The organism is Bradyrhizobium sp. JYMT SZCCT0428 (assembly GCF_018131075.1).
Lineage (GTDB): Bacteria > Pseudomonadota > Alphaproteobacteria > Rhizobiales > Xanthobacteraceae > Bradyrhizobium.
On sequence record NZ_JAFCLS010000004.1, the window covers coordinates 1 to 112,937 of the forward strand.

The following is a 112,937-nucleotide window of genomic DNA, read 5'->3' on the forward strand; positions in this document are numbered from 1 at the left end:
CCCTGCGCAATGGCTTTACGGCTTATGCCGTGATCTCCCCGGAGACGAGTTCTTGGTTGACTCCGTCGCTGCCGTTCGGCTCTCGCCTACCCGACAGCTTGACACCTGCAACGGGTGCCAGGACCACACGGTTTTGCCGTACGCTTAGTCCACGCCGTCGTCTCAGCGCAAACCAGCGTCCACCGCAACCCGCCCAACGTCCGTGACGACGGCCGACGCCCTTCTGAGTAGGACGGGATGGGCAAACATATGCACCTGATTTTCATTCTGGTAAACAGAATTATTTTTGATTTCAGGGCTTGACACGATTTCTGGAAATACGAACTGATTTGCCCGTCGGGTCGTTTTGTCGCGCCCAGGCGTCATTGCACGCAGGCCCGAACGGCCATCGCGGCGGCTAGCCTGCTTCAAGCCGATCGCATCGGATCAGGCGACAGACAGCTTCGCCGTCGCACCGAACCCCGGCATGACGCCGCCAAGCATCGTCCCCAACGCCGCCAAACACGGCTTCATCATGCGTCGCTCACACCAATTGCCCGGCATATTGACGAAGGCAAAGCCTGCCTTGCGCGCCAGCGCCTGCATCTCATTGTTGGTCCGCAGCGTGTCGCCGAAGATATGGCGGGCGCCGAATGCCGCCGCGAGGCGCTCGAGATTCAAAAGCAATGCGGAGCCGATGTTGCAGCCCCGGTGGTCATCGTGGACGGAAACACCGAACTCCAGGCCGCCGGTTGCCCGGTCGAACGCATAGCAGGCCTCGGCGACGATCGTTTCGACGCCATTCACCGTCATGACGGCGACCACCGCGAAGCGACTGTCCGCGCTGGACCGGAACAACAAATCGAGATCCCGATCCGAGGGGCCATGGCTTGCGCCGGTGAACCGGTTACGCCGCGCGGCCGGCGACAGCGCCTCGAAGTAGGCCTGCAGCGCTTCGCGGTCATCCGGTTCAAGCAAGCGGATCACGACCGACTTACCGGTTCGCAACCGCACAACCTCGAAAACCGCCGCGGCTGCCGTGGCTACGAAGGTCGCGGCGACGTCGAGCACTTCGCCCTGGAGCATTGGCGCGAGCGCCGGAGAGTTGCAATTCGCATTCGTCGAGCTGTGCAGCCATTCGATCGAATTCATGATCGGCTCCTCCGTGAATATACGTGAATGGTCGAGGAGGTCGTCACTCCCCGGGAGCGCACTACGCCGCAACGCGGTCGTTGCCCTGATACCTGACCACGTCGACCAACGCCTTGCGGGCGTAGAACAAGCGCGTCTTGATCGTCGCCTGCGGGAGGCCGATGATCTCGCTTGCCTCCTCGACGGATTTGAGCGCGAAGTCGACGAGTTCGATCACCTCGCGATGCGCCGGCAGCAATCTCCTGAGAAAGTGGTCGAGTTCCACCCTCGTCCTGGCGCATCCAAGCCGCAGCGTCATCTGAGACAGATCGATGCCCGCCTCGTTCAGCCAGGAGATTCCGTTCTCTCGGGCCGATGCGCTGGTCTCGGCAAAAGTCGTTGGCATGATCGTCTCCTTAAATTGCGATTCCATTCACGCGATGGAACGGACGCATAAGGAGGCCGCGTTTCTGCACGACTTCGTGAATTGCAGAGAATAGTTCTGTGGGACGGAAAATGGTTTCAGTTTCGCTTTCGCGGTGAAACCCACGAAAAGGATAAATTTGATTCAAATGCAAGATTTGCCGGCACCAAAGCGACGCTTGAACTCAGCTTGCAGCCAGCTCGGCGAACGTCCGGCCGGCAGCGGCGCGGGGCGGCATGCCCTTTGAGAGGATCGCGAGCAGTGCAGCGTGCTGATCGCTTTCCGCGCTTTCAAGCGTTGATTTCGCCCACAGATAGGATGCTTCGAAAACGCGCTTGTGGTTGTCGAACTCCATCACCTTGGCGCCGGGAATGGTCGGCGGCCGCATCACAAAATCGGCGGGGCCCACCGGAATCGAATCCACGCGCTGATGCACCAGCAGGCTGCGCCAGAGCACGCTGACCGCCGATGGCGCCCGTGGCAGGCGCTTTCTGCCAAACGGCAGCAGCAGACTGGAAATCAGCTTGAGGCGTCCCGGAAGCGCATCGTAATCCACCTCGAAGCGTTCGATTTCCTGCTTGCCGAAATGGACCACCAGATTGGGTCCGCGTTTCAGATTGTGCATCGGCGCAAGCGGGATGTTGTCGATCAGGCAGCCGTCAACCAGCATCGAGCCATCCTTGGTATAGAACGGCGGCAGGATGCCTGGAATCGAGGCTGACGCCCGCACGGCCTGCCACAGCGAACCGGTACGAATGACTTCACCTGCCTGAGTGGAGAGATTGGTTGCCACGGCGGCAAACGGCTTCCAGCAATCCTCGATGTTGCAATCCGCCCCGAGCGCCTCCGCAAGCGCGCGGTCGAGGGCCTTGTGGTCAAGCAGGGAATATCGCGGCCAGGTGGGGCGCTTGAAACTCCGGCTCTTGACGAAGATATCGTCCGTGCCTCGATCCAGATCTTCAGCTTCGAGATTCTTGGCGAAGCCGGCGACCATGGCAGCCCCGACGCTCGTTCCGACGAAGATGTCGAAGTCGACGCCGCGCTCGCGAAACGCCTTGTAGATCCCAAGATGCGCCGGCCCCAATCCCCCTCCGCCAGCCGCCACGAACCCAATCGCCCGCCCGAGCAGGAAGCGCGCCAGGCTCTGCACATCGACGTCGTCCTGAAGCGATATGTGGTGATGCATGAAGACGGGCATGCGCCTCAACCAGGCGCCCGTGCCGCGCACTTCAGCGCTTCGCTCATCATGAACGAGCACGAGCCGCCGCTCGTTGGTTCGGTGATAGGTCGACGCCGCAGCCTCTACTTCGGTCAGGGAATCGTCCGGCGCCCTGCCCCTGCATACGAACAGGACCTGATCGGATTGCCGGATGCATTTCTGGGTCCAGCGCGTCAGCTCCCGGTCGCCAAAATAGGCAACGAGATCGGATGCCTGCTCCAGTCGATGCAGCCAACTGGTTATTTCTTCATCGTCCGGGTCCCGTCCGGGGAACAGTTGATTGATACGCTGGGAGGTTACGATTTCAACCACCGCGTTGCCGAGCGCCTGCGTCAGCAACGCGTAAAACCGCGGCGGCACCGGCTCCCTTCCCCCTTCCAGAACCACGATCGTTCGCGTGCGCGCAAGTTGTCGATTGGGAACGACGCGCGACGTCGTCTCGGCCACCCGAAGCGCCATCGCCTCGAGCAGGAAACCAACGATGCTGGGCGCTTCAGTTGCAATTTTGTTGTAGGCGGCACGCGACAACGAGAGAACACAGGAATCCCTGATCGCGGTTACCGTGGCCGTCCGCGGGATCTTGCCAAAAAAGCCGATTTCACCGATGAGATCGCCCGGCCCCAGTTCGGCAATCAGCCCTTCGTCACCCGCGCGCTGCACCGTGAATGCGCCGCGCACGACTTCAAAGAAAGCGTCCGACGCATCGCCCTCGGCGACAAGCTCCTCGCCGCGCAGAATGACCAGCTCGCGCATGAAACCCCGGATCTCCTGACGCTGTTCGGCGGTCAGCATCCTGAAGATCGAGACGTCGGAGGGAACGAAGGCCTCGGGAGGCGTTGCAGCATCGGCGAGAGGGGGAGCGTCGGGGACGAAGGGTGGCTCAGATGCGGTGGCACCATCTACCATTATGTTTTCCTCGATCAAGAATGCGCGGCGCAAGTGATCTGTTCAGGCGTCGACACATAGCAGCTAAAGCGTTCAAGTGGCTTGGCGCGCAACCGGATTCGTTCAGCCATGGTAGATGGGCGGTAATGTCAATTACTCGACATTTGATCGATCGCGTTAAGCCGCCTGCAATCTTCGGCATCCCGTTGCAATTATCCGGACGAATCTGAAAAAATCCTGATATCGCTTCGCTCACCCGGGCCAAGCTCGCTAACGTACGGGTCCAGGAAGGAGCACCGATGAGCAACGGCGATGACGTACAGATCGAAGTTGCGCAGGCTGCGACCGATGAGGTGCGCCTGCTGATCGGCGAGCTCGAGGCCGTGCTCGCCGTGGAGTATCCGCCGGAGCAGCGGCATGGCTTTTCCATCGATGCGATCTTTCAACCGCATGTCCGCTTCTTCCTCGCGCGACGTCACGGCGCGGCGGTGGGCTGCGGCGGCGTCGCCCTCTTCCCTGAATATGCCGAGGTCAAGCGCATGTATGTGCGCGGCGCCGCGCGGGGCCAGGGCGTTGCCGACGCCATTCTCGCGCGCATCGAAGACGAGGTGCGTGGCGCCGGACTTCCCGTGTTGCGCCTGGAGACAGGAACGCGCCAGATCGCGGCGATGCGGCTCTATATACGCACGGGATTCCGGGAATGTTCCGCGTTTGGCGATTACGCGCTGAAAGCGCCGCATTCCATTGCGGCGAGTGTATTCTTCGAGAAGCGGATGTGAAGCATAACGCGGCGGGACGGCAGCCGCGGCTCAACCTGCCCACAGGGCGGAACCGGCGCCGCTTTGAGTTAAGAAACTCTCAGGACTTCGCTGTTAGGCTGGACTGCATTAAAGGCAATGTGCCCTCAGCCGGGCGCACAGTGGCGCCGGAACTTAGCTTGTCGCATCCGGTTGGCATTGTCTCCATTGTCCAGAAGTTCATTTCATTGCTGGACCGATCGATGCTTAGATTGAAGAAAATATCTGAACTACTGAAGGACTCGGCGGATAGCCTGGAAGGGCGCAGCAGGACGGCCACTGGAAAAGCCGCGGACGAAGCGGCCAAAATGATTAGAGACCTGCGCGATGCGGCCCGGGAAATCCTGACGAGTCAGGAATATCAAAATTCAAAGATCAAGTTCTAGAATCAAGACGCGACCATCAGGCGTTTCGTCCGATGATGAATTTTTTCTGTTCAACCGGAGAATCCGGTTATGGTCGAAACTCGCATTGCGCCTCGCTTCCGTGTCGCCAAGCCCGCGAAGATTGATCACGGTGGCGACAAGATCAAATGCATAATCCGCGATATCTCCGCTACGGGAGCAGCGCTTGAGATATTCGATATCGTTCGGGTGCCTCAAAGCTTCATATTGATTGTGCCGGAAGATGGCCTGAAGCTGTCGTGCCACATTGTTTGGCGCAAGGAATACCGGATCGGTGTCGCCTTCGATTAGTTGTGTAGCCGGGATGAGTTGCGTAGCCCGGATGAGCCAACGGGTCGCGCAAACGCGCGCCCGATGACAGGCTCCGCGACATCCGGGACTCCAGCATTTCCCTCGATACCCGCATGTCGCTGGCGCTCATGCGGGCTAGCGGTCTCACTCCACCTTCCCCGCCTCGTTCAACCCGCTCTGCCAGGTCGACGGCTGCGTGCCGAAGCCGCGCTTCGCCCGCGTGCCCAGCCAATAGCCGAATTGCGGCGGCACGTTGCGGAACGGGCCTTCGACGCCGAGCTTGAGGGCGGCGTCCATCGGCCAGTTCGGGTTGTTGAGGATTTCGCGGCCGACCGCGATCAGGTCGGCCTGCTTGTCCTGCAGGATCTGCTCGGCCTGGTCGCCATGGATGATGAGGCCGACCGCCATGGTCATGATATCGGCGTGGCGTTTGACATAATCCGACAGCGGCACCTGGTAGCTGTATTTGATTTCCTTGCCCAGAATCGGCGCCATCTCGGTGATGCCGCCGGACGAACAGTCGATGACGTCGACGCCCTTCGCCTTGAGGATCTTCGCCAGCCGCGCGCTCTGCTCCGGTCCCCATCCGGCGTTGTCTTCCACCGACAGGCGGACGAACAGCGGCTTGTGGTCGGGCCAGTGCGTGCGCACCGCTTCGGTGATCTCGATGATGAAGCGCATCCGGTTGGCCTCGGAGCCGCCATATTCGTCGGTGCGCTGGTTGGATCGCTCGGACAAGAATTGATGCACGAGATAGCCGTGCGCACCGTGCAGCTCCAGCACGTCGAAGCCGGCCTCATGGGCACGCCGCGCGGCCTCGCCCCAGGCCTGCACCAGGTCTTTCACTTCATGGCGTTCCAGCGCCTTCGGCACCGGCCATTTTTCGCTATGGGCAATCGCGCTCGGTGCCACCGGCGACCAGGCGTCCCAATCCTCGATTTCGGGCGCCCATTGCAGCGGCCGGTCGCCTTCCCACGGCCGGGTCGCGCGCGCCTTGCGGCCGGAATGGCCGAGCTGGATGCCCGCGACCGCATTCTGCTGATGGATGAACGTGACGAGGCGGCCAAGCGGCTCGACAAAGGCATCGTCCCAGATGCCGAGATCGCCGACCGTGCCGCAGCCGCGGCGCTCGACCTTGGTCGACTCGACGACGACAAGCCCGGCGCCGCCGGCGGCGAATTTGCCTGAGTTCATCAGGTGCCAGTCGGTCGGAAACCCCCTCACGGCGGAATATTGGTGCATCGGCGGCACCACGATGCGGTTCTTCAGCTCGACGCCGCGAATCGTCACCGGCGAAAACAGCAGCGTGTTCGACATTGTTGTTCCCTGCTCGCGTCCTCGCCGGTTTCCTGGAATCCTGGGCATCGCTGTCCCGGCAAGCGGCCGGCGGATGCCTGTTATTGTTTTGCGGTCGTCTCGGCCTTGCTATCCGTTTTGGCCGCCTTCGGCTTCGCGGGCGGCTTGGCGGCGGCTTTCGGAGCGGCACTGTCGCTGCGCACGGTTCCCCAGGGATCGGTGCTCTTTTGCTCCGGAATATTGCCCAGCGACCGCTTGTAAGCCCGCTCGGCCTCCTTCTCCGCCGCGATATCCGATCGCGTCTTTTCCTTGTCCTCTTCCCCGTATCTTTGAACGGGTGCCTGCTGGGCCAACGCCGGCCCCACCAGCAAGGCCATCACTGCCACGATGCCAATCATTTTCATGCGATCACTCCCCGAACTTTCCGGCCAAACGAATAGCACAGCTCCCGCGCCGGCCTAATGCTGGATTGGGCGGAAATTGCTCTCAAAAACACGCATTTCGCCGGCTGCAGCCAGTCGTTGCCCAGAGCGGTCCAGTTTTGTAAACGTCTGGCATGAACGCCCCGCTTCTCCCCAACTCCGCCGACGCGCTGCTGTTCGATCTCGGACGCGTCGTCCTCGATATCGACTTCGGCAAGGTGGTGGCCAATTGGGCCGGCCATGCCGGCTGCGAGCCCGCACGACTGGTCGAGCGGTTCTTGCCCAACGACGCCTGGCATCGTCACGAGCGGGGCGAGATCAGCGACGCCGAATTCTTTGCAGGCCTGCGAGTCTCGCTCGGTATCGGCATATCCGACGCCCAGTTCCTGGAAGGCTGGAACGCGATCTTCGCCGGCGAAATGCCCGACATCGCCGCATCGCTGGCGCGGGCCGGACAACGCCTGCCGCTTTATGCCTTCTCCAACACCAATAACGCGCATGTCGTGCATTTCAGCCAGGCCTATGCCGGCGTGCTCGGCCATTTCCGCGAAATCTATTTGTCATCGACGATCGGGCTTCGAAAGCCTGATGCGGCGGCCTATGATCATGTCGTCAAGGCGATCGGTGTTCCCGCCTCCCGCATCGTGTTCTTCGACGATTCCGCCGCCAACATCGACGGCGCGCGGGCGCGCGGCCTGACCGCGGTGCATGTGACGGGGCCCGATGACATCGCAAAGGCGCTTGCCGCGCTGGGAATTTGAGAGGGGATTGCCGTGGCCCTGATGCCGGTCGTTGATGCACTGGCCGCGATCCTTGCGGGCGCCGATCCCTTGGCGGAAGAAATGGCCGCACTCGACGCCGCTTGGCATCGCGTGCTCGCGCGCGACCTTGCGGCAAAGCGCACCCAGCCGCCGCAAGCGATGTCGGCGATGGACGGCTATGCGGTGCGATCGACCGATGCCGCCGACCTCTCCGCGCGGCTGAAGGTGATCGGCGAAGTCGCAGCAGGCCGCCCGTTCGAACGCAAGGTGGGCCCGGGCGAAGCGGTCAGGATTTTCACAGGTGGGGTGATCCCCGATGGCGCCGACGCCGTCATCATCCAGGAAGACACCGCCGCCAGCGGCGACCACATCACGATCACGGAAGTTGCCAAACCGGGACGGCATATCCGCGCCGCCGGCGCCGATTTCCGCGAGGGCGATGTGCTGCTCACCAAAGGCAGCCGCCTCACCGACCGCGATCTGTCGCTAGCCGCCGGCATGAACTATCCGGAACTCACCGTGATCAGCCGCCCCAAGGTGGCGGTGCTCGCCACTGGCGACGAGCTGGTGATGCCGGGCTCGATCCCGGGCCCCGGCCAGATCGTCTACTCCAACGGCTATGCGCTGCGCGCGCTGGCGCGGGCCGAGGGCGCCGAAACCATCGATTTCGGCATCGCCGCCGACACGGTCGAGGCGACCACTGACGGCATCCGGCGCGCCCGCGCATCGGGCGCCGACATCCTGATCACGATGGGCGGCGCCTCGGTCGGCGACCACGACCTCGTCAAGCGCTCGCTGGAGGCCGAGGGCGTCGCCATGGCGTTCTGGCGCATCGCGATGCGGCCGGGCAAGCCGATGATGCACGGGCGCCTCGGCGCGATGCGGGTGATCGGCCTGCCCGGCAATCCGGTCTCGTCCTATGTCTGCGGCTTCCTGTTTCTGGTGCCGCTGATTCGCGCGCTGTCGGGCCGAAAAACCATCCATCACGTGCGTGAGACCGCCCTGCTCGGCCGCGATCTTCCCGCCAACGACCAGCGCGAAGACTATCTTCGCGCACGACTTGAAGAGCGCGAGGACGGCGCGTTGATCGCGGTGCCGGTGAGCCACCAGGACTCGTCGCTGCTTGGAAATCTCGCTGCGGCACGGGCGCTTTTGATACGTCCGCCGTTTGGGCCGGCGGTGCCGAAAGGCACGCCCTGCGAGTTCCTGCGCCTGCCGGAATGACACATCGCGACCGCCTGTTCGGACGAAGTCGGCGCGCGTTCACCTGAAATTAAGTGGTTGCGGAACATGTATCGAACATATAGTGTCCGTTCATGATTTGTTTCGAGAGCTGGTGTCTACAAATGGGAGTTTTGGACTTCCGAGTTTGAGACCGCACTCGCAACTGAGAACCGCGAAACTGAAGAACCGCGAAACTGAACGACCACGAATTACGACGCGCCAACCGGGGGATTGCTCGAGATGCTTACGCGCAAACAGTATGAACTTCTGCGTTTCATCAACGAACGGCTCAAGGAAGCCGGCGTACCGCCCTCCTTTGACGAAATGAAGGATGCGCTCGACCTCCGCTCCAAATCCGGCATCCACCGCCTCATCACCGCCCTGGAAGAGCGCGGCTTCATCCGCCGCCTGCCCAACCGCGCCCGCGCCATCGAAGTCATCAAGCTGCCCGAACTTGCGGGCGCCGGTAACGGCAACGGCCGCCGCGGCTTCACCCCCAGCGTCATCGAAGGCACGCTCGGCAAGGTCCGCGCCGCCAGCGCGCCCGCTGCTGACGACGGCGAACGCCCGGTCGCAGTGCCGGTGATGGGCCGGATCGCCGCCGGTACGCCGATCGAGGCGCTGCAGACCCGCAGCCACACCATCAGCGTACCGCCCGACATGCTCGGCTCCGGCGAACATTACGCGCTCGAAGTCCGCGGCGATTCCATGGTGGACGCCGGCATTCTCGACGGCGACATGGCGCTGATCCAGCGCAACGAGACCGCCGACACCGGCGATATCGTGGTGGCGCTGATCGACGAGGAGGAAGCCACCCTGAAACGCTTCCGCCGCCGCGGCGCCTCGATCGCGCTGGAGCCTGCGAACACTTCCTATGAAGTCCGCATCCTGCCGCCGAACCGGGTCCGGATTCAGGGCAAGCTGATCGGGCTTTATCGGAAGTACTGAGGGCGGCCAGGGCTGCTAAGCCTTTAGTAGCCGTCATCCCTATCCCAAGTCGTCATGCCCGCCTTGTGCCGGGCATCCACGTCTTTGGTCGATGTAACGCAGGGAAGACGTGGATGGCCGGGTCATAGGCGAGCGGAAGCGACGCCGTCCTACAGACGGCTATGCCCGGCCATGACGGAGTGCGTGTCTAGCGTCGCACAATTGCCCAGAATGCGGCAAAAACTGTGCGTGCGAGGATGGTGGTTTGACGCGTTTTCTTCGACTCGAAGACGCAAAAACCCGGGGGGACGAGACGTGGTCAGCAATATGATCACCAAGATCACCTGGCAGAGGGCGGGCCTCGTGACCGAGCCGGGCCGCTACATGCTCCGGTTCGGCTGGCTGACGGTGACGGCGGAAGATCTCGCGATCTGGCAGCAATTTCCGGAGGCCGCGTTCACGCTGGTCGCGCTGCCCGGGATTGCCGACGACGGAAGGGAGCAATTCCATCTCGGCTCCTTCGAACTGCCGCTGCCGCCGATGCCCGAAAATCCACAGCCGCCGTAGCGCGTTTGTGATCGGATGCGCCGGCCTTTCCGTCGCACTATTGCCCAGAACAGGAATAGACTTTGCTCAAGTCCACTCTGATAGAGGCCAGCGCCTCGAGGGAGGCACGGGTCTCTATCTCTTACGAGGGAGCGATCCGATGTGTGACTATAGTTTGCACGCGATGGCAACGCGTCCTGCTGAGGTCGGCGAGACATTGATATCGACCACCTTCCGCGGCACCTCGACCCGCGGCTTTGCCAGCGAACGCGATCCCGCAGTCGCGGTCTGCATGCTGCCCGGGACCGAACTGGCCTTCGCGCAAGACGTCAAATACGACAATCGCTGGATCTGGACGCGGACGATCGGTTTCCGCGTCGGCAAGTTCAACACCATTGATCCGCACATCAGGGAACGTCACCACGACGCCATCGAATTTCCCGACGGGAGCCATGTGCTGGTGACGCAGCTTTGCGAGGGTCAGCGCGTCACCGTGCTGCAATTGCCGGTGGTGCATCCGATTCCCGAGCGCGCGGCAACGAAGGCGGACACGGCGACGACGACACCGCTTTCCACCGGTTGAATTCCGCGCCGCCGGTCGCGCCCCGCCGGGGAACGTGAATCCTTATTCCTCGGCCTGCAGGTCCGCTTCCGACGGGGTCGCATCGACCGCACGCGGCGCCGCACGGCGCGGCGCGATGATGGTTGTCTCCGCGTCACCCTCGCCCGCGATCGCCGGCGACCATGGACGATCGACGCCCCGGGGCTTGACGGCATCGATGGTAAATCCGCTGCCGCTTCGCCGCAGCGCCATGGCGCCCTGCCGCCGCAAACGCTCCGCATCGATTACAGAAGCGCCGCACGCCGCAGGCGACTGCCTTGCAGTCACCACCAGCGCCGCGCGCTCACAATCATCCGCCAGCGCTTCGGGCCGCAGCGCCAATGCCACGAACCCGCCACCCGCGCCCTGCGTCACGCAGCCGCTCTCATCGCATGAGACGCCCTCGGTGAGCGAGGCATCGGCAGGCTTGCGCGCGTCGGCATCCGCCGCCAGCCATTCCCTGACGAGGAAGCCATCCCTTGAGGCGCCCGTCGAAGTCCCCGTCAAAGTCCCCGTCAAAGTCCCCTTGGCCGCGCGCATCAAATGCAGTTTGCCGTCCTGGCCGCGGACACCGACATTGCGCCCGTCGGCGGAGATCAGGATGTCCGGCTGCGGCACCCTCGCCGCCCAAACCGCCGCCACCAGCACCACCGCCGCGCCGGTATAGCGCAGCGGCGTCCGCAGCAGGCCGAGCAGGATGATGCCGATACTCGCCGCAATCAGCGGGCCGATGCCGAACGCCGGCACACGGCCGACCGCGCCCGGCAAGGCCGCGACCCATTGCGTGACAACGATCATCCAGTCGATGCCGACGCCCATGATGGCCCAGAACACGCCGTCAAAACCAAAGGGCATCGCGACCAGGCCGAGCAGGCCCGCCGGCATCACCAGCGCCGAGACCACCGGCATCGCCGCCAGATTGGCGAGCACGCCATAGGGCGTCACCCGGTGGAAATGAAACGCCGCGTAAGGCGTGGTGGCGAGGCCGGCCACCAGCGAGGCCAGAAGCAGCATCGTGATCTCGCGGCCGCCCCACAGCGCCACCTGCGCGGTCGCGGAATGATCCGGCTGCGCGAACAGGCGCGGCATGCCGAGCTGCACCAGCGCCACCAGTCCGAGCGTCGCTGCAAACGACATCTGGAAGCTCGGATGCACCAGCGCCTCCGGTGCAATGGTCAAGACAATGAGCGCCGCAACCGCGAGCGTTCGAAACGTGATGGCGCGGCGGTCGACCATGACCGCGATCAGCACCACGGCCGTCATGAAGAACGAACGCTGGGTCGCGACTTCAGCGCCCGACAGCAGCAGATAAAACGCCGATGCTGCGAGCGCCGCCACCGCCGACCATTTCTTGATCGCAAAAACCGACCGTGAGCGTCGGGAGCAGCGCCAGCAGCGCCCGTACCGCAAAGAACACGACGCCCGCGACGACAGCCATGTGATAGCCTGAAATCGACAGCACATGGCCAAGGCCGGAAATGAACATCGCGTCATTGACGGGCGCGGAGATCGCGTCGCGCCGGCCGGTCAATAGCGCGGTCGCGATCGCGCGCTTGTCGCCTTCCAGCGTGGTCCGGATCCGTGCATCGATCGCATCCCGCATGCCTTGCATGAATGCCGAATAGCGCAGCTTCCACCCGCCGCCATCAGGCGCTTCCGCGATCTTGATCGCGCCCATCACAAAACCGGAGGCGCCGATGCCGGAGAAGAACATGTCGCGGCCGAAATCGTAGCTGCCGGGCCGAGCGGCGCCATCGGCGGCAACAGCCGCGCTTTCAATTCGACAAAGCTGCCCACGTCAGGCGCGGTGCCCTTCTTGACCGACAGCCGCACGCGTTCGATTTTTGTCGCGTCGCGCGCGCTCTCCATGGTCACGACGCGCAGCACAAAACGGTCGGTGCGCTCGCGGATGTCGCGGGTCTCGACGAAGCCCGTCAGCGCCACCGAGAACATCGGCCGCGCCAGCACACCATGCGCGATCCGCGCGGTCTTCCAGGTCGCAATCGCAAAGCCGGCGGCGACGGCGGCGATCATCACGGCGACCGGAAACATTTTGTGCCGCCGCAGAAAGAACGCCGCCGCGCACAGCGTGATGGCGGTAACGGCCGCGACCGACAGCACGGGCTCGTGATCGGCGGCAAAATAGAAGGCAATGCCGGTGCCGAACGCGACGGGCACCCAGGGCAGCAAACGCCCCGCCCCCGCCTCCGCGCGCGCCCATTGCCGCAAGGTCTCGATCAGCGGCGCCCACAGCGCAAGACGCTGGGGCGCGAGGCCGCCGACCGGCGCCGCCCCACGCGGCGGCCACGTGCCGGCGTAGCCTCGCCTTTGGCCCGGCGTGTTGCCCTGCTCCGACATCAAGCTACCCACACGATACGCTCGCGCGGACAAAGCTACCGGAAGGTGTGAGGTGCCGGCTAGCAGAACGGAAGTGGAATATCGGGGAAAGGCGCCGCGCCGCTCATCCTGCCGTTATGTCGCCGAACGAGGTGGTCGGGCCTTTTGCAAGGGATCGCCCGTGGCCTCGCCGCGCCCCGTGCCGGCACTTCCCCTTGACATGCCGGCGATCCGCCGCCCGAATGGCGGGTAGCGCAAAAAGCGCGCGCCGCGGTGCAATGCCCGGCGCATCAAAAAAAAATGGGAGGGTTTGCGAATGCTTCGCGAAGTAATCCACCATGCCAAAAGTCTGGCCAGAAATGTTGCCCTTGCTTCGCTTGCAGCCGTAAGCCTGCTCGGCGCCGGCAACGCGCAAGCGGCTTTCCCGGAGCGACCCATCACGCTGATCGTGCCGTGGGCCGCCGGCGGCGGCACCGACGCGGTCGCGCGCCAGATCGCCAACATCATGGAGCGCGATCTCAAGCAGCCGGTAAACGTCGTGAACCGCACCGGCGGATCGGGCGTGGTCGGCCACCAGGCGATCGCGACTGCAGCGCCTGACGGCTACACGTTCGGCCTCATCACGCTGGAGATCACCCTGATGCACTGGGCGGGGCTTACCGATCTTACGTTCGAGAAGTTCACGCCGCTCGGGCTGGTCAACCAGGACTTCGCCGCGATCCACGTCAAGGCGGACTCGCCCTTCAAGAACGTCAAGGAGCTGTTCGCGCATATCAAGGCGAACCCGAACAAGGTGGCGGCCTCGGGCACCGGGCAAGGCGGAAGCTGGCATGTCGCGCTCGCCGGCCTGATGCAGGCCGACGGCGTTTCGCCGACCTCGATCCGCTGGGTGCCGTCCACGGGCGCTGCGACCGCGCTGACGGATCTGGCCGCCGGCGGCGTCGACTTCGTCGCGTGCTCGATGCCGGAAGCCGAGGCGCTGATCAAGGCGGGGCGTATCCGCAGCCTCGCCTTCTTCTCGCCCAAGCGCGCGCCGAACTTCCCTGACGTGCCGACCGCCGAGGAGGCGACCGGTCACAAGGTTCACAAGGGCGTGTGGCGCGGTTTTGCGGCGCCCAAGGGCCTGCCGCCGGAGATCGCCAAGACGTATGAGGCCGCGATCAAGAAGGCCTGGGACAGCGACGAGTTCAAGGATTTCATGACCCGGCGCGGCTTCGACATGATCTATCTGGATGCGGCAAGGTACGGCGAGTTCATGAAGGCCGACGACGAGAGCAACGGCAAGGCGCTGAAGTCGCTGGGGCTGGCGAAGTGAAGCGCACCGCAAGCCTCGTCGTCGCCTGACGGCAACCCGACGACCGCGAAGGCTTAGTGGTCCGGCCGGTTAATGTCCGGAGCATGTCCTGCTGCCATGTCCAATAAGTAGCAGGCGAGTACGCCCAACTTCGCACCACCGATCAGTGCAAGGAGCGCCATCACCCATCGGAGGCTCGTCTCCGCAAACATGCCGGGCATAAAAACGAACAAGAGCCCGACGCTGGCTCCCACCGCTGCACTGAAAAAATACCTGACGGGCATGCTGTTCAACAGCAAATGACGTCATATGGTTCCGGGGAACCTTTGGCTGGCGCGGAGATGGTTGCGTGATGCTTAAAGGATGGCTCCGCAAATTCGACGAGGCGATCGAGGCGCCGGACGGCACACAGCTCAACACGCTGCGCGACGCGGTTGCCTACCTCGCCAAGACGGTTCCCAAATCAGAACGCGATATGCCGGCAGTGACGACCGCGGCGGAAATGCTTACCTACGCCGCGGAGCGCGGTATTGCCTGGATGTTCTTTGCGCGCATGGCTGTGCTCAAGGCACTGCACCGCCACGAAGTCCTGCAGTTCAATCCCGATGCCAAAGAGCATCATTGGGGAAAGCGGAAGCTAAAAAGAGATCAGTAAGGCGCGCGCTCCCGCAACCGCGACCCGCACGGCCCCGGGCTGCACTATTTCCACGACCTGTAAGCGTCCAGCGCGTGAGCGACAAGGATGCCGAGGCTGAGAATTATCAGAAATGCTGCAATGGCCTCGAACATTGGCGGCCTCGAACATTGGCGATCTTGCTGGGTTGCCCAAGTAAGCAACTCGCCCCGCTGCACAGTCAAAATGATTCGCCTTGTCGCCACAGATCGCGGTGCGACTGGTGACTTTGAGCAACGGTTGATCTGGTTTTCACCTGAATCTCTGGGCTTGATTGCCCCTTTTTTGCCTGTTTTTCGACGGAAACAGCGATCCTAGCCCTTAACCTGGCGGCCAACGCAGGCGGTGGCTGAAATGACGGACCGATCGCACGAAATCGCGCCGGACGACGACCTCCGTATTCTTGTCCGCGTGGTCTCAATTTGTACTCTGGGACTCTGGTCATTTGCAGCCGGTTTGCTGATAGGCACCTTTCTGTTTTCGTGATCAATGCCCGCTGCTGCGCAATGGCCTCTCGGCCATCAACTTGGTCGCGGGTGAGCAAACACTGCCTTCCAACATTCAGCGCCGTTCAACCCTGACTTTGGCGAGGTGCTTTATGCGACGGGCGATCATCGGACTCTTGCGCAAGATTTTGGCCACGCGGCTCTTCGCTTCACGCGCGCAGCGATATCGGCGCCCTATGATCGGCGCCTCAAGACGCTTGTCGTCCGTGCTGGTTGGCATGGCAGCGTTCGCACTCCTGGCCCCGCAAACCGCTGTTTCTCAAGGCCGCATCGAAATAGTGAATTTCCAAAGCCTGACCTTCCCCGGCAGCCTGTTTACACCTCCTTTTATGGCTGCCCCACAGGAGGGGTCGCCGGCGACGATCTTTGGTATTCTGAGGCTTCCGGAGACTACGGACCGAGTTCCTGCCGTCGTCATAACGCATGGTTGTTCGGGCATCACTGGAGCGGAGACGTACTGGGCGGAAGGTCTCATTCAACTCGGCGTCGCTACGTTCGTCGTCAATAGTCTTGTCGGCAGGGGTATTCCGCGTGTCTGCTCAGGTCCTCACACGATAAGCACAGCCAGCGTGCTCACGGATGTCTATCGGGCACGGGATCTTCTGGCAGTCCATCCGCGCATCGACCCTTCACGAATTGCATTGTTGGGATTTTCCTTCGGTGGCCGCAACGCGCTCTGGGCAGCCTCCTCGCGGTTCCAGCAACGCTACGGTCCCGGGCCACCCTTTGCAGCCCATCTCGCGTTTTACCCCACAGGCTGTCATATCAAGCTCATCGATGAAGATCGCGTGGCGAATGTCCCGATACGGATCTTTCATGGCGCAGCCGACGACGCGACGATCATCGGCCGCTGCAGGGATTACGTCGCACGGCTCCGCAACGCCGGCCGTGACGCCGCCCTATTCGAATACGTTGGCGCCAAGCACTGGTTTGACAACGCCGATCTCGCCAACCGTCAAACGCCGACCGGCTTCCTGAATTACAACAACTGTACGTTCCTCGAACAAGACGACAAGATCATCGACGTGATGACCGGCGGCTTGGCAGGAACGGGGTCACCATGCGTGGTGTCGGAGGGGTCCTATGGTTATCATCCCGCGGCGCGCGAGCAGGCGACAGCGGATGTGCAGAATTTTCTGCGATCGTTGTTCAAGCTTTGACCAACGGAGCGGAAGCGGGATATCGAGGGCCCATTCCCGACCGCCGACGAAGCGTTCGATTTGTGCGAGACCCTGAAGGCCGCCGGCGGAGAATGCATCGTCCAGCGAAATTGACGGGCGAACGCCGCAGCGCCCCTGTTGCTAGATCAACGGCGTCTTCGACGAGACGTGATGGCTGACGATTTTCCAGTCGCCGTCTTCGCGGACAATGACCCACGTGATCTTCACGGCCAGTGTTGCATCGTCGAAGGCGAAGTTGGCCGTGCCTGCCGTGTTGACCACCTCAGTGCCGGCAGCTTCGGTCGACACGCCAGTGAAGCGGACGGATTGCGCCTTCCAGCGCGGCAGGCCTGCGAAGTAAGACCTCACGCCGTCGCGGCCGCGATAGAGAGTCGGATTCGAGCCATAGAACAGCGCGTGCTTCGAGTAGAGCGAGGCGAGCGCATCGGCGTCAAGCCTGCTGAACGCCGCCGCCCATTTCGCCATGGTGCCGGATGCGATGTCGTCGGCCGCGCTTGGCATCGGAATATCCAATCGTTGTGAAACCGATGTCAGCCCTTCTCAGCCCTTGGCGACTTCCTTGGCAAAGGTATCGCGCAGGCCGATGGTGCGGTTGAACACCAGTCTGTCCGGCGTCGAGTCCTGATCGCGCACGAAATAGCCCTGCCGCTCGAACTGCATCACCTCGTTCGAATTGCTCTCGGCGACGCTGATCTCGATCCGCGCGTCGGACAGCACTTCCAGCGATTGCGGATTGATGTCGGCGGCGAAATTGCCGGCGTCGGGGCTCGGTTTTGCAAACAGCTGGTTGTAGACGCGGATTTCAGCAGGCCTCGACTGCGCCGCCGGCAGCCAGTGCATGGTGGCCTTGACCTTGCGTCCGTCAGGCGCGTTACCGCCCTTGGTGGCAGGATCATAGGTACAGCGCAGCTCGACCACCTCGCCGGCATCATTCTTGATCACGCCCGTGCATTTGATGAAATAGGCGTAGCGCAGCCGCACTTCGTTGCCCGGAGAAAGCCGGAAGAATTTCTTCGGCGGGTTCTCCATGAAATCGTCCTGCTCGATATAGAGTTCGCGGCCGAACGTGATGCGGCGGGTGCCGGCGTCAGGATTGTCGGGGTGATTGACGGCCTCGAGCTCCTCGACCTGGCCTTCCGGATAGTTCTCGATCACGACCTTGAGCGGCCGCAGCACCGCCATGCGGCGCTCGGCCGTCTTGTTGAGCAGTTCGCGAATGCAGAATTCCAGCATGCCGACATCGACCACGCTGTTGGATTTCGCCACGCCGATGCGCTTGACGAATTCACGCACCGCCGCCGGCGGCACGCCGCGCCGCTTCAGGCCGGCGACGGTCGGCATCCGCGGATCGTCCCAGCCGGCGACATGGCCTTCGCGCACGAGCTGCGTCAGCACCCGCTTCGAGAGCAGCGTGTAGGTGATGTTGAGCCGTGCGAATTCATACTGCCGCGGCTTCGACGGCACCGGCAGCTTGTCGAGCAGCCATTCGTAGAGCGGCCGGTGATCCTCGAATTCCAGCGTGCAGATCGAATGGGTGATGCCTTCAATGGCGTCCGACTGGCCGTGCGCGTAGTCGTAGCTCGGGTAGATCGACCATTTGTCGCCGGTGCGCGGATGATGGGCGTGCAGGATCCGGTACAGGACGGGATCGCGTAGATTAATGTTGCCGGAGGCCATGTCGATCTTGGCGCGCAGCACGCGGGTGCCGTTCGGGAATTCGCCGGCCTTCATGCGGCGAAACAGATCGAGGTTTTCGTCCACCGGGCGGTCGCGGAACGGGCTGTTCTTGCCGGGTTCCGTCAGCGTGCCGCGCGCGATGCGGATTTCTTCCTGCGACTGGTCGTCGACATAGGCGTGGCCGGCCTTGATCAGGCCTTCCGCCCAGTCGTAGAGCCGCTCGAAATAGTCGGAGGCGTAATAAAGATCGGTTCCCCAGTCATAGCCGAGCCAGCGCACGTCGGCCTGGATGGAATCGATATATTCCTGCTCTTCCTTGGTCGGGTTGGTGTCGTCGAAGCGCAAATGGCACTTGCCGCCAAACTCCTGCGCGATGCCGAAATTAAGGGCAATCGACTTGGCGTGGCCGATATGCAGGTAGCCGTTCGGCTCCGGCGGAAATCGGGTCACGATCCGGCTGTGCTTCTGGGTGTCGAGGTCGGCCTGGACGATGTCGCGAATGAAATCGCGCCCTGCCTCTGCCGCTGCCGGTTCTGTGGTCATGTACGTGTTCCCGCTCGGATAAGCGGCCCTTGTGCCAAATTCGCCCCGGCCCGCCAAGCCTGCTTTGGCCAAGGCGACACCAATGACCTGACTTTAACGGCGAGACTTTAGTTATGCACCGTCCTGCTATACACCACGGCCGTTCAAGCATAGGCCAGCCCAAATCATGACCTCCCCCGTCGTCACCCGCTTTGCCCCCTCGCCGACCGGCTTCCTCCATATCGGAGGCGCCCGCACCGCGCTGTTCAACTGGCTCTACGCCAAGAAGCATGGCGGCAAGATGCTGCTGCGGATCGAGGATACCGACCGCGAGCGGTCGACCGAGCCGGCGATTGCCGCGATCCTCGACGGCTTGAAGTGGCTGGAGCTCGATTGGGACGGCGACGTGATCTACCAGTTCAGCCGCGCCGCCCGCCACCGCGAGGCCGCCGAGTCCCTGCTCGCCAGCGGCCGCGCCTATCGCTGCTATGCCACGCCGGAGGAACTGACGGCGATGCGCGAGAAGGCCCGCGCCGAGGGCCGCACCCGCCTCTATGACGGCCTGTGGCGCGACCGCGACCCGTCCGAAGCGCCCGCGGGCATGAAGCCCACCATCCGCCTCAAGGCACCGCAGACCGGCGAGACCGTGATCGACGATCAGGTCCAGGGCCGCGTGGTCTGGCAGAACGAGAACCTCGACGATCTCGTGCTGCTGCGCGGCGACGGCAACCCGACCTACATGCTGGCCGTGGTGGTCGACGACCACGACATGGGCGTCACCCATGTGATCCGGGGCGACGACCATCTGATCAACGCCGCACGCCAGAAGCAGATCTACGACGCGCTGGAATGGACCATTCCGAACATGTCCCACATCCCGCTGATCCATGGGGCCGATGGCGCAAAGCTGTCGAAGCGCCATGGCGCGCTCGGGGTCGAGGCCTACCGCGCGCTCGGCTATCTGCCGGCGGCGCTGCGCAATTACCTGGTCCGGCTCGGCTGGGGCCATGGCGACCAGGAGATCTTCTCGACGGAGGAGATGATCGACGCGTTCGACCTGCCCGCGATCGGGCGTTCGGCGGCGCGCTTCGATTTCGCCAAGCTGGAAAACCTTAACGGCCACTACATCCGCCAGGCCGACGATCAATCCCTCGTGACCATGTTCGAGCAGTTACTGGATTACGTCCCCGACGGCGCCGAGCTAAAGGCAAAACTCAACGACACCACGCGGGCGCAATTGCTGCGGGCGATGCCGAGCCTGAAGGAGCGCGCCAAGACGCTGCTCGAACTGATCGCCGGCTCCTACTTCATCTTTGCCGACCGTCCGCTCGAACTCGAGCCGAAAGCGGCCGCCCTGCTGACGCCGGAAACCCGTGAACTGATCGGCAAGCTGCGCAGTGCGCTGGAGGCCGTCACCGACTGGAATTCGGAGACCACCGAAGCCGCCATGCGGAATTTCGCCGAGCAGAATAATCTTAAACTGGGCGCGGTTGCCCAGCCGCTCCGGGTGGCGCTGACCGGGCGGACGACCTCTCCCGGGATTTTTGACGTCCTGGCGGTGCTGGGGCGCGACCAGTGCCTGGCCCGGCTCGGCGATCAGGCCGCAGCCTAACCCCTCCATCCGGCCATCTTGCAGTGCACAGGGCAATAAGCTACGCATTTTGAAGTCGCCTTCTAGACAATCCGGCTTGCCCTGTTATCTGCCAGAAAACGGCATCAGGTCAGCCCGGTTTTCGCAACGATTTCATCGGGGACTTCGCGATGGACGCAAAATCCAGCAATAAAACTGCAACGCTAACGGTAGGTAACAAGACCTACGATTTCCCGATCCTGAGCGGCACGGTGGGGCCGGATGTCATCGACATCGCCAAGCTCTACGGCCAGGCCGGGATGTTCACCTACGACCCCGGCTTCACCTCCACCGGCAGCTGCCAGTCGAAGATCACCTATATCGACGGCGACGCCGGCATCCTGGAATACCGCGGCTATCCGATCGAGCAGCTCGCCGAAAAGGGGGATTTCCTCGAGACCTGCTATCTCCTGCTGTACGGGGAACTTCCCACCAAGGCGCAGAAGGAAGATTTCGACCACCGCGTGATCCATCACACCATGGTTCACGAGCAGATGGCCCGCTTCTTCCAGGGCTTCCGCCGCGACGCCCATCCGATGGCCATCATGGTCGCGGCCGTCGGCGCGCTCGCCGCGTTCTATCACGACAGTACCGACATCAACGATCCGAAGCAGCGCATGATCGCCTCGATGCGCATGATCGCCAAGGTTCCGACGCTGGCCGCGATGGCCTTCAAATACACCGTCGGCCAGCCCTTCGTGTACCCGAAGAATTCGCTCACCTTTGCCGAGAACTTCCTCAACATGTGCTTCGCGGTCCCCTGCGAGGACTACAAGATCAACCCGGTGCTGGCTGACGCGCTGGACAAGATCTTCATCCTGCACGCCGACCACGAGCAGAACGCCTCGACCTCGACGGTGCGTATCGCCGGCTCCTCCGGCGCCAATCCGTTCGCCTGTATCGCCGCCGGCATCGCCTGCCTGTGGGGACCGGCGCATGGCGGCGCCAACGAAGCTGCTCTCGCCATGCTGGCCGACATCGGCACGGTGGACAAGATTCCCGAGTTCATCGCCAAGGTGAAGGACAAGAACTCGGAAGTCCGTCTGATGGGCTTCGGCCACCGCGTCTACAAGAACTACGATCCGCGCGCCAAGATCATGCAGAAGATGTGTCACGCGGTGCTGGCCGAGACCGGCCATGGCGACGACCCGATGCTGAAGGTCGCGCTGGAGCTGGAAAAGATCGCGCTCAGCGATCCCTACTTCATCGACCGCAAGCTCTACCCGAACGTCGACTTCTATTCGGGCATCACGCTGAAGGCGATGGGCTTCCCGACCTCGATGTTCACCGTGCTGTTCGCGGTCGCCCGCACCGTCGGCTGGATCAGCCAGTGGAGCGAGATGATCGAGGACCCGCAGCAGAAGATCGGCCGTCCGCGCCAGCTCTACACCGGCGTCGCCCGCCGCGACTACGTCGACATGACCAAGCGCAAGTAAGGCGCGACGGATACGAGACCGAAGAAAGCCGGATGCGATAGTCGCGTCCGGCTTTTTTCTTGTAGGGTGGGTGGAGCGAAGCGATACCCACCGCTTGTTGGTTTACGACGTGATGGGTATCGCTTCGCTCCACCCATCCTACGGACTAAGATTCCAGGAGACCCCCATGCTCACCGGAAGCTGCATGTGCAAAAGCGTGGCCTATGAGGTGGACGCCGAACCCGGCGCCATCGTGCACTGCCACTGCGCCACCTGCCGCAAGGCGCATGGCTCGGCGTTCTCGACGGTGACCAGCGTCCCGCGCGACCGCTTTCGCTGGACCAAAGGCGAAAGCCTGCTCAGGGGTTTTGAATCCTCGCCCGGCAAGCAACGCTATTTCTGCACGCAATGCGGCTCGCAAATCGTCGCCGAGCGCGCCGGCACCGGCACCATCCTGCTGCGGATGGGGTGTCTCGACACGCCGATCACCAAGCGGCCCGCCGCACACATCTGGCGATCGGATTGCGCAACGTGGTTCGATCCGAAGGATCAATTGCCGGAATGGCCGGAAGGTTCGGCGCCGAAGGCGTAGCTTTACCGCCGCGCTTTGCGCATCGTCGCGAGCACGATGTCGGCGGCGCGGGCGCTCGGTGGCGTGTTGCCGGTCGACATGATCCGGTCGATTTTCGCAAAGGCTTCGAGCTGCTTTCGACGCAGCGCGGACTCGCCGAGCAACTCGCGCAGCACCTGCGATAGTTTTTCCGCCGTGCAGTCCTGCTGCAGGAATTCGGGAACGACATTTTCGCCGATCACGAGATTGGCCAGGATCACCGAACTCACATTGATGACCCGCTGCAATATCCAGGCTTCCATCGCGCCGGTGCGGTAGGCCGTCACCATCGGCACGCCTGATAGTGCAAGTTCGAGTGTCACGGTGCCCGATTTTGCCAGTGCCGCATGTGCGATCCGGAACGCCGCCCGCTTCTCCTGCTCGCCGATCACGACGCGGGGCTGCACCGTCCAGGTCTTCAGCGCTTCCGCGACCGCCTCCTGCAGATGCGGCATGGTCGGCAGGATCAACTCGAACGCCACGCCCTCGGCATTGAGCCGCGCCAGCGCCTGGCCGAACACCGCCATGTGGTGGCGGATCTCGCTGCGGCGGCTTCCCGGCAGCACCAGCAACACCGGCGGCGCCGTGTCCCGCCGCTGCTGTTCCTCTAGTGTGGGCCGGAGCGAGGCGAGCTGTTCGGTCAGGGGATGGCCTACATAGCTGCAGGGCGGCCCGCGCAGCTTGTGATAGGCCTGCGGTTCGAACGGCAGCAGGGCCAGCACGTGATCGACGTAAGTCAGCATCGCGCGGGCCCGGCCGGGCCGCCACGCCCAGACCGAGGGCGAGACATAGTCGACGATCGGAATCTTGGGATCGCTGGCGCGGACACGCTTGGCCACGCGGTGGGTGAAATCGGGGCTGTCGATGATGACGAGAATGTCGGGCGCCGCCTCGGTCACCGCGGCGGCGGTTTGCTTGATCAGCCGCAGGATCTTCGGCAGTTGCTTGACCACGGCGGCAAGGCCGATGATCGAGAGCTCCTCGATCGGAAACCACGAATTCATGCCTTCGCGCGCCATCGCGCGGCCGCCGACGCCTTCGAACTGCACCGCGTCGCCGAGGCGCTGGCGCAACACTTTCATCAGATTGGCGCCGAGGCGATCGCCGGATTCCTCCGTCGCAATCAGCACGATCTTGCGCACCGTGTCGGTGGTCGGACGCGGCGGCATCACGCCGGCAGCCCCTGGATGAAGAGGCCGGCGCTGTCGGCGGCCTCGATCATGGCCTGCGCGTCCGCCGCGATGGTTTGTCCGGCAATGATGGCAATGCCGGCAAGCCCTGCCTTGGCCGCGCCTTCGACCGTCGTTCTCCCCACCGTCGGCAGGTCGAAGCGCAAATCCTGGCTGGTCTTGGGCGCCTTGACCAGCACGCCGCGGCCCGTGCTGGCACGGATGCGGCCCTCACTGCGCAACCGCGCCACGCGCGCCAAGAGGCCGTCGGTGCCCTCGATGTCTTCCACCGCCACCACGTGACCGTCGATCACCACGACGGCCTGGCCGATGTCGAACGGACTTAGCGCGCGCAACACTTCCCGCCCCTTCTCGATGTCGGCGGTACCGGCCGCATCAGGCGTTGCGCGGGCGATGCGCCCCTCGGGCATCAGCATATCGGGGGCGACATCCCGTATCCCGACCATGCGAAAGCCGTCCTGCTCGAAAATCCGGCCGATGCCCGACAGCAGATGGTCGTCGCCGCCGCGAAACGCCGCTAGGATTGGGCCGATGACGCGGATCGTTCCCCAGTCCAGCCTGATTTCGGACAGCGCCGGCCGCAGCAGCGTGCCGATGAAGATCAGGTCGCGGCAGCCTTCGCTGCGCAACAGTTTTTTCGCCCGGCCGATTTGTCCGACCGAAATCCAGTGATGGCGGAAGCGTTCGGCCCGGACCGGGTCGCAGGAACCCCGCAGCGCGAACAGCACCGGCGCGATGCCGCGCGCGGCAAGCAACTCCGCGACCGCGAACGGCATGGCGCCGCCGCCCGCGATCACGCCGACCGGCGAAGAAATCTCTGAAGCCGCTGAACTCATGGGCTGCGGCGATCCCGTCATCAGGATTTATGAGCGCCGTCGGCCGGCAGGCACAGCGCGCGATGCTTGCCCGCATCGATGAAGGCGAGGATTTCCGCGATCGCCGGATCGTTGGCCGCCAGCGGCTGAACCTCGGTCAGCCGTTCGGCGAAGATGCCGGGGCCATGGAACAGCTTTTGATAGAAGGAGCGCACCGTGACGAGCCGGTCCTTGGTGAATTTGCGACGCTTCATGCCGATGATGTTGAGGCCTTCAAGGCTCGCATACTGGCCGTTGACGAGGCCGAACGGAATGACGTCGCCGCGCACGCCGCAGACGCCGCCGACCATCACCTGCGGCCCGATCCGCGTGAACTGATGCACGGCGGAGAGCCCGCCGATGAAGACGAAATCGCCGATCTCGCAATGGCCGCCGAGCGTGGCCGACGTGGCGAAGATCACGTCATTGCCGACCTGGCAATCATGGCCGACATGGCTGCAGTTCATGAAATAGCCGCGCTCCCCGACCCGCGTGACGCCGCCGCCGGCAACGGTGCCGGCGTTCATGGTGACGGATTCGCGGATGGTGCAGCCGGCCCCGATTTCAAGTTTCGTCAGTTCGCCGCGATAGCTCAGCGATTGCGGCGGGGTGCCGAGCGAGACGAACGGATAGATCGTGCAGCCGTCGCCGATGGATGTCTGCGCCGTGATGTGGACATGGCCGATCAGCTTGCAATTGGCGCCGATCACGACGTGAGGCCCGACGATGCAATAGGGACCGATCGAGGTGCCCTCGCCGATCACAGCGCCATCTTCAATCCGCGCGGTGGGATCGATCGTCGTCATCAAATGCGTCCAGGTTGGGCTGATATCGCCGGGCGATATTATCTCGGGTTTTCCGGTGGTTACCGCGACAGGACCGCGCTTGTCCAGTGACGTATGGTTACGGCAGATGTCGCCACGTTTGGATCAATGGCCTTTGCCCGAACCTCCGCTCTTCCGGGTTGGGTGGTCGATGGAAATCAATACCGGAATCGCCGGCTGAGGCCGGAAGCCGCAAGACCGGCAGACGCACAGGTCATGCTGCCCGGCAGGAAGCAGCGGATGGAAATCCCGAGCGCGCTTTTGACCGGCCAGACCATCGTTCGACCGGCGCGATTGGGCTCCGTGATAACCGCATCATCGGGAACGACGACCCAAATGCCCTCGAGGCGGACACGGTAATGTCCATTCTGGGATTCCCAGTCCGGATCCGACACGACAAAACCATCCGCATCAGAGCAGCACAGGCCCTGGCCGCTCCTCAGCCTATCGAACCATGGCTTCAATGGAGACGCGGCGTACCGGCCGTCGTCGCGCGCGCTACTCCTGTTTCCTGCCCAAAGAATCGCCAAAAGCACCGCGATCCAGAGCTTCGAGAAATTCGTGCAATGCATGTTCGCCCCCAGTGTTGAGGACCAGGTTTCACGCCGGCGTAACAAAGCGCTTGTTTGGCGGAAGTTCCAATGCAGCGGGCGGCGCGCTTCGGGGCGTTTTCCAAAATCGAAGCATCTGCGCTATCCTGTGCGCGCCATGGTCAGAATTGCGACGCTGCTTCTGCATCTGTTCACCGCCGGGGTCGATGCCGAAACCGTTGATGTCAGGGATCGCGGCCCGGTCGATCTCGGGACGTTCGAGTGCCGCGACATCACACGCAGCAGCATCTTGCAACGCGTCTGCTACGATCGCGCGCAACGCCACCTGATCGTCGCGATCAAGGGAGCCTACGACCAGTATTGCGATCTACCGGCCGAGACGTACGACGCGTTGCTGGGCGCGCCGTCGATGGGCGGGTTCTTCAACCGCCATATCCGGGGAGAGTCGGGCGCGGCCTTCGCCTGCCGCAATTAATCCGTCAGCATCGCGCCGACATCGGCCTCGGCGACCACGGTGCCATTGACCTTGGCGTCGCCGTGAAACCACCACATCGCCTTGCGGCGGCCGATCGACCGCATGTGGTATTCGATGGTGTCGCCGGGCATCACGGGTTTGCGGAACTTGCACTTGTCGATGGTCAGGAAGTACACCGCGCGCGGCTTCTCGGTGCCTTCGACCGACTTGATTCCGATCACGCCGGCGGTCTGCGCCATGGCCTCGATCATCATCACGCCGGGATAGACCGGGCGTTCCGGGAAATGTCCCTGAAACGCCGGCTCGTTGAAGGTCACATTCTTGACGCCGATGCCGGAGTAATCGGTGCGGATGTTGATCACCCGGTCGATCAGCAGCATCGGAAAACGATGCGGAAGCGTCTTGAGGATCTCGTTGATATCAACGAGTTCAAACCTGACCGGCACCTCCTCCATCACTCCCGTCCCTCGTTCTTCGGATCGGCGGCGCTCTGCGCCAGTCGCTCCACTGCAATAATCTCCCTAAACCACTGTTTGGTCGGTTTTGCAAAAAACCCGCCCCAGCGGCCGTTGGGCGGGATGTCATCCTTGACCCCGCTCATGGCGGTGACCTGGGCACCGTCGCCGATCTTGAGATGGTTATTGATGCCTACCTTGGCGCCCAGCGCGACATTGTCCCCGATCGTCAGGCTGCCCGCGAGCCCGATCTGGGCCGCGAGCAGGCAGTGCCTGCCGATGGTCACATTGTGGCCGATCTGGACCTGATTGTCGATTTTAGTGCCCTCGCCGATGACGGTATCGCGCAGGCTACCGCGATCGATGGTGGTGTTGGCGCCGATCTCGACATTGTTCTGGATCAGGACGCGGCCGGTCTGCGGCACCTTCAGATGGCCCTCCGGACCGAAGAAAATGAAGCCATAGCCGTCCTGGCCGATGCTGCATCCCGGGTGGATCAGCACGTTGTTGCCGATCAGGGCGAACTGGATCGCGGTACGCGCGCCGACATTGCAGTCCCGGCCGATCCGCACCTCGGCCCCGATCACGGCCCCTGCGCCGATCACCGTTCCCGCCCCGATCTCGACCCGAGCGCCGATCACCGCCAGCGGATCGACGATGACGCCGTCTTCCAGATGGGCTGACGGGTCGATGATCGCCGACGGGGCAATTCCCTCATTGTCGAACCAGGACTGCGGACGCAACGCATCTTCATGCCACTGGCGCGCGATCTGCACGAACGCGCGGAACGGCTGGGCAGACCGCAGCACCGCGACATGAGGCGGTACCTGCGCCACAAAACGCGGGCTGACCAAGCAGGCGCCGGCCTTGGTCGAGGCGAGCTGGTCGGCGTATTTGAGGTTGTCGAAGAATGCCAGGTGCATCGGGCCGGCCTCGTCGAGCGACGCGAGGCCCCGGACGACATGGCCGCCTTGTGCGGGGTCGACCAATACCGACTTCGTCAACGCGGCGATATCAGCCAGCGTCGACGAAGGCGGTTCCCTGAAGAACATCGGCTGCGCCATTCCACCCGTCGCAGTCCGGCCGGTTGCTGGATTTAGAACGATGTACCGCCGCCGAACCTGAATTCCTGCACCCGATCATTCTTACCCTTGGTGATCGGAACCGCATAGTCGAAGCGCAGCGGACCGAACGGCGACGCCCAGATCAAACCGACACCGACCGAGCTGCGAACGACATTGCCTTCGTCATACTGCAGGCCAAGGCAGGTGCCCGGCGTTGCCGGATTGGACGTCGGCCTCACGCAACCGGGAACGTTGACTTCACCGGTCTGCGCCCACGACGTCGAGCCCCTGTAGTCAAACAGGCCGCCGGCGTCGGCATAGATCGAACCCTTGAGCCCGACTTCCTTCGGCAGGAACCAGAACGGCATCTGCAATTCCGCCGACGCGCCCCAATACTTGGTGCCGCCGAGCGCGTCGCCCGTACCGTAGGGGTTGATGTCACGCGGTCCGATGCCGTTCGGCGCAAAGCCGCGGACCAGGTTCGGACCCATCTGGAAATGATCGAGCATACGCAACTGGTCGTTGCCGACCTGGTTGAGCATGCCGCCCTGGAAGCGGAGCAGACCGACGATGTCGGCGACCAGCGGTGTGTAGTACTTCGCATCGATCGCAGACTTGATGTAGGAGACGTCGCCACCGAGGCCGGCGAAGTCCTGCTTCCAGTCGATCAGCAAGCCCGTGGTCGGATTCTTGTTGTTGTCCAGCGTGTTGTAGTTCAGCGAGTAGCCGACCGACGAGGTCAGGGTCCTGCCGCTCTGCAGCTCCTTGCGGACCGGCAGCGAAGCTTCGCCGTCGCTGTAGCACCACAGACCGACGCCCGAGGCGTCGGTAGCGCCCAGTGCCGTCGCGGCCGCCGCGCCGTTCAGATTCACCCAGGCCGGCGACGGGTTGAACGCCAGCAATCCGTTGTTCGGGTTGTTGTTACAGTTCGACAGCGAACTCGGCAGCTGGATTTCCTGCTGATAGATCGAATAGCGCAGCTGCAAGGCCAGATCTTCGCGCAGGGTGAAGCCGAGGCGCGGGCTGAAGCCCAGCGTCTTGGTTCCGTACGAGATGTAGCTGTTGGCAAGCTGCTGGCGCTGGAACAGGTCGAGGCCGAGCGCGACGCGATAGTCCAGCAGATACGGCTCGACGAACGACAGCGAGTAACCACGCGCATACTGGCCATAGGTGACCGCCGCCTTCGCATAGAGGCCGCGGCCGAGGAAGTTGCGTTCCGAAATACTGACTTCGGCGAGCGCGCCGTCGGTGGTCGAATAGCCGCCCGACACCGAGAAGTCGCCGGTCGACTTCTCGTCTATATCGACGATCAGGACCACACGGTCGCTGGACGACCCCGGCTCGGTGATGATCTTCACGGTTTTGAAGAAGTCGAGATTCTTCAGCCGGCGTTCGGCACGATCGACCAGCGCGCGATTGTAGGCGTCGCCTTCCGAAAGGTCGAATTCGCGGCGAATCACGTAGTCGCGGGTCCTGGTGTTGCCGCGGATATTGATGCGCTCGATATAGGTTCGCGGGCCTTCATCGATCGCGAACACGATCGAGACGGTGTGCTGCTCGAAATTGCGATCGCCGCGCGGACGCACGATGGCGAAGGCATAGCCGCGCCGCGAGGCTTCGATCTGCATTTCCTCGACGGACTTTTCGAGCGCCTCGGCGTTGTAGAGCGATCCGACACTGACACGCGAGAAGCTGCGCAGCGAGTTCACGTCGAGGGTCGCGATGCTGGTCTGGAAGTCGACGGTGGCGACGCGGTATTGCTGCCCTTCCTCGATCTTGAAGGTGACGAGGAAGCCTTTGCGCTCCGGATCGTATTCGGACAGCGCGGCCACCACTTGCACGTCGGCAAAGCCGTTCTTGAGATAGAAGCGGCGAATCAGGTCGCGGTCGGCCTCGACCCGGTCCGGATCGTAGACGTCGGCGCCGCCGAGGAAGCTCAAGAGGTTGGATTCGCGCGTCTTGATAACGTCCTTCAACCGGTAGGACGAATAGAACCGGTTGCCGATGAATTCGATGTTCTTGACGCCGGTCTTGCCGCCTTCGCTGATCGTGAAGATCAGGTCGACGCGGTTGTTCGGCTGTTCAATGATTTCCGGGGTGACGCTGACGTCATAGCGGCCCGAGCGGCGGTAGATTTCGGCGATACGCTGGGCGTCCGACTGAACCATCGGGCGCGAGAAAGTGCCGCGCGGCTTGGACTGGATTTCGGCCGAGAGCTGGTCGTCCTTGACCTTCTTGTTGCCCTCGAAGGCAATGCGCCCGATCACAGCGTTTTCGACCACGACCACGATGATCCGGCCGCCGGCCTGATTGATTCGCACGTCCTGGAACAGGCCGGTTTCGATCAGCGCCTTGAGGCCGTCATCGATCTGGGCCTGCCCGAGGCGGCCACCGGGTCCCGGCTTGAAATAGGAGCGAATGGTCTCGATTTCGACGCGCCGATTCCCCTCCACGGAAATCGAAGCCACCGTCTGGGCAGCAGTCGGCGCCGAAACAAGCACCGCCGCCAGCGCGGCAGCCACCGGCACGGCGAACATGATCGAGGCGGCCAACAGGCCCCCCCGCACTCGCATTCCAAACATCATGCGCCAAGCGCCCTTGTCATTCTTGTGCTGGCCCGCACCCCCACGAACCAGCAGATTCCCATTTTCCGCATGTCTTGTAGCCAATTTCCCCAAGGCGGCAAACGGAACATCGCCCCGCGATTCCATTTTCATTCCAAGACGTTGCCGATGGGCAACGCCACAAAAAAGCCGCGTCACGATGCCGCCAGATGCAGGATGTCGTTATAGGTCGCAAACACCATCAGCATCAGCACCAAACCCAGTCCGATTCGGAACCCCATCTCCTGAGCCCGGTTCGACAGCGGGCGTCCGCGGACCGCCTCCACGGCATAGAACAAAAGATGACCGCCATCGAGCAGCGGAACCGGGAACAGGTTCAGCAGGCCGATCGAGATCGACAGCACAGCGGCCAAGTGCACCAGCGCGCTAAGGCCGATGGTGGCCACCTGCCCCGAAATCTGGGCAATCCGAATCGGGCCACCGACCTGGTCGGCGGCTTCCCGGCCGGTAAAGACGCCGCCGATATAGGCCAGCGTGCGGTCGATCACGAACCAGGTTTCCTTGACGCCCAGCCACATCGCGGTGGCCGGATCGACGCGTTCGGTCACGACGTCGCCCGGCGCAGTCGCGCGGGTGATGCCCAAAACGCCGAGCCGGTGGACGTTGCCGAACGGATCCTTCACTTCGCGCTGCTCCGGCGTGCCCTTCACCTGCAACGTGGAATCGCCGCGCTTGAGGGTGAAGTTCAGCTGAACGCCGGCATTGACGCCGACGACGCGCTGCATGTCGGAGAAGCTGCCGATGGTCTTGCCGTCGATCGCGGTGACGATGTCGCCGACCTGAAAACCCGCTTTCGCAGCGGCGCTGTTGGCTTCGATCTTGTCGACGCGCGCGGTCGTGCTCGGCTTGCCGAAGAAGGTGAACAGGCAGGTGAAGATCACGATCGCCAGGATGAAATTCGCGATCGGTCCGGCGGCAACGATGGCCGCGCGCGGACCGACTTTCTTGTGGTGGAAGCTGCCCGCCTGCTCTTCCGCGCTCATGCTGGCGAGCGCCTCGGTCGAGGGCGTGGAGGCTTCGCTATCGTCACCGAAGAACTTCACATAGCCGCCGAGCGGGATCGCCGAGATTTTCCAGCGGGTGCCGTGGCGGTCGTTGAACCCTGCGAGCTCCGGCCCGAAGCCGAGCGAGAACGTCAGCACCTTCACGCCGCACCAGCGGGCAACCAGGAAGTGGCCGAGTTCGTGGAAGAAAACAACGATGGTCAGGACGAACAGGAAGGGAATGATGTAGCCGATGAGCCCACTGCTCAACGTATTGAAACTATGTAGAAAAAACTCAGTCATTCGATTCCCCTCGACGCGAGCCTAAGGCTGCGCCCCCAACCCTCTAGGATGCCTTTAAGGCAATTTGAGGCAATAGGGAGGCAGCTTTATTTCGCGCATTATGGTCAACGGAAATCGCATCATCCGCCGAGCTCAAAGGCGCCAGGTTTCCGGATCGGACCCAGTCGTTCATGGTCGCTTCGACCAGCCGGGCGATCGCGCCGAATCTGATCTTGCCGGCAATGAAGGCCGCCACCGCCACCTCATTGGCGGCGTTGAACACCGTGGTCAAACCGCCGCCGGCGCGCAGCGCGTCGTAGGCCAGCCGCAAGCCGGGAAACCGCTCGAAATCCGGTGCCTCGAAGGTCAGCTGACCGATTTTGGCGAGATCCAGCCGGGCCGAGGGACCAACGATCCGATCGGGCCAGCCGAGGCAATGGGCGATCGGGATGCGCATGTCAGGCGCGCCGAGCTGGGCAACCACCGAACGGTCGGAGAATTCGACCATGCCGTGGATGATCGACTGCGGATGTACGAGCACATCGATCTCGTCGGGCGACAACGCGAACAAATACGACGCCTCGATCACCTCGAGGCCCTTGTTCATCATCGACGCCGAATCGATGGTGATCTTCTGGCCCATGCTCCAGTTCGGATGCTTCAGCGCCTGCGCCAGCGTCGCCTGCTCGATGTCGGTAGAGGTCCAGGTGCGGAACGGCCCGCCCGACGCGGTGATGATCACGCGCACAAGCTCGTCGCGGTTGCCGGAGCTGAGCGCCTGAAACAGCGCATTATGCTCGGAATCCGCAGGCAGGATGCAGGCGCCCGCCTTGGCGGCGCGCTGCATGAAGAAATCGCCGGCGCAAACCAGGCATTCCTTGTTGGCGAGCGCGACCGCCGCCCCGCGGTCAACAGCGGCGAGCGCCGGCTTCAGCCCGGCGGCGCCACTGACGGCGGCCATCACCCAGTCGGCCGGGCGCGCCGCGGCCTCGATGATCGCGCTTTCGCCGGCGCCGCATTCGGTCCGCGTGCCGGCCAGCGCTTCCTTCAACGCGTCGAGCTTGGTGGGGTCGGCGACCGCCGCAAAGCGCGCGCCGAATTCGCGTGCGAGTTTGGCGAGCCCCTCGACATTGCCATTGGCGGTCAGCGCCTCAACCTGGTAGCGGGCGCGGTCGCCGCGCAGCAAATCCATGGTGCTGTCGCCGATCGAACCGGTGGCGCCCAGCACTGTGACGGTGCGCGCGGCGGATGCCGCGGGCTTGTTATTACGCAATGGAACCGCGCTCATTTTTTCACCAAACCATAAGTCCGCGGCCGACGCCATCGGCGCCGCCCCGGAGGAAACCGATCAGCGCCGCCACCGCGACAGCTGCAACAAATCCGTCCAGGCGATCCAAGAGCCCGCCATGGCCGGGAATGATCTGGCTGGAATCCTTGACGCCAAAGCGCCGTTTTACCGCAGATTCAAAGAGATCGCCGAGTTGAGAAACCACCGAAAGAACGCCTGATATCACGAGCAGCGGCCCGATTTTCCCGAGATCCAGCACCGCGAATATACCGGCCACCGCCAGACTGGCGACAAAGCCGCCAATGGCGCCGGCCCAGGTCTTTTTCGGGCTGACGCGCGGCCAGAGTTTCGGGCCGCCGATGCCGCGGCCGGCGAAGTAGCCGCCGCTATCGGTCACCCACACGATGACCAGCACGAAGATCAGCGCGATAAAGCCCTCCGCGGGATCGAGCCGCAGCAGAACAGACGCGACCTCCGCCACCGCCGCATAGCAAAATCCCGCAGCGCTCCAGTTTCGCTGCGCCGGCGTGATCAGGGCGACCGCCACCAGGCCGACAGCCAGCACCGCGAGCGCAGCATCGATCCGCCCGACGGCGAGACAAAGCCCGGCCAGTGCGAGCGCGGCAACACCTGGTACGACCACGCGTTTGTCGGCCGCGAGGCCCACCACCATCAGCCATTCGACATAGAGGCCGATCGCCGCCAACGTCACCAGCGCGGCCCAAAACCAGCCGCCGGCATAGGCGATGGCGACGGCGAGCGGGATCAGCACGGCGGCTGCAACGATGCGCGTCGAGAGGTTGCGCGTATCCTGTCCGGCAGCGGCCGCCGGCGCGGCCTTGCCCTCGGTCACGATCCGGTTTTCGCGGCCAGACCGCCGAAACGGCGCTCCCGTCTGGCATATTCTGCGATCGCGCTTTCAAGTGCCGCCTTGTCGAAATCCGGCCAGTGGATCGGCACGAAGACGAGTTCGCTGTAGGCCGCCTGCCACATCAGGAAGTTTGACAACCGCTGCTCGCCGCTGGTGCGGATGATCAGGTCGGGATCGGGAATATCGGGCGCGTCGAGATATTGGCCCAGCGTATCGGTGTCGATCGATGCCGGATCGCGCTTGCCTTCGGCCACTTCGCGCGCCAGCCGCTGCACCGCGTTGGCGATCTCCTGGCGCGAGCCGTAATTGAAGGCGACGACGAGATTGAGCTTGGTGTTGGCGCGCGTCAATTCCTCGGCTTCGTTCAGGAGCGCGCAGATATCCGGCTCCAGTCCCTCGCGCTCGCCGATCACGCGCACCCTCACCCCGTCGCGGTGCAGCGTCGCCAGATCGTTGCGGATGAAGCGGCGCAGCAATCCGAACAGGTCGCCGATTTCGGTCGCCGGTCGCGACCAGTTCTCGGAGCTGAACGAGAAGATCGTCAGGTAGACCACACCGAGTTCATGGGCGGCACGAACCACGCGGCGCAGCGCCTCGACGCCGCGGCGATGGCCCTCCGCGCGCGGCAATCCCCGCGCGGCGGCCCAGCGCCCGTTGCCGTCCATGATAATCGCCACGTGCAAGGGACCGGTTCGATCCGGTCCTTCGGTTGCGGGGGCGGCGGCGTTCGGCATCGTTAAAGTTCCAGGACCAGTCCTAAAGTCTCGGTCTCAAGTTTCGATCTTAAGGCCTTAAACGGTAAGGATTTCCTTTTCCTTCGCCGCCAGCAATTGATCGATCTCGGAAATCATCCCGTCGGTCGCCTTTTGCACGTCATTGGCCAGGCGCTCCTGGTCGTCCTCGGAGATTTCGTGGTTCTTCTCGAGCTTCTTGACCGTATCGAGCCCGTCGCGGCGGACGTGCCGGACCGCAACCTTGGCCGCTTCGGCGTATTTATGCGCGACTTTGACCAGTTCCTTGCGGCGTTCCTCGTTGAGTTCCGGAATCCGCAGGCGCAGCACCTGCCCTTCGGTCGCGGGGCTCAGGCCAAGGTTGGAATCGACGATCGCCTTCTCCACGGCCTTGACCATGGATTTGTCCCAAACCTGGACGGAAAGTAGCCGCGGCTCGGGCACGCTGACGGTTGCGAGCTGGTTGAGCGGCATATGCGTGCCGTAGGCATCGACCTGGACCGGCTCCAGCATGGAGGCGGCCGCACGACCGGTGCGCAAACCGCCCAGTTCATGCTTGAGCGCCTGGGTGGCGCCCTGCATGCGGCGCTTCAATTCGTTGATGTCAAAACCAGGTGTGGGCATAAAGCTCTCCCCTCCTCAAAAAACCATCCGCCGGCATCATCAGGCCCGCGGTTCGACGTGGTGCGGGCCGGTCAGCCGGCGACAACCGTGCCGTGGCCGGTACCGCGCAGGATCGCACCGATCGAACCGGGCTCGGCGATCGAGAATACGATGATAGGCAGCGCAGTCTCGCGGGCAAGCGCGAATGCGGTCGCGTCCATCACCTTGTAGCCACCTTCGATGGCCTGCGAATGCGTCAGGCGGTCGAAACGCTTGGCGGACGGGTCTTTTTTGGGATCGGCGCTGTAGACACCATCGACATTGGTGGCTTTCAGCACCGCCTGCGCCCCGATCTCGGCCGCCCGCAGCACCGCCGTGGTGTCGGTGGTGAAAAACGGATTGCCGGTTCCGCCGCCGAGCAGGACGATGCGGCCCTCGGCAAGATATTTGTGCGTCGCACTGCGGGTGAACAGTTCGGAGATTTCGGGCATCACGAACGCCGAAAGGGTTCGCGCCGGCGTCCCCTTACGTTCGATGGCCGCCTCGACCGCAAGGCAGTTCATCATGGTGGCGAGCATGCCCATGGTGTCGCCGGTCGGGCGTGACACGCCACGCGAGGAGACTTCGACGCCGCGAACGATGTTGCCGCCGCCGACCACCACCGCCACCTCAACCCCGAGCTGGCGCGCGGCGATCAAATCGTCGGCGATACGGTCCACGGTAGGCTGGTCGATGCCAAAGGACTGGCTGCCGGCGAGATATTCGCCCGAGATCTTGATCACGACGCGACGATAGACCGGCTCTGCCATAGCTTGTCGCTTCCTTCATTCCGCGCAGGCATCCTCCGGCGCAACGGCGCCGGAAGATTGTCGACCGCGGTTACTTCTTGCCGCTGGCCGCCGCGACTTCGGCTGCGAAGTCGGATTCCTGCTTTTCGATTCCCTCGCCGAGAGCATAGCGCACAAACGCGGTAATCTTCACAGGCGCGCCGACCTTGCCTTCGGCTTCCTTGACGGCCTGCGCCACCGACTTGCCGGTATCGTGGATGAACGCCTGCTCCAGCAGGCAGACTTCCTTGTAATAGGTCTTCAGGCCGGACTCGACGATCTTCTCGATCACGTTCTCCGGCTTGCCCTGCTGGCGATACTTGTCGGCCAGCACGTCCTTTTCGCGCTTCACGGTTTCCGGGTCGAGGCCGGACGGATCGAGCGCCTGCGGATTGGTCGCGGCAACATGCATCGCGAGCTGGCGGCCGAGTGCCGCGAGTTCATCGGTCTTGCCGGTCGATTCGAGCGCCACCAGCACGCCCATCTTGCCGGCGTTGTCGATGACAGCGCCGTGGATGTAGCTCGCCACCACGCCATTGGCGACCTCGAGCAACGCCGCGCGTCGCAGCGACATGTTCTCGCCGATGGTGGCGATCGCATCCGAAATCGCGGTCTCGACGGTGAAGTCGCCGATCTTCGCGGCCTTGATCGTTTCGACGTCGGCGCCGACGCGAAGCGCGACCTGCGCAACCATCTTGACCAGACCCTGGAACTGTTCGTTGCGGGCGACGAAATCGGTCTCCGAATTGAGTTCGACGACGACGCCCTTGGGGCCCGAAATCATCGCGCCGATCAGGCCTTCGGCTGCGACGCGGCCGGCCTTCTTCGCGGCCTTGGACAAGCCCTTCTTGCGCAGCCAATCCTGCGCTTCCTGCATGTTGCCCGCGGTTTCGGTGAGCGCAGCCTTGCAGTCCATCATGCCTGCGCCGGTCGACTCGCGCAGTTCCTTGACCATCGCCGCAGTGATCGTTGCCATCGTTGAATGTCCTTCTTGCCTGTTAGCCGCAAGCGCGGCGCGCCTTGCGCCGTGCCGCCATCAGCTACAGGAATGCCGTAACAGGGAAATCAAACCGGTGGCCGGAAGGCCGGCCACGCGGCGTTACAATTATTCCGCTTCCGCGGTCATCGCCTTGGCCTGGGCAACCCAGCCATCGGCGCGGCTCGGAAGTCCGACCTCTTCGCCGATCTTGTGCGCGGTATCGTGGTCCAATTCGGCCAGCTGCCAATAGTGGAAGATACCGAGATCGTTGAACTTCTTCTCGATCGCACCGGACACGCCGGTGAGCTTCTTGAGGTTGTCGGCGGTGCCACGGGGGCCCGCCAGACCCTGGAAGCCGGCCGGCTGCGGAGCGGCCGGGATTTCCTCACGGACCGGCTGCGCGGAAGCGCCGATGTCGATGCCGTGGTCGCCCTGGGCGCGCGAGATGCCGTCGATGGCGGCGCGGGCCACCAGATCGCAATACAGCGAAATGGCGCGGCCGGCGTCGTCATTGCCCGGCACCACATAGGTGATGCCCTTGGGATCGGAATTGGTGTCGACGATCGCGGCGACGGGAATGTTGAGCCGCTGCGCTTCCTGGATCGCGATGTCTTCCTTGTTGGTGTCGATCACAAAGATCATGTCGGGAAGCCCGCCCATGTCCTTGATGCCGCCGAGCGAACGGTCGAGCTTGTCGCGCTCGCGCTGCAGCGTCAGCCGCTCCTTCTTGGTGTAGGCGTTGGCATCGCCGGAGTTGAGCACTTCATCGAGATGACGCAGCCGCTTGATCGAACCGGAAATGGTCTTCCAGTTGGTCAGCGTGCCGCCGAGCCAGCGCGAATTGACGAAATACTGCGCCGACCGCTTGGCGGCCTCGGCAACGCCGTCCTGCGCCTGCCGCTTGGTGCCGACGAACAGGATACGGCCGCCCTTGGCGACGGTGTCGCTGACCGCCTTCAACGCGGTGTGCAGCAACGGCACGGTCTGCGCGAGGTCGATGATGTGGATGTTGTTGCGGGCACCGAAGATGAAATCCGCCATCTTGGGATTCCAGCGGTGCGATTGGTGGCCAAAGTGAACGCCAGCTTCAAGCAGCTGACGCATAGAAAAATCGGGTAGCGCCATGGTAATACTTCTCCGGTTGGTTCCTCCGGAAGCGTGTGAGCAGACGAGCCTTATGGCCCGGCTGCCACCGGACGGCCTTTGAGAGCCATGCTTCCGTGTGAGATGGCGCGGTATATAGCCGGATTCCAGCCAGAAGCAAGGAAATACGGCCGGTTTTGTCACCGGCCGGCCCGGTCCGGGGCTGCAAATGCGGGCATTCGGGGCCCAAATCCGCCGAAAACCCCCGCGGAGACCCTATCCCGGCCGGGGCGATTGGGAACGATTCGCATTGTCGCCGGTTTCCGGCAGGCGTAACCTTCACCCAATTCGCAAGCGCCCGCATCGTGAGGCGACGACGCGAGTTCCTCCCGATGCCCGGATTGCGCGTTGCACGCGTTGCAATGGAGGAACCGTTATGACCGTCTCCCCGACCCTGCAGAACTACCTGGACCAGACCGTCACCTACGAGCTGATCCCTCATGCCCGCACCATGTCGTCGACGCGCACGGCCGAGGCTTGCCATGTGCCGGGCGACGCGCTGGCCAAAGGCGTCGTCCTTCGCCGTGAGGACGGCTACATGATGGCGATCCTTCCGGCTTCCCGCCATCTCCATTTGCCGGCCTTGAAAATGCAGCTCGGCCACAAGGTTGATCTGGCGAGCGAAGAGGAGGTCGCGAAGCTGTTTGGCGACTGCGAGCGCGGCGCCGTGCCGCCGGTTGGCGAATGCTTTGGGCTCGATGTCATCGTCGACGACAGCATCGATGGGCAGAGCGAGATCTACATGGAGGGTGGCGACCACGCCACACTGATCCGTCTCGACCGCGAGCAGTTCGCACGATTGACCGCGAAGGCCTGGCACGGCCACTTCACCACGCACGATTGAGGCCGCTCGAGCGCCGGTCGAGCGGCCTCAAACAAACACCATCGCGCGTTCGCCATTGAACAGCCGCGACCGGTTGCTCCAGGGCGTGTCGATCGCGAGGCGTCGCCGCGCTTCAGTGATGGGCTGAAACGCTCTTGACGTACCCGGACACAACGTCGCCGGACGTTGAATGGCTGATGTCACCCAGGCTGATCATGCCGACCATCCGCTTGCTCTTGTTGATCACCGGCAATCTGCGGACTTTCAGCGTCTCCATGTGATGCACCGCCTTGGCGAGGTCATCGTCCTCCCGGCAGCAGTGGATACCTTCGGTCATCACGTCGCGCGCCCTGGCCCGGCTGGCATCGAAGCCGTTGCCAGCAAGCCCTTTGCAGACGATGTCGCGATCGGTCACCATTCCGATCAGCTGATCGTCCTCCCCGATCGGAATGCAGCCGATATCATGCGCTCGCATCAGCTTTGCGATTTCGGTGACGGGCGTGTCGGGACTAACCCAGTCGACGCCCTTGTGCATCGCTTCCTTGACTTTCATGGCGGACCTCCGTTGCTGCGATTTCAGGTGGTATCCCCGTGATGCAGAACAGTTCCCCCTTGGCTCGACTATACGACGGATCGGATCGGACGGCATCGCAAAAAAATGCGATGACCACTCCGCAACGCAGGGAAAGCCCTTGCCGGCAGCACGTCCATCAAACCACGATGCCTCGCCAGCGTTAAGTGGTCAGGCCGGCGCACAGGCGGCGGCCTCAGCTCACCATGCGCTGGCGTTTTTCCCAATACGGCTTGCGCAACTCACGCTTCAGGATCTTGCCGGCGCCGGACAATGGCAGCGGGGTCTGTGTGACCTCGACACTGCGCGGGCACTTGTAACCTGCGATCAGCGTCTTGCAGAAATCCATCAACTCGTCGGGAGTTGCGCTCGCGCCAGGCTTCGGAACGACAATGGCGTGAACCTGCTCGCCCCAGCGCTCGCTCGGGATACCGATCACGGCGCATTGCGCCACCGACGGATGCTGCGCCAGAGCGTTCTCGACCTCGGCCGAATAGACATTCTCGCCGCCGGAGATGATCATGTCCTTGACGCGGTCGACCACGTAGACGAAGCCGTCCTCATCCATGTAGCCGCCGTCGCCGGTGTGCATCCAGCCGTCGATGACCGCCTTGGCGGTTTCCTCCGGCCGCTCCCAATAGCCCATCATCACATTGTCGCCGCGCACCGCGATCTCGCCGACGGTGCCCGTGGGCACCACCTTGTCATCGGCATCGACGATCCTGACCTCGCAACCCAGCGTGGGACGGCCGGCGCCGCGATGCCGCCCCTTGGCGCGGCCATCGCCGATATGCTCCTTCCAGTGCAGTATCGTCGCGATCGGCGACAATTCCGTCATGCCGTAGGCTTGCGTGAAGTGCACATTGGGGAGCGCTTTCATGGCGCGGCTGAGCACGGCATCGCTGATGACGGAAGCGCCATAGGTGATACCCGTCAGCGACGACAGGTCGTACTCGCCGAGTTTCGGATGATCGACGAACATCTGGATCATGGTCGGCACCAGCAGCACGTCGGTCACGCGATCGCGCTGCATCGCGCCGGCGACGCCGTCGGGCGTAAAGCCCTGGATGATGACGTTGGAGCCGCCGCTCAGCAGCACCGAGTACATCGCCGCCCCGTTGGCAAGGTGGAACATCGGCGCGGCGTGCAGATAGACCGTGCTGCTCGGCCACAGGCCTTCGCCGAGTGCGTTCAGCGCATTGACCATCAGATTGCCGTGGCTGAGCATCACGCCCTTGGAGCGTCCGGTGGTGCCGCCGGTATAGAAGATGCCGGCGAGATCCTCGCTTTTGCGCATCGCATCCGGCATCGGCGCGCTGCGCGCGATCAACGCCTCATACGCCTCCATGCCGGCGGGGGCGTCGCCGTCATCGGCATAGATCAGCTTGAGATCCGGGATCGCCTGAGCAAGCGTCGCGCCGACCGCAGCGAAAGCCTTGTCGACGAACAGGATGCCGGCGCGGCAGTCGCGCATGGCGTCTTCGTTCTCCAGCGGGCTCCAGCGGATGTTGAGCGGCACGATCACGGTGCCGGACCAGCCGGCCGCAAGATAAAGCTCGAGATAGCGATCGGAATTGAGCGACAGGATCGCGACACGGTCGCCGGCCTGCGCGCCAAGGGCCCGGATGCCGGCGGCAAGCCGCGCCACGCGGTCGCCGACCTCGCGCCAGTTTTTCTTGCGGTCGCCATAGACGATGGCAAGGCCGTTCGGGTTGATCTGCAGCGCGCGCCGCAGGCCGTGCGTGATGTTCATTTCCGTCCTCCCTTTGCCGGCCGGCTTTTCTTGGGTGTTGCCGGGCCGCGTTTGCTTGCCGGGGCTTTTGCCAGCCCTTCGGTGAGTTGAGCCGCGAACCGGCTGGCGACGGCTTCCGCCGACCACGCGCCGTCGCGCTGATACCAATGACCGATCCAGTTCAGTGAACCTGCGATGGCAAACGCCGTGAGTTTCGGGTCGCACGGCTTGATCGAACCGTCGGCGACGCCGTCGGCGAGGTACTTGCGAAAGGTCCGGTCGATGCGCTTCTTGGCGGCGCGGACGATCTTCTGGTTTTCCGCGGTCAGGTCGCGCGCATCGAACCGCACCAGACTGGCGCCGGAATCAGTCGTCATCTGCTCGGCATAAGCCTGGATCAGCTTGCGCAGCTTGGCGAGCGCATTGCCGCCGCCTTTGTCGATTGCAGCGATGAACTCGTCGACGATTTCCTGCCCTAACGCCCAGCATTCGAACAGGATCTCGTCCTTGCTGCGGAAATAATTGTACAGCGCCGGCTTGGTAATGTTCAGCCGCTCGGCGACATCGTTCAGCGTGACGCGGTGATAGCCCTGCTCGAGAAACAGCCGCACCGCGGTGCGCAGCACGGCTTCGCGTTTCTCGTCGCGCGCACGGCGGCGGCTCTCGAACGGCATCCATGGCGATGGATTGGTTTCGGGTGACTGCGCATCCATCCTGATTCTTGCCTGCTCTGCATTGACGGGCTCCGTCGGCCCGTATATTACCCATGGGTAAGAAAAAGTCCAATGGGTAATAAAGGGAGCACACCATGGCATCCAGCGTCTATGTTGCCGGCGTCGGCATGATCCCCTTCGTCAAACCGGGCGCGAACGCGCCCTACCCGGTGATGGGCGCGGAAGCGACCAGGCTCGCGCTGGCTGACGCCGGCGTCGGCTACGAGATGATCCAGCAGGCCTATGCCGGCTACGTCTACGGCGATTCAACCTGCGGGCAGCGCGCGCTGTACCAGGTCGGCATGACCGGCATCCCCATCATCAACGTCAACAACAATTGCTCGACCGGTTCGACCGCGCTGTTCATGGCGCGGCAGGCGATTGAATCAGGCGCGCTCGATTGCGTGCTCGCGCTCGGCTTCGAGCAGATGAAACCCGGCGCGCTCGGCGCTGTCTTCACCGACCGGCCGAGCGCGTTTGACGAGTTTGACGCCGCGGCCGACAAATTGGTCGACGCGCAAGGCGTCCCGCTGGCGCTGCGCTATTTCGGCGGCGCCGGTCTCAGCCACATGAAGAAATACGGCACGCCGCTGACCTCGTTCGCCAAGGTGCGGGCCAAGGCGAGCCGGCATGCCAAGAACAATCCGCTGGCGCTGTTCCGCAAGGAAGTCAGCGCTGACGATGTCATGAACGATCAGGTGATCTGGCCCGGCGTGATGACGCGGCTGATGGCCTGCCCGCCGACTTGCGGGGGTGCGGCGGCCGTATTGGTCTCGGAGAAATTCGCCAGCAAGCATGGCCTGCGCAAGGACGTTCGGATCGCGGCGCAGGCGATGACCACCGATACGCCCTCCACCTTCAAGGCCGGCGACATGATGCAGGTGGTGGGCTTCGACATGACGCGCGCCGCGGCGAACAAGGTCTATGAGGCCGCCGGCATCGGTCCTGACGATCTCAACGTCGTCGAACTGCATGACTGCTTCGCGCATAATGAGCTGATCACCTATGAGGCGCTGGGCCTGTGCCCCGACGGCGGCGCGGAGCGCTTCATCGACGACGGCAACAACACCTATGGCGGCAAGACCGTGACCAATCCGTCCGGCGGCCTGCTGTCCAAGGGCCATCCGCTCGGCGCCACCGGCCTCGCGCAATGCTACGAACTGACGCATCAGTTGCGCGGTTCGGCGGAAGCGCGACAGGTGGACGGCGCAAGGCGCGCCCTGCAGCACAATCTCGGCCTCGGCGGCGCCTGCGTCGTCACGCTCTACGAACGCGCCTGAGGCCCTGACATGATTGACCCCTCCCTCGTCGGCCGCAGCCTTTCGCCTGTCACCGCGCATGTCGAGCCAGGACGCCTGCGTTATTTCCGCGAGACGCTGGGCGAGACCAATCCGGTCTATGGCGATGCCCGGGCCGCGCAGGCCGCCGGCTATGCCGCGACGCCGGTGCCGCCGACCTATCTATTCTGCCTTGAGATGATGGACGCGGAACAGGCCTTCGAGTTCATCACCGTCATCGGCGTCGACATCGGGCGCCTGCTGCATGGCGAACAGCGCTTCACCTACCGCGCGCCCGTGGTGGTCGGCGACACGCTCAAGTTCCAGCCGCGCATCGTCAGCGTCGCCGACAAAAAGGGGGGCGCGATGACGCTGGTCGGCATCGAAACCAAAGTCACCAATCAGAACGGCACCCACGTCGCGGACGTCTCGCGGACCGTGGTGGTGCTCAATCCCAAAACCGCATGAGTACCGCCGTGAAAGCTCAACCCGCGATAGGCGACCGTCTCGTGCACAAGGTGTTTCCGCCAATCAGCCGCCACACGCTGGCGCTCTATTGCGGCGCCTCGGGCGACCACAATCCGATCCATGTCGACCTGGATTTCGCCAGGGCCGCCGGTTATCCTGACGTCTTCACCCACGGCATGCTGGTCATGGGCTATCTCGGCCAGGCGCTGACCGATGCGGTCCCTCCCCCGCGGCTTCGCATGTTCTCGACGCGCTTCGTCGCGATCACGCAGCTCGGTGCACGCCTGACCTGCGAGGGGCATGTTGCCGAATTCGTCGAGCATGATGGCGAGCGATGCGCGAAGCTGGCGCTGACGACCAAAGACGAGAACGGCGATCTCAAGCTCGCCGGCGAAGCCGTCATCGCACTCTGATCAGGGAAAACAAATGACCAAGCTCAAGGGAAAAGTCGCACTGATCACGGGATCGGGGCGAGGCATCGGCCGCGCGATCGCGCTGAAACTTGCCAGCGAGGGCGCGAAGGTCGTGGTCAACGATCTCGATGCAGCGCCGGGCGACGCCGTCGCCGCGGAAATCCGCAAGGGCGGCGGCGAAGCCATCGCGATCAACGGCAGTGTTTCCGAATCCGGCTTCTCCGACCGTTTCGTCGGAGCAGCCATGGAGACATTCGGCGGCCTCGACATCATCATCAACAACGCCGGTTATACCTGGGACTCGACGATCCAGAAGATGACCGACGAACAGTTCCAGGCCATGCTGGACGTCCATTTGGTCGCACCGTTCCGTCTGCTGCGTGCCGCCTCCGAGCCGATCCGGATCATGGCAAAGAAAGAGGCCGAAGCCGGCCGCGAAGTGTTTCGCAAGGTGGTCAACATCTCCTCGATTGCCGGGCTTTACGGTAACGCAGGCCAGGCCAGTTATTCGTCGGCCAAGGCTTCGCTGGTCGGGCTGACGCGCACGCTGTGCAAGGAATGGGGACGCTACAAGGTCAACGTCAATTGCGTGGCCTTCGGCCTGATCAATACCCGCCTGACCCAGCCGATCGAAACCCAGCAGAAAACCATCGACGTCGCCGGCCGTGACATCAAGGTCGGCGTCCAGCCCCAGATGCTCGACGCGATGGCGAGAATGATTCCGCTCGGACGCGGCGGCACACCGGAGGAAGCGGCGGACGCCGTCTATCTGTTCTGCAGCCCGGAATCGAACTACATCAGTGGGCAAGTCGTCGTCTGCGGTGGCGGCCTCATCATCTGACGCGAGGGATCAATGCAATATCGTTCATCCTGGATGACGGAGGAACTGGACGTCTTTCGCGACCAGTTTCGCAAGTTCCTCGCCAAGGATCTGGCGCCGCATGCGGAGAAATGGCGCGACCAGAAGATGGTCGACCGCTCCGCCTGGCGCGGGCTCGGCGAAATGGGCGCCCTGCTTCCGAGCGTGCCGGAAGCCTATGGCGGGCTGGGCGCCAGCTTCGCCTATGAAGCGGCCGTGATCGAGGATCTCGAAACCGTGGTACCCGAAGTGACGACCGGGTACTCGGTGCATAGCGCAATCGTCGCGCATTACATTTTGAACTACGGGTCCGAGGAACAGAAGCGGCGCTGGTTGCCGAAAATGGCCAGCGGCGAGTTCGTCGGCGCCATCGCCATGACCGAACCCGGCACCGGCTCCGATTTACAGGGCGTCCGCACGACGGCCCGAAAGCAAGGCAACAACTACGTCATCAACGGCCAGAAGACGTTCATTACCAACGGCCAGGCCGCCGACCTGATCATCGTGGTCGCGCGCACCGGCGAGCCCGGCGCCAAGGGTATCTCACTGATCGTGCTTGAAGCCGAAGGCAATGACGGTTTCCGCCGCGGGCGCAACCTCGACAAGATCGGCCTGCACGCATCCGACACGTCCGAATTGTTCTTCGACAATGCGGTGGCGCCGCCGGAAAACCTGCTGGGCAGCGAGGAAGGCAACGGCTTCGTGCAGTTGATGCAGCAATTGCCGCAGGAGCGCCTCTCGCTGGCCGTCGGCGCCGTGGCGTCGATGGAGCGCGCGATCAAGCTGACCGCCGACTACACCAAGGAGCGCAAGGCATTCGGCAAGCCGATCATCGAATTCCAGAATACCGCTTTCAAACTGGCGGAGCGCAAGACCGAGGCCATGATTGCACGTGTGTTCGTCGACTGGTGCGTCGAGCGCCTCGTCGCCGGTGAACTCGATACCGTGACCGCTTCCATGGCAAAATGGTGGACTTCGCAGAAGCAGGTGGAAACCGCGGACGAATGCCTGCAGCTCCACGGCGGCTACGGTTACATGGAGGAATATCCGATCGCGCGGATGTTCGTGGATGCGCGGATCCAGAAGATCTACGGCGGCACCAACGAGATCATGAAGCTGTTGATCGCGCGGTCGCTCTAACAGGAGGTCGCGACGATGCCGGACTGCCGCGGTCCGCGGCTCATCGCCCGGCTCCGAGCCGCTGCGGGCCTCAGCTGAGGCTTAGTCCGCTAATTGTAGTTCGGCGAGCGTCGTTCTCGCCGTCGGCTCGTCCAGCGCAATAAGGTCGGCCGGTCCTGTATTGTCGCTGCCGGACGTTGCAACGGACGCAACCAGAGCCCCAGCCAATCCCGCAACCATGGTCGTGCCGGTTACCGCGTCATGCCTCGCGCTCGATTTTACCAGAAAGAAATAAGTGCGGCCGGGCGCCGTGGTGAAATCTCGCCTGGACTCGCCGGGAAACATCACTTCGGTCGCAGTGAGTTGGTGCGGACCGGCCGGGAGATCGGCATAGGCGTAGGTTCCGACCACCACCTTGCCCATTGGACTGCCGTCCAGCTTCACATCACAGGCGCAAAGGGACATCGACAGCCCGTCGCGCTTTCGTTGAAGCACCACTACCCGGGACTGTCCAGGTTTTGGCGGACCGATCTTCTGCGACATCACCGCATAGTCTGTTCCGACTTTGGCCGTCATACAGCCCGACAACAGCAACGCGCCCGACAGCAAGGCAATTCCACGCTTCAACATAACGCCCCCAGCACTATCCCGGCGAGGACATAGCCGAGAACATCGTGAGGTTGCAATAGCTGTGCCGTGTTATCCGAGTGACCGGTTAATTGCCCAGCGCCTACAGCGTCTGCACGTCGACCACGCCCGACACCGCCTTGATCGCGCCGGCGATTTGCGGCGAGACCTTGAAGCGGCCGGGAAGCTTCATCTCGACCTCGGTTTCGAGGTCGATCATGATCACCAGCGAGACGTCGCCATCGGCGCCGCCCAACGGCGCGGGCGCCGGTTTCGCCGGCAGGCCCTTTGGCGCACCGGGCACGACCGGCTCCGGCATGTTCAGCCGTCGCGCGATCGAATCCAGCGGCTTGGTATCGCGAACGAAAATCCGCAGGCCCTTCTGGGTTTTGGCCGCCGCATCATCCAGCGGCTCGGCGTGCAGCACCCTCGCCCGCACGTCCTCGCCCTGCAGTTCGGCGCCGAGCTGCAGCAGCACGGCAGCCCCCGGCTCCAGCACGTCGCGATATTGCGCGAGGCCTTCGGAGAACAGCACCGCTTCGAAATGGCCCGTCGGGTCGGACAGGCCCATGATGCCCATCTTGTTGCCGGTCTTGGTCCGCCGCTCCATGCGCGAGACGACCGTGGCCGCGACCTTGCCGGCGGTCGCGCCGGTTTTGACCGCGCGCGAGAATTCCGCCCAGGACTGCACGCGCAGCCGCTTCAACACCGTGGCATAGTCATCGAGCGGATGGCCCGACAGGAAGAAGCCGATGGCGTCGTATTCGCGCCGCAGCCGCTCGGCCGGCAACCACGGTTCGATCTGCGGCAGCATGATGGTCGGAGCATCCGCGGCACCGCCGAACATGTCGTTCTGCCCGATCGTCGACGCCTCATGGCTGCGCTGGCAGGCGGCCAGAATAGCCTCGGCGCCGCCGAATACCCGCGCGCGGTTTGAATCGAGCGTGTCGAAAGCGCCGGCTGCCGCCAGGCTTTCGATGACGCGCTTGTTGATGGCGCGCGGATTAACGCGCGCGGCGAAATCGGCGAGCGAGGTGAACAGCCCTTTGCGCCGTTCCTCCACGATCAGTTCGACTGCCTGCGGGCCGACGCCCTTCAGCGCGGCCAGCGCATAATAGATGGTGTTTTCGCCAACCTCGAAGGTCGCACCCGAGCGATTGATGTTGGGCGCCTCGACCTTGATGCCGAGCCGCTGCGCCTCGGCGCGAAACTCGCTGAGCTTGTCGGTGTTGTTGAGTTCGAGCGTCATCGACGCGGCCAGGAACTCGACCGGATAATGCGCCTTCATATAGGCGGTGTGATACGACACCAGCGCGTAGGCCGCGGCGTGGCTCTTGTTGAAGCCGTAGTCGGCGAATTTTGCGAGCAGTTCGAAGATCGTATCGGCCTGCCCCTTCGGCACGCCGTTCTTGACCGCCCCGGCGACGAAGATCGCGCGCTGCTTCTCCATCTCGGCGCGGATCTTCTTGCCCATCGCCCGGCGCAGCAGGTCGGCGTCGCCGAGCGAGTAGCCGGCCATCACCTGGGCGATCTGCATCACCTGTTCCTGGTAGATGATGACGCCGAAGGTTTCCTTCAGGATCGGCTCCAGGATCGGATGGAGATATTCCGGCTCCTCGTCACCGTGCTTGCGCGCGCAATAGGTCGGGATGTTAGCCATCGGGCCGGGGCGGTAGAGCGCCACCAGCGCGATGATGTCCTCAAAGCGGTCGGGCCGCATGTCGACCAGCGCGCGCCGCATGCCCTGGCTTTCCACCTGGAACACGCCGACCACATCGCCCCTGGCCAGCATCTGGTAGCTCGGGGCGTCTTCGATCGGCAGCGTTGCGAGATCGACGTGGATATTGCGTTGCCTGAGCAGTTTGACCGCGACGTCGAGCACGGTCAGCGTCTTCAGGCCGAGAAAGTCGAACTTCACGAGGCCGGCGGGCTCGACCCATTTCATGTTGAACTGGGTCACCGGCATGTCGGATTTGGGATCGCGGTAGAGCGGCACCAGTTCGCTCAAAGGACGATCGCCGATCACAATGCCGGCGGCGTGCGTCGAAGCGTGCCGGGTCAGTCCTTCCAGGCGCTGCGCGATGTCGAAGGCGCGCGCCACGACGGGATCTTCGTCGCGGAATGCCTGCAGTTTTGGTTCGCTCTCGATCGCAGCAGCCAGCGTTACCGGGGCTGCGGGATTCTGCGGCACCAGTTTGGTCAGTTTGTCGACCTGCCCGTAAGGCATCTGCAGCACGCGGCCGACGTCGCGCAGCACGCCCCTCGCTTGCAGCGTTCCGAAGGTGATGATCTGCGCCACCTGATCGCGGCCGTAGCGCTGCTGCACGTAGTCGATGACCTCGCCGCGGCGATCCTGGCAGAAGTCGATGTCGAAGTCCGGCATCGAGACGCGCTCGGGATTGAGGAAGCGCTCGAACAGCAGGCCAAAGCGAAGCGGATCGAGGTCGGTGATGGTCAGCGCATAGGCCACCAGCGATCCCGCGCCCGAGCCGCGGCCCGGCCCGACCGGAATGTCGTTGTCCTTGGCCCATTTGATGAAGTCGGAAACGATCAGGAAGTAGCCCGCATAGTTCATGCGGTTGATGACGTCGATCTCGAACGCCAGCCGCTTCTGGTAGTCCTCCTCCGAGGTGCCCTGCGACAGGCCATGTACCGAAAGGCGCCTGGCAAGCCCCTCCTCGGCCTGACGCTTCAGTTCGGCAGCCTCTTCGCCAACTGCATCGGATCCCGATCCCGCGCCGACCGTAAAGCGCGGCAGGATCGGCTTGCGCGTCATCGGCCGGAACGAACAGCGTTCGGCGATCTCGACGGTGGAAGCTAGGGCCTCCGGAATGTCGGCGAACAGGACCGCCATCTCGGCGCGGGTCTTGAAGCGGTGATCCGGCGTCAGCTGTTCGCGGTCGGTCTCGGCGATCAGGCGGCCGCCGGCGATGCAGAGCAGCGCGTCGTGGGCTTCGTAGTCGTCAGTGCTTGCGAAATACGGCTCGTTGGTCGCGACCAGCGGCAGGCCCTTGGCATAGGCGAGATCGATCAGGCCCGATTCGACACGACGCTCCTTGTCGATGCCGTGGCGCTGCAATTCGACATAGAGGCGGTCGCCGAACAGGCTGGTCAGCCGGTCGCAGCGCGTCGCCGCCAGCGCCGAATGATCGCCGTGCAGCGCCAGCGAGATCGGCCCCTCGGGGCCCCCGGTCAGCGCGATCAGGTCCTCCGAGTGGCCTTCAAGCCATTCGAGCTTGATGTGCGGAGATTGATGAACCGGCGTCTCCTGGAACGCCCGCGAATTCAGGTGCATCAGGCTGCGGTAGCCACGCTCGCGTGCCGCCAGCAGCACGATTCGCGCAGGCGCCGTGGCCAGCGCATTGCGCGCGTTGGGATCCTGGTCGCCGAAATCGACCGCGAGTTCCAGCCCAACGATCGGCTGGATGCCATAGCCCGCCATCTTGTCGGAGAATTCCAGCGCCCCGAACATGTTGTCGGTATCGGTCAGCGCCAGCGCCGGCTGGCGGTCGGCTTTGGCAAGCTCGCCGAGCTTGGCGATCTTGATCGAACCCTTCAGCAGCGAATAGGCCGAATGAACGTGGAGATGAACGAATCCGGCGTTGGACATGTCGCTTTGCGGGCTCTTGCATCGTGGCTGGGAGCGATCGTCAGGCTCTCCGGGAAACCTTCCCGGGCGCCGACTCGCCGGCTCCAATGGTGATGCGTTGGGCTAGCGAAGTCCACGCGGAACGCTCAGCTGGCCCCCGCCATCCGGCTTTTCCCCAAGGGGCTGTCGAAGCCTGTTTTGGGGGTACGCCGGCGCCGATCCCGCTCCCACCTCAGAGCTGGGGAATCAGCTGGGCCCACACCGCAATCATCCCGACAAACAGCGTAATCGACGCCAGAGCAGCGGCTTCTTCTACAAACATCCTCAACATCGCAGGCACTCCCGATCCAAGAACATATGAGGAACATTGTTCCTTTTTTGTTCTCGGAGTCAAGCGCGCCTGACGGGTCCGTTTGAAGAACAACCCCTGTGGTTAATTCCGGGCCCCGGCCCCCGTCGCAAAGTCCATGATCGCTTGGCGAACTGGTTGGGGTCCCTAGGGCGTTTCGGGTGCCTTGCCGTTCCCGCCTTCCGTCCGAGGACGTTCAATAAGCTCGTAGGTGGGAACGTGGCCGCTATTCCACCACGACTCCAGCGCCGCCCCGCAGACCGTGCAGACCGCGTCACCCGTTTGCGGTACCAAGAACTTCTCTTCAGTACGTCTGTACTCGGCGCCGCAATTGCATTGAACAATCGTCGCCATGCCCCGAATATGCGCCCGGAACCGGGCGTTTTCCAGCCAGCAACCCTGCCACAATCAAACTGATCGACTTGGCGACTGGGTGGGGTCGCGGAGTCAGATGAGACGCCGCATCAGCTTTTCGATGTAGTCATTCACGGCATCTGCAAAGTCGCACTGAGAGCCGGGCCCGGCCGCGTCGCCGTGAGCTTTCACCACCGACCGAACACTTTCCAGGGCGTCCCTCTGCTGGGGTGCGGGCGTCACGGCGACCAACTCGTCGATGGCATTTTCGGCCAGCGGAATGGCGCTCGTCTTAGCCTCCGCAATCAGCGGGCTCAGAACCGAGGTGCATTTGTGGACGTTTTCCATACCCCAAATATGAGCCCGGCCCGGCGCGTTTGCCAGCCCTCAGGGAACGTTGCTTGTCACTGGCACGACATCCCCGCCTCCATCGGCCCCCAGAAGCCACATTCCGTGGTGGGGTGATGGGGACCGCGCGCGTGAAGTCGGCCGTTGAAAATCAGCAGGGCTGCGACGGCGAGAAGGACGGCTGAAACGATGATGGAGAATCTTATTTTCATGTCCCGAATATGCCTTCGGGAGCTGAGCAATTCCAGCCCGCGCGGCTAGGCCGTCTTCCGTCCAAAGACCGGCGAGGTCTTCTTGACCGGCTTCCAGCCGAAATAATCATGGGTACCGGACCAGGCGTGGACTTCGGTCTGGCAGACCATGCATTCGAATTTGCCCGAATGCTTGTGCTGATGCTGCTCCCTCGTCGCGGAGTAATCCATTCCGCAACCGGGGCAGGTAAATTCTTCTGTGGTCCAGATGCTGCTTGCCATTGCGCAACTATGCGCCGGCGGCGGGGCGATTCAAGTCCGCGAAGTTCCTGTAGTTAAGGGCGCGATAAATGGACTTGCGCTCTCGCGTTAACAAAAACTTCCGCAATGTCGAACCAGTGGGCCAACAAAAAAGCCCCGGGCGACGCCCGGGGCTTCAATGGTCTCGCTAGCGAGTAGCGAAATCAGTACTTAGTTAGATCAGTACTTGGCGATGACCGGGCCGCCGAACTTGTAGTTCAGGCGAGCGGTGACCAGATCGACGTCCTGGCTGACGCGATCGGTGCCGAAGAACACGCCAGCCGGCGTGGTGAAGGTGTAGGTCCGATCCTGCAGGAAGATGTGGTTGTACTCGACGCCAATCGACCAGTTCGGGGCGAAGCCGTATTCGAGGCCAGCACCGACCGTGCCACCCCAGCGGGTGTCGTCGCCGGTGGACGCAGCAAGCGCGCCAGCAACGGTGTTGATGTGGTTACGGTTCGAGGTCACAGCAGCACCGCCCTTGACGTAGAGCAGTACGTTGTTGACGGCATAGCCGACCTGACCGGTGAACAGGCCGAACGCGTCGATCTTCGAATGGTTGACGAAGCCGGGGAACAGCAGGCTGGTGTTCGAGCCCTTGAAGTCAGCCCAGTTGCCCTGCGCTTCCAAGCCGAACACCCACTGGCCGGCCTGCCAACGATAGCCAACCTGACCACCGACCGTGCCGCCGGATGCGTCATGGGAACCCTCGGGGCCAACCAGAACGTTGGGAGCGACCGCGGCCCAATCATTGCGGCTCCAACCGCCGCCACCGTTGACGCCGATGTAGAAACCACTCCAGTCATACACAGCGGCGATCATCGGCGGCGCCTTGGTGTAGGGACGCGCGGCGAGATCCGCAGCCACTGCCGGCGCAGCCGCGCCGAGCGCGATCAGACTGGCCGTTACAAGCAAAACCTTCTTCATCTTTTTTAATTCCCGTTCCAGTTGGTACAGCCCCCAAGGCCGTGGCAGCGTCATACCATTGTTCGTTTGAATTACTGTAACTTGGCTGCAACAGCGCACGCGAAACGACTTCAGCGAAAATGTAAGTTAATATTGTGTAACAGGCACTTTTCGAAACATTGTGTGCACGTTCGCCGCAGAAAAATCACAATGGAACCGCGCAGCGGTATTGCCGTGTGCGATTGTGTTGAAGAGATGGTGCGCGTGCGCGGCTAAAGATGTTCAACGATCCGTGATCGAAGCGACGAGCGCGCTCCGAGCACAACGAGATTCGAATGCGTGGAGCGATTCCAATTCCATTCATTCCAGCTCGACGACCTGGCCATCCACCAGCGACACCCGCCGGTCCATGCGGCCGGCCAATTCCATATTGTGGGTTGCGATCAGCATCGCGACCCGCGTCGCCTTCACGAGCTGCATCAGGGCGTTGAAGACGTGATCGGCGGTGTGCGGATCGAGGTTGCCGGTCGGCTCGTCCGCCAGCAGCACCCGCGGCGCATTGGCGACCGCGCGTGCGATCGCGACGCGCTGCTGCTCACCGCCGGACAGTTCGGCCGGGCGATGGGTGATGCGTTCGCCAAGACCGAGATAGGCCAGGATCTCTGTTGCGCGCTTGATCGTCTCGTTGCGCTTGAGACCACGGATCATCTGCGGCAGCATGACGTTTTCGAGCGCGGTGAATTCCGGCAGCAGCCTGTGCTGCTGGTAGACGAAGCCGATGTCGGAACGCCTGATGTGGGTGCGGTCGATGTCTGACAATTGCGAGGTCGGCACTCCCCCGACATAGACCTCGCCGTCATCGGGGCTTTCGAGCAGGCCCGCGATGTGCAGCAGCGTCGACTTGCCCGAGCCCGACGGCGCCACCAGCGCCACCGACTGCCCCGCCCACAGCGCGAGCTTGGCGCCGTTGAGAATGGTCAGCGTCGCCTCGCCCTGCGTGTACTGGCGTTTTATCTCGTGGAGATAGACCACCGGTACATCTTCCGCGCCCTCGGCCATTTTGCCCTCACTCATACCGGAGCGCGTCCACGGGATCGAGGCGCGCCGCGCGCCAGGACGGATAGAGCGTGGCCAGGAACGACAGCGTCAGCGCCATGATCACGACGGCAGAGGTCTCGCGGAAGGCGATTTCGGCCGGAAGCTTCGAGAGAAAATAGATCTCTCGCGGAAATATGTCGGTGTTGGTGAGCCACGACAGGAATGTCTGGATCGATTCGATGTTGAGGCAAATCAGCATGCCGACGAAAAAGCCGGTCAGCGTGCCGACCACGCCGATCGCGGCCCCCGTGATCAGGAATATCCGCATGATCGAGCCCCGCGAGGCGCCCATGGTGCGCAGGATCGCAATGTCCTGGCCCTTGTCCTTGACCAGCATAATCAGGCCGGAGACGATGTTGAGCGCCGCGACCAGCACGATCATGGTCAAGATCAGGAACGTCACGTTGCGTTGGACCAGCAGCGCATTGAAGAAGGTCGAGTTGCGCTGCCGCCAGTCGACCAGGAACACCGGCCGTCCGGCCGCCTCCGTCACCAGCCTGCGGAAAGCATCGATCTTGTCCGGATTGGAGGTGAAAACCTCGATCGCGGAGACATCGTCCTTGCGGTTGAAATAGACCTGCGACTCCGGCAGCGGCATGAATACGAAGCCTGAGTCATATTCCGACATGCCGATCTCGAACACGGCGGCGACCTTGTAGGGCTTGATGCGCGGCGTGGTGCCCATCGAGATCACGGCCCCCTTCGGGGCAACCAGGGTGATGCTGTCGCCGGCACGCAATGACAGCGTATCGGCGAGCCGGCGACCGATCGCGACGCCCTGCCCCTCGTCGAAGCCTTGCAGCGTGCCCTGCTTGATGTTCCCCGAGATCGAGTTGAGGTTGTTCAGGTCAGCGGCGCGCATGCCGCGCACCACCACACCCGAGGCGTTGAAGGCCGACGACGCCAGCGCCTGACCGTCAACCACCGGCGCGGCCAGCCGGACACCCTGGATCATGCTGATCCGCTCGGCGACATCCTTCCAGTCCGTCAGCGGCGATTCCAGCGGCTGAATCAAGAGGTGTCCGTTGAGGCCGAGGATCTTGTCCAGCAATTCCTTGCGAAAGCCGTTCAACACGGCCATCACGACGATCAGCGTCGCAACGCCGAGCATGATGCCAAGGAACGAAAAACCGGCGATGACGGAAATGAAGCCTTCCTTGCGGCGCGCCCGCAAGTAACGCCCGGACAACAGCCATTCGAACTGTGAAAACGGCGGGGTACGAACTGTCTCCTTCATGGTCTCACCCATCACTCGTACCGGAGCGCGTCGACGGGATCGAGGCGCGCGGCGCGCCAGGACGGATAGAGCGTGGCCAGGAACGACAGCGTCAGCGCCATGATCACCACCGCGGTGGTCTCGCCGAAATCGATCTCGGCGGGCAGCTTGGACAGGAAGTAGAGCTCCGGCGAGAACAGCTCGGTATTGGTCATCCACGACAGGAATTGCCGGATCGATTCGATGTTCAGGCAAACCAGCATGCCGACGAAAAAGCCGGTCAGCGTGCCGACCACGCCGATCGCAGCCCCCGTGATCAGGAATATCCGCATGATCGAGCCCTGCGAGGCGCCCATGGTGCGCAGGATCGCAATGTCCTGGCCCTTGTCCTTGACCAGCATGATCAGGCCGGAGACGATGTTGAGCGCCGCGACCAGCACGATCATGGTCAGGATCAGGAACATCACGTTACGTTCGACCTGCAGCGCGTTGAAGAAGGTCGAGTTGCGCTGCCGCCAGTCGACCAGGAACACCGGCCGCCCGGCCGCTTCCGTCACCAGTTTGCGGAAAGCGTCGATCTTGTCCGGATTGGAGGTGAACACCTCGATCGCGGTGACGTCGTCCTTGCGGTTGAAATAGGCCTGCGACTCCGGCAGCGGCATGAACACGAAGCTCGAATCATATTCCGACATGCCGATCTCGAACACCGCGGCGACCTTGTAGGCCTTGATGCGCGGCGTGGTGCCCATCGGGGTCACGGCCCCCTTCGGGGCAACCAAAGTGATGCTGTCGCCGGCATGCAACGACAGCGTATCGGCGAGCCGACGCCCAATGGCAACGCCCTGCCCTTCGTCAAAACCTTCCAGCGTGCCCTGCTTGATGTTCTTGGCGACCGAGGTGAGGTTGGTCAGGTCCGCGGAGCGTATGCCCCGTACCAGCACGCCCGAGGCGTTGAAGTAGGAGGACGCCAGGGCCTGGCCGTCCACGACAGGCGCGGCCAGCCGGATGCCCTGAACCTGGTTGATACGCTCGGCGACATCCTTCCAGTCCGTCAGCGGCGATTCCAGCGGCTGAATTAAGAGATGTCCGTTGAGGCCGAGGATCTTGTCCAGCAGCTCCTTGCGAAAGCCGTTCATCACGGCCATCACGATGATCAGCGTCGCAACGCCGAGCATGATGCCGAGGAACGAAAAACCGGCGATGACGGAAATGAAACCTTCCTTGCGACGCGCCCGCAGGTAACGTCCCGACAACAGCCATTCGAACTGCGAAAACGGCGGGGTTCGGACTGTCTCGTTCATGGTCTCATCCATCTTTCGATAATCCCATGATTCGGGGCCAAATGTGGCCGGGAATGGCCAAGAATACCCGCCCCCCGTGGATAATCTTTATCCCGCGATCGACCGCTTATCGTCCAACTATCCTGGCGACCGCTTCCGCCGGGCTGAGATTCTCGCGCGAGCCGTCGCTGCGCCGCTTGATCTCGAGCTTGCCCTCGGCGAGGCCCTTGGGGCCGACCAGAATCTGCCAGGGGATACCGATCAGGTCAGCGGCGGCGAATTTTGCGCCCGCGCGCTGATCGGTGTCGTCATAGAGGACATCGACGCCCTTGGCCTCGAGCTCGCGGTACAGCGCCTCGCAGGCCGCATCGGTATCGCTGGAGCCCTGCTTCAGGTTCAGGATCACGGCGGTGAACGGGGCCACCGCCTCGGGCCATTTGATGCCGGCATCGTCATGGCAGGCCTCGATGATGGCGCCGACCAGGCGCGACACGCCGACGCCGTAGGAGCCGCCATGGATCGGCACGTCGACGCCGTCGGCGCCCGCGACCATCGCCTTCATGGCGTCGGAATATTTGGTGCCGAAGTAGAAGATCTGGCCGACCTCGATGCCCCTGGTGTGCACCTTCTTGTCGGCAGGCACTTCGCTGTCGAAGCGCGCGGCATCGTGCACGTCCTCGGTCGCGGCATAGACCGAGGTCCATTGCTTGATGATCGGGGTCAGATCGCCGTCATAATCGACGTCGTCGCCCGGTATCGGCAGATTGAGCACGTCGCTGTCGCAATAGACGCCGGACTCGCCGGTCTCGGCCAGCACGATGAATTCGTGGCTGAGATCGCCGCCGATCGGGCCGGTCTCCGCGCGCATCGGGATCGCCTTCAACCCCATCCGCGCGAAGGTGCGCAGGTAAGCGACGAACATCCGGTTATAGGAGCGCCGCGCCGCGGCCTCGTCGATGTCGAACGAATAGGCATCCTTCATCAGGAATTCGCGGCCACGCATCACGCCGAAACGCGGACGCTGCTCGTCGCGGAACTTCCACTGGATGTGGTAGAGATTGAGCGGCAGGCTCTTGTAGGATTTGACGTAGGCGCGGAAGATCTCGGTGATCATTTCCTCGTTGGTCGGCCCGTACAGCAGTTCGCGCTTGTGGCGGTCGCTGATGCGCAGCATTTCCGGACCATAGGCGTCGTAGCGGCCGCTCTCGCGCCAGAGGTCGGCGAGCTGCAGCGTCGGCATCAGCAGTTCCAGGGCGCCTGCTCGGTCCTGCTCCTCACGGACGATCTGCTCGATCTTCTTCAACACCCGAAAACCCAGCGGCAGCCAGGCGTAAATGCCCGCCGCTTCCTGCCGCATCATGCCGGCACGCAGCATCAGGCGGTGCGAGACGATCTCCGCCTCTTTCGGATTCTCTTTCAGGATGGGCAGAAAAAACCGCGACAATCGCATGGGTCAACTCAGGGAATCAGGGGGACCAAAGGAAGAATGGCAGTGAAACCGGATCGGGTACGAAAATACAAGGCCGGAACACCTTAAAAAGCCGCAAGATGCGCGGATTTCCGGCCGTTTTGCGGCCGATATTGACTGCATGATTGCGGCGCGAAGAGGTCCGGGTTGTTTCCACCCGCTCCGCCCGCGTCATTGCGAGCGAAGCGAAGCAATCCATCGCGCCGCGTGCCTTATCTCAGCTCCGTCATCCCCGGACGAACGCTCTGCGTTCGCTCGGGAGGTGCGCGCTCTTGCGCGCCTCGAAGGACGACGGCCCGGCCTGTGGCCGATTCATCCTTCGAGGCTCGCTACGCTCGCACCTCAGGATGACGGGTAGATACACCTTCGCATTCTCGCGGCGCCTTGCGCCCGAGGTTTGCAGGTTACTTTCGCCCCCTAAGACAGAGGGCGCAGGGAATGCCGGATGCGCGCTGCACCCGCGGTCTCGTGTGCAAATAGTGCAAAGAAATGCGCACACGAGCATACAGGGCAGCGGAGAGCATCCGACATTCCCTGCGCAATGGCTTTACGGCTTATAGCTCGCTCTCCCCGGTGAGACGGCCTCTATTGCCACCGTCGCCTCGCAGATCGCTCCGCAAGACTTGACGCCGTTACGGGCGCCAGGACCACACGCTTTCGCCGTACGCTTCAGCCGCGACCGTCCATCGCAACTGTTACGTCCACCGCAACCCGCCCCTCGTCGTGACGACGGCCGACGCCCCTCTGAGTGGGACGGGATGGGTGAGAATGTGCCGGTGATTTGGGGTCGAAGGAAAGGAAAATATTTTTGATTTACAGAAACTTTGTACTTGACATTATTTCCGTAAATCAGAATTGATTTGCCCGTCGGGTTGTTTTGTCGCATGCTGACCGCAAGATTACGCTTGCGCGCGAGGCGACGCAGCACACCCTGTCACCGCACGTCGAAGTCGCCTTCCAGCGTGACCTTCTCGAAATCGGTCACCAGCGCGTCGATCCGCATGTGCCAACGGCCGGCGAGCGGCAACGGCACGCCGCGCACGTGCCAGGACCCATCCCGCCCGCGCGTCGCTTGACGCTCGAATGGTTCGATACCGCGCTCCGGCAGGCTCAGCGTCAGGGTTGCCTCCTTGGCCGATAGCGCGGCGAAGTCGCCGGTCAACAATTGCAGCACAAAATCGTCCGAACCCACTTTGCCCGGCGAAATCGACACCTGAGCCATCGCGCTCTCGGTGTGGATATGGATCGCCAGCGGCGCCTGCGCGGCGGCCGAGAGCACCCGCGGCGGCGGTGTGAAGCGCCAGGTCGCGACCACGGCGAGGATGCCCACCACCACGACGCATTCGATCAGGATCGAGCCGATCAATGGCCGCGTTTTCTGCGGATCGGCCGCCACGGCCGGTGTCAGGCGGTACCGGTTCAGCGCGGCGAGCCCCAGCAGGACCGCGACCAGTTTCAATTTGACCAGCAGGATAACGCCGTATCGGGTCTCGATCAGCGCGCCAACGCGCTCCAGCTGGATGATCGCCAGACCCAATCCGCTCAACACCAGAAGCCCGACGACCGGCACGGCCAGGCGCGCGAACCGTTGCAGCACCGGCACCACCGCTCCCGTCGATTGGCGCGCCAGCACCACAAGGGGCGCGAGTGCGCCGACCCAAAAGGCGATGGCAACGCCATGGACGAACATTGCGGGCGCCGTCAGCGATCTCGGTGATGCCGTTGCGGTGTGCCCGCTCGTTGCCAGCGACAGCCCGACGCCCGCCATCGCAAGAACAGTCAAAACTCTGGCGGTCGTCCCGGCGGGGCTGCGCCACGCAAACCAGGCGATGACCATCGACGCGATCGCAATCAGCAGCGACGGCCCGAGGCTGGTTCCGAGCGCGCTGCTCCATGGCGCTGATGTCGCCAGCCCGCCGAGCGGACGATCGAGCAAGTCGAGGCCCTGCAGGCCAAGCGAGGCGACCGCGCTCGCGACACCGACGGCGAGCGCGCCAGTGATCACGCGCGCACCGCCGGAGCCCTGCCCGATCCATGCGGCAAAGAACGCGCCGCCGACGCCTGCGAACAGACCGACATAAACCCCGATACGGGCCAGCCAGATCAGGATCGCAAACGCGCCGCCATTCGACTTGGCGGCGCTGGACGTCACAACGCCGATCGAAAACACCAGCGATCCCCCAACGGGATGCCCGTCCTGGGAAACCACGCGATAGCTGACGACCTGCGTCCCGCGCGGCAGATCATCAGGCAACACGATCACGACGGATTGGTCGACGGCGCGCACCGTGACGGCGCGCGTCTTGCCCGCGGCATCGATCAGGTTGACGACCGCGGGCGTGACGCTTTCGTTGAACTGCAATTGCACGGTCTTTGGCGCCTCGGCCACGACGCTGCCATCGGCAGGTTCGGCAGCTACCAGCGACGCATGCGCAAGCGCGCCCGTTGCAAGACAGAGCGCCACCAGCAGTGCCGCGACGGCTGCGATGACGCGTAACATCGAATTTACGGCTTCGAAATCAGCTTGAGGCCCGGCGCCGGTGAAGAGCCGTCATGACTATGCGCCCCGGCCCCGGCCTTCGGAATATCGATCCAGCGGCTTACCCCCTTCTCGCATTCCTGCACCACCGGAAAATACAGCGTCGTGTTCGGCTTCAGGCCACCAGTGAGAAAGGTTGCCATGACGAATTCGTCGTAGTTGTCGTCGGCGAGCTTGCCGCCGCTCCAAGACACTTCCTTGACGCCTTCGGAGAATTTGTTGCCATGATATTCGTACTCGACGGCGTATTTTCCCTTTGTCGTCTCGAGGGTCCAGCCGGCCTTCGGCATCGGCTTGACGCTGATCACGCCTTCGGGGATTTGCACCCGGATTTTGACGGTGGCCGATCCCGCACAACCATGCGGCACGGCAAATACCGCCTTGTAATAACTGCCGACGGCCGCCTCGCGCTTCTCGAGCGTGACGTGCGCGTTGGCGGAAGACGCGGCGCAGAGTGCAGCGACAGCGACTAGTAAGCCTGGCTTCGACATTTTTGGCCTCAAATGCTCATGCTGGATTGAATCGGACGCCCGCCGCATCAGGCGCGAACAGCCTGGCTCTGAATGGCGAACGCTTTCCATCGCCATTACTTCTTCATGCCGGAATGACCCGAATGATCATGCGCGGGCGCCTGGGCGCCGACGCCCTGCACGTCGAGCGACAGCGTCACCTTGCCCGCTTTTTCGAACTCAAGCGTGAGCGGCACCTTGTCGCCCTGCTTGAGCGGGCCCTTGAGATCCATCAGCATCAGGTGGTAGCCGCCCGGCGCGAGCTTTACGGTCTTGCCGGGTTCGATGGCGAGGCCCTTGTCGAGTTCCCGCATCGTCATCACGCCATTGTTGACAGCCATCTCGTGGACCTCGATCTTGCCTGAGATGTCAGCTGTGCCCTTGATGAGCCGATCCGATGTCGAGCCCTTGTTCTCGATGGTGAGGTATCCACCCGCGATCTTGGCACCGCCCGGTGTGGCGCGGCTCCAGGCCTGGGTGATGACGAGACTGCCGGCCTTGACCTCTTGGGCGTGCAAGGGAGCGGTGAATAGCGCGGCCACGAAAGCGACGCAGGCAACGGTACGAGAGAACGAATTCATCGGATTTTCCTTGGTTTTCTTTTTGCGGCTCGCGCCCGCAAACGGCGTCTCGAATCCCCCCGGCGCAACGTGCGCGCGCCGGGAGTCGCAATCAATCACCACCGCGCTTTTACGCCCGCGTACACGGCACGGCCAGTGCCGGGCTCGAACAACGGCAGGTTCGGATTTGCCCTGTCGATGATGCTGGCGGAACTGATGTAGGCCTTGTTGGCGATGTTTCGAGCCTCGATGTACATCGAATAGGTGCCACCATTGTCGACGCCCGCCTTCAACCCGAGAAGCGCATAGGCCGACGTCTTCAGGGTATTGGCGCTATCCACATAGTAGGATTCCGGTACCCATTCGACGTTGGGGCCGACATAGATTCCTGTCGGATGCTTGTAGAGCAGTTCGGCCCGCAGGTAATGACGCGGCGCGCCGGGCAACTGGTTGTTTCCGAAGACCGGATCGTTGTCGAAGCGGAAGTCATTGAAGGTGTAGGCAAGGTTCACCCAGACCTTGTCTGGCGCGCTGCCCGGGACGAACAGTCCCTTGATGACAGCTGCGCCCAAGCCGGCTTCAATCCCCTGATGGTAGGTCCGATTGGCGTTGGTCACGTTGCAATTGCCGAACGCGCTGTAGAGGCACAGCAGTTCGTCCTTGATGTCGGCGCGATAGCCGGTCAGTTCCCAGGTCAAATCCGGACGCCGCCCGCGGGTGCCGATTTCATAGGTGGTCGCACGTTGCGGCCGGATGCTGGTGAACGGGATGACCGCGACGCCCGGTACATTCGCGCTTTCGCCGAAGCTCGGCACTTCGGCGCTGCGCGAGATGTTGGCGTAGGCCTGCCAGGTCGGATCGATGTCCCACAGCAGGCCGGCTTTGGGGCTCCACAGATTGAATTCTGTTCGTCCCGATTGATTTCCATCGCTCAAGAAACGGTCGCGACGGTCGCGCGTGGCGTACAGGAACTGCGTACCGGCGACAGCCGCCACGTTCGGCAGGAAATAAAACGAGTCCTGGACATAGAGCGAGGTGTTTTGCGATTTGTCGACCGATGAGGACAGCAGCGCTCCCTTCTGTCCGGCGATATTGGCAAATTGCTGGTTGTCGATGCTGCCGTTGATGACATTGACGCCGGCGACGAGAACATTGCGGAAGCCGCCGATGTTGCGGTCATCGGTGACGCGGGCAAAGCCGCCGTAATCCTTGTAGCGATAGTCCAGCCACTGGAAGATCGGATGCATCAAATGGCGGTCGACGCCGAACACGCCGAAATCAACGACGGTGTCCTCAAAGCGGATCGTCGTCTTGTTTGCCAGCCGCACCGTATCGATGTTGCGCTGCTGGTCCATCAGGATGTTGTTCGGCGCCGCCGTCTCGGGGGACGTGAGCGCCGACTGCTTGGTGACCGTGCCGGGAATGCGCTGCCGGACCTGATTGGCGTTCACATAGAACCGCGTCTCGAAATCGGGCGAGAACTGGTAGCCGACATTACCGCTGACGCGCGTCGCACTGCCGTTGCTGTGATCGCGAAACCCGTCCGCAGCCTGCGTCGAGGCGGTCACGAAACCGTCCCAGGGTCCGTTGGCGCCGCCCGCGTTTGCCTGCAGCCGGCGAAACCCGAAAGCGCCGCCATCGACACTGACGCCGTTCACGAAAGGGTCGCGACCGCTTGGCGTGACGAAATTGATGGCCCCGCCGAGCGAGTTCGCACCGAACCGCAATGCGTTGCCGCCTTTGAACACTTCGACATATTTGTAGGCGGTCGGATCGATTTCCTGAAAATCGCCGTAGCCGTCAGCCGTATTGATCGGGATCCCGTCCATGTAGAGCTGGACGCCGCGCAGATGGAAGTTGCGCGACAGACCGGAACCGCGGATCGAGAGCCTGGAATCGTCGCCCCATTTGGGCTGCGCGAAGACGCCGGGGACATAATCGAGAACATCCTTGATCGTATTGGCGACGGTCGAATTCCGGTAGGCCTCGGCCGGAACGAGCGCGACGCCGCCCGGGGTTTGCTGAATCTCGCGGATTGCCTGTTGCACCGTGAGAACCGTCAGCGCCGGCCCCCTCGCCGGTTCGTTGGCGACCGGCGGCGCAACCGGGGCCGGATTTCGAGCACGCGACGCCCGCGCCGTGCGCGCCGCACCGCGCTGCGGAGCACGGGCTGAAACTGCCCGCTGCGGCGTCGGGGCATCCACGGTGACGGGCGGAAGCGAACTTTGCGTATTGGTTTGAGCACCCGCCGGAGCTGATGCAAAGACGGCGGCGCAAGCAAGCGCGCCCGCGGGCAAATGATAGCGAAACATGTGGTATTCCTGACACCGGCTCTAGCGGCCGGTTAATGAACTGCACCGATCAGCGCAGCCGAGGCCGCACCGATCGTTCGGATGTTCGAAAGGTCAGGAAATGGAAGGTGGCGCGCGCGCTTGCGCGTGCGAGCCGGCGCGGGAACCGAACCGCTCCGTTGTGAATTCGACCCAGACCACGCGCGCGTGCTGGCGTTCGATGACGATAGCGTCGGCGGTTTGCGGCACGTCGACCGGCGCACCGGTGTGGAGCACGCTGCAGACCGAACAGCAACCATCGTGCGCGCGATGCCCGGTCTGGTCGCTCTGGCCGGTGGAGGCATCTGCATTGCCGTGACAGATCACGGCCGCGGCGATCGGATCGGAAGCCGCGATGCTGGCCGCCCAGCACGCGCCGATCGGTGCGAAAATCTGCACCACCAGGGCGATCAGGACTATCGGTAGGAAATTTTTCAGCCGCGCGCGCATCGCAAACCCATCCGGGGTGAAGAACTAATCACCGAGAGGGTCCGAAGTCGAGATCGGGTTTCCGGTTTATCCGCTTGTGTTGCGCAAATAACCCGGCTTTTCAGATGCGTTCCAGCCGATTGAGGCGGAGATTCCGGCCCTTCGTGCCCGTTGCCGGGCACGGGTACTGCCCCTGAACCACAAGGAATAGTGGTGTAATTCCAATCATTTCGCAGATTGCTAGAATTTTGAACAATCGTTGCTGAAAATGGTGACAAGTGGAAAAAGATAGTCTACATGTGCTGGCTCAGGCTGGCCGAAAGGTTGAAGTCTGGTGGTCCAAGTCTCGGGAGGAGCCCTGACGCGCACAAGCAGCGTCGCCTCGTCAATCAAGATCAAACCCAAATTTTCGAGGTAAAAGGGTCGACACAATTTTTGAGCAGGGCTCCGTGCCCTGCTCTTTTTTTTCTGCGATCATCCTTCTTCCGCCGTTCGAAGAATCGAGATCACGTACGCCCGATGATCGCATCCTCCAATCCGATTCTGCGAAGCTTTGAGATTGCCGCCGAGCGCTGCGCGGATCTGACGCCATTGGTGTATGAGCGCCTGCACGGCGAACATCCCGAAACACAAACCATGTTCCGGACCGAGGGCAGCGAACTCGTCAAGGGCTCGATGCTGGCGCTGACGATCGATGCGATCCTGGATTTCGCAGGTCCCCGCACCGGCCACTTCCGCATGATCGAGTGCGAGATTTCCTCGCACGACGCCTACGGCACGCCGCGCGACCTGTTCATTGCATTCTTCGGTGTGATCGCCGCGACCCTGCGCGAAATCCTCGATCAGGACTGGTCGCCCGAGATCGATGCTGCATGGCGGAAATTGCTCGACGAGATCGAGCAGCTGGTCTTGCAGCGCACAAGCTAAAACGGCTTCCACTCACCTTGCTCGATCGAATCCGCAGCCCTCGGCGATGACGTGATCAGCTGACGGGTGGCGTGGGCACAACGATTGTGAGACACTGCCTGCATCCGCGGTGCGTGCAAATCGACGCCGTCGGTCATAAAAATGAAAACGAGGGAGCAAGCAATGTCAGGGACGGACAAATCCTCTACGACCAGGCGTGATCTTCTTCAGTCGGCGGCGTTCGCCGGCGCAGCGACCGCGCTGTTCGGCGGTTTGGGCGTGAGCCCCGCGCTAGCGCAGGCCGCGCGTTCCGAGAAACCGCTGAAGGCGGCGTTCTCCAACGCCGGCCTGCAGGCCACCTGGTGCGCACAGGGCAAGCAGGCCGCGGAATGGTGGGGCAAGCTGTTCAACGTCGAGGTCACCTGGTTCGACGGCCAGCTCGACGCCGTCAAGCAGCGTGCCGCGATCGACAACATGGCGTCGCAGAAATGGGATTTCGTTGCCATCCAGGCGTTCGGCATCGGCACCCTGACCCAGCCGGTGCAGAAGATGATCAGCGCCGGCACCCCGGTCATCGACATGGACACGCTGATCGCACCGCTCGACCAGATCAACGTCCACTCCTTCCTCGCCCCCGACAATGAATTCATGGGCGCCTCGGTGACGCAGGCGCTGTGCAATGCCATGGGCGGCAAGGGCAAGATCATCATGACCCAGGGCGCCCTCGGCCACACCGGCGCGCAAGGCCGCGCCAAGGGTTTCAATACGGTCGTCAAGCAATTCCCGAACATCGAGGTGCTCGACACCCAGCCGGCGGATTGGGACGTGTCAAAGACGGCGCGTCTGTGGGAAACCTATCTGACAAAATACCCGCAGATCGACGCCGCCTTCTTCCACAATGACGACATGGCGCTCGCCGCCTACAACATCATGAAGGCGCGCAACCGCACCAACATCCTGATCGGCGGCGTCGACGCCATGCCGCCGGCGATCCAGGCGGTCAGCGAAGGCCGGATGTTCGCAACCGTCCGCAATCCTTCGTGCCGCATCCATGGCGGCGCCATCGTCGCCGGTGTCGCCGCGGTGACCGGGGGCGAAAAGAGCGGCCAGGGCATTCCGAAGCACGTGATAACGGACGGCCCGGTCGTGACCAAGGCCAACGCCGCGGGCATGCAGTGGATGGAGAATCATTTCCTGATCTGAAGCCTGATGATTCCGCAACGCGCACCCATCCTCGAACTGCGAGGGATCACCAAAGCCTTCGGCGGCGTCGAGGCGCTTCGCGGGGTCGATTTTGCGCTGTTCGCCGGCGAGATCCATGGTCTCGTCGGCGAAAACGGCGCGGGAAAAAGCACGCTGATGAAGATCATCGCCGGCGTGCATGCGGAGTTCTCCGGCCGTTCTATTCTGGACGGGAAGGACACCCGCTTCCGTTCGACCCGCGATGCGCATGCGGCCGGCATCGCCATGGTCCATCAGGAGCTGAGCGTCGCCCCCGACCTGTCGGTGGCCGAAAACGTCTTTCTCGGCACCCAGCCAACCAACCGCTTCGGCCTCGTACAGTGGCGGCGCATGGCGCGCGAGGCCGGCGAACAGCTCGCCAAATTCGGCATCGACGTCGATCCGATGTCGCGGCTCGGCGATCTGCCGATCGGCATGCAGCAGCTGATCGAGATCGCCCGCGTCCTGTTCTCGGGCGCCCGCATCGTCATTCTCGACGAGCCGACCTCCGCCCTCTCGCCGCCCGAGGTCGAGCGTCTGTTTGCGACGCTGCGGCGGCTGCGCGACGAGGGTTGCGCCATCGTCTTCATCTCGCATTTCATCGAGGACATTTTGCGCGTCTCCGACACCGTGACGGTGTTCCGCAACGGCCGGAAAGTCGCCGAGACAGAAGCGGCCGCGACCAGCAAGGCGGCACTGATCGAGGCCATGATCGGCAAGGGCAGCGAGGCGCTGGGCGAGACCTATACCGACGACATCATGCTGCCGCCGCCAACCGATCGTCCGGCGGTGCTGAAGGCGGACGAGCTCACGCTCGCCCGCAGCCTGCAGGACGTCTCGTTCGAGGCGCGCGGCGGCGAGGTCCTCGGCATCTACGGCTTTATGGGCTGCGGGCAGCTCGAGCTGGCGCGAATTCTATTTGGCAAGATCAAGCCCGACCGCGGCACGCTGATCGTGGGCGGCGAACCCAAATCCTTCGCCAGCACGGCGGCGGCGCGGCGCGCCGGCGTCGCCTTCGTTCCCGAGAGTCGTCGCGCCATGCTGTTCCACCAGGAGCCGGTCTACAAGAACATCTCGATCAGCGTGCTGGGCCGGATTTCGGCGCTGCTGCTCAAGCCCGCACGCGAGCGGTCGATCGCCGCGCGCCAGGTCGAGCAGTTGCAGATCAGGCCCGCGGCCGTCGAACTCGAACTCGGCATGCTGTCCGGCGGCAATCAGCAGAAGGTGGCGCTGGCGAAATGGCTGAGCTATCCGCCGCGCCTTTTGGTGCTGTGCGAGCCGACGCGCGGCATGGACGTCGGCGCCAAGAACGACGTCGTCAACATCGTCAGGGATCTGCGCGCCAAGGGACTGGCCGTGATCGTGCTTTCGACCGAACCGGAGACGGTGCTGTCGCTGGCCGACCGCATCATCGTCCTCAAGCGCGGCGCGGTGGTGCGCGAATTCGCCCATGAGATGGTCAGCAAGGACCGCCTGCTGCAAGCGGCTTGAGGAGAACTTTGAATGGCGAGCAGTGAAAGCGCGACAGTCCCGGCGGATCGCAAGCGGCCGCGCAGCGTCGGCAGGTTCCTGCGCTCGCAGATGCGCAACATCGCGCCGTTCCTGACGCTGATCTGCCTGACCGGGTTTTTTGCCGCCGCCAGCCCGTCGTTTGCGACGCTCGACAATTTCGGCAACATCCTGACCCAGGTATCGGTGACCGGCATCATCGCCGTCGGCCTCACCTTCGTGATCCTGTGCGCCGAGATCGACCTGTCGATCGCCAGCATCGCCAACGTCACCGGCATCGCGGTCGCCTATTTCACCCTGCAGGACTCCTACGTGAACATCGCCAACGTCCCGATGCCCGGCTGGGCCGCGGTCATGCTGGCGCTCGCGCTCTGCGCCCTGCTCGGTGTCGTCAACGCGTTCGGGCTCACCGTGATCGGCATTCCCTCCTTCATCATGACGCTGGCGATGATGCAGATCGCCGCGGGCATTTCCGCGCTGCTGGTGCGCGGCCAGATCGCCTACAAGGTGCCCGACGTGATCACGACGCTCGGATCGGGATCGATCGGCGGTATACCCTGCATCGTGATCGTGGCCGCGCTGATGCTGCTCGGCGGCCATCTGGTGCTGACCTACACCCGCTTCGGCCGCTACGTGTACATGGTCGGCGGCAACCGCGAGGCGGCGGAATATTCCGGGCTCAACGTCAAGCTCATCCTCGGCAGCGCGATGGTGATCGCGGCGGTCTGCTCGGGGATCGGCGGCATGCTCGGCGTCGCCCATTTCGGCAGCGCGCAGCAGAACGAGTTCGACACCTACCTGCTCGACTCGATCGCCGCCGTCGTGGTCGGCGGCACCAGCCTGTTCGGCGGCCGCGGCGGCATCGGCAACACCATCGTCGGCCTGTTCGTGCTCGGCGTCCTCAACAACGGCCTCGACCACGTCAACATCGACAGCTTCCTGAAGATCCTGATCCGCGGCCTGATCCTGCTCGCAGCGCTGGTGATCAACGTCTATGCGCAGCGGCTGCGGGAAAGGTCGGTTGATTGAAGGCAGCGTTCCAGGCCGTGAACCCATAGATCTGCCGAGGGCGCACATTTGCCAGAGTCCGCATTGCGTCGATGGATCGACATCGTCTGCGCGGACTGACATGTCCGCCAGGTGCGAATAACGGAAGTGACGCCTACCTTACGTTGTCGTAAAGTCTAGATTGCTCTGCGCTTGGTGCTGGGCACTGGACGGAACATGCGCAACTTGCTGATGATATTTGTGGCGGTATTGATGAACGGGATGCACGGCGCTCAGGCCCAGTCACTCACCGTCGACCCCGAGTCGATCGTCCCGCTGCCAGAGAAGTTCGACATGGAGACACCGGCACCCGACGTGCCGCCTGAGATTGCCCGCTTTCAGGGCGCATGGATTGGCACTTGGCACGACGACAGGCATATCCTCGTAGTCGAGCGCGTCAAACCTGACGGACATGCGAACGTCATTTTCGCGCAGTCGGACTCCGCCTTTTACGGCATGAATCGAGAATGGTGGCGCGACGAGGCGACGATCGTCGACGGCGTGCTGACGATGACAGGATTTCGTACCTTCCGTTACGCCTTCGACGGTCCGGACCGGCTGTACGTGACTGCAACGCTGAAGTCGGGCGGCGTTACCTCTGGAGCAATGGTCCGTACCGACGCGGCTCGCTTGGCCGCGGGGCAACGGCCCGGCGATTGGCCATGGCCCGGCGAGCGGGTGTGGATTCCGCACCTCATCGTTCGGACGCCCGATGGCGCACGGCCGATCATGTTGGAGGCGACGTTCTACCCGCCGACCGGCCCTGGCCCGGCGCCCCTTGCGATCTTCACCCACGGGTCCGATGTAGGCCGGAATCAGCTAAGGACCTGGTCGTTCTCAACCGAGGCGCATTGGCTTCGCGACAATGGTTTTGCCGTGCTGGCGCTGATGCGCCGAGGACGTGGCAGATCCGAAGGGATCAACGGCGAGGAAGACTTCGGACGCGCTAACGACGGCAGCCTCGTCGATGTCTCGACGGGCGTCGCACAAGCCGTTGAGGACCTCGAGTCGGCGATTGCCTACGGCCGCACGTTGCCCGGCGTTCGGCCAGGACCGGTGCTGGTCGCTGGCCAATCGCGCGGCGGCTTTCTCGCCATGCACTATGCCGGCCTCAAGCCCGGAGAGGTGATGGCCGTGGTGAATTTCACTGGTGGCTGGTACCCCTACGGGCCGGTGACCACGCCGTATTATGCGAAGGCAGGCCGCGGTGCTGCGGAGAAGGTTCCGCAGCTCTGGCTTTATGCCGACAGCGACAAACTCTACCCCGAAGCCCTGATCCGCGAATACTACCAAGCGTTCACCGCAACTGGGGGCCGTGCGCGCTTTGAACTTCTCCACGACGTTCCTGGTGACGGCCATCTGCTGCGACTTTATCCCAGCCGATGGCGACCGATCGCGGACGAATTCTTGGCTTCGCTCAGTCGCCAGCGCCCCTGACGGGCCCAATCCAGAGTTCGGTCGATGTCTGAAACGGGTCAATTGCGCCACTCTTACGGCTGTCTGATGGCGGTGCAAACCTGGTCGAGGGCTTTCGCCGAGTTGATATCTTTGTCGATCATGTCTTGAAGGACGCCGCCTATTCGGGAATGCCGGCCTTGATCAAGCCCTCCGCGAACACCTCGCAATGGGCGAAGCCGCGCAGATTGTTGCGCAGCACGCCCACCCTCAGCGGTGGCCCGACCTTGTTGCGGCGGACGGTGAATTCCTCCGCCTCTTCGATCAAGCCGAGATGCCCGCAGCAGCTGATGAGCGCATTGTAGTGCCCGGCGAATTCGGCATCGGCGGCGACCGATGCCCGGACATATGGCAGCGCCTCCGCAAAGCGCCGCGCCGCGAGCAACGCCAAACCGTGGATCGTGGTGTAAAGGCCGGCAAAGGAATCCAATGGGCTCATGCGAAGCGCTTTTGCAGTTTCGGCGATCGCATCATCGAAGCGACCCGCGCGCAACAACGCCCAGCCATAAGCCGTGCGCGCGAGCGCGAAGCTGGGATTGAGGTTGAGGGCGGCCTGGTGCTCGGCCAGCGCGCGCTGGTGTTGGCAGGAGGTGCTCAAGTTGAGGCCGACGGTCATGTGGGCCCACGGCTCGCTCTGGTCGAGGCGCAACGCCTCCTGGGCGTGCAAGGCGCTCTGCCTGTAGCCCTCGGAGCGGTCTTCAACGTAATAGTAGAGCGTGGCCCACCAGATCGCCCAGCTGAGTGTGGCGTGCGCTCGCGCATAGTTCGGGTCGATCTCTATGGCGCGGCGCAGCAAGCGTTGCGCCTCTTCGTTGTGCTTGCGGCCAAACTTGTTAATGAGGTCGATGGCGCGGACCACGGGTCCCCAGACATCGACGCTTTCAGGCGGCTGTCGGGTGGCACGATAGCCCTCCTGGGCGTAGAGGTGCGGCTCGATCGCGGCAACGATGTTTTCCGTGATCTCGTCCTGGACCGTGAAGATGTCGTGCAGTTCACGATCGTATTTCTCCGCCCAGATGTGCTTGGCCGTCTCGCCATCGATGAGCTGGCCCGTGATGCGGATGCGCTGGCCAGCCGTGCGTACGCTGCCCTCCAGGGCGTAGCGCACGCCCAGATCGCGGGCGATTGTCCTCACATCGACGGCTTTGTCTTTGTAGACAAAGGCCGAGTTGCGGGCGATGACGAAGAGCCAGCGAAGCCGGGACAGCGCTGTGGTGAGGTCCTCGGTGACGCCGTCCGCGAAGTACGCGCGCTCCGGATCGTCGCTGAGGTTCGTGAAAGGCAGGACCACGATGGACGGCCTGTCCGGCAATGGAAGAGTTGGCGGAGCCGACGCGGCAGCGGCCAAGCCGACGTTGACCCGAAATACCTGCAACGGGTCAGCGATGTTTTTCAAACGCTGCTCACCCATATCAGCGTACTGGGCGGCGATCTTACCCTTGACCTGTTCGTATGCGGAACGCGACAAGCAGATTCCGCCGGGTTCAGCAATTCCTTCGAGTCGCGCTGCGATATTGACACCATCGCCCAGAATGTCATCGCCCTCGACCAGCACCTCGCCGAGATTGATGCCGATGCGGTACAGCACGCGCTGTTCCGCGATCAGCTTGGCGTTGCGTCGGACCATTAGCTTCTGCATTTTGATAGCGCATTCGACCGCTGCCACCACCGATGGGAACTCAATGAGCACGCCGTCGCCCATGGTCTTGAAAATCCGTCCGTCGTGCTTTCCGACGATCGGCCGCATTGCCGCTAGATGGTCACGCAAGCGGCGCGCTGTCCCTGCCTCGTCCAAGCCCATGAGTCGGCTGTAACCAGCCACATCGGCGGCAAGGATCGCTGCAAGCCTGCGTTCGACCCGCTGCTGTGCCATGGACTGCTCTCCAGGCTACGGCTTGCGGCAACTGTACCACAATGAGCGCACGGCTATCACCACGGGGGCGATATCTGGTTCTGCCGCCGCCTTTTGCAGGTATGTCTGTTATGGGTCATTCGCAACCGCGTCGAGCAAGTCCGCAATCCGCTGAAAGCGGAAGTAGACCACATCCGAACCAGCACCCATCGAAATTCGGCCGCCAGTCGCGCATTTCTCGTGCCGCTTCGTCACATCGCCGATCGTGGGGAATGAGGACGATCCCACCATCATGGCACGCGCCAGCCTTAGGCTTCGCGCTTCGCAGACGGCGCGACGCTTCGGATCCTCGATCAGTTCGAGGCGATCAGAAGCAGACATCGCAGCGGCCTTAAGTGAGCGGTCAGCGCTCTCTTGGCCAGCATGTCGATGGCGGGTCATCGGTAGATATTTTTTCAACCCTAGGTAGCGCAATTCGGAATGTATGGTACCGTGCACTTATCGGAACGGCATTTCCGTTCCGGATTTGGAAGGACATGTCATGAGATTGTCGTCAAGCCTTGTCGCGCCCTCAGCTGTCGCTATCCTATCAACTGCATTGTTGTGCGGCCTGAGCGGTACGGCAATGTCGCAAACCGCAACGGGCTCAACCACCCCGCTTCCTGCCGTCACGGTCGACGCGCCGAAGCAGGTGGCAAGGCCGCTTCGGCCGGCGGTAAGGTCACAAAGGCCCGCTCGGGTGGCACACACGGTTGCATCTCCCCGGAGATCGCCAGCCGCGGCAATACGATCGACTTCGCCAGGTGCCATACTGGCGGGGCCAGGTACAACCATGGAGAAGCTTGCCGCGTTCGAGAAAATCTCCAACAATTGCAACGATGGTTGCCAAACAAGTTTCAAGTACGGCAACCAACCCTGGAATGGATGCTCGGTGTCCGGGGGGGTCCGCCTCCTTTTTCGCCAACGTGCAGAAACGTACACACAACTACAAAACCTATGCTGAGTGCCAGAACAGCCGACTGTTTTTGGGTGGGAGCAACGCTGGCGCCTGGTGGTATTGCAGCAGCCTGCTCGCCGGAGGGAAGTTGGCCGGGGAGAAGCCTCAGGTCGCCGAACTCAAGCGATCAGGACGTCGCTAGTTCATAACTGCCCGCTGGCTGCGCAAGTCCGGCCATGTCCGCAATCCGCCGAAAGCGGACGTAGATCATGCTTGGCCAGCCGTTCGTCCTTACTCCCTGAAATCCGGCTGCCAGTCGCGCACTTCCCGCGCCGCCCGGGTGACGGCGCCGATGGACGCAAACGACACCGGGTCCAGCAGCATCGCCCGCGCCAGACGCAGGCTTCCCGCTTCGCAGACGGCGCGGCGCTTCGGATCCTCGATCAGTTCGAAGTCGATATTGTGCGCGAGACCAAGGATGCGGCGGATGATCTTCGCTGCGGCAAACCCGACGGTGTCGGCAAACAGCTTCGCCATATAGGCCTGCCGCTCGGCCTCGAGGCGCGCCGTCCCGCCTGGTCCGGCAAACAGCGATATGGGATAGGCGTCGCCCTTCGCTTCCGTGCGCCAGAGTTCGACGAACTTGCGCGCGAATTCCGTCCATACGCCTTCGACCGTCTCCAGCAGCCATGTCTCGAAGGCGCGCCGATCGCCGGGCGACGTTTCGTGGCCGCTGGAGGCCAGATAGCCCATCAGGAGATTTGCGATCACGGCGCCGATATCGAAGCCCATCGGCCCATAGAATGCGAACTCGGGATCGATCACCCGCGTTTCGCGCTGCGTCACCATGATCGAGCCGGTATGAAGATCGCCGTGGATCAGCGCCTCCGGCGAGGCCATGAACTTCAGCTTGAGCCTGCTGATCGCGACATGAATATCCAAGTCTTCGCGAAAGCGCGCCGCGGTCGTATCCAGCCAGGGTGAGGTCCAGCGGTTCTGTTCGGCGACGCGGTAGGGATCGGTGAAGATCAGGTCCTCGGTGATCTTGCACAGCGCATGATTGCCGGCGAAGGCGGCAATGCCCTCCTTCTTTTCGGCGGCGGGGACCGCGAGATCGGAGCTGAAGAACAGCGTTCGCGCCAAAAACGTCGTGATGTCTTCGACAAAACGCGGATAAGTCGTCCCGGCCACCAGCCCCTTGCGCATGATGATATGCGGCTCAAGAAACTCCATCGCGATCAGGGCAAGCACCTCATCGTGGTGGAGCACCGCCGGCACCAGGGCGGGCGCCAGCCGGGCCTGATGGGTGAGCGCCAGATGTTCATAATGCGAGCGCGACAGCGGCAGCGGCCAGCTCTCGCCGACCAGGCGCACATAGGGCAGCGCCTGCTTGACGGCGATGCTGCCAGCCCCGCCGCGCACGATGAAGACAAGGTTGAGATTGCCGTCGCCGACCTCGCTGATCGACCAGGTTGCCGGCGCACCGCCAAGCTGGCTTGCGATCGCGGGAAGCTGCGCGAGATAGTCGCGCAGATCGGCCTCTCGCAGAATTCGGTATTGGTCCGGCCGAGGGGTATCCAACACTCGCTCTTGTGCGGTCATCGGTCGTCGCCTCCGGTTGTTGGCGCCTGAGCTTCGGTTTCACTCCCGCTCGAGGAAGTTGGAGCCGATGTCGGCCTTTTTCTTGATCGGATCGTAGTCGCAGTAGACGCTGTCGGCGACCAGCGTGTAGCTCGCGATGATCGTGTCCTTGTTGAGCTTGACCGAATTCAGGCCGATCGCCGCGGTCTGTTTGCCGCCGTTCCATTTGAACGGCGTCGAGCTCTGCGCCTTCTCGCAGGCCACGACCGCGTCGGGAAAGACCGCCTGTTCGACGAAGGCTTTCACCGTTCGAAGCTGGTTCAGCGTCTTCCAGTTCATGTAGAACGACCCGCCAAGGCCGGCGGCGAGCAGGATCACCAGAGCGATCATGATGCGTTGAAAAGTCATTTCTGTTCTCCCGGCAAGCTAGTGCCTGGCCTCGCCGCGCCGCATGTGTGCATTGAGGTACTCAAATTGCCCCTAGAACGGCGTCCCCATCAGCTTGGCCAGCCGCTCGATATTAAAGAATCCCTGATAATAGGCCCACATCGCGATGGCGAAAATGACCGCCGATATGATCGTGGTCCAGATCAGCTTGCCACCCATCCGCGCCAGGACCGGCGCGCCGGGATCGGTGCCGGGGGCGCCCTCGCCGTCCTCGTGCTGGCTGCGCACGCCGAACGGCAGCGTCACGAACAGCACGACCCACCACAACACGAAGTAGATCGCGAACATCGTCGAGATGTTGTAGGCCATCAGATCATGCTCCGATTTGATCGGATCATGATCTGATGCTCACATTTGAGCATGATCTCCGCGCAAACGCGTTCCGCGTTTGTCGCGAGGGAAAACCGGTGTCCACTTTTCCGGATCATGCTGTTTCAGGCCTGTTCGATTTCGACGAGCGCGCCGGAAAAATCCTTCGGATGAAAAAACAGCACCGGCTTGCCGTGCGCGCCGATCTTGGGCACGCCGTCGCCGAGCACGCGCGCGCCCTCGCTGATCAGCTTGTCGCGCGCCGCGATGATGTCGGGCACGTCGTAGCAGATATGATGGATGCCGCCGTCGGCGTTGCGCTCGACGAATTTGGCGATCGGTGACGCGTCGCCGAGCGGCTGGATGAACTCGATCTTGGTGTTCGGCAGCGTCACGAACACGGTGATGACGCCATGCTCCGGCAGCGGCACCGCGCCGGAGATTTCGGCGCCGAATGCGCCACCATAAATCCTGGCCGCCTTCTCGGCGTCCTTGACCGCGATCGCGACATGATTGAGCCGACCCAGCATCGTAGCTCCTCCCTTATTGCCCAGTTCCGCGGAACACGCGCTAGATCGTCAGCACATGCACGAGACAGATCGGCTTCTTGCCCCAATGTTCGTTCAGCACGGCACGTACCGCACGGCGCACCGATTCCGCGGTCGCATCCGCATCGCGCCGCCGCGCCCGCGGCAGGCCTTCCACGGTCGATACCACCACATCGAACACGATATCGTCGAGGGGTTCGCCGGCCGTATTCTTCTCGGGGATGCCGACCAGATCGACCTCGGGATCGTCGGCCAACTCGCCCTTGTCGGTCATCGCGATCGCCACGAAGGCACAGCCGGCAAATCCCATCCGTCGCCGCTCCACCACGGCGCGCGATTTGGAATCTTCCAGGATGGTGCCATCCTTGTAGATCCGGCCCGAAGGCAGTTGGTCGATGATGCCGGGGTCGCCGGGGCCGAGCTTGACCAGGTCGCCATTCTTGCAAATCAGGACCTTCGGCACGCCAGCGGTACGCGCCAGCTTGGCATGCTCGGACAGATGCAGCGCTTCGCCATGCACGGGGATCAGGAGCTGCGGACGCACCCAGGAGATCATGTCGCGCAGTTCGTCGCGGCGCGGATGGCCGGAGACATGGACCAGATCGGTGCGGTCGGTGATGACCTCGATGCCCTGCGTGACCAGGCCGTTGATGATGCTGCCGACCGCCTTCTCGTTGCCGGGAATGGTGCGCGAGGAGAAGATCACGCAGTCCCCCTTGTTCAGGGTTACCTGCGGATGGTCGTCATTGGCGATGCGCGCCAACGCCGCGCGCGGCTCGCCCTGGCTTCCCGTGCACAGCGCCAGCACCTTGTCGGGCGGGAAATGGCCGTAAAGATCCGCGCCGCGGAAATTCTGCACGCCGTCAAGATAGCCGGTTTCGCGCGCGACCTGCACCACGCGTTCCATGGCACGCCCGACCACAACGACCTCGCGGTCGGCGGCCTTGGCAGCGTCGGCGACCGCCTTCAGGCGCGCGACGTTGGAGGCGAAGGTGGTGACGGCGACCCGGCCCTTGGCGGCCTTTACCAATTTCGTAATGGTGGCGGCGACCTCGGTTTCCGAGGGCGAGCGCCCTTCCCGCACCGCATTGGTGGAATCCCCGACCAGCGCCAGCACGCCCTCGTCGCCCAGTTGGCGCAGGCGCCGCTCGTCGGTCGGCAGGCCGATGATCGGCGTCGGATCGATCTTCCAGTCGCCGGTGTGCAGCACGGTGCCGACCGAGGTGTGGATCGCCAGCGCGTGCGATTCCGGAATCGAATGCGCAACCGGGATAAATTCGACGTTGAACGGGCCGAGATGGACACGCCCGCCTGAAGGCACCACCGTGACCGGGATTTTCGGCGGATTGCGCTCGGCCGCCAGTTTGGCCTCGAACAGCGCGGCGCTGAACTTGGTCGCGTAGATCTTGCACTGCAGCTTCGGCCAGAGATCGATGATGGCGCCGAAATGATCCTCGTGGGCGTGCGTCAGCACCAGCCCCATCAGGTTCTTGCGTTCCTTCTCCAGGAAGCGGATGTCGGGCATGATCAGGTCGATACCCGGCAAATGCTCCTCGTCGCCAAAGGAGACGCCGAGATCGACCGCGAGCCAGGACCGCTGGTGGCGGTTGCCGAGCCCGTAGATCGACAGGTTCATGCCGATCTCGCCGACGCCGCCGAGCGGCGCAAAGGTCAGTTCATCTGGTTTAGCCATATCAGGCAGCTCCCACGGAGGCCGCCGAGCCAAAATAAACCTCGCCCGCGGCGATCGGGAGGTGTTTGCCTTCTGCGGTCCGGACGATCAGGCAGCCGCTTTCATCTATCGTGTCGAACGTGCCAGCGATAGTCGCAGTTCCGGTCTGGATGGCGACCGGCTCTCCGAGGCCGGCGGCGCGCGCCAGCCACAGCCGGCGGATTTCAGCAAAACCGCGACCATTGTCCCAGATGCCGCGGAATTCGACCCAGGCGTCCGACAGCACGGCGAACAGTTCCTCGGCGCCGACATGGACACCTAGCGCCGCCAGCGAAATGGCCGGCGTCGGCGTGCCCGTGGGGGCTGCGACCACATTGGTACCGATCCCGACCACGACGGCCAGCCGGTTGCCCGCGACAGCTTCGGCTTCGAGTGAAATACCGACCAGCTTCTGCTTCTCGACCAGTACGTCGTTCGGCCATTTCAGCTGGAATTTCAATGGGTCAGAGCCGGCCCTTCGCAGATTGGCCTCGATGCTCACCTGCTGCAGGGCGCTTGCGATCGCGAGCCCGGCGGCAAAGCCCAATGTCGCGGCAGTCGCGGGCGGGACGTCGATGATCTCGATAACACTGCTGGCAAGGTTGCCGCGCGGCGCGATCCAGGCGCGCTGGCGCCGTCCCTTTCCTGCCGTCTGCTCTGTCGTGACGAACCAAGTCGAGCCGGGCTCACCACTGCGGGCGTGCGCCATGGCCTCGGTATTGGTCGAGCCGACCTGGTCAAAGGCGGCGAGACGGTAACCCGCCGATAAGGCCCGGGAACCGAGCGCGAAGGTCATTTCAAATTTCTGCGCATGATCTTCTCCGAAAACCGGTTTCCACTTTTCGGGATCATGCGCGCTAGAACAGCGACTTCGCCGCGGCCGCGGCCACGCTGACCAGCAGCCCCGGATAGACGAAGAAGAAGATCGTGAAGACGCCGGTGATCGCCAGCACCACGCGCAGCTCGGTGCGCATCGGATCGAGCTGGCCTTCCGGCTCGTCGAAATACATCACCTTGATGATGCTGAGATAGTAGAACGCGCCCACGACGCTGGCGAGCACGCCGACCACGGCGAGCGTGAACAGGCCTGCCTTGATCGCGGCGACGAAGACGTACCATTTGGCAAAGAAGCCCGCGAGCGGCGGAATGCCGGCCAGCGAGAACAGCAGCATCGCAAAGAAGAAGGCGAGCAGCGGATTGGTGCGCGACAGGCCGGCAAAGTCGCTGATCTGCTCCATCGGCTGGCCGTTGCGCTTCATCGTCAGGATGACCGAGAAAGTGCCGAGGGTCATCGCGACATAGATCGCGATATAGACCAGCACGCCCTGCGCGCCCTCGACGGTGCCGGACGCGAGCCCGACCAGCGCAAAACCCATGTGGCCGATCGAGGAATAGGCCATTAGGCGCTTGATGTTCTTCTGCCCGATGGCGGCGAACGAGCCCAGCACCATCGAGGCGATCGCGACGAACACGATGATCTGCTGCCATTGCGAGACGATGCCCGGGAATGCCGTCAGCGCCACGCGCGTAAACACCGCCAATGCCGCCACCTTCGGCGCGGAGGCAAAGAACGCGGTCACGGGCGTCGGGGCGCCCTCATAGACGTCGGGCGTCCACATGTGGAACGGCACGGCGGACACCTTGAAGCAGAGGCCGGCGAGCAGGAACACCAGCCCGAACACGAGCCCGATATTGCCGGTTTTCGCAGCCGCCGCGATGCCGGCGAAGCTGACGGTGCCGGTAAAGCCGTAGACCAGCGAGGCGCCGTACAGCAGCATGCCCGACGACAGCGCGCCGAGCACAAAATACTTGAGGCCGGCTTCGGTGGACTTGGCGTTGTCGCGGTTGCTGGCGGCGACCACGTAGAGCGCCAGCGACATCAGTTCGAGCCCGAGATAGAGCATGATCAGGTCGCCGGCCGAGATCAGCACCATCATGCCGAGGGTCGAGAGCAGCACCAGGATCGAAAATTCGAAGGTCCGCCGCGACGGATCGGAGAGGAATTCGGTCGACAGGATCAGGGTTGCGCCCGAGCCGATCAGCGCCAGAATTTTGAGGAAACGCGCGAAATCGTCGACGATGAAGCTGCCGCCGAAGGTCGTGAGCTTGCCGGCCGGCAACATCAGCTCCAGCGCGCCGGTCACCACCAGCAGGCATATCGCAAGGGTGGTGACGAGGCGGGTCGTCCCCTCGCCGCCGCGATAGGCGCCGAGCATCAGCAGCGCCATGGCACCCGCGGCCAGCACCAGCTCCGGCAACACCGGCAGCAACTGATAACCTGCACTTTGGAAGCTCATGGAGGCGGCCTTACTGGATCAACGCGGCTGCCTTCACGGCAGTCACGGCGGTGTTGTAATTGTTGACGAGTTGCTGAACCGAGGCTGCCGACATGTCGAGCACCGGTTTCGGATAAATGCCGAACAGGATGGTGAGGAACACCAGCGGGAACAGCATCAGGCCTTCGCGGAACGTGAGGTCCTTGATGCTGGCGAGCGCCGGTTTTGTGAGCGTTCCGAACACCACCTTGCGATAGAGCCAGAGCGCGTAGCCCGCCGACAGGATCACGCCGAGCGTGGCGAAGGTCGCGGTCGGGATCGAGACCTTGAAGGTGCCGAGCAGCGTCATGAATTCGCCGACGAAGCCCGACGTGCCGGGCAACCCCACATTGGCCATGGTGAACACCATGAACACCAGCGCGTAGAGCGGCATCCGGTTCACCAGCCCTCCGTAGGCGGCGATTTCGCGGGTATGCATGCGGTCGTAGACGATGCCGACGCAGAGGAACAGCGCGCCCGAGACGATGCCGTGCGAGATCATCTGGAACACGCCGCCGGCCACGCCCTGTGTGGTGCCGGCGAAAATGCCCATGGTGACGAAGCCCATATGCGCCACCGACGAATAGGCGATCAGCTTCTTGATGTCTTCCTGCATCAAGGCCACCAGCGAGGTGTAGATGATCGCGATCGCCGACAGCGAGAAGATGATCCAGGCGAAATCATGCGACGCCAGCGGGAACATCGGCAGCGAGAAGCGCAGGAAGCCGTAGCCGCCCATCTTCAACAGGATCGCCGCCAGAATCACCGAGCCCGCGGTCGGCGCCTCGACGTGCGCGTCCGGCAACCAGGTGTGCACCGGCCACATCGGCATCTTCACCGCAAAGGACGCAAAGAACGCCAGCCAAGCCCAGGTCTGCAGGGAGCGCGGCACGGCGGTGTGCATCAGAGTCGGTATATCGGTGGTGCCGGCGTTCCAGTACAGCGCCATGATCGCCAGCAGCATCAAGACCGAGCCGAGCAACGTATAGAGGAAGAACTTGAAGGAGGCGTAGACCCGGCGCGGGCCGCCCCAGACGCCGATGATCAGGAACATCGGGATCAGGCCGCCCTCGAAGAACAGGTAGAACAGCACGAGGTCGAGCGCCGAGAAGGTGCCGATCATCAGCGTTTCCAGCAGCAGGAACGCCATCATGTATTCGCGCACCCGCATCGTCACCGACTTCCAGCTCGCGATGATGCAGAACGGCATCAGGGCGGTGGTCAGGATCACGAACGGCAGCGAAATGCCGTCGACACCCATGTGGTAGGTGATGCCGCTCGCCAGCCACGACGCCTTTTCAATGAACTGGAAGTCCGGATTGGTCGCATCGAAGCGCCAGACCAGGATCAGCGAGACTGCAAAGGTGACCAGCGTGGTCCACAGCGCGATCCAGCGCGAGTTGCTTCTCGCCGCCTCGTCGTCGCCGCGGCTGATGTAGATCACCAGCGCGCCGAACAGCGGCAGGAAGGTGACGACCGAGAGAATGGGCCAGGTTGTCATCACTGGCCTCCCAAGCCGAACATGAACCAGGTGATTAGTCCGGCAACCCCGATCAGCATCGCGAATGCGTAGTGATAGAGATAGCCGGTTTGGATCTTCACGACGTTGCGGGTGACATCGAGCACCCGCGCGGAAATGCCGTCGGGGCCGAAGCCGTCGATGACGTAGCCATCGCCCTTCTTCCACAGGAAGTGGCCGATCCACTTGGCCGGGCGAACGAAGATCAGGTCATACAGCTCGTCGAAATACCATTTGTTGAGCAGGAACTGGTAGAGCATCGGATGCTGGCTGGCGAGTTCGACCGGCAGATAGGGCCGGCGGATATAGAAGACGTAGGAGATATAGGCGCCCACCACCATCATCACGGTCGGCAGGTACGCGATCCATGCCGGGATGTGGTGCATCTCTTCGATGATATGTGGATGCATCTTCAGCGACTCGCGGAAGAACTCGGCCACGCCATGGCCTGCGAACAATTCCTTGAACGGGAAGCCGGCCAGGATCGAGCCGGCGGCGAGGACGCCGATCGGGACCAGCATCCACAGCGGCGCCTCGTGGGCGGCTTCATAGTGCTCCTGATCATGCGGCTCGCCGTGGAAGGTCTTGAAGATCAGACGCCAGGAATAGAACGAGGTCAGGCCGGCTGCGACCACCGTCATCAGGAAGCCGTACATCGCGAACGGATTATGCGAGACGAACGCGGATTCGATGATCGCATCCTTGGAGAAATAGCCGGCGGTGAGCGGGAATCCGGTCAAGGCCAGCGTGCCGATCACCATCACGATATAGGTGAAGGGAATCCGGTCCTTCAGCCCGCCCATGTTGCGGATGTCCTGCTCGTGATGCATCGCGTAGATCACCGAGCCGGAGCCTAAGAACAGCAGCGCCTTGAAGAAGGCGTGCGTGAACAGATGGAAGATGCCGACCGAATAGGCCCCTGCCCCCATCGCCACGAACATGTAGCCGAGCTGCGAGCAGGTCGAGTAAGCGACGATCCGCTTGATGTCGTTCTGCACGAGGCCGATCGTCGCCGCAAAGAAGGCGGTGGTGGCGCCGAAGAACATCACCACGGCCTGCGCATTCGGCGCCAGCTCGAACAGCGGCGACAGGCGCGCCACCATGAACACGCCGGCGGTGACCATGGTCGCGGCATGGATCAACGCCGAGACCGGCGTCGGGCCTTCCATGGCGTCCGGCAACCAGGTGTGCAGCAGGAACTGGGCCGACTTGCCCATCGCGCCCATGAACAGCAAGAGGCAGGTCAGCGTCAGCGCGTCGGCATGCCAGCCGAACACGTCGATGGTCTTGCCTGCGAGCCCCGGCGCGCCCGCGAAGATGGTCTCGAAATCGGTGGACTTGAGCAGCATGAACACGGCGAAGATGCCGAGCGCGAAACCGAAATCGCCGACGCGGTTGACCACGAAGGCCTTGATCGCCGCCGCATTGGCCGACGGCTTCTGGTACCAGAAACCGATCAGGAGATAACTGGCGAGGCCGACGCCTTCCCAGCCGAAGAACATCTGGACCAAATTGTCCGAGGTCACCAGCATCAGCATCGCGAAGGTGAACAGCGACAGATAGGCAAAGAAGCGCGGCCGGTGCGGATCCTCGTCCATGTAGCCGATGGAATAGAGGTGAACGAGCGCCGAGACCGTGTTGACCACGACCAGCATGACCGCGGTCAGCGTATCGACGCGGAGCGACCATGCGACCTGCAGATCGCCAGAATTGATCCAGGGGAACAGCGCGATCCGCGCGTCGTGGTGCATGAAGCCGACATCGACCAGCGTGACCCAGGAAAGGGCAGCCGAAATCATCAAGAGACCGGTCGTGATCAGTTCGGCCGCGCGCGAGCCCGCGGCCGGCGGCTCGGACACGTGGTGGTCGTCATGGCCGTGATCGTCGTGGCCGTGGTCGTCGTGGGCGGCTGACGCATGCGTATCGGCGCCATGACCGTCATCATGATGTTCGACTGTATCGCCGCTCAGGTTGCGCGCATGCGCACCAAAAATGGCGATCAGGCCGGCCAGAATGGCGCCCAGCAGCGGCAGAAAGACGATTGCCTGAACCATAGCTGCGCCTAGCCCTTCATCAAATTAACGTCTTCAACCGCGATCGAACCGCGGTTGCGGAAGTACACCACCAGCACCGCCAGGCCGATCGCGGCCTCGGCTGCGGCGACCGTCAGCACCAGCAGCGCGAACACCTGGCCGACGATGTCGCCGAGGAAGGTCGAGAACGCCACCAGGTTGATGTTGACCGAAAGCAGGATCAGCTCGATCGACATCAGGATGACGATGATGTTCTTGCGGTTGAGGAAGATGCCGAGGATCCCGAGCGTGAACAGGATGGCGCCGACCGAGAGGTAATGTCCGAGGCCGATCGTCATTTCACCCACTCCGCCGCGTCCGCGTCCTGCAGGCCCTGGCCCGCGGCCACCTTGCGCACGCTCATGGCGAGCTCAGGCGTCCGCGCGTTCTGCACGTTGATGTCCTGCCGCTTGACGTTGACCTTGTGGCGCAGCGTCAGCACGATGGCGCCGATCATCGCCACCAGCAGCACCATGCCGGCAAGCTGGAAGTAATGGATGTACTTCGTATAGAGCACGAGGCCGAGCGCCTCAGTGTTGCTGATATTGGCCGGGATCGCCGCTGTGATGTTCTTGGTCACGGACGGATTGATCGCCCAGCCGCCGACGACAAGCAGAAGCTCGAACACGAAGATGCCGCCGATCACGAGCCCGATCGGCAAATATTGCATGAAGCCTTCGCGCAGCTCGACGAAGTCGACGTCGAGCATCATGATCACGAACAGGAACAGCACCGCGACCGCGCCGACATAGACCACGATCAGCATCATGCCGAGGAACTCGGCGCCCATCAGGATGAACAGGCCCGAGGCGTTGACGAAGGCCAGGATCAGATACAGCACGGAGTGCACGGGATTGCGCGAGACAATCACCATCACCGCCGACGCCACGCAGATGCCGGCAAACAGATAAAAGAACAGCGCGGGAAGGATCATGCCCTCACCTCACCGGTACGGCGCGTCGAGTTCGATCGATTTCGCAATCTCACGCTCCCAACGGTCGCCATTGGCGAGCAATTTCGCCTTGTCATAGTAGAGTTCCTCGCGGGTCTCGGTCGCGAATTCGAAATTCGGTCCCTCGACGATGGCATCGACCGGGCAGGCTTCCTGGCACAGGCCGCAATAGATGCATTTCACCATGTCGATGTCGTAGCGCACGGTACGGCGGGTGCCGTCGTTGCGGCGCGGGCCGGCCTCGATGGTGATGGCCTGCGCCGGACAGATCGCCTCGCACAGCTTGCATGCGATGCAGCGCTCTTCGCCGTTCGGATAGCGGCGCAGTGCATGCTCGCCGCGGAAGCGCGGCGAGATCGAGCCCTTCTCGAACGGATAGTTCAGCGTCGGCTTCGGCTTGAAGAAGTAGCGCATGGCGAGGAAGAACGCCGATACGAACTCGGTCAGGAGAAGCGAGCGGGCTGTTGCGTTGATATTGACACTCATAGCGACCTCATTTCGGCGCGAGCCCCGCGAATTGCAGAACCCCGGCGACGATCACCACCATCGCCAGCGACAGCGGCAGGAACACTTTCCAGCCGAGCCGCATCAGTTGATCGTAGCGGTAGCGCGGCACGATCGCCTTCGCCATCGCGAACATGAAGAACATGAAGAACACTTTCAGCGCGAACCAGATGATCCCGGGCACCCAGGTGAACGGTGCGTAGGGAACCGGCGGCAGCCAGCCGCCCAGGAACAGAATCGTCGCGAGCGCGCACATCGTGGTGATCGCGACGTATTCGCCGAGCATGAACAGCAAATACGGCGTCGAGCCGTATTCGGTCATGAAGCCCGCGACCAGTTCGGATTCCGCTTCCACCAGATCGAACGGCGGCCGGTTGGTTTCGGCCAGCGCCGAGACGTAGAAGATCACGAACATCGGAAACAACGGCAGCCAGTACCAGCCGAGCAGCCCGAATCTGGTGTTCTGGGCCTGCACCACGTCGGTCAGGTTCAGCGAGCCCACGCACAACAGCACCGTGATGATGACGAAGCCGATCGAGACTTCGTACGACACCATCTGCGCCGCCGAACGCAGCGCGGCGAGGAACGGATATTTCGAGTTCGACGACCAGCCGGCCATGATGATGCCGTAGATCGACAGCGACGAGATCGCAAAGATGTAGAGCACGCCGACATTGATGTTTGATATCACCCAGCCGAAATCCATCGGGATCACGGCCCAGGCAGCCAGCGCCAGCACGCAACTGACCAGCGGCGCCAGCAGGAACACGCCCTTGTTGGAGCCGGAGGGAATAACCGGCTCCTTCAGCACGAACTTCAAAAGATCGGCGAAGGATTGCAGCAGGCCCCAGGGGCCGACGACGTTGGGACCCCGGCGGATCTGCACCGCCGCCCAGATCTTGCGGTCGGCAAGCAGGATGTAGGCGATCGCGATCAGCAGCACGACCAGCAGCAGCAGGCTCTGCGCGACCATGATGATCAGCGGCCAGAGGAAACCGGTCCAGAACGAGCTTGCGAAGAATTCAGCCATCAGGTCACGCTCACTCCGCTGCCGTCAGCATTTGCCCGGACGCCAGGCGGGAACATTCCGCCATCACCGCCGACGCACGCGCGATCGGGTTGGTGAGGTAGAAATCCTCGACGGACGTCTTGAACGGCGTCTTCTCGACGCTGCCGCCCTTGCCGGCCAGCGCCTTCACCTCTTCCGGCTTACCGGGCTCGATCTGGTCGATCCGGATCAGATGCGGCACGGCCTTGACGAGTTCCTGGCGCAACGCCTGAAGCGAGTCATAGGGCAGCTTCTTGCCCTGCACATCCGACAGCGCACGGACGATCGCCCAATCCTCGCGCGCCTCGCCCGGCGGGAACGCGGCGCGGTTGGCAATCTGCGCCCTGCCCTCGGTGTTGACGTAGATGCCGGATTTTTCGGTATAGGCCGCGCCCGGCAAAATGACGTCGGCGCGATGCGCGCCGCGATCGCCATGGGTGCCAATATAGACCACGAAGGTCCCGTCCGGAACCTTGACGTCATCGGCGCCGAGCAGGAACAGCACGTCGAGCGTGCCGAAGGTGGTCATTTGCGCGAGATTCAGGCTGCCCTTGCCAGCCGCAAAGCCGATATCGAGCGCGCCCGCGCGCGACGCCGTATCCTGCAGCACGCCAAAACCGTTCCAGCCGTCCTTGAGTGCGCCGACGTCAACCGCGAGTTTGGCAGCGAGCGCCAGCACCGCCGCGCCGTCATGGCGCGCCAGCGAACCGGCGCCGACCAGCACGATCGGGTTCTTGGCGCCCTTGAGCACCTCGGCGAAGGAATGCTTGCCGGCCGCGAGGTCACCGAGCGAATCCGTGCCGGCGCCGAGATAATCGTAGTCATAGGTCAGGTCGGCCTTGGCGCCGATCACGCCAACCTTGAGCTTGCCCGAGCGCCAGCGCTTGCGGATGCGGGCGTTGAGGACGGCGGCTTCCTTGCGCGGGTTCGAGCCCACGATCAGCAGCGCGTCGGCCTGCTCGATCCCGGCAATGGTCGGGTTGAAGATGTAGGACGCGCGGCCGGCGCTGGGATCGAAGGCGTCGCCGCCCTGCACCGCAAGATTGCTTGAGCCGCACTTCGCCAGCAGCTCCTTCAGCGCGAACATTTCTTCGACCGCGGCAAGGTCGCCCGCAATCGCACCGATCCGTTTGCCGTCGATACGGCCGGTCTTGGCAGCAATCGCCGCAAACGCTTCAGACCACGACGCGGCGCGGAGCTGGCCGTTCTGGCGGATATAGGGCCGGTCGAGCCGCTGGGTCCGCAGGCCGTCGACGATGTGACGGGTCTTGTCGGAAATCCATTCCTCGTTCACGGCCTCGTTGATGCGCGGCAGGATCCGCATCACCTCGCGGCCGCGGGTGTCGACCCGGATCGCCGAGCCGACGCCGTCCATCACGTCGACCGACTGGGTCTTGCCGAGCTCCCAGGGCCGCGCCGCAAAGGCATACGGCTTCGAGGTCAGCGCACCGACCGGGCAGATATCGACGAGATTGCCCTGCAGTTCGGAAGTCAGCGCCGATTCCAGGTAGGTCGTGATTTCCATGTCCTCGCCGCGGCCGGTCGCGCCCATTTCCGGCGCGCCGCAGACTTCGGCGGAGAAACGGACACAGCGCGTGCACTGGATGCAGCGGTTCATCGAGGTCTTGACCAGCGCGCCCAGATATTTGTCTTCAACCGCGCGCTTGTTCTCGGCAAAGCGCGAGGTATCGACGCCATAACCCATCGCCTGGTCCTGCAGGTCGCATTCGCCGCCCTGATCGCAAATCGGGCAATCCAAGGGATGGTTGATCAGCAGGAATTCCATCACGCCTTCGCGCGCCTTCTTCACCATCGGCGAACGCGTCGAGATTTCCGGCGGCTCGCCCTTTGGTCCCGGACGGCAGTCGCGCACGCCCCAGGCGCAGCTTGCCACCGGCTTCGGGCCGCCCTTCACCTCGACGAGGCACATCCGGCAATTGCCGGCGATCGAGAGCCGCTCGTGGTAGCAGAAGCGCGGAATTTCGGCGCCCGCGGCCTCACACGCCTGCAGCAGCGTGTATTCCGGGGGGACATCGATCTCTTTGCCATCGACGATGAGTTTGGTCATTGCGCTCTCAAGTCTTTCCGAGCTTGCAGTCGGGTGGTGTAACGCTTGCGGTCTTCAGCGACGCCTTGATCCACTGCTGGGTCTCGGCGCCATAGGTGGCGAGATAGGCCGGCTGCGCCGCGTTCTTCTCGCACAGGAACGGCAGATGCGGCTTCAAATCGTAATCACAGGAAGCCAGCCACTCGCGCTTTCCCGCGAACGCGCCGAGCGCTTCCTCACAGGCGTAGAGGAAGTAGGTGACGAAACTCTCGTACTGGACCTGCTCGTCGCGGCCGCCGGCCTTGATCTTTTCGTAGTCCGGCTGCGCGAATTTCGGATTCTTGAACGCCAGATCGGTGTAGCCCAGAAACGCCTGCCGCGCGCTGGTCGCGCGGTTGCCGGTGCGGATCTCGTTGATCTGGAGCAGGATCGCAACAAAGCCGAGCAGCGCCACGGTCGCCTGCGCCATCTGCGCAAGCGTCCCGTATCTCTGCCACCAGAAGCTCGGTTGCGACATCGACATCACTCCGCCGCGACCATGTTGACGGGGTCGCGCACGCCGATATCGTCGATATCGGCCTTGTGCGAGTACTGATCGATACGCTCTTCGATCTCGTGCCGGAAATGCGCGATCAGGCCCTGGATCGGCCACGCCGCGGCATCGCCGAGCGCGCAGATGGTGTGGCCTTCGACCTGTTTTGTCACCTCAAGCAGCATGTCGATTTCGCGCTTGTGGGCGCGGCCGTCGGCCATGCGGGTGAGCACCCGCCACATCCACCCCGTGCCTTCGCGGCACGGCGTGCACTGGCCGCAGCTTTCGTGCTTGTAGAAATAGGAAATCCGCGCGATCGCCCGGATCAGATCGGTCGACTTGTCCATCACGATGACAGCCGCGGTGCCGAGGCCGGAGCGCAGCTTGCCGAGGCTGTCGAAATCCATCGGCGTATCGATGATCTGTTCGGCCGGCACCATGCGCACCGACGAGCCGCCGGGGATGACAGCCTTGAGATTGTCCCAGCCGCCGCGAATGCCGCCGCAATGGCGCTCGATCAGTTCGCGGAACGGAATCCCCATCGCCTCTTCGACGTTGCAGGGCCGCTCAACATGGCCGGAAATACAAAACAGTTTTGTGCCGACATTGTTGGGCCGGCCGATCGCGGCGAACCATGCCGCGCCGCGCCGCAGGATGTCGGGTGCAACCGCAATCGACTCGACGTTGTTGACGGTGGTCGGGCAGCCATAGAGACCGACATTGGCCGGGAATGGCGGCTTCAGCCGCGGCTGGCCCTTCTTGCCTTCGAGGCTTTCCAGGAGCGCGGTCTCTTCGCCGCAGATATAGGCGCCGGCGCCATGCGCGACATAGATGTCGAACGGCCAGCCATTGAGATTGTCCTTGCCGACCAGCTTGGCGTCATAGGCCTGGTCGATCGCGGCCTGCAGATGCTCGCGCTCCCGGATGAATTCGCCGCGCACATAGATGTAGCAGGCATGCGCGTTCATCGCGAAGCTCGCGAGCAAGCAGCCCTCGACCAGAAGATGCGGATCGTGCCGCATGATCTCGCGGTCCTTGCAGGTGCCGGGCTCGGACTCGTCGGCGTTGACGACGAGATAGCTCGGCCGGCCGTCGGTGGATTCCTTGGGCATGAACGACCATTTCAGCCCGGTCGGAAATCCCGCCCCGCCGCGCCCGCGCAGGCCGGAGGCCTTCATCTCGTTGATGATCCAGTCGCGGCCCTTGTCGATGATCGATTTGGTGCCGTCCCAGGCGCCGCGGCGGCGTGCACCCTCAAGGCCCCAATCGTGCAGGCCGTAGAGATTCTTGAAGATGCGATCCTTGTCGTCGAGCATGACCAGAACTTCCCGGGATCAACGTTTGGACTGAGAGTAGGCGAGCCCCGCGGCGCATCCGCCGAAGGTCAGCGCCCACAACAAGGCGGAATCGAACGAGGCGTTCAGCGCGTAGCGCTGCAGCAGAAAAATGAACGTGGCCGCGGCCAGGGCGTGAAGGGTCATCAACTGCCAGGTCTTCATCGCAGCGGTCCTCCCCGGCCCGCCCGCTCGCAATGTGCGATCGCGCGTCATGTGGTTTCCTTCAGCGTCGTCGGACCGCCCACCGGCGCCGAGAACTGACGGTCGATCTGCGGTCCGGGCTTTGGCGGATTGCCGGAGGCAAAGCCGTCCAGCACCTTGCCGAAGTTCTCCTTATTGAGGTCCTCGTAGGTGTCCTTCCAGATCAGCACCATCGGCGCGTTGACGCAGGCGCCCAGGCACTCGACCTCTTCCCAGCTGAAATTGCCGTCCTTCGACAGATGGAAGGGATCGTGATGGATGCGGCTCTGACACACCTTGATGATGTCTTCCGCGCCGCGCAGGCGGCACGGCGTGGTGCCGCAGACCTGGACATGGGCTTTCTTGCCGACTGGCTGCAGCTGGAACATGGTGTAGAAGGTCGCAACCTCGAGCACGCGGATGTAGGGCATATCAAGAAGATCCGCGACCGCGCGGATCGCGGCTTCCGAAACCCAGCCCTCATGCTGCTCCTGCACGCGCCACAGGATCGCGATCACCGCCGAGGCCTGGCGTCCGGGCGGATATTTTTCGATCTGCTTTTTTGCCCAGGCGAGGTTCTCCTCGGAGAACACAAAGCTCGCGGGCTGCAGTTCCTTTGGTGCAAGGCGGCGGACGGACATCGTTCAGTCTCTCATTGCGCGCGGGGCTGCGGCTTTCGCATTGAGCGCATTGATCCGGTCGAGCCAGAATGCGCTTGCGGTGCCGAACACGTTGTAGCCGACGTGGGTTGAAACCTTGATGCGATCGAGGATGGAAAGGTCGGTCACGGTTTCAAGGCGATTGCTGCGCGGATCGTAGACGATCAGCTTCAGCGGGGTCTGGTCGAGGATATAGCGCGAGACGGTATGCTGCGGATCGTTGCCGTGCTCCTCGCACAGGATCACGCTGTCGGCCTCCAGCAGCCGCTTGCCGCCCTTCATGGCCTCGATCTCGACGCCTTCGACGTCGAGCTTGATCAGGAATTTTCCGCCGGCCGCAACCTTGCCGTCGTCGATCAGATTGTCGAGCGCGATCACCGGCACTTCCTCGCCGGCGCTCTGGTCGCCGGCGATGCTGAAGGCTTCATGCTTGGTGCCGCTCAGTCGCGCGGTGCCGCGCGCGGCGCCGATCGCGCATTTCATCGCCTCGAAGCGGTTGCCGTTGAGTCTGGCGTTGTTGGCAAGTTTTGGAAAATTCTGCCCCGACGGCTCGATCGCGATCGCCTTGTGCGCGCCGAACGGCTTGCTCGAGACCAGCACCGACCAGTAACCGTAATTGGCGCCGCAATCGAGCAGCGTGTAGTCGACGTCGACCGATTCCCGGAACAGCAATTCAAGTTCGTTCTCATAGGCGAACGAGCGGTTGAGCAGCTTGCTCCAGTAGCCGTCGCCATAGGGGAATGCGAACGTCGCATCCGAATTCAGCCTGACGTCGATGTCGCGCTCGGGCAACGTCCTGCGCAGGAGATTGGCGCACATGTTGTAGCCGCGATGCGAAAAATTCGACGATATTTTCGATCCCAGCGTCAGCGCCACCGCAGCCAGCCGTTCCCACGGGTTGGCGCCTTCAAGCGCACCCGAAGCCCGGTCAAACTGGATTGGCGGCTGCGCCATCACCGATCGACCTCTCCGAACACGATGTCGAGCGAACCGAGGATGGCCGAGACGTCGGCGAGCAGATGGCCCTTGCAGATGTGGTCCATCGCCTGCAGATGGGCAAAGCCCGGCGCGCGGATCTTGCACTTGTAGGGCTTGTTGCTGCCGTCGGCGACCAGGTAGACGCCGAACTCGCCCTTCGGCGCCTCGACCGCGGCGTAGACTTCGCCGGCCGGCACGCGAACGCCCTCGGTGTAGAGCTTGAAGTGATGGATCAGCGCTTCCATCGAGCGCTTCATCTCGCCACGACGCGGCGGCGCGATCTTGTTGTCCTCGACGACGACAGGCCCCTGCCCGTCCGGCGCGCGCAGCTTGGCGATGCACTGCTTCATGATGCGCACGGACTGGCGCATCTCTTCCATCCGGATGCAGTAGCGGTCGTAGCAGTCGCCGTTCTTGCCGATCGGAATGTCGAAATCCATCTCGGCGTAGCATTCGTAAGGCTGCGCCTTGCGCAGATCCCAGGCCGCGCCGGAGCCACGCACCATCACGCCGGAAAAGCCCCACTCCCAGGCTTCCTTCAGCGGCACCACGCCGATATCGACGTTGCGCTGCTTGAAGATGCGGTTGCCGGTGAGCAGCGTTTCGAGGTCGGCGACGACCTGCAGGAACGGATCGCACCAGGCGTCGATGTCGTCGATCAGTTTTGGCGGCAAATCCTGATGCACGCCGCCGAGGCGGAAGTAAGCCGCATGCATGCGCGAGCCCGAAGCGCGCTCATAGAACACCATCAGCTTTTCGCGCTCTTCAAAGCCCCACAGCGGCGGGGTCAGCGCGCCGACGTCCATCGCCTGCGTGGTGACGTTGAGCAGATGCGACAGGATGCGGCCGATCTCGCTATAGAGCACGCGGATCAATTGCCCGCGGCGCGGCACCGTGATGCCGAGCAGCTTTTCCGCGGCGAGGCAGAACGCATGCTCCTGGTTCATCGGCGCGACGTAATCGAGCCGGTCGAAATACGGGATCGCCTGCAGATAGGTCTTCTGCTCGATCAGCTTTTCGGTGCCGCGATGAAGCAGGCCAATATGCGGATCGACGCGGGCAACGACCTCACCATCCAACTCGAGCACGAGGCGAAGCACGCCATGGGCTGCCGGGTGCTGCGGTCCGAAGTTGATCGTGAAATTTCGAAGATTCTGCTCGTTCATGGTCAGGCCTTCGGCTCCGCTTTCTCGTCGCCGGGCAGCGGATAATCGGCGCCCTCCCATGGCGAGAGGAAATCGAATTTGCGGAATTCCTGGTTGAGGCGGACGGGTTCGTACAGCACCCGCTTCTCCTGGTCGTCGTAACGCACTTCGACGAAGCCGGTGAGCGGGAAATCCTTGCGCAGCGGATGGCCGTCGAAGCCGTAATCGGTCAGCAGCCGCCGCATGTCGGGATGGCCGGTGAAGATCACGCCATAGAGATCGTAGCATTCGCGCTCGAACCAGTCGGCGCCGGGAAACACGTCGATGATCGAGGGCACCTGCGTGGTCTCGTCGGCCTCGGCGCGCACGCGGAGGCGCCCGTTCAGCACAGGCGACAGGAAGTGATAGATCACGTCGAAGCGCTTTTCGCGGCCGGGATAATCCACCGCCGTGACGTCGATGATGCTGACGAAACGGCAGGAGGGATCGTCACGCAGGAATTTCACGACCTCGACGATTTTGGCCGCGTCGACCGTGATCGTGAGCTCGTTGTACGCGACCGCATGGCCGCTGGCCGCACCCGGAAGCGCGCTAACAATCGTCTGCCCCAAGGCGTCGAGCTTGCCGTCGTCCATTGACCTGAAACCTTAGCGTTCGATGGTGCCGATGCGCCGGATCTTCTTCTGCAACAGCAGCACGCCGTAGAGCAGCGCTTCCGCCGTCGGCGGGCAGCCGGGCACGTAGATGTCGATCGGCACGATCCGGTCGCAGCCGCGCACGACCGAGTAGGAATAGTGATAATAGCCGCCGCCATTGGCGCACGACCCCATCGAGATCACGTAGCGGGGCTCCGGCATCTGGTCGTAGACCTTGCGCAGCGCCGGGGCCATTTTGTTGGTCAGCGTACCCGCAACGATCATGACGTCGGACTGCCGCGGCGAAGCGCGCGGCGCAAAGCCGAAGCGCTCGACGTCGTAACGCGGCATCGATACCTGCATCATCTCGACGGCGCAGCAGGCCAGACCGAACGTCATCCACATCAGCGAGCCGGTGCGCGCCCAGGTGATGAGATCGTCGGTCGCGGCGACGAAGAAGCCCTTGTCGGAAAGCTCGTGATTGACCTCGAGGAAGTACGGGTCATTGGCGCCGACCGGCTTGCCGGTCGAGGGATCGATAATGCCGGTCGCGGCCGGCGCGATCACCGGCGAAGACCCGTGCGATACGGCGGTGGGGCTCAATCCCATTCGAGCGCGCCTTTCTTCCATTCATAGGCAAAGCCGACCGTGAGGACGGCGAGGAACACCATCATCGACCAGAAGCCGGTGGCGCCGAGCTTGCCGAACGCCACCGCCCACGGAAACAGGAACGCCACTTCGAGGTCGAAGATGATGAAAAGGATCGCCACCAGATAGAAGCGGACGTCGAACTTCATGCGGGCGTCATCAAAAGCGTTGAATCCGCATTCATAGGCGGAAAGCTTTTCCGGATCGGGCTGCTGGAACGCGACGAGGAACGGGGCAATCAACAGCGCCAGACCGATCAGGCTTGCCACCCCGACAAACACGATAAGTGGAAGGTAATTCTGCAGGATGCCGTTCATCGGCGGGACCTTTTCCTGCGGTTTCGGACAGCCGCAGATTCGCTGATTGGAATTATTCTTGAGGCTTAGCGCAGCGCAACAGAGGGCGCAAGACAAGCTATTTTGCGGTCTGACCGGTGCTGCCGCGCCGTGGACAACTCAGGAAAGCAGGGCGTTCCCGCCGCCACCCTGGCCAGCGTTTCGCGCCGTGCTCCTCGCGCAATCGATCCATGCGAACCCTGCTCGCGCGGCGCGCAATTGGTGTACCGATCAGCCAACAGAATGTCCGGGCTCGCCGCTCCGGTGTTCGCGATGTGCATGCTGACGCAGGATTTCAAAACCAAGGCGTCGGCTTCCGCCTCGGGCCGACTTTTGCGATCGCACACACACCGCCGCCGAGCACGCGAGCGCTGGCGTCCGCGTTCATCCTGATTGACCGCCAACCTGCTCTGGCCGGGGCGTCGGCCAGCTCGCGGTCGGTATGATCAGCGGGACGAACTGATGAACGACTACGGTGCCGGCACCGCGCGCAATTCCCTTATGTCGGCCGAGGTCACGACTCGGCGCACTGCTGTTCATCTCGGCCGCCCGGTCGATACGCGTGGACATCAAACAACGGGTGAGCAGCGCCGATTTCGGCTTATCCTATTGTTATTGCTTATATTTCATACCGCGTCGCCTGACTATGCCTTCGCCGCGACAACAGGCAGGCGGCCTAAGGACGCCGAAAAGGCGCAAAATCGCCCCGAAAACCCACCGGACGAAACCATTTCACGGAATCCACGAAACCGTCCCGAAACAGACGAGGCGTACATCTCCTGCCATCAGATGGCGCATAGACGCCTCGGAGGCATCACATGAACCACTCAATTCACTCGGCAGACCGTTCGACCCACCTGAAGATCGTGGTTGTCGCGCTCGTGGCTGGTATCGCGGTGGCAGCTTTCGGCATCTCGGCGCGCACCAATTCGGAATTCACCCAGACGGCCCAGACGACCCAGGTCGTGAAGGCAGGCAAGCCGGTGGTCATCACCAGCTCGCAGACCTCGGCGGTCCGCTAAGGGGTTTTGTTCTCAGCACCGGCAAGACGGCCGCCTTCGGGCGGCTTTTTTGTTGGCTGCACCGCCACTTCCGCCACACGCTGGAACTATCGGAATGCGTGTGAACGCAACCGAGTTCCAGTCCGACGATCGGGGGATTTGTCTTTAAGCCATTGAAAAATGGCGCGAGAGACGGGACTCGAACCCGCGGCCTCCGCCGTGACAGGGCGAAAAATCATCAATCTTTTCAACAAATCGTGACAGAATCGGCTGCGGTCGGATACCCCCGCGGCGAGGAAAGTGTCACACCGCAGCCGCCCCACTATAGTGTCTTTTTGGTCGGGTCGCGCTATCAACGCGGCCATGCCCGCCAACCTCTTCCTCCGCAAAGTCGACCATCCGCAGGCGACCGACAACTACCGCGTGGCACTGGAAATCCATGACGAGCGGATCGAGATCGGCTCGATCGGGCCGCAGCGCACGGCAGAGGTTGAGCTTCAATGGGGCTGGGGAATTCTTAGTTACTCATGCACACCTACTAGGTGCGACCCCATCAACCGAGACAAGGCCGAGCAGCCGGGCCAATCGATCACCCAGGAAAACTTCACCACCAGCACGTCGAAATGATCCGATTTGTGCGGATTTAGCGCGCGCTGGCCCTTGCCGAGAAGGAACCTGCGGCCGGATTAAAGCCGCGTGCCGGGGCCGCCCTCGGCACATCCTCGAAAGGCAACGGCCTCAGCGACGTCCCCCGAGCTGGGGCCGTTTTTCGTGTCCGAGCGATTCGCAAATCCGCAAGGCCTGTCCTATCTTGGATCAGGGGCGTGTGGAGTTGCGTATGAGTTCGCCGTCGATCATTCCAAACGACCGTTTGGACCGGGATTTTTACATCGTCCTTGAAGATTTCAGCAGCGGCGCGGCCTTCCGCGAAACCGATGAAGGCGTCGACTATCAGGCCCTGATGCAGAACCTGCTGGCCGGCGAGTACGGCACCGTGCTGCGGGTCGTCGCCTTCAATCCCTCCGAAGGATGGTCGCGCGACGCCTCCGAAGACATCGCCCGCGAGCTGGAGCGCCGCATCAGCGCCGACGGCCGCGAGGTTTCCGAAGGCCTGCAGGATTTCATCGAGGGCCAGCTGGGGCGCAAGATCGGCGTGCAGTTGCCGTTGCCGTTGCAGATCTAGCGCTCATCCATAATCTTGCTGACATCAGGCTGCTCAAGACCATTGGCCCAGTCCAAGCAAGCAACATTGCCCCTGAAGGGAGTGAGGACTCGACTCTCTTAAACGGCAGAGCTTTAATTGCCGTTCACTCCCAGAGAAGACAATGCTGCACCTCTATGCCGATGATAGCAAAGCCGATGAGCCCGGCGTCTTTGTACTGCAGGGTATCATCGGGCACCCAGAACCGATGGCGAGGCTCAAAGATAAGTGGTCACATACGATCAGTGAGTGGGATCTTCCCGCTTTCAAAATGAATAAGGCGAACAGGTGGCGCCCTCGTAGACTCAAGATTTTGCGAGACCTAATACAGCAACACGCGGTGGCATCGGTTGGTATCGGCTTCGAAATCGGAATGCTGCGCGAGAAGATGCAGCAGCACCCCGAACAATTGATGCTCAACCCTTATTTCTTCGCCTTCACAAGCTTGATTGGCTTCACCGCGAAACTACGCCAATTAGGCGGCGAACAGATCGAATTCTTCTTCGATCATCAAAACTTGGATGAAAAGCTGGTGCTCGCAGCGTGGGACCGCTTCCGTGCTTCGGCGCCACCGGATGCGGCGGCTCGGATCATGGTCAAACCAACTTTCGGCACGGAGCAAAAACACATACTTCTACAACCTGCCGACTTTTGCGCATGGTGGGGTCGCCAATGGATGCTCAAAGGCTTGGGCCAGTCCACTCGGCCCGCGGAGCAAGTAGGTCAGATGCAAATAGATCCATCCTATTTTTTTAGGATGAATGCATGCGATTTCGACTGGATTTTGAACAGTGATCTTGCCTATTTCGCTCGCAAGAAAGCGAGACTGGGCGAAAGTGCGACATTTTACTAGCTGATCATCTGCCACCGGCGTTCAAGCGGCAAGCAAGCGTGGGAGCGCTTCAGCTCGGATGAGGCCAGGCTGACCGAGTTTCTGGAAACGAAGCGCCGTGCCATGCGGCGGAGGCTAGGGCGCGCTGACGCCGGGACGACGGGCCCTGCCGAGATAGGAACCTTCGCGCTAGGGGCGGATTAAAGCGGCGTGCCGGGCCGCCCCCGGCACGTCCTCGAAAGGCAGCGGCCTCAGCGACGTCCCCCGAGCTGAGGCCGTTTTCGTGTCCGAGTTATTCCCGCAATCGTCATTATCTTAATCTTGCCTTCGCAAAATCGGAAATGGCTATCAGCGCGCCACGCATGCCGTCAAACAGCATATCGAGATTTTCAAAAACCTCTTCGTCGGTGTTGCCCCACGCCCAAAACTTCAGGGCCAGCGCATCGCCATCGGCGGTTTCAAACGGATTGCCGTCAAGCGCCGCGAAGTAGTGCGGGAAGCGAGCATACGAAATACAGCCAAATTGAAGAGTACGTTGCTGCAGAGCGATCTGCTCTTCCAGACTCTCACAAAGCCAATCGATCATCGCCGGGCGAGTGTTAATGCGCAGGTCGCGGAAGAAGAATGTCAGACGACCCATAACTTGTAGATCACGCTTAAACTGGTCTCTTTGTGGGTTCGGATAAGGTGGGGCTTGAAATGCCGAATCATTAGTTTCGAAAATCGAGTCAGCGCCGTTCAGCCAACGCACCAGGCCGTAGAGCCGTTGTACGGCTCCGCGATCCGCGTACGGTTTAAAATCTGCGAGGGTCTCCTCGGTCAGCTCCGGATGGCTGCGAAGGTCAATGCAGCAATGCGCGGGATCGTCGTGCGCGTACGGATGCGCTCGACGCTCCAAATGTGCTTCATAGTCGTTATCATGATAAACCAACATCCAGCGCAATAGATTAAAGATCGCGGCAGAGATCAACACCAAATCCACGAAAAAGCCCGCGGCAGGGGACATCTGCCGCGGGCTTAAGTCTTGGGAGCAAACGCCCAAACGGGCAGCGGCGTCGCCATCGCCTAAAACGCGCCGCCTACCCTGTTGCAGCGATCACTCGGCGGCCGGCGTGAAGTCCAGATAGAACTTCTGGCCCGGCTCGATCACACCCAGCAACACCGGGTTTGCGATCGTCAGGGACAATTCGCCGGACGGGCTGAACTTGGCATAGGTGTTGTCTTCATCGCTGCCGTCTTCCGGATAGGCCGACGATCGCGCGACGGCGTTGCAGGTAATACGGTCGGAGCCGTTGAACCGTTCGACCTTGTTGACTTGCATCTTGGCGCGCATGGTGATTTTGGACATTTCGTCTTCTCCTTTTTTACCGGATGCCGTCCGGCGGCGGACACAGGGCTACGCTAAAATCCCGCCAGCCCGACGATGGCCGCGACCACAATCACCAGGACACTGATGCCGATGATCGCACCGATCCATGTCGCATTGCCGGCGACGATGGTGATCGCGACAACGATCACGATCGCCGCCATCGCGGCGGTGAATTTAGTTTCACTCATCCTGCGCGCGGGTTGACGATCACATAGCCGGCGATCGAGCGGGCATGGATGCGCGTCAGACGCCTGCCGGAGTTGGCGTCGTAGACCTGCCAGGTGTCGCCGCCGAGGTGGGCTTCGAGCACGAACACATGATGCCGGCGGACCGCGACCATCCCGGCCGCCGGCGCCGCGCGCGGGAATTTGAACCAGTTCGCTGCCAACCATAGCGAGCGGATCGGCGCGCCGAACACGCGCACCGCCGCCCCGCAGCCACAGAAGGCGCGCGACGGGCAGCCGGACGGATGCGCGACGACCTGTGCCGCGATGTTAATTTTTGCCGCCTCAAACGAGGCCGCCGATCGCCGGGCTTTGGAATCTCGTACAGCGCGCCGCTCGATCGCGGCACCAAATCCCATTTGCCGGGCGATGTAGCGGCCACGGATGACCCGGACCTGGTCCGGCGTCGAAGCCGAGGGCGCCACGCAGGGCATGGTGACGTTGCACTCCGGGTGAAGTCCGATCGCTTTATGACGCTGGCGGGCTTCTGCGTTGATCGTGAGTGCGCACAGCAAGACGCACGCCGCGAGGACGGTTTTCAACATGGTGATGCCTTTCGATTTGGGAAACAGACGCCTTACTTCGGCTTGCGCCGTTCGCGACGCTTCAGCAGCGCCGCAACGCCCTTGACCTGGCTGGACAGCACGTCGAGCCGGCCCTTGATGTTCTCGATGTCCATCTGCATCCGCGTCAGGTTCTGGATCATCCAGGCGGATTCGACTTCGATCGGAACCGGCTGCGGCGGCGGCGCCGGCGGCTTCTCGCGAAGCCCGCTGCGGATCAGCGGCAGCGCCAGCAGAATGATCACCAGTGCCGCGGCCGATTGAACGGGAAAGTTAAAGAGCCCGTCATAGACCTTCTCAACGAATGTCATCACGGTTCACCAGCACCAGGGCCCGATACATCGAGAACAGCTCGAAGATGGTCAAAACCAGATAGACCGGGATTCCGGGTGAAGGCGTCGACCCGACATTCGGGATCAGAAGGACAAGCGCGATGCACATCTGGCACCAGATCATCGCACCGCTCAGCGCGCCGATCGCGCGGAGGATAGGGCCGTAGAACGGCCAGCTGCCATTGGCGACCAGCGCCGCCAGGCGCAGCGTGCCGGCGATGCAGAACCCGCCGCCAAGCCAGGCCGGCGACAGCACCAGCAGCAGATAGCGGAACGCACTCGCCGCGATCGCATCGGGCCATAGCGCGATCAGCACCGCCAGCCCGAGCATCATCGCGGTGGTGGCGAGCTCGAACAGCCGGTTCTCGAAGTGGTCGACCAGGTTGCGCAGGGTCATTTACCGCGCCCCGACGGATCGAGCAGCTCGTCGAGCGCCGATCTTGGTTTCTCCGGCGGCTTTGCAACGGGTGGCGGCGGCGGGTTGAGGACGGGCGCGATCGGCGCGGCGGCCGGCGGCCATGTTGGTTTTTCCGCCGGCTTTGGCGCCGGCAGGATCCGGTAGCGGATCCGCTTGATGATGCCGCGACGCTTCGCCGGCGCGGGCTTGATGACGACCTGACCGGCCTTGGCGTCGAGCTCCGGCGGGCGCTGCGCGGGCCGCTTCCATTTGCAGCCACCGACGCCGCCCTCGACCTGGCTGTCGATCCAGTCCTGGTCATAGGGCCGTTTGCCGAGCACGACATAGGTCGGCCGTTCGAAGATCTTGCACTCGCCGCCGGCGACCGAGCCGATCGTCGCCTGCATGCAGCCGCCGAGCAGCGTCAATAGCGCGAGCAGCACCACCACACGCGCGATCATGATCCACACCTCCCGGCCGCCTGGTCCCAGCGGCCGCCGCGATCGCGGCACTCGCGCCAGGTCTTGCGCAGGTCAGTTGCGCGGCCGACCGCGGCCGTGTCATTGGCTGCGATGTCGGAAAGCGCCCGCGCGTAGCCCTCGCGGAACACCTTGTGGCGCCAGACGCCGTAACCGATTGCAAGCGCGGCCACGACCGCGACCAGGATGCCGAACGATTTCAGCATCCCGAACAGTTTGATCGCCTCGAAAATGCCCGTGATCATTGCCGCGCCCCCGTTTTGACCTGCTCGGTGATTTTCTTCACCCCGCTCCAGGAATTGAAAGCGACGACGCCGATGCCGAGCGCGGCCAACGTCCACCACACCAGCGCCGGTACCTCGCCGAGATACTGCCAGGCGCTAGAGAGAAAACCGGGATCACTCGGCAGATCCTCCTTGTGGTCGGTGACAAAATCCCAGGCCTGCGAAATGTAATCTGACGCCGAATTGACGATGCCGGCGAAAAACGTGCCGACCGCGGTCCAGGCGGTCAGCAGGAAATTGCGCCGCACCGGCACCACCTCCGGCGCCACTTTGTCGACAATCGCCGGATCGGCATTCTTGCGGGCCTCTGAGACCGGCCGCACGAATGGCGGATTTTCATCCTCGGCGCGCTGCAGCTCGGCGCGGATCTCTTCCCTCACTTCGTTGAAGGCCGCGAGCGAGGCCGGCGCGGCAATCTGCCCGCCGCGGTCATTGATGAACCCGGCGATTGCGCCGGCGGTCATGCCGCCCCACTCGCCATTCAGCACGCCGCAATTATAGTTCATCGCCTTGAGGCGGCGCTTGACCGCATAGAGCGCGGGATCGTCGATCGCCGCCGCAGGGGTCGCCGACGTGTCCTCGCCGGCCGGCGCTGGCCCCTGGTCGATCTCGTCGATGGCGGCGGCCGTATCGGCAGCGTCGAACTGGGGCTCGATCTCGGGCTCGGCAACGAATGACTGCGCTGGGGCCGCTGAATAATCCGCCAGCACCTTTTTGGCTTTGGCCAGAAACACCTTGCACTCGGCGAGCCCGTTGCTGCCGCCGTTGATGATCCGGCGCACGGCCACCACATCGTCGCGATCGGCGGCGGCGTTGCAGCGACCATCCTGGATCCATTCCAGATAGGCCGCGGTGAACGCCGAGGCAGGCTGGTGCAGCAGCTCGGGATGCGCGACCAGCGGCAGGCCGGTTTTCTTTTCCATCGCCGCATAGTTGCTCTTGCCCGTCGCTTGCATCATGCCGCCGCCGCGATAGAGCCAGCCGTCGTTCGCCCCGGTGTTGTTGAACTCGCGCATCTTGCGCAGATTGCCGACGCCATAGACGCGGTTGAACAGGACCGGGCCGCGCTGGCTGACCGGCAGCGCCGCAATGCGCCGGGCTTCTGCCGGCGTGATGTTGGCGGAGTGACGGCCCTCGCCGAAAATGACCATCATCCGGCTCGCCGAATAGGCGCCCGATTCCTCTAGGATCTGCAGCCCGCCGGTCTCGGTCATGATCTGCGCCAGGAAATGCGCCGCGCGCAGCTTCGTGGTCAGCTTCGCCTTAGCCACCGCGCTTGGCCAGCCCCCCACGATCGCCGAGACTAGCGCGGGCCTCGCGCCGGCGCCGGCAATGGCTTTCACTTGCGCTGAAGTGATCATGCGCTCTATCTCCGGATAATGGTCTGGAAAATCTGGATCGGCTGCGCGATCCTGATCGCGCCGTGCAGTTAAACGAGATCAACACCAATCAATGGTGGTGGGTCGCTGTAGCGGATGCCCTTGGCGCCCGAGCCGCCCACCGGATTAATGATCTGATTCCACGCCGACGGCAGGTTCTGCGCCTGGTCGTTCTCAGCATCGGCGCGCTTGCTGTAAACCGTTCCGGTCCCCAGCCGGTCCAGCCGGTAGGCGTAAATCTCGTAGCCGAGCCCGGGGCCGCTGAGCGGATAGCACTGCACCATCACATCACTTGGGGTGCTGTTTTGATCGTCCCGGTGCTTTCCATACCGTATTTTCCACACCACACTGATGACGGCCGCGCTCAACGTTTCCACGACCCACAGCAATCCCGGAGGCGCAATGTCGGCAGGCAGTCCCGGATCGCTCGTGGAGCCGAACAAAAACGTGGCCGGCAGCACGCGGCGCGCACCCTGCTCGGCCCGCGACAGGCTCTTCTCCAGTCCGTCCTGCCCCGGCATGATGGCGAAAGCCATTGCGATCACCGACCCTTGCGATGCCGTAGTCCGGATGAACTGCCCGGCACTGGCCGACACCTTGTAGGCAAAGGTCGGAAAACCGCCGGGACCGGTCGCGTAGGGCGTGCTCCAGCTCCTGAGGAATTCTGCCGCGTCATCGATCACGCTGATTCCAACCGCCGTTGCACCAACTTGAGTGGCTTCTCTTTTCAACAGCACCACGATCACGTCGAGACCAAGCTTCACATTGACGATGTTCTGAAACGGATCGAGCCGATACGGCGGATTGATCTCGCTGTCGCCGTAGCCCTTGTCGGGCAGGTCGGTCTGATCGATCAGATAGCCGTTGTTGAGCCTGGTCGACGTGCGCTGCCAGTGCTCGAAGTAGTTTGGCTGCGCGCTTTTTTGCAGGCGATAATCATCAAAGCCAAATTCGCCGGGGATCTCGACGTCGAGATACTGATCGTCATCCTTGGTGCCAGGCGTCTTCTGGTAGCCGCGGATGATGCCGCCGTCCTCGTAGTTCGGATCGTCGTCATAGGGCGTGTCGTAATGCTTGACGCGGCGAACCGCGCCACTGTGTCGGCGACGCGAATTGTCCGCCGAGTTGTCAAAGCGCCGCCTGATCACCTGGTCATCGTCGCGCACCGAGATCGCATCGTTGACATCGAGCTCGAAAAACACGTCCGGGTTTTCGGGAAAGGTGACCTCGATGGTGCTCCGCTTGCGCGACGGATTCGGATCGTTGCCGTTGTCATCGAGATACCATTTCAGCTTGGTCTTGGTCTTCTGGTAGTCGGGGCCGCTGCCCTCCTCCGTGGTCATGCTGTCGATCCGCTCGACGTCGATATAGGTGCCGGGCACCTTCTCGACCGAGCCGTCGCTTTTCTTTCTCTTGCCGGGGATCCGCTTGACGTGGCGCTCGCGCCCGTCCGGCGCGGCCTCGGGCTCCACCTCGACCTCCTTCGCCTTTTTCTCCATGTAGCCGGTCATCGAGTAGGAATAGGAATAGGACAGCGTCTTGATGCCGCCGCCGCCGTCGCCGACCTTGAGCACCACATTGTCCGGCGCCACGGCGTCCGATTTGACGATGCGGCGCGGATAGCTGACGTCGACCGCCTGGAACGGTCGGATCAGCGCGTTGAGATCGGCCATTTTGTCTTCAGGCCTTACATCGCCGCGGTGCGGCCGGTCTCGACCAGCTTGACGCCGTTGCCCACGAACTCGATCGAGAACGTCTTGGCATTCACGGTGCCGCTCGCCAGCACGCCCGCCGAAACGAAGTTGGCGCCAAAGGTGATGTTGTAGCTGGAAGTGCCGACGGTCGTGACAATCAACGTCACACGGGCACCCTCCGGCGCGCTCACCGCATCCAGCGTGATATCCGTGGTCGGCGTCACCGAAAACACCTCGGCCAGGTCCGGGTCGAGCGCGACGGTGCCGAAGGTATCGAGCGCCAGCACGGCGTTGCGCGATTGCACCGGGCTGAGGTTGCCGGCGAAATCGGAGATCGACCGCTCGGCAATTTCGTCCAGCGCATCACCGACATTGTCCGCTGCCAGCGCGCTGGCGCTGGAGGGCGAATAGTCGATCTCGGTCGCCTCGAAGGCCACCCCGCCGACCGCGCTGGCGATCAGTGCTTCCAACTCCTCCAGCGCTTCGGCGACCGTGTCCGATGTCAGGTCGCTCTCGCTGGAGGGATCGAATGCGACATGGATCGCGTTGAGGAAGCGCCAGCCGATGTCGAAATTGGTGCCCGACAGCTTGAGCAGCAGCTGGCCGAGTTCGCCGCCCTCCGGCAGCGCGTTGCCGGGATTGGGCAACAGCTCGAAATAATAGTCATGGCCGAGCCCGTCATTGGCGCCGGCGACGAATTCGGCGGCCGCGGTATGCGGCCAGATCACCAGCCAGAGCGAGCCGTTGAACGGGAACACGTCGTATTTCGCGAGCACCGCGCCCCCGGCATAGATGCGCGGGTTGTAGCGCGGAACCGGAATCGTCACCGACTTGGAGGTGTCGTTCGCCAATTCGAACGTCAGCTGGTCGCCGGCCGCGGTGATGTCCTCGATCGGAAATTCGGTCTCGGCGTCCTCGATCGCGAGCAGGCGCTCGTCGAAATTGTCGATATTCGCGTCGAACTCGGCGGCGTTGAGCGGGCGATCGAGATCGCCCCGGCGCGTCAGGTCAGCCATCTGGGTTTCCTTTGGAGATTTTCTATCGAACGCGACGATCAGATGCTGGGCGCATAGGTGCCCGTGTCGCCGCCCTGGATGAGTTCCTTCTGCACCTTGTTCATGTAGCCGGTCATCGAATAGGAGTAGGAAAACTGCAACGTCTTGATGCCGCCGCCGCCATCGCCGACCTTGAGCACGACATTTTCGGGCGGCGTGCTGTCGACCTTGACGATGCGGCGCGGATAGCTGACGTCGACCGACTGGAACGGGCGGACGATGTTTTCAAAGCCCATCAGACACCCCCGAGATCGTTCTGCGCCAGAACCCGCAGCGGGCCGGCGGTGATATCGAAGGAATATTCGAAGGAGAGATCGGCGACCGGCTTGAGCTCCAGCTCGTACCATTTGCGCGACCCTTCCAGCGCGGCCTTGGCAAAGGCCGCCTCTTGCTCCTTGGAGGCGGCGAGCCCGAACACATCAGCGTTCGACGCGCCGCCCGCGCCGGCGGCCCTCATGCGCTCCATGATCTCTTCCTCCGTCTCCACGGAGGTCAGCGTCTCGCTGCGCACCACCACCTGGTCATAGGTCAGCGGAAAGCTCAGCCCGTCATCATTGACGCCGTCGACCGGCAGCGAATAGACGCAGTCGGCGCCGGCCAGCACCAGCTTCCGCCCCGTGAACAGCTGCACCTCCGGCCCCAGCACGTCGGCATCGACGTAGCTCGGCGTGCCCTCGACCGCCACGACCGAGCCGCCGAGGCCGATCGCGCCCTTGGCGGTGATGCTGCTTGAGAATTTGCCGCCGTCGGCGATGATCTTGACGTTGACGACCTTGCCGGCCGCCTCGCCGCCCGGCAGCCGCCGCGCATCATGCGCGCGCACGGTGTGGCGCAGGGTGACGCCGAGTGCGCGGGAAAACGAGGTCGGCGAAAAGCTGATCTCCGCCGGCCGCGCCTTGGACAACAGATGGGCGCGGGCGACGCAGATGCGGCCGGCGACGCTCTGCAGGCCGCGGTCGATCGGAAAATACGAACGCCGGGACAAGTCGCCGATCGGCGGCTCGCTCTCGCCGGGCAGCGGCTGGCCGACATCGGCGCCGGTGAACGTCAGGGTCTCGATGTCGTCGGTGCCGTCATCGTCGGACAGGATGGCCTGCGATTCCAGCGCCAGCGTGAACATCAAATGCTCGGTGCGCTCCCGCGCCGCGTCATATTGCAGCTCAAGCTCGGTCTGGACATGCCAGGTCAACACGGAGGTGCCGCTACTCTGTGCCTGAAGCGAGGGGGCCTGCCCGGTATCCGGATCACCGAACGTGGCCTTGCTGCTCTCGCTCAGGCTGATCAGGTTCGGCCAAGGAAACGCTGGCCCGTCCAGCGTCACGTCGACCGACAATGCGTCGCCGTTGGCATGGACCTTGTCGCGGTTCTTGAAGTGGAACTCGTGGTGCGGCACCGTGGCGGTGAGCACGCCGTTTCGATCGACCGCGCGGGACGATTTGACGCTCCACCCCGCCCCGAGCGAGGCGCCCGGTTTCGGCCAGCCATCGTAGAGCCCCTGCCCGGTCACGCTGATGAACTCGTTGCGGCCGATATCGATCGCGCCCGCCGCCCGCTGCGTATAGGTCACGGTGGCGTCGACCTTGACCGCGCGCGGCGGCGGATCGCCGAGCGTAAAGGACAGCGTGTCGCCGACGATCTCGCTCTCCGCAAAGCTCAGCTCGCCGGCCTCGCCATTGATGTAGTCGCTGATCGAGACGGCGCCGGTGACCGGATCGAAATGCCAGCTCGCCGAATAGCCCTCGAGCACGGTGTCGGGATCGTCGACATAGGACGGATCGATGAAAACCTTGTCGTAGTACGGCAGCACCTTGAGCGCGTTCGCCGCCGCCTGCTTGAGCGCCAGATAGTCCAGCGGCTTGGCGTAGAATTTCACCGTGACGATCGCGCCGAACATCTTCGAGGGCAGCGCCAGCACGCGACCGAAGAATTTCGGCACGATGCCCTCATCGCTGTCGAACGCGATCCATGCCCAGCGCTCGCGACCCGGCGCCAGCCACCAGTCCGAGCCCGGATTGATCATGTCGAGCGTCGCGACCGGGATCTTGCCTTCCTCCAGGTCGATCTCGAGCTTGAGAATGTATTCGTCGTAGCGGACGTGCTCGGCCTCGAAACTGGTCTCGTCCGGCCCGACCCAGGCGAAATAGACCGGGCCGCCGCCGGCGTGCTCGATCGCAACCGGCATCAGACTTCCTCCAGTTCGAGCGACCAGGAGGTGATCGAATTCCACTCGTCGCGCGTCACCGTCCAGCCCAGGTTCATCACGGTGAAGGTCTGCTGCGCGGTGGCGCCGAGGTCCGGCAGGCAGATCAGGGTCGCCTTGTCGCCCTTGCGAAACGCGATCCGGCCGTCGCCATGGGCGGCAAAGCCGGGCGATTCCATGTCCTCGCAGGACAGCGAGAACTTGTATTTTTGCGCCGCGGTGATGCCGTCGAGCAGGTTGATCAGGTTGTAGTTGACATCGCGGACGATGTCGGCGGCCTCGTCGATCTCCGACATCTGCATCGAAATGCCGCGCGCGGAAAATTCGGCGAGCGTAAAGCCGCCGCCGGTGCGGGTCAGGCCCAGCAGTGTGGAATCGGACAATGCCATTTGTGATTAACCCCTGCTCGATCCGCGCGACGGCGTCCGGCTCGATCGCAGCCGGTCGAACAGCGCTTCCTTTTCCAGCTCCTGCACCCGCTGCGGGCTCGCGTGCAGGCCGCTGACGATCCTGGCGTTCTCGCCGGAGCCGAACTGCAGCGTGACCGGCCGCAACGGAGCGGGCGGATTGACGATGCCGCCGCCGGCATAGGACAGCCGCGGCGACTCAAACGACAGCTGCCGCGACATCGAGTCGACCAGGCCGCCGAACGAGAAGCCGCGCGGCACGAACCCGAAATTCGCCAGCGCTTGTCTCAGATCGCCGCCCGCCGCGCGCAGCATTTCCATCAGCGCCAGCACGCCGGGCTGCCGCACCACATGCGCGGGCTGGACGTACTCGCCCTTGTGAACGATGCCGGCCGGCTCGTAGACGCCGCCGGACCCGGTGTAACCGCCGCCGGCAAAGCCGCCGAGATCTTCGCCGCCGCCGCTGCCCGAGTTGACCGAGGCGATCGCCGCCGCCAGCGCCTGCGCGCCCGAGGTTGCCTGCGACAATTTTCCGATCACGCCATCGAGCGACGAGGCGACGCTCGACAGCCCCGAGGCGCCGCTGGAGCCGACCCCGTCGAACGCCGAACCGAGCCCGCGCGCGCTCGACGAAGCGCCGTCGACCGCCGGCGCAATCGCCTGCACGCTGGACGCCGTGGCCTGCGCCTGGCTCGCTGCCGAGGAGCCGCCGGACTGCAGCGCCGCGAACGCCGCGTTGAGGCGCGGCGTCAGGTCGTCCGAACTCTGGCCGAGGTTCTGAATGCCTTGCTGGACGCTAGAAAGGTCCTCGGTCGCCTTGTCCGAGCCCTTCAATTCGAACGGCGGCGTAGCTCGAATCGTGTCGGCGATTGCTTTTTCCAGACCGTCGAAGATGCTCTTGCTCTCGTCGGCGGAGGCCTTGGCATCCTGCGGAATTTTCTGAAAGACGCCTTTTGAGACTTCGCGGAAGCCGTTGAACGAGCCGTCGGCGGCGTTTTTGAAGCCGCCGGCGACGCCATCGGCTGCGGTCTTGCCGCCCTCCTGAATCTTGGACCAGATGCCCGGCGCGATCTCGCGAAAACCGTTAAAGGACTTATCGGCGGAACTCTTGAAGCCGCCAGCGATCTTGTCGGCGGCCGCGTTGAACGGCGGCGCGATGCCGTCGGCGACCTGCTTGCTGTTGGCGCCGGTCTCGCCCAGCACGGCCTTGATCTGGTCGAGCGCCGCCTTCCAGCTGTCGGCAAACCCCTTCGTGGCGCCGCCGCTGGCATCCTTGGCCTTATCAGAGCTCGAATGCAGCGCCTCCATCTGCTTGTTGTATTCCTCGGCGCTGATCTTGCCGTCGCGGAACTGGCTGTTGAGCGCCTTGACCATGTTCTCGAACTCCTCCAGCGGGCCGAGGCCCTTGGTCAAATCGTTGGCGATCAGGCCGGCCGAGCCCAGCGCCGCCAGTATCGGGGTGATCGCGATCAGGATCGTTGCCAGCGTGCGGATTTGGCCGATCAGGCCGCCGACCGCGGCGCTGACCGCGAGCGCGCCGGCGCCGAGGATCGTCCAGGTCAGCACGCCCTGATTCTTCAGGCTGCTCCAGACGCCGTCGAACGCCGCGCCGAAACTGGTGATCGCCTTGTCGAAGTCGCCGGCCAAGAGGTTGCTAAAGCCCTGCGTCACCTGTTCCCACGACTTGCCGAGATCGGGAAACTGCCGCGCCAGGATGATCGCGCTGGCCGCGATCGCGAGGAAACTGGCGCCGAGCGGCAGCAGCGCCAGCGCGACGATGCGCCCCACCCCGGCCAAAAGCGTGAACGCGCCGAACAGCTGCGCCAGCACTGCGACCAGCAGCAACCCCTCGGCGTTGACATTGGTACCGAAGATCGCATTGAAGATCGCAGCCAGCCCGGAGGCCGCCAGCGCGATGCCGGAGATCAGCCGCGTGATCGAGGTGAACACGGTGCTGCCCTCGCCGCCGAAGATCTTGCCGAGCGAATCCTTGACCGAGGCGAACGCATCGAGTGCCGCGCTCTTAAACAGCGCCCAGGCGCCGCTGAAATTGCCGCGCGCCAGCTGCGAGAACGCCGCCAGGAAACCCGCACTCTCGCTCCGCACCGCGCCGATCGCGGCCGAGCCGGCCCCGCGGAATTCCGCCCAGAACGCCCGCACCGCGAGCGCGCCGGCGAGCAGCAGCGGCCCGATCGAACCGATCGAGGACAGCAAGGCGCCGAACGCCGCCACCACAGGCGAGAACACCGCGCGCAACGCGCCGAAGGCGCCGGTCACCAGCCCGATCACCGCGACGATCGCCACAAAGCGGCCGGAGATGTCGGTGCCGAACGCGGAGTTGATCTGCGCGGCGATGCCGTTGAACGCGGCGATCAGCGCCAGCCCGGCCGGGATCAGCACGCTGCTCCAGACCTGCGCGAGATCGCGGCTGACATCGCGGAGGAAGCCGATCGCCTGCGCTAGCCCGCTCTCGCCCTTCTGGTTGAGGAATTCCTGAAACTTGTCGAGGTCGAGATCCCTGAAGAAATCGAACTGGCCGCTCGCCAGCAATTTCTGCTTGGCCTCGTCGACCGCGATGAAGCCGAACAACAGCTTGCGGGCGTCGTCGATCAGCTTGGTCAGCCATTCGGCGCGCGCGCTCTGCCCGGCCGCGAACAAAAGCCCGATCTTGTCCTTCAGGAAAGTGAACGCCGCCGACAATTCGCCCAGCGAATCCTTCAGCCGCTTGCCGGCGGCGATCTCCCCGTCGGAGAAGCTGCGCAGCGAGCCGTCGCTGTCGCCAAGCGTTTGCGGCAGCTGCTTGATGAACTCGAGCGCCTTGCGCCACTCGTCGCCGAACAGGCGCGCGGCGATCGCCGCCTTGCCGGCGCTTTCCGGAATCTTGTCGAGCTGCATCGCGAGCAGCTGCAGCCGCTGTTCCGGCGTCAGCTTGGACAAAAGGTCTGCGCTGATGCCGAGCTGCGACAGCGCCTCCGCCGCGCCGCGCGCGCCCTGGCGGATGCTGTCGCTGCTCTTGGCCAGATCGAGCGCCGACTTCGACACGCCGTTGAAGATCGTGACCGTGGCGTCGCCGAACTTCTGGATCAGGTCGATCGAGGAGCCCGCGGTGCGGCCGAACGCATCCGCCGAGCGCTGCGCGACCGCAAGGCCGCCGGCGATCTGCTCCAGCGAGGAGCCGGTCGCGGCGAGCCGGCCGGCGGTATCGGTCGGGATCACCTGGCTGAGGCTGCCGGCGGCCTGCGTCGCCGCCTTGTCGATATTGCCCAGAATCCGGTTGAGGCCTTCGACCGAGATACCGGCATCGTCGGCGCCCTGTTTCAGCGCCTGATAGGTCTGCACCGTCAGCCCGACCTTGCTCGCCGCTGAATCCAGCGCCGAGGTGGTCTCCGCGGCCGATGAGGCGATCGACGAGATCACCGCGCTCACTGCCACCGCCAGCCCGGCGATGCCGGCCACCGTCTTGCCGGCGAACGACAACAGGTCGGAGCCGAAGCTCTGCACCTGCCCCGAGGCCTGGCCCGCGGCCTGCGAGGCGCCCGCAAGTTGCCCCTGCACGGTCTCCAGCCGAGACGCGTCAATCCGGCCGAGCTGGTCGGCGACCCGTTGAACGCCTTCGAGCAGCTTGTTGAACTCTTCGGCGAACCCGACGACCTGCTGGCGCACGTCGTCGCCGCCGTCGAGCGAAATCCGGTTCGAGATATTGGCGGTCGCCATCTATTGATCTTTCAGTTTGGCGGCGTAGCGCGACGGCAGCGCGGCGGCGGCAGCTGCCACCGCTTCATCGACATTCAACCGCTTGCGCAGCGTCACCCGCTCGATCCCGACAAACAGCGGCGGCCCGCGCTTCTTGGCGGCAAACAGCATCGGCCGCCGCCCCGGCAGGTTGACCGACACCAGTGCCCCGACCGACTGCGCATAACGCGCTGGCGTCCACTTGCCGCCGGAGGTGCCCGGCAGATTGGCCTCGATCGGCAGCCACAGCAGCGGACTGCCGTCGATCGTCCCGCCGGTCTGGAAGATCGCCGAATAACGAATCTTGTTGAAGATCAGCGCCGCCGGACTGAGCGAGGCGCCGGCGGACGGATAGGCGTTGGCCCGCATCGCGTTCTGCACCTTGGCGGAGAAGCCAGCCGCCGCGATGCTGGCGCGGGCCGCCGTCTTGGCCGCGAGCGCGGTCTCGCCCATCGCCGCCGTCGCCGCCCTCGCCATCTGGTCGAGGTTGGCGCGGTAGGCCTTGGGGAAATCGCCCTTCCGAAACCGCAGGTTCGCCATCAGGTCAGCTTCTCCACTTGCGCCATGGCCTTTTGCGGATCGTGTGCCGCCAGCGTCGCGATCGCCAGCGCCTCGGCGCTCGCGGCGCGCTGGCGGGCCTCCGCCGGCTGGACCGCAAACATGATCTCGCGCGGCGTCATCGCGAGCACCGCTTCGCGCGAATAGCCCGAGCCGATCAGAAAATCGGCGGCGTCGACTAGGGCCTCACCTGGACCTTGACGCCCTTGCGCTCCTTCTTCGGCGCGGCGGCCGCGT

The 112,937-nt window shown here is 63.2% G+C and carries 112 protein-coding genes and 2 pseudogenes (1 of these 114 running past the window's edge); 31 read left to right on the forward strand and 83 right to left on the reverse strand.

Annotated elements, in window-relative coordinates; genetic code table 11:
* Positions 1-426: 426 nt before the first annotated feature.
* The 3 genes from JQ575_RS04845 to JQ575_RS04855 form a co-directional block, all read right to left on the reverse strand.
* Positions 427-1,131 (reverse strand): GNAT family N-acetyltransferase, encoded by a 705-nt coding sequence (locus tag JQ575_RS04845; RefSeq protein ID WP_212032125.1) that lies wholly within the window; start codon positions 1,129-1,131, stop codon positions 427-429.
* A 61-nt stretch (positions 1,132-1,192) separates the two neighbouring features.
* Positions 1,193-1,516, reverse strand: a complete 324-nt coding sequence (locus JQ575_RS04850) for a sigma factor-like helix-turn-helix DNA-binding protein (protein ID WP_249166448.1) — start codon at positions 1,514-1,516, stop codon at positions 1,193-1,195.
* A 202-nt stretch (positions 1,517-1,718) separates the two neighbouring features.
* Complete coding sequence (locus tag JQ575_RS04855; protein ID WP_212032127.1) at positions 1,719-3,659, reverse strand: cyclic nucleotide-binding and patatin-like phospholipase domain-containing protein; 1,941 nt, start codon at positions 3,657-3,659, stop codon at positions 1,719-1,721.
* Positions 3,660-3,937: 278 nt separating this feature from the next.
* On the opposite strand from JQ575_RS04855, the gene JQ575_RS04860 reads away from it, so the two are divergent.
* The 3 genes from JQ575_RS04860 (at position 3,938) to JQ575_RS04870 (ending at position 5,130) form a co-directional block, all read left to right on the forward strand.
* Entirely contained in the window at positions 3,938-4,417 is a 480-nt protein-coding gene (locus JQ575_RS04860) for a GNAT family N-acetyltransferase (protein ID WP_212032128.1), read from the forward strand.
* Positions 4,414-4,821, forward strand: coding sequence for a hypothetical protein (locus JQ575_RS04865; protein WP_212032129.1), 408 nt, complete (start codon positions 4,414-4,416; stop codon positions 4,819-4,821). The genes JQ575_RS04860 and JQ575_RS04865 overlap by 4 nt, the downstream gene beginning before the upstream one ends.
* 69 nt (positions 4,822-4,890) lie before the next feature.
* Entirely contained in the window at positions 4,891-5,130 is a 240-nt protein-coding gene (locus JQ575_RS04870; RefSeq protein WP_212032130.1) for a PilZ domain-containing protein, read from the forward strand.
* 144 nt (positions 5,131-5,274) lie between these two features.
* Here JQ575_RS04870 and JQ575_RS04875 read toward each other — a convergent pair whose 3' ends face one another.
* Both JQ575_RS04875 and JQ575_RS04880 read right to left on the reverse strand, forming a co-directional pair.
* Positions 5,275-6,447, reverse strand: coding sequence for an NADH:flavin oxidoreductase/NADH oxidase (locus JQ575_RS04875; protein ID WP_212032131.1), 1,173 nt, complete (start codon positions 6,445-6,447; stop codon positions 5,275-5,277).
* An 80-nt stretch (positions 6,448-6,527) separates the two neighbouring features.
* Positions 6,528-6,824 (reverse strand): hypothetical protein, encoded by a 297-nt coding sequence (locus JQ575_RS04880; RefSeq protein ID WP_249166449.1) that lies wholly within the window; start codon positions 6,822-6,824, stop codon positions 6,528-6,530.
* Positions 6,825-6,982: 158 nt separating this feature from the next.
* Here JQ575_RS04880 and JQ575_RS04885 point away from each other — a divergent pair, with 158 nt between their 5' ends.
* The 5 genes from JQ575_RS04885 to JQ575_RS04905 all read left to right on the forward strand — a co-directional run bounded on the left by JQ575_RS04885 (position 6,983) and on the right by JQ575_RS04905 (position 10,889).
* The gene (locus tag JQ575_RS04885) at positions 6,983-7,609 is read left to right on the forward strand and encodes an HAD-IA family hydrolase (protein WP_212032133.1); all 627 of its coding nucleotides are present in this window, start codon (positions 6,983-6,985) and stop codon (positions 7,607-7,609) included.
* 12 nt (positions 7,610-7,621) lie between these two features.
* Entirely contained in the window at positions 7,622-8,833 is a 1,212-nt protein-coding gene (gene glp, locus JQ575_RS04890; RefSeq protein WP_212032134.1) for a gephyrin-like molybdotransferase Glp, read from the forward strand.
* Between the two features lie 240 nt (positions 8,834-9,073).
* Positions 9,074-9,781 carry a transcriptional repressor LexA gene (lexA, locus tag JQ575_RS04895; RefSeq protein ID WP_212032135.1) on the forward strand — a complete coding sequence of 236 codons (708 nt, stop codon included), beginning with the start codon at positions 9,074-9,076 and terminating at the stop codon, positions 9,779-9,781.
* 306 nt (positions 9,782-10,087) lie between these two features.
* Positions 10,088-10,327, forward strand: a complete 240-nt coding sequence (locus JQ575_RS04900; RefSeq protein ID WP_212032385.1) for a hypothetical protein — start codon at positions 10,088-10,090, stop codon at positions 10,325-10,327.
* A gap of 139 nt (positions 10,328-10,466) precedes the next feature.
* Positions 10,467-10,889 (forward strand): hypothetical protein, encoded by a 423-nt coding sequence (locus tag JQ575_RS04905; RefSeq protein WP_212032136.1) that lies wholly within the window; start codon positions 10,467-10,469, stop codon positions 10,887-10,889.
* Positions 10,890-10,931: 42 nt separating this feature from the next.
* Here JQ575_RS04905 and JQ575_RS04910 read toward each other — a convergent pair.
* Positions 10,932-13,265, reverse strand: a pseudogene (locus tag JQ575_RS04910) (ComEC/Rec2 family competence protein).
* A gap of 295 nt (positions 13,266-13,560) precedes the next feature.
* Here JQ575_RS04910 and JQ575_RS04915 point away from each other — a divergent pair.
* The 3 genes from JQ575_RS04915 (at position 13,561) to JQ575_RS04925 (ending at position 16,877) form a co-directional block, all read left to right on the forward strand.
* Positions 13,561-14,559: a tripartite tricarboxylate transporter substrate binding protein gene (locus tag JQ575_RS04915; protein ID WP_212032137.1), complete on the forward strand. Its 999-nt coding sequence runs from the start codon at positions 13,561-13,563 to the stop codon at positions 14,557-14,559.
* Positions 14,560-14,890: 331 nt separating this feature from the next.
* Positions 14,891-15,193 (forward strand): hypothetical protein, encoded by a 303-nt coding sequence (locus tag JQ575_RS04920; protein WP_212032386.1) that lies wholly within the window; start codon positions 14,891-14,893, stop codon positions 15,191-15,193.
* Positions 15,194-15,809: 616 nt separating this feature from the next.
* Positions 15,810-16,877 carry a dienelactone hydrolase family protein gene (locus tag JQ575_RS04925; RefSeq protein ID WP_212032138.1) on the forward strand — a complete coding sequence of 356 codons (1,068 nt, stop codon included), beginning with the start codon at positions 15,810-15,812 and terminating at the stop codon, positions 16,875-16,877.
* A gap of 141 nt (positions 16,878-17,018) precedes the next feature.
* Here the strand turns inward: JQ575_RS04925 and JQ575_RS04930 are convergent, their stop codons facing one another.
* Together JQ575_RS04930 and JQ575_RS04935 are read right to left on the reverse strand one after the other, a co-directional pair.
* The gene (locus tag JQ575_RS04930; RefSeq protein ID WP_212032139.1) at positions 17,019-17,399 is read right to left on the reverse strand and encodes a nuclear transport factor 2 family protein; all 381 of its coding nucleotides are present in this window, start codon (positions 17,397-17,399) and stop codon (positions 17,019-17,021) included.
* Positions 17,400-17,438: 39 nt separating this feature from the next.
* A complete protein-coding gene (locus tag JQ575_RS04935; RefSeq protein ID WP_212032140.1) occupies positions 17,439-19,118 on the reverse strand; it encodes a glutamine--tRNA ligase/YqeY domain fusion protein in 1,680 nt (559 codons plus the stop codon).
* Positions 19,119-19,284: 166 nt separating this feature from the next.
* Between JQ575_RS04935 and gltX the strand changes: the two genes are divergently transcribed.
* The 3 genes from gltX (at position 19,285) to JQ575_RS04950 (ending at position 22,734) form a co-directional block, all read left to right on the forward strand.
* Complete coding sequence (gene gltX / locus JQ575_RS04940) at positions 19,285-20,709, forward strand: glutamate--tRNA ligase (RefSeq protein WP_212032141.1); 1,425 nt, start codon at positions 19,285-19,287, stop codon at positions 20,707-20,709.
* Positions 20,710-20,858: 149 nt separating this feature from the next.
* The gene (gene gltA / locus JQ575_RS04945; RefSeq protein ID WP_212032142.1) at positions 20,859-22,163 is read left to right on the forward strand and encodes a citrate synthase; all 1,305 of its coding nucleotides are present in this window, start codon (positions 20,859-20,861) and stop codon (positions 22,161-22,163) included.
* 166 nt (positions 22,164-22,329) lie between these two features.
* On the forward strand, positions 22,330-22,734 hold the full coding sequence (locus JQ575_RS04950; RefSeq protein WP_212032143.1) for a GFA family protein: 405 nt from the start codon (positions 22,330-22,332) through the stop codon (positions 22,732-22,734).
* Between the two features lie 2 nt (positions 22,735-22,736).
* On the opposite strand, the gene lpxB is transcribed toward JQ575_RS04950, so the two are convergent.
* From lpxB to JQ575_RS44410, 4 genes are all read right to left on the reverse strand, one after another.
* Positions 22,737-23,921 (reverse strand): lipid-A-disaccharide synthase, encoded by a 1,185-nt coding sequence (lpxB, locus tag JQ575_RS04955; protein WP_212032387.1) that lies wholly within the window; start codon positions 23,919-23,921, stop codon positions 22,737-22,739.
* Positions 23,921-24,778 (reverse strand): LpxI family protein, encoded by an 858-nt coding sequence (locus JQ575_RS04960; RefSeq protein ID WP_212032144.1) that lies wholly within the window; start codon positions 24,776-24,778, stop codon positions 23,921-23,923. The genes lpxB and JQ575_RS04960 overlap by 1 nt, the downstream gene beginning before the upstream one ends.
* 20 nt (positions 24,779-24,798) lie before the next feature.
* Positions 24,799-25,602, reverse strand: a complete 804-nt coding sequence (gene lpxA, locus JQ575_RS04965; protein WP_212032145.1) for an acyl-ACP--UDP-N-acetylglucosamine O-acyltransferase — start codon at positions 25,600-25,602, stop codon at positions 24,799-24,801.
* Positions 25,603-25,778: 176 nt separating this feature from the next.
* Positions 25,779-26,192, reverse strand: coding sequence for a hypothetical protein (locus tag JQ575_RS44410; RefSeq protein WP_249166450.1), 414 nt, complete (start codon positions 26,190-26,192; stop codon positions 25,779-25,781).
* Here JQ575_RS44410 and JQ575_RS04970 point away from each other — a divergent pair.
* Complete coding sequence (locus JQ575_RS04970) at positions 26,191-26,646, forward strand: KTSC domain-containing protein (RefSeq protein WP_312015885.1); 456 nt, start codon at positions 26,191-26,193, stop codon at positions 26,644-26,646. The two genes, JQ575_RS44410 and JQ575_RS04970, sit on opposite strands and share 2 nt — an antisense overlap.
* Here JQ575_RS04970 and fabZ read toward each other — a convergent pair.
* The 11 genes from fabZ to JQ575_RS05025 all read right to left on the reverse strand — a co-directional run bounded on the left by fabZ (position 26,643) and on the right by JQ575_RS05025 (position 38,478).
* Positions 26,643-27,101, reverse strand: a complete 459-nt coding sequence (gene fabZ / locus JQ575_RS04975) for a 3-hydroxyacyl-ACP dehydratase FabZ (RefSeq protein ID WP_192733399.1) — start codon at positions 27,099-27,101, stop codon at positions 26,643-26,645. The two genes, JQ575_RS04970 and fabZ, sit on opposite strands and share 4 nt — an antisense overlap.
* Positions 27,101-28,165, reverse strand: a complete 1,065-nt coding sequence (gene lpxD / locus JQ575_RS04980) for a UDP-3-O-(3-hydroxymyristoyl)glucosamine N-acyltransferase (protein ID WP_212032146.1) — start codon at positions 28,163-28,165, stop codon at positions 27,101-27,103. The genes fabZ and lpxD overlap by 1 nt, the downstream gene beginning before the upstream one ends.
* A gap of 32 nt (positions 28,166-28,197) precedes the next feature.
* The gene (gene bamA / locus JQ575_RS04985) at positions 28,198-30,750 is read right to left on the reverse strand and encodes an outer membrane protein assembly factor BamA (RefSeq protein WP_212032147.1); all 2,553 of its coding nucleotides are present in this window, start codon (positions 30,748-30,750) and stop codon (positions 28,198-28,200) included.
* Positions 30,751-30,923: 173 nt separating this feature from the next.
* A complete protein-coding gene (gene rseP / locus JQ575_RS04990; protein ID WP_212032148.1) occupies positions 30,924-32,075 on the reverse strand; it encodes an RIP metalloprotease RseP in 1,152 nt (383 codons plus the stop codon).
* Between the two features lie 43 nt (positions 32,076-32,118).
* Positions 32,119-33,342 (reverse strand): 1-deoxy-D-xylulose-5-phosphate reductoisomerase, encoded by a 1,224-nt coding sequence (gene dxr, locus JQ575_RS04995; protein WP_212032149.1) that lies wholly within the window; start codon positions 33,340-33,342, stop codon positions 32,119-32,121.
* A gap of 4 nt (positions 33,343-33,346) precedes the next feature.
* Entirely contained in the window at positions 33,347-34,195 is an 849-nt protein-coding gene (locus tag JQ575_RS05000; protein WP_212032150.1) for a phosphatidate cytidylyltransferase, read from the reverse strand.
* On the reverse strand, positions 34,192-34,947 hold the full coding sequence (locus JQ575_RS05005; RefSeq protein ID WP_192733405.1) for an isoprenyl transferase: 756 nt from the start codon (positions 34,945-34,947) through the stop codon (positions 34,192-34,194). Before JQ575_RS05005 ends, JQ575_RS05000 begins: the two co-directional genes overlap by 4 nt.
* Before the next feature lie 57 nt (positions 34,948-35,004).
* The gene (frr, locus tag JQ575_RS05010; RefSeq protein WP_212001459.1) at positions 35,005-35,568 is read right to left on the reverse strand and encodes a ribosome recycling factor; all 564 of its coding nucleotides are present in this window, start codon (positions 35,566-35,568) and stop codon (positions 35,005-35,007) included.
* A gap of 71 nt (positions 35,569-35,639) precedes the next feature.
* A complete protein-coding gene (gene pyrH, locus JQ575_RS05015; RefSeq protein WP_192733407.1) occupies positions 35,640-36,356 on the reverse strand; it encodes a UMP kinase in 717 nt (238 codons plus the stop codon).
* Between the two features lie 70 nt (positions 36,357-36,426).
* Positions 36,427-37,350, reverse strand: coding sequence for a translation elongation factor Ts (gene tsf, locus JQ575_RS05020; protein WP_212032151.1), 924 nt, complete (start codon positions 37,348-37,350; stop codon positions 36,427-36,429).
* A gap of 129 nt (positions 37,351-37,479) precedes the next feature.
* Entirely contained in the window at positions 37,480-38,478 is a 999-nt protein-coding gene (locus tag JQ575_RS05025; protein WP_192733409.1) for a 30S ribosomal protein S2, read from the reverse strand.
* A gap of 394 nt (positions 38,479-38,872) precedes the next feature.
* Here JQ575_RS05025 and JQ575_RS05030 point away from each other — a divergent pair, with 394 nt between their 5' ends.
* Positions 38,873-39,340, forward strand: a complete 468-nt coding sequence (locus JQ575_RS05030) for an aminoacyl-tRNA deacylase (protein WP_212032152.1) — start codon at positions 38,873-38,875, stop codon at positions 39,338-39,340.
* Positions 39,341-39,452: 112 nt separating this feature from the next.
* Here the strand turns inward: JQ575_RS05030 and JQ575_RS05035 are convergent, their stop codons facing one another.
* From JQ575_RS05035 to JQ575_RS05045, 3 genes are all read right to left on the reverse strand, one after another.
* Entirely contained in the window at positions 39,453-39,872 is a 420-nt protein-coding gene (locus tag JQ575_RS05035) for a CBS domain-containing protein (protein WP_212032153.1), read from the reverse strand.
* Positions 39,873-40,086: 214 nt separating this feature from the next.
* The gene (locus JQ575_RS05040) at positions 40,087-41,643 is read right to left on the reverse strand and encodes a long-chain fatty acid--CoA ligase (protein WP_212032154.1); all 1,557 of its coding nucleotides are present in this window, start codon (positions 41,641-41,643) and stop codon (positions 40,087-40,089) included.
* Positions 41,640-42,335, reverse strand: a complete 696-nt coding sequence (locus tag JQ575_RS05045; RefSeq protein ID WP_249166451.1) for a TetR/AcrR family transcriptional regulator — start codon at positions 42,333-42,335, stop codon at positions 41,640-41,642. The genes JQ575_RS05040 and JQ575_RS05045 overlap by 4 nt, the downstream gene beginning before the upstream one ends.
* A gap of 95 nt (positions 42,336-42,430) precedes the next feature.
* On the opposite strand from JQ575_RS05045, the gene JQ575_RS05050 reads away from it, so the two are divergent.
* From JQ575_RS05050 to JQ575_RS05070, 5 genes are read left to right on the forward strand one after another with little or no spacing between them, the layout of a single operon-like run.
* The gene (locus JQ575_RS05050; protein WP_212032155.1) at positions 42,431-43,615 is read left to right on the forward strand and encodes a lipid-transfer protein; all 1,185 of its coding nucleotides are present in this window, start codon (positions 42,431-42,433) and stop codon (positions 43,613-43,615) included.
* Between the two features lie 9 nt (positions 43,616-43,624).
* Entirely contained in the window at positions 43,625-44,080 is a 456-nt protein-coding gene (locus JQ575_RS05055; RefSeq protein ID WP_212032156.1) for a MaoC family dehydratase N-terminal domain-containing protein, read from the forward strand.
* Positions 44,081-44,088: 8 nt separating this feature from the next.
* The gene (locus tag JQ575_RS05060) at positions 44,089-44,493 is read left to right on the forward strand and encodes a MaoC family dehydratase (protein WP_409364762.1); all 405 of its coding nucleotides are present in this window, start codon (positions 44,089-44,091) and stop codon (positions 44,491-44,493) included.
* Positions 44,494-44,506: 13 nt separating this feature from the next.
* Entirely contained in the window at positions 44,507-45,334 is an 828-nt protein-coding gene (locus JQ575_RS05065; RefSeq protein ID WP_192733416.1) for an SDR family NAD(P)-dependent oxidoreductase, read from the forward strand.
* A gap of 12 nt (positions 45,335-45,346) precedes the next feature.
* Positions 45,347-46,492 carry an acyl-CoA dehydrogenase family protein gene (locus JQ575_RS05070; RefSeq protein ID WP_212032158.1) on the forward strand — a complete coding sequence of 382 codons (1,146 nt, stop codon included), beginning with the start codon at positions 45,347-45,349 and terminating at the stop codon, positions 46,490-46,492.
* 81 nt (positions 46,493-46,573) lie between these two features.
* On the opposite strand, the gene JQ575_RS05075 is transcribed toward JQ575_RS05070, so the two are convergent.
* From JQ575_RS05075 to JQ575_RS05140, 14 genes are all read right to left on the reverse strand, one after another.
* On the reverse strand, positions 46,574-47,101 hold the full coding sequence (locus JQ575_RS05075) for a DUF2846 domain-containing protein (protein ID WP_212032159.1): 528 nt from the start codon (positions 47,099-47,101) through the stop codon (positions 46,574-46,576).
* 100 nt (positions 47,102-47,201) lie between these two features.
* Complete coding sequence (gene dnaE, locus JQ575_RS05080) at positions 47,202-50,708, reverse strand: DNA polymerase III subunit alpha (protein WP_212032160.1); 3,507 nt, start codon at positions 50,706-50,708, stop codon at positions 47,202-47,204.
* Between the two features lie 775 nt (positions 50,709-51,483).
* Positions 51,484-51,738, reverse strand: coding sequence for a hypothetical protein (locus JQ575_RS05085; protein ID WP_212032161.1), 255 nt, complete (start codon positions 51,736-51,738; stop codon positions 51,484-51,486).
* A gap of 257 nt (positions 51,739-51,995) precedes the next feature.
* Positions 51,996-52,160, reverse strand: coding sequence for a hypothetical protein (locus JQ575_RS05090; protein WP_312015886.1), 165 nt, complete (start codon positions 52,158-52,160; stop codon positions 51,996-51,998).
* A gap of 249 nt (positions 52,161-52,409) precedes the next feature.
* Positions 52,410-53,156: an outer membrane protein gene (locus tag JQ575_RS05095; protein WP_212032163.1), complete on the reverse strand. Its 747-nt coding sequence runs from the start codon at positions 53,154-53,156 to the stop codon at positions 52,410-52,412.
* 339 nt (positions 53,157-53,495) lie between these two features.
* Positions 53,496-54,209 carry an ABC transporter ATP-binding protein gene (locus JQ575_RS05100; protein WP_409363572.1) on the reverse strand — a complete coding sequence of 238 codons (714 nt, stop codon included), beginning with the start codon at positions 54,207-54,209 and terminating at the stop codon, positions 53,496-53,498.
* Complete coding sequence (locus tag JQ575_RS05105; RefSeq protein WP_212032164.1) at positions 54,202-55,482, reverse strand: lipoprotein-releasing ABC transporter permease subunit; 1,281 nt, start codon at positions 55,480-55,482, stop codon at positions 54,202-54,204. Before JQ575_RS05105 ends, JQ575_RS05100 begins: the two co-directional genes overlap by 8 nt.
* A complete protein-coding gene (locus JQ575_RS05110) occupies positions 55,482-56,762 on the reverse strand; it encodes a lipoprotein-releasing ABC transporter permease subunit (RefSeq protein ID WP_192733424.1) in 1,281 nt (426 codons plus the stop codon). Before JQ575_RS05110 ends, JQ575_RS05105 begins: the two co-directional genes overlap by 1 nt.
* Positions 56,763-56,856: 94 nt before the next feature.
* Positions 56,857-58,179, reverse strand: coding sequence for a proline--tRNA ligase (proS, locus tag JQ575_RS05115; protein ID WP_212032165.1), 1,323 nt, complete (start codon positions 58,177-58,179; stop codon positions 56,857-56,859).
* Between the two features lie 952 nt (positions 58,180-59,131).
* Positions 59,132-60,697, reverse strand: a complete 1,566-nt coding sequence (locus JQ575_RS05120; RefSeq protein ID WP_212032166.1) for a copper resistance protein CopC — start codon at positions 60,695-60,697, stop codon at positions 59,132-59,134.
* Positions 60,698-60,702: 5 nt separating this feature from the next.
* Positions 60,703-61,227: a YcnI family protein gene (locus JQ575_RS05125; protein WP_212032167.1), complete on the reverse strand. Its 525-nt coding sequence runs from the start codon at positions 61,225-61,227 to the stop codon at positions 60,703-60,705.
* Between the two features lie 95 nt (positions 61,228-61,322).
* A complete protein-coding gene (locus JQ575_RS05130; protein WP_212032168.1) occupies positions 61,323-61,826 on the reverse strand; it encodes a copper chaperone PCu(A)C in 504 nt (167 codons plus the stop codon).
* A gap of 95 nt (positions 61,827-61,921) precedes the next feature.
* On the reverse strand, positions 61,922-64,117 hold the full coding sequence (locus JQ575_RS05135) for a TonB-dependent receptor (RefSeq protein ID WP_212032169.1): 2,196 nt from the start codon (positions 64,115-64,117) through the stop codon (positions 61,922-61,924).
* A gap of 93 nt (positions 64,118-64,210) precedes the next feature.
* Positions 64,211-64,585, reverse strand: a complete 375-nt coding sequence (locus JQ575_RS05140; protein WP_212032170.1) for a DUF2946 domain-containing protein — start codon at positions 64,583-64,585, stop codon at positions 64,211-64,213.
* Between the two features lie 498 nt (positions 64,586-65,083).
* Here JQ575_RS05140 and JQ575_RS05145 point away from each other — a divergent pair, with 498 nt between their 5' ends.
* From JQ575_RS05145 to JQ575_RS05165, 5 genes are all read left to right on the forward strand, one after another.
* Positions 65,084-65,491, forward strand: coding sequence for a globin (locus JQ575_RS05145; protein ID WP_212032391.1), 408 nt, complete (start codon positions 65,084-65,086; stop codon positions 65,489-65,491).
* A gap of 162 nt (positions 65,492-65,653) precedes the next feature.
* Positions 65,654-66,673, forward strand: coding sequence for a sugar ABC transporter substrate-binding protein (locus JQ575_RS05150; protein ID WP_212032171.1), 1,020 nt, complete (start codon positions 65,654-65,656; stop codon positions 66,671-66,673).
* Positions 66,674-66,679: 6 nt separating this feature from the next.
* A complete protein-coding gene (locus tag JQ575_RS05155; RefSeq protein ID WP_212032172.1) occupies positions 66,680-68,182 on the forward strand; it encodes a sugar ABC transporter ATP-binding protein in 1,503 nt (500 codons plus the stop codon).
* Positions 68,183-68,194: 12 nt separating this feature from the next.
* Positions 68,195-69,229, forward strand: coding sequence for an ABC transporter permease (locus JQ575_RS05160; protein ID WP_212032173.1), 1,035 nt, complete (start codon positions 68,195-68,197; stop codon positions 69,227-69,229).
* Between the two features lie 195 nt (positions 69,230-69,424).
* Positions 69,425-70,684, forward strand: coding sequence for a dienelactone hydrolase family protein (locus JQ575_RS05165; RefSeq protein ID WP_212032174.1), 1,260 nt, complete (start codon positions 69,425-69,427; stop codon positions 70,682-70,684).
* A 139-nt stretch (positions 70,685-70,823) separates the two neighbouring features.
* Here JQ575_RS05165 and JQ575_RS05170 read toward each other — a convergent pair whose 3' ends face one another.
* The 25 genes and pseudogenes from JQ575_RS05170 to JQ575_RS05290 all read right to left on the reverse strand — a co-directional run bounded on the left by JQ575_RS05170 (position 70,824) and on the right by JQ575_RS05290 (position 94,975).
* The gene (locus JQ575_RS05170; RefSeq protein WP_212032175.1) at positions 70,824-72,575 is read right to left on the reverse strand and encodes an adenylate/guanylate cyclase domain-containing protein; all 1,752 of its coding nucleotides are present in this window, start codon (positions 72,573-72,575) and stop codon (positions 70,824-70,826) included.
* Between the two features lie 190 nt (positions 72,576-72,765).
* Positions 72,766-72,914 (reverse strand): annotated as a pseudogene (locus JQ575_RS44415) (S-methyl-5-thioribose kinase); the annotation flags it as partial.
* A gap of 868 nt (positions 72,915-73,782) precedes the next feature.
* Entirely contained in the window at positions 73,783-75,072 is a 1,290-nt protein-coding gene (gene mtnK / locus JQ575_RS05180; protein WP_249166452.1) for an S-methyl-5-thioribose kinase, read from the reverse strand.
* A gap of 60 nt (positions 75,073-75,132) precedes the next feature.
* On the reverse strand, positions 75,133-75,480 hold the full coding sequence (locus JQ575_RS05185) for a hypothetical protein (protein ID WP_212032178.1): 348 nt from the start codon (positions 75,478-75,480) through the stop codon (positions 75,133-75,135).
* Positions 75,481-75,552: 72 nt separating this feature from the next.
* Entirely contained in the window at positions 75,553-75,828 is a 276-nt protein-coding gene (locus tag JQ575_RS05190; protein WP_212032179.1) for a DUF1467 family protein, read from the reverse strand.
* A gap of 125 nt (positions 75,829-75,953) precedes the next feature.
* Entirely contained in the window at positions 75,954-76,358 is a 405-nt protein-coding gene (gene mce / locus JQ575_RS05195; RefSeq protein WP_192733440.1) for a methylmalonyl-CoA epimerase, read from the reverse strand.
* A gap of 40 nt (positions 76,359-76,398) precedes the next feature.
* Entirely contained in the window at positions 76,399-78,069 is a 1,671-nt protein-coding gene (locus tag JQ575_RS05200) for a ribonuclease J (RefSeq protein ID WP_212032180.1), read from the reverse strand.
* Position 78,070: 1 nt separating this feature from the next.
* Positions 78,071-78,883, reverse strand: coding sequence for a biotin--[acetyl-CoA-carboxylase] ligase (locus JQ575_RS05205; protein ID WP_212032181.1), 813 nt, complete (start codon positions 78,881-78,883; stop codon positions 78,071-78,073).
* A 61-nt stretch (positions 78,884-78,944) separates the two neighbouring features.
* Positions 78,945-80,384 carry an NADH-quinone oxidoreductase subunit NuoN gene (nuoN, locus tag JQ575_RS05210; RefSeq protein ID WP_212032182.1) on the reverse strand — a complete coding sequence of 480 codons (1,440 nt, stop codon included), beginning with the start codon at positions 80,382-80,384 and terminating at the stop codon, positions 78,945-78,947.
* 10 nt (positions 80,385-80,394) lie between these two features.
* Positions 80,395-81,903, reverse strand: coding sequence for an NADH-quinone oxidoreductase subunit M (locus JQ575_RS05215; protein WP_212032183.1), 1,509 nt, complete (start codon positions 81,901-81,903; stop codon positions 80,395-80,397).
* On the reverse strand, positions 81,903-83,975 hold the full coding sequence (gene nuoL / locus JQ575_RS05220) for an NADH-quinone oxidoreductase subunit L (RefSeq protein ID WP_212032184.1): 2,073 nt from the start codon (positions 83,973-83,975) through the stop codon (positions 81,903-81,905). The genes JQ575_RS05215 and nuoL overlap by 1 nt, the downstream gene beginning before the upstream one ends.
* An 8-nt stretch (positions 83,976-83,983) precedes the next feature.
* Positions 83,984-84,292, reverse strand: a complete 309-nt coding sequence (nuoK, locus tag JQ575_RS05225) for an NADH-quinone oxidoreductase subunit NuoK (RefSeq protein WP_028162793.1) — start codon at positions 84,290-84,292, stop codon at positions 83,984-83,986.
* The gene (locus JQ575_RS05230) at positions 84,289-84,927 is read right to left on the reverse strand and encodes an NADH-quinone oxidoreductase subunit J (protein ID WP_212032185.1); all 639 of its coding nucleotides are present in this window, start codon (positions 84,925-84,927) and stop codon (positions 84,289-84,291) included. The genes nuoK and JQ575_RS05230 overlap by 4 nt, the downstream gene beginning before the upstream one ends.
* A 9-nt stretch (positions 84,928-84,936) precedes the next feature.
* Entirely contained in the window at positions 84,937-85,431 is a 495-nt protein-coding gene (gene nuoI, locus JQ575_RS05235) for an NADH-quinone oxidoreductase subunit NuoI (RefSeq protein WP_212032186.1), read from the reverse strand.
* A gap of 7 nt (positions 85,432-85,438) precedes the next feature.
* Positions 85,439-86,479 carry an NADH-quinone oxidoreductase subunit NuoH gene (nuoH, locus tag JQ575_RS05240; RefSeq protein WP_212032187.1) on the reverse strand — a complete coding sequence of 347 codons (1,041 nt, stop codon included), beginning with the start codon at positions 86,477-86,479 and terminating at the stop codon, positions 85,439-85,441.
* A 10-nt stretch (positions 86,480-86,489) separates the two neighbouring features.
* Positions 86,490-88,565: an NADH-quinone oxidoreductase subunit NuoG gene (gene nuoG / locus JQ575_RS05245; RefSeq protein ID WP_212032188.1), complete on the reverse strand. Its 2,076-nt coding sequence runs from the start codon at positions 88,563-88,565 to the stop codon at positions 86,490-86,492.
* Positions 88,566-88,572: 7 nt separating this feature from the next.
* Entirely contained in the window at positions 88,573-89,061 is a 489-nt protein-coding gene (locus tag JQ575_RS05250) for a hypothetical protein (RefSeq protein WP_212032189.1), read from the reverse strand.
* Between the two features lie 5 nt (positions 89,062-89,066).
* On the reverse strand, positions 89,067-90,392 hold the full coding sequence (gene nuoF / locus JQ575_RS05255; protein ID WP_212032190.1) for an NADH-quinone oxidoreductase subunit NuoF: 1,326 nt from the start codon (positions 90,390-90,392) through the stop codon (positions 89,067-89,069).
* A gap of 18 nt (positions 90,393-90,410) precedes the next feature.
* On the reverse strand, positions 90,411-90,626 hold the full coding sequence (locus tag JQ575_RS05260; RefSeq protein WP_212032191.1) for a hypothetical protein: 216 nt from the start codon (positions 90,624-90,626) through the stop codon (positions 90,411-90,413).
* Entirely contained in the window at positions 90,623-91,234 is a 612-nt protein-coding gene (nuoE, locus tag JQ575_RS05265) for an NADH-quinone oxidoreductase subunit NuoE (protein WP_212032192.1), read from the reverse strand. Before nuoE ends, JQ575_RS05260 begins: the two co-directional genes overlap by 4 nt.
* A gap of 3 nt (positions 91,235-91,237) precedes the next feature.
* Positions 91,238-92,206, reverse strand: coding sequence for an FkbM family methyltransferase (locus tag JQ575_RS05270; RefSeq protein WP_212032193.1), 969 nt, complete (start codon positions 92,204-92,206; stop codon positions 91,238-91,240).
* Positions 92,206-93,396: an NADH-quinone oxidoreductase subunit D gene (locus tag JQ575_RS05275; protein WP_192733455.1), complete on the reverse strand. Its 1,191-nt coding sequence runs from the start codon at positions 93,394-93,396 to the stop codon at positions 92,206-92,208. Before JQ575_RS05275 ends, JQ575_RS05270 begins: the two co-directional genes overlap by 1 nt.
* Before the next feature lie 2 nt (positions 93,397-93,398).
* The gene (locus JQ575_RS05280; protein WP_212032194.1) at positions 93,399-94,010 is read right to left on the reverse strand and encodes an NADH-quinone oxidoreductase subunit C; all 612 of its coding nucleotides are present in this window, start codon (positions 94,008-94,010) and stop codon (positions 93,399-93,401) included.
* A gap of 12 nt (positions 94,011-94,022) precedes the next feature.
* A complete protein-coding gene (locus tag JQ575_RS05285; protein WP_192733457.1) occupies positions 94,023-94,619 on the reverse strand; it encodes an NADH-quinone oxidoreductase subunit B family protein in 597 nt (198 codons plus the stop codon).
* Positions 94,610-94,975 (reverse strand): NADH-quinone oxidoreductase subunit A, encoded by a 366-nt coding sequence (locus JQ575_RS05290; protein WP_192733458.1) that lies wholly within the window; start codon positions 94,973-94,975, stop codon positions 94,610-94,612. The genes JQ575_RS05285 and JQ575_RS05290 overlap by 10 nt, the downstream gene beginning before the upstream one ends.
* Before the next feature lie 480 nt (positions 94,976-95,455).
* Here JQ575_RS05290 and JQ575_RS05295 point away from each other — a divergent pair, with 480 nt between their 5' ends.
* The 5 genes from JQ575_RS05295 (at position 95,456) to JQ575_RS05315 (ending at position 98,048) form a co-directional block, all read left to right on the forward strand.
* Positions 95,456-95,815: a hypothetical protein gene (locus JQ575_RS05295; RefSeq protein WP_212032195.1), complete on the forward strand. Its 360-nt coding sequence runs from the start codon at positions 95,456-95,458 to the stop codon at positions 95,813-95,815.
* Positions 95,812-96,015 (forward strand): hypothetical protein, encoded by a 204-nt coding sequence (locus tag JQ575_RS05300; RefSeq protein ID WP_212032196.1) that lies wholly within the window; start codon positions 95,812-95,814, stop codon positions 96,013-96,015. The genes JQ575_RS05295 and JQ575_RS05300 overlap by 4 nt, the downstream gene beginning before the upstream one ends.
* Positions 96,016-96,357: 342 nt before the next feature.
* Positions 96,358-96,621 (forward strand): hypothetical protein, encoded by a 264-nt coding sequence (locus JQ575_RS05305; RefSeq protein WP_212032197.1) that lies wholly within the window; start codon positions 96,358-96,360, stop codon positions 96,619-96,621.
* 211 nt (positions 96,622-96,832) lie between these two features.
* Positions 96,833-97,177, forward strand: a complete 345-nt coding sequence (locus JQ575_RS05310) for a hypothetical protein (RefSeq protein ID WP_212032198.1) — start codon at positions 96,833-96,835, stop codon at positions 97,175-97,177.
* Positions 97,178-97,319: 142 nt separating this feature from the next.
* Entirely contained in the window at positions 97,320-98,048 is a 729-nt protein-coding gene (locus JQ575_RS05315) for a hypothetical protein (protein ID WP_212032199.1), read from the forward strand.
* Positions 98,049-98,337: 289 nt separating this feature from the next.
* On the opposite strand, the gene JQ575_RS05320 is transcribed toward JQ575_RS05315, so the two are convergent.
* The 18 genes from JQ575_RS05320 to JQ575_RS05405 all read right to left on the reverse strand — a co-directional run.
* Positions 98,338-98,997 carry a hypothetical protein gene (locus JQ575_RS05320; protein WP_212032200.1) on the reverse strand — a complete coding sequence of 220 codons (660 nt, stop codon included), beginning with the start codon at positions 98,995-98,997 and terminating at the stop codon, positions 98,338-98,340.
* Between the two features lie 126 nt (positions 98,998-99,123).
* Positions 99,124-99,375, reverse strand: coding sequence for a hypothetical protein (locus JQ575_RS05325; protein WP_212032201.1), 252 nt, complete (start codon positions 99,373-99,375; stop codon positions 99,124-99,126).
* A gap of 53 nt (positions 99,376-99,428) precedes the next feature.
* Complete coding sequence (locus JQ575_RS05330; RefSeq protein ID WP_212032202.1) at positions 99,429-99,584, reverse strand: hypothetical protein; 156 nt, start codon at positions 99,582-99,584, stop codon at positions 99,429-99,431.
* Entirely contained in the window at positions 99,581-100,165 is a 585-nt protein-coding gene (locus JQ575_RS44420; protein ID WP_249166453.1) for a hypothetical protein, read from the reverse strand. Before JQ575_RS44420 ends, JQ575_RS05330 begins: the two co-directional genes overlap by 4 nt.
* A gap of 32 nt (positions 100,166-100,197) precedes the next feature.
* A complete protein-coding gene (locus JQ575_RS05340; RefSeq protein WP_212032203.1) occupies positions 100,198-100,494 on the reverse strand; it encodes a hypothetical protein in 297 nt (98 codons plus the stop codon).
* Positions 100,481-100,912, reverse strand: a complete 432-nt coding sequence (locus JQ575_RS05345) for a hypothetical protein (protein WP_212032204.1) — start codon at positions 100,910-100,912, stop codon at positions 100,481-100,483. The genes JQ575_RS05340 and JQ575_RS05345 overlap by 14 nt, the downstream gene beginning before the upstream one ends.
* Positions 100,909-101,373: a hypothetical protein gene (locus tag JQ575_RS05350; protein ID WP_212032205.1), complete on the reverse strand. Its 465-nt coding sequence runs from the start codon at positions 101,371-101,373 to the stop codon at positions 100,909-100,911. The genes JQ575_RS05345 and JQ575_RS05350 overlap by 4 nt, the downstream gene beginning before the upstream one ends.
* Positions 101,370-101,636 carry a hypothetical protein gene (locus JQ575_RS05355; RefSeq protein ID WP_212032206.1) on the reverse strand — a complete coding sequence of 89 codons (267 nt, stop codon included), beginning with the start codon at positions 101,634-101,636 and terminating at the stop codon, positions 101,370-101,372. The genes JQ575_RS05350 and JQ575_RS05355 overlap by 4 nt, the downstream gene beginning before the upstream one ends.
* Positions 101,633-103,036: a glycoside hydrolase family 19 protein gene (locus tag JQ575_RS05360; protein WP_212032207.1), complete on the reverse strand. Its 1,404-nt coding sequence runs from the start codon at positions 103,034-103,036 to the stop codon at positions 101,633-101,635. The genes JQ575_RS05355 and JQ575_RS05360 overlap by 4 nt, the downstream gene beginning before the upstream one ends.
* 68 nt (positions 103,037-103,104) lie before the next feature.
* Positions 103,105-104,727: a hypothetical protein gene (locus JQ575_RS05365; RefSeq protein ID WP_212032208.1), complete on the reverse strand. Its 1,623-nt coding sequence runs from the start codon at positions 104,725-104,727 to the stop codon at positions 103,105-103,107.
* A 14-nt stretch (positions 104,728-104,741) separates the two neighbouring features.
* The gene (locus tag JQ575_RS05370) at positions 104,742-105,764 is read right to left on the reverse strand and encodes a hypothetical protein (RefSeq protein WP_212032209.1); all 1,023 of its coding nucleotides are present in this window, start codon (positions 105,762-105,764) and stop codon (positions 104,742-104,744) included.
* Between the two features lie 38 nt (positions 105,765-105,802).
* Entirely contained in the window at positions 105,803-106,039 is a 237-nt protein-coding gene (locus tag JQ575_RS05375; RefSeq protein ID WP_212032210.1) for a hypothetical protein, read from the reverse strand.
* Positions 106,039-107,985, reverse strand: a complete 1,947-nt coding sequence (locus JQ575_RS05380; protein ID WP_212032211.1) for a hypothetical protein — start codon at positions 107,983-107,985, stop codon at positions 106,039-106,041. The genes JQ575_RS05375 and JQ575_RS05380 overlap by 1 nt, the downstream gene beginning before the upstream one ends.
* Positions 107,985-108,392: a hypothetical protein gene (locus tag JQ575_RS05385; protein WP_212032212.1), complete on the reverse strand. Its 408-nt coding sequence runs from the start codon at positions 108,390-108,392 to the stop codon at positions 107,985-107,987. The genes JQ575_RS05380 and JQ575_RS05385 overlap by 1 nt, the downstream gene beginning before the upstream one ends.
* A gap of 6 nt (positions 108,393-108,398) precedes the next feature.
* Positions 108,399-112,124 (reverse strand): hypothetical protein, encoded by a 3,726-nt coding sequence (locus JQ575_RS05390; RefSeq protein ID WP_212032213.1) that lies wholly within the window; start codon positions 112,122-112,124, stop codon positions 108,399-108,401.
* Entirely contained in the window at positions 112,125-112,682 is a 558-nt protein-coding gene (locus JQ575_RS05395) for a DUF6441 family protein (protein ID WP_212032214.1), read from the reverse strand. It lies immediately after the preceding gene.
* Positions 112,682-112,822 (reverse strand): hypothetical protein, encoded by a 141-nt coding sequence (locus JQ575_RS05400; RefSeq protein ID WP_212032215.1) that lies wholly within the window; start codon positions 112,820-112,822, stop codon positions 112,682-112,684. The genes JQ575_RS05395 and JQ575_RS05400 overlap by 1 nt, the downstream gene beginning before the upstream one ends.
* A gap of 56 nt (positions 112,823-112,878) precedes the next feature.
* Positions 112,879-112,937, reverse strand: partial view of a hypothetical protein gene (locus tag JQ575_RS05405; protein WP_212032216.1) — the end only. It continues 376 nt past the right edge of the window; the window shows 59 of its 435 coding nt (coding positions 377-435); the start codon falls outside the window, past its right edge; its stop codon occupies positions 112,879-112,881.

Excerpts from the sequence above, each read along its gene's own strand:
- JQ575_RS05315 (WP_212032199.1), top strand. The coding sequence starts at position 97,320 with ATGCTGCACCTCTATGCCGATGATAGCAAAGCCGATGAGCCCGGCGTC.
- JQ575_RS05190 (WP_212032179.1), bottom strand. The coding sequence starts at position 75,828 with ATGGCCTACAACATCTCGACGATGTTCGCGATCTACTTCGTGTTGTGG.
- JQ575_RS05360 (WP_212032207.1), bottom strand. The coding sequence starts at position 103,036 with ATGATCACTTCAGCGCAAGTGAAAGCCATTGCCGGCGCCGGCGCGAGG.
- JQ575_RS04935 (WP_212032140.1), bottom strand. The coding sequence starts at position 19,118 with ATGACCACAGAACCGGCAGCGGCAGAGGCAGGGCGCGATTTCATTCGC.
- JQ575_RS05130 (WP_212032168.1), bottom strand. The coding sequence starts at position 61,826 with ATGAATTCGTTCTCTCGTACCGTTGCCTGCGTCGCTTTCGTGGCCGCG.
- JQ575_RS05215 (WP_212032183.1), bottom strand. The coding sequence starts at position 81,903 with ATGACAACCTGGCCCATTCTCTCGGTCGTCACCTTCCTGCCGCTGTTC.
- JQ575_RS05200 (WP_212032180.1), bottom strand. The coding sequence starts at position 78,069 with ATGGCTAAACCAGATGAACTGACCTTTGCGCCGCTCGGCGGCGTCGGC.
- JQ575_RS05275 (WP_192733455.1), bottom strand. The coding sequence starts at position 93,396 with ATGAACGAGCAGAATCTTCGAAATTTCACGATCAACTTCGGACCGCAG.
- nuoK (WP_028162793.1), bottom strand. The coding sequence starts at position 84,292 with ATGACGATCGGCCTCGGACATTACCTCTCGGTCGGCGCCATCCTGTTC.
- JQ575_RS05040 (WP_212032154.1), bottom strand. The coding sequence starts at position 41,643 with ATGAACATCACGCACGGCCTGCGGCGCGCGCTGCAGATCAACCCGAAC.
- nuoL (WP_212032184.1), bottom strand. The coding sequence starts at position 83,975 with ATGGTTCAGGCAATCGTCTTTCTGCCGCTGCTGGGCGCCATTCTGGCC.
- dnaE (WP_212032160.1), bottom strand. The coding sequence starts at position 50,708 with ATGTCCAACGCCGGATTCGTTCATCTCCACGTTCATTCGGCCTATTCG.
- JQ575_RS05035 (WP_212032153.1), bottom strand. The coding sequence starts at position 39,872 with ATGAAAGTCAAGGAAGCGATGCACAAGGGCGTCGACTGGGTTAGTCCC.
- JQ575_RS05120 (WP_212032166.1), bottom strand. The coding sequence starts at position 60,697 with ATGTTACGCGTCATCGCAGCCGTCGCGGCACTGCTGGTGGCGCTCTGT.
- JQ575_RS05395 (WP_212032214.1), bottom strand. The coding sequence starts at position 112,682 with ATGGCGAACCTGCGGTTTCGGAAGGGCGATTTCCCCAAGGCCTACCGC.
- JQ575_RS05385 (WP_212032212.1), bottom strand. The coding sequence starts at position 108,392 with ATGGCATTGTCCGATTCCACACTGCTGGGCCTGACCCGCACCGGCGGC.
- frr (WP_212001459.1), bottom strand. The coding sequence starts at position 35,568 with ATGCCCACACCTGGTTTTGACATCAACGAATTGAAGCGCCGCATGCAG.
- dxr (WP_212032149.1), bottom strand. The coding sequence starts at position 33,342 with ATGAGCGCGGTTCCATTGCGTAATAACAAGCCCGCGGCATCCGCCGCG.
- JQ575_RS05400 (WP_212032215.1), bottom strand. The coding sequence starts at position 112,822 with ATGACGCCGCGCGAGATCATGTTTGCGGTCCAGCCGGCGGAGGCCCGC.
- JQ575_RS05125 (WP_212032167.1), bottom strand. The coding sequence starts at position 61,227 with ATGTCGAAGCCAGGCTTACTAGTCGCTGTCGCTGCACTCTGCGCCGCG.
- JQ575_RS04845 (WP_212032125.1), bottom strand. The coding sequence starts at position 1,131 with ATGAATTCGATCGAATGGCTGCACAGCTCGACGAATGCGAATTGCAAC.
- JQ575_RS05025 (WP_192733409.1), bottom strand. The coding sequence starts at position 38,478 with ATGGCGCTACCCGATTTTTCTATGCGTCAGCTGCTTGAAGCTGGCGTT.
- nuoF (WP_212032190.1), bottom strand. The coding sequence starts at position 90,392 with ATGCTCGACGACAAGGATCGCATCTTCAAGAATCTCTACGGCCTGCAC.
- JQ575_RS05285 (WP_192733457.1), bottom strand. The coding sequence starts at position 94,619 with ATGGGATTGAGCCCCACCGCCGTATCGCACGGGTCTTCGCCGGTGATC.
- JQ575_RS05295 (WP_212032195.1), top strand. The coding sequence starts at position 95,456 with ATGAACGACTACGGTGCCGGCACCGCGCGCAATTCCCTTATGTCGGCC.
- JQ575_RS04920 (WP_212032386.1), top strand. The coding sequence starts at position 14,891 with ATGCTTAAAGGATGGCTCCGCAAATTCGACGAGGCGATCGAGGCGCCG.
- nuoH (WP_212032187.1), bottom strand. The coding sequence starts at position 86,479 with ATGGCTGAATTCTTCGCAAGCTCGTTCTGGACCGGTTTCCTCTGGCCG.
- JQ575_RS05145 (WP_212032391.1), top strand. The coding sequence starts at position 65,084 with ATGATCGCATCCTCCAATCCGATTCTGCGAAGCTTTGAGATTGCCGCC.
- JQ575_RS05270 (WP_212032193.1), bottom strand. The coding sequence starts at position 92,206 with ATGGCGCAGCCGCCAATCCAGTTTGACCGGGCTTCGGGTGCGCTTGAA.
- JQ575_RS05365 (WP_212032208.1), bottom strand. The coding sequence starts at position 104,727 with ATGGCCGATCTCAACGCGCTGATCCGACCGTTCCAGGCGGTCGACGTC.
- JQ575_RS04855 (WP_212032127.1), bottom strand. The coding sequence starts at position 3,659 with ATGGTAGATGGTGCCACCGCATCTGAGCCACCCTTCGTCCCCGACGCT.
- JQ575_RS05090 (WP_312015886.1), bottom strand. The coding sequence starts at position 52,160 with ATGGATTACTCCGCGACGAGGGAGCAGCATCAGCACAAGCATTCGGGC.
- lpxB (WP_212032387.1), bottom strand. The coding sequence starts at position 23,921 with ATGCCGCCGCGTCCGACCACCGACACGGTGCGCAAGATCGTGCTGATT.
- nuoI (WP_212032186.1), bottom strand. The coding sequence starts at position 85,431 with ATGAGTGTCAATATCAACGCAACAGCCCGCTCGCTTCTCCTGACCGAG.
- JQ575_RS05070 (WP_212032158.1), top strand. The coding sequence starts at position 45,347 with ATGCAATATCGTTCATCCTGGATGACGGAGGAACTGGACGTCTTTCGC.
- lpxA (WP_212032145.1), bottom strand. The coding sequence starts at position 25,602 with ATGACGACGATCGATCCCACCGCGCGGATTGAAGATGGCGCTGTGATC.
- proS (WP_212032165.1), bottom strand. The coding sequence starts at position 58,179 with ATGCGATTGTCGCGGTTTTTTCTGCCCATCCTGAAAGAGAATCCGAAA.
- JQ575_RS05045 (WP_249166451.1), bottom strand. The coding sequence starts at position 42,335 with ATGGATGCGCAGTCACCCGAAACCAATCCATCGCCATGGATGCCGTTC.
- JQ575_RS05380 (WP_212032211.1), bottom strand. The coding sequence starts at position 107,985 with ATGCCGGTTGCGATCGAGCACGCCGGCGGCGGCCCGGTCTATTTCGCC.
- JQ575_RS04870 (WP_212032130.1), top strand. The coding sequence starts at position 4,891 with ATGGTCGAAACTCGCATTGCGCCTCGCTTCCGTGTCGCCAAGCCCGCG.
- JQ575_RS05370 (WP_212032209.1), bottom strand. The coding sequence starts at position 105,764 with ATGGCTGACCTGACGCGCCGGGGCGATCTCGATCGCCCGCTCAACGCC.
- JQ575_RS04880 (WP_249166449.1), bottom strand. The coding sequence starts at position 6,824 with ATGATTGGCATCGTGGCAGTGATGGCCTTGCTGGTGGGGCCGGCGTTG.
- JQ575_RS05170 (WP_212032175.1), bottom strand. The coding sequence starts at position 72,575 with ATGGCACAGCAGCGGGTCGAACGCAGGCTTGCAGCGATCCTTGCCGCC.
- JQ575_RS05345 (WP_212032204.1), bottom strand. The coding sequence starts at position 100,912 with ATGACCCTGCGCAACCTGGTCGACCACTTCGAGAACCGGCTGTTCGAG.
- JQ575_RS05390 (WP_212032213.1), bottom strand. The coding sequence starts at position 112,124 with ATGGCGACCGCCAATATCTCGAACCGGATTTCGCTCGACGGCGGCGAC.
- nuoG (WP_212032188.1), bottom strand. The coding sequence starts at position 88,565 with ATGACCAAACTCATCGTCGATGGCAAAGAGATCGATGTCCCCCCGGAA.
- JQ575_RS04850 (WP_249166448.1), bottom strand. The coding sequence starts at position 1,516 with ATGCCAACGACTTTTGCCGAGACCAGCGCATCGGCCCGAGAGAACGGA.
- JQ575_RS05075 (WP_212032159.1), bottom strand. The coding sequence starts at position 47,101 with ATGTTGAAGCGTGGAATTGCCTTGCTGTCGGGCGCGTTGCTGTTGTCG.
- JQ575_RS05160 (WP_212032173.1), top strand. The coding sequence starts at position 68,195 with ATGGCGAGCAGTGAAAGCGCGACAGTCCCGGCGGATCGCAAGCGGCCG.
- fabZ (WP_192733399.1), bottom strand. The coding sequence starts at position 27,101 with ATGGAGGAGGTGCCGGTCAGGTTTGAACTCGTTGATATCAACGAGATC.
- JQ575_RS05290 (WP_192733458.1), bottom strand. The coding sequence starts at position 94,975 with ATGAACGGCATCCTGCAGAATTACCTTCCACTTATCGTGTTTGTCGGG.
- JQ575_RS44410 (WP_249166450.1), bottom strand. The coding sequence starts at position 26,192 with ATGCATTGCACGAATTTCTCGAAGCTCTGGATCGCGGTGCTTTTGGCG.
- JQ575_RS05065 (WP_192733416.1), top strand. The coding sequence starts at position 44,507 with ATGACCAAGCTCAAGGGAAAAGTCGCACTGATCACGGGATCGGGGCGA.
- JQ575_RS05100 (WP_409363572.1), bottom strand. The coding sequence starts at position 54,209 with ATGAGTGAGGGCAAAATGGCCGAGGGCGCGGAAGATGTACCGGTGGTC.
- nuoN (WP_212032182.1), bottom strand. The coding sequence starts at position 80,384 with ATGAGCTTCCAAAGTGCAGGTTATCAGTTGCTGCCGGTGTTGCCGGAG.
- JQ575_RS05110 (WP_192733424.1), bottom strand. The coding sequence starts at position 56,762 with ATGGATGAGACCATGAACGAGACAGTCCGAACCCCGCCGTTTTCGCAG.
- gltX (WP_212032141.1), top strand. The coding sequence starts at position 19,285 with ATGACCTCCCCCGTCGTCACCCGCTTTGCCCCCTCGCCGACCGGCTTC.
- JQ575_RS04915 (WP_212032137.1), top strand. The coding sequence starts at position 13,561 with ATGCTTCGCGAAGTAATCCACCATGCCAAAAGTCTGGCCAGAAATGTT.
- JQ575_RS05165 (WP_212032174.1), top strand. The coding sequence starts at position 69,425 with ATGCGCAACTTGCTGATGATATTTGTGGCGGTATTGATGAACGGGATG.
- JQ575_RS04930 (WP_212032139.1), bottom strand. The coding sequence starts at position 17,399 with ATGCCAAGCGCGGCCGACGACATCGCATCCGGCACCATGGCGAAATGG.
- JQ575_RS05140 (WP_212032170.1), bottom strand. The coding sequence starts at position 64,585 with ATGCGCGCGCGGCTGAAAAATTTCCTACCGATAGTCCTGATCGCCCTG.
- JQ575_RS04900 (WP_212032385.1), top strand. The coding sequence starts at position 10,088 with ATGATCACCAAGATCACCTGGCAGAGGGCGGGCCTCGTGACCGAGCCG.
- JQ575_RS05230 (WP_212032185.1), bottom strand. The coding sequence starts at position 84,927 with ATGATCCTTCCCGCGCTGTTCTTTTATCTGTTTGCCGGCATCTGCGTG.
- JQ575_RS05310 (WP_212032198.1), top strand. The coding sequence starts at position 96,833 with ATGAGTTCGCCGTCGATCATTCCAAACGACCGTTTGGACCGGGATTTT.
- JQ575_RS05095 (WP_212032163.1), bottom strand. The coding sequence starts at position 53,156 with ATGAAGAAGGTTTTGCTTGTAACGGCCAGTCTGATCGCGCTCGGCGCG.
- JQ575_RS04970 (WP_312015885.1), top strand. The coding sequence starts at position 26,191 with ATGTTCGCCCCCAGTGTTGAGGACCAGGTTTCACGCCGGCGTAACAAA.
- JQ575_RS44420 (WP_249166453.1), bottom strand. The coding sequence starts at position 100,165 with ATGTTGAAAACCGTCCTCGCGGCGTGCGTCTTGCTGTGCGCACTCACG.
- JQ575_RS05375 (WP_212032210.1), bottom strand. The coding sequence starts at position 106,039 with ATGGGCTTTGAAAACATCGTCCGCCCGTTCCAGTCGGTCGACGTCAGC.
- JQ575_RS05150 (WP_212032171.1), top strand. The coding sequence starts at position 65,654 with ATGTCAGGGACGGACAAATCCTCTACGACCAGGCGTGATCTTCTTCAG.
- rseP (WP_212032148.1), bottom strand. The coding sequence starts at position 32,075 with ATGACTGAGTTTTTTCTACATAGTTTCAATACGTTGAGCAGTGGGCTC.
- JQ575_RS05350 (WP_212032205.1), bottom strand. The coding sequence starts at position 101,373 with ATGATCGCGCGTGTGGTGGTGCTGCTCGCGCTATTGACGCTGCTCGGC.
- nuoE (WP_212032192.1), bottom strand. The coding sequence starts at position 91,234 with ATGTCCGTCCGCCGCCTTGCACCAAAGGAACTGCAGCCCGCGAGCTTT.
- lexA (WP_212032135.1), top strand. The coding sequence starts at position 9,074 with ATGCTTACGCGCAAACAGTATGAACTTCTGCGTTTCATCAACGAACGG.
- JQ575_RS05330 (WP_212032202.1), bottom strand. The coding sequence starts at position 99,584 with ATGAGTGAAACTAAATTCACCGCCGCGATGGCGGCGATCGTGATCGTT.
- JQ575_RS05155 (WP_212032172.1), top strand. The coding sequence starts at position 66,680 with ATGATTCCGCAACGCGCACCCATCCTCGAACTGCGAGGGATCACCAAA.
- mce (WP_192733440.1), bottom strand. The coding sequence starts at position 76,358 with ATGCTGGGTCGGCTCAATCATGTCGCGATCGCGGTCAAGGACGCCGAG.
- gltA (WP_212032142.1), top strand. The coding sequence starts at position 20,859 with ATGGACGCAAAATCCAGCAATAAAACTGCAACGCTAACGGTAGGTAAC.
- JQ575_RS04925 (WP_212032138.1), top strand. The coding sequence starts at position 15,810 with ATGCGACGGGCGATCATCGGACTCTTGCGCAAGATTTTGGCCACGCGG.
- JQ575_RS05185 (WP_212032178.1), bottom strand. The coding sequence starts at position 75,480 with ATGACTTTTCAACGCATCATGATCGCTCTGGTGATCCTGCTCGCCGCC.
- JQ575_RS05260 (WP_212032191.1), bottom strand. The coding sequence starts at position 90,626 with ATGACGCGCGATCGCACATTGCGAGCGGGCGGGCCGGGGAGGACCGCT.
- JQ575_RS05280 (WP_212032194.1), bottom strand. The coding sequence starts at position 94,010 with ATGGACGACGGCAAGCTCGACGCCTTGGGGCAGACGATTGTTAGCGCG.
- JQ575_RS05205 (WP_212032181.1), bottom strand. The coding sequence starts at position 78,883 with ATGACCTTCGCGCTCGGTTCCCGGGCCTTATCGGCGGGTTACCGTCTC.
- JQ575_RS05055 (WP_212032156.1), top strand. The coding sequence starts at position 43,625 with ATGATTGACCCCTCCCTCGTCGGCCGCAGCCTTTCGCCTGTCACCGCG.
- JQ575_RS04860 (WP_212032128.1), top strand. The coding sequence starts at position 3,938 with ATGAGCAACGGCGATGACGTACAGATCGAAGTTGCGCAGGCTGCGACC.
- tsf (WP_212032151.1), bottom strand. The coding sequence starts at position 37,350 with ATGGCAACGATCACTGCGGCGATGGTCAAGGAACTGCGCGAGTCGACC.
- JQ575_RS04950 (WP_212032143.1), top strand. The coding sequence starts at position 22,330 with ATGCTCACCGGAAGCTGCATGTGCAAAAGCGTGGCCTATGAGGTGGAC.
- JQ575_RS05340 (WP_212032203.1), bottom strand. The coding sequence starts at position 100,494 with ATGACATTCGTTGAGAAGGTCTATGACGGGCTCTTTAACTTTCCCGTT.
- JQ575_RS05085 (WP_212032161.1), bottom strand. The coding sequence starts at position 51,738 with ATGGAAAACGTCCACAAATGCACCTCGGTTCTGAGCCCGCTGATTGCG.
- JQ575_RS05005 (WP_192733405.1), bottom strand. The coding sequence starts at position 34,947 with ATGCCGAACGCCGCCGCCCCCGCAACCGAAGGACCGGATCGAACCGGT.
- pyrH (WP_192733407.1), bottom strand. The coding sequence starts at position 36,356 with ATGGCAGAGCCGGTCTATCGTCGCGTCGTGATCAAGATCTCGGGCGAA.
- bamA (WP_212032147.1), bottom strand. The coding sequence starts at position 30,750 with ATGATGTTTGGAATGCGAGTGCGGGGGGGCCTGTTGGCCGCCTCGATC.
- lpxD (WP_212032146.1), bottom strand. The coding sequence starts at position 28,165 with ATGGCGCAGCCGATGTTCTTCAGGGAACCGCCTTCGTCGACGCTGGCT.
- JQ575_RS05050 (WP_212032155.1), top strand. The coding sequence starts at position 42,431 with ATGGCATCCAGCGTCTATGTTGCCGGCGTCGGCATGATCCCCTTCGTC.
- JQ575_RS05300 (WP_212032196.1), top strand. The coding sequence starts at position 95,812 with ATGAACCACTCAATTCACTCGGCAGACCGTTCGACCCACCTGAAGATC.
- JQ575_RS05135 (WP_212032169.1), bottom strand. The coding sequence starts at position 64,117 with ATGTTTCGCTATCATTTGCCCGCGGGCGCGCTTGCTTGCGCCGCCGTC.
- JQ575_RS05325 (WP_212032201.1), bottom strand. The coding sequence starts at position 99,375 with ATGTCCAAAATCACCATGCGCGCCAAGATGCAAGTCAACAAGGTCGAA.
- JQ575_RS04905 (WP_212032136.1), top strand. The coding sequence starts at position 10,467 with ATGTGTGACTATAGTTTGCACGCGATGGCAACGCGTCCTGCTGAGGTC.
- JQ575_RS04875 (WP_212032131.1), bottom strand. The coding sequence starts at position 6,447 with ATGTCGAACACGCTGCTGTTTTCGCCGGTGACGATTCGCGGCGTCGAG.
- JQ575_RS05250 (WP_212032189.1), bottom strand. The coding sequence starts at position 89,061 with ATGTCGCAACCGAGCTTCTGGTGGCAGAGATACGGGACGCTTGCGCAG.
- JQ575_RS04885 (WP_212032133.1), top strand. The coding sequence starts at position 6,983 with ATGAACGCCCCGCTTCTCCCCAACTCCGCCGACGCGCTGCTGTTCGAT.
- JQ575_RS04960 (WP_212032144.1), bottom strand. The coding sequence starts at position 24,778 with ATGAGTTCAGCGGCTTCAGAGATTTCTTCGCCGGTCGGCGTGATCGCG.
- JQ575_RS05305 (WP_212032197.1), top strand. The coding sequence starts at position 96,358 with ATGCCCGCCAACCTCTTCCTCCGCAAAGTCGACCATCCGCAGGCGACC.
- JQ575_RS05355 (WP_212032206.1), bottom strand. The coding sequence starts at position 101,636 with ATGATCACGGGCATTTTCGAGGCGATCAAACTGTTCGGGATGCTGAAA.
- JQ575_RS05030 (WP_212032152.1), top strand. The coding sequence starts at position 38,873 with ATGACCGTCTCCCCGACCCTGCAGAACTACCTGGACCAGACCGTCACC.
- JQ575_RS05105 (WP_212032164.1), bottom strand. The coding sequence starts at position 55,482 with ATGGGTGAGACCATGAAGGAGACAGTTCGTACCCCGCCGTTTTCACAG.